This window comes from Paraburkholderia phenazinium (assembly GCF_900141745.1).
Taxonomy (GTDB): domain Bacteria; phylum Pseudomonadota; class Gammaproteobacteria; order Burkholderiales; family Burkholderiaceae; genus Paraburkholderia; species Paraburkholderia phenazinium_B.
On the sequence record NZ_FSRM01000001.1, the window covers coordinates 3,041,612 to 3,156,954 of the forward strand.

Annotated in this window: 94 protein-coding genes, 3 tRNA genes and 1 other RNA gene (2 of these 98 running past the window's edge); 43 read left to right on the forward strand and 55 right to left on the reverse strand. The window is 62.3% G+C overall.

Annotation, left to right across the window (positions count from 1 at the left end; translation table 11 throughout):
- Nucleotides 1-584, reverse strand: partial view of an ABC transporter ATP-binding protein gene (locus BUS06_RS13770; protein ID WP_074264763.1) — the 5' portion only. 103 nt of this gene lie to the left of the window's left edge; only the first 584 of its 687 coding nucleotides appear in the window; the start codon lies at nt 582-584; its stop codon lies beyond the left edge, outside the window.
- On the opposite strand from BUS06_RS13770, the gene BUS06_RS13775 reads away from it, so the two are divergent.
- A complete protein-coding gene (locus tag BUS06_RS13775) occupies nt 583-1,290 on the forward strand; it encodes an arylesterase (protein WP_074264764.1) in 708 nt (235 codons plus the stop codon). The genes BUS06_RS13770 and BUS06_RS13775 overlap by 2 nt on opposite strands.
- A gap of 117 nt (nt 1,291-1,407) precedes the next feature.
- Nucleotides 1,408-1,749 carry a hypothetical protein gene (locus BUS06_RS13780; RefSeq protein WP_074264765.1) on the forward strand — a complete coding sequence of 114 codons (342 nt, stop codon included), beginning with the start codon at nt 1,408-1,410 and terminating at the stop codon, nt 1,747-1,749.
- A gap of 131 nt (nt 1,750-1,880) precedes the next feature.
- Here the strand turns inward: BUS06_RS13780 and BUS06_RS13785 are convergent, their stop codons facing one another.
- The 8 genes from BUS06_RS13785 to tig form a co-directional block, all read right to left on the reverse strand.
- A complete protein-coding gene (locus tag BUS06_RS13785) occupies nt 1,881-3,812 on the reverse strand; it encodes a SurA N-terminal domain-containing protein (RefSeq protein ID WP_074264766.1) in 1,932 nt (643 codons plus the stop codon).
- An 86-nt stretch (nt 3,813-3,898) separates the two neighbouring features.
- A tRNA-Asp gene (locus BUS06_RS13790) sits at nt 3,899-3,975 on the reverse strand.
- A 36-nt stretch (nt 3,976-4,011) separates the two neighbouring features.
- A tRNA-Val gene (locus BUS06_RS13795) sits at nt 4,012-4,087 on the reverse strand.
- 101 nt (nt 4,088-4,188) lie between these two features.
- Nucleotides 4,189-4,461, reverse strand: coding sequence for an HU family DNA-binding protein (locus BUS06_RS13800; RefSeq protein WP_007585907.1), 273 nt, complete (start codon nt 4,459-4,461; stop codon nt 4,189-4,191).
- Nucleotides 4,462-4,802: 341 nt separating this feature from the next.
- Nucleotides 4,803-7,223: an endopeptidase La gene (gene lon / locus BUS06_RS13805; protein ID WP_074264767.1), complete on the reverse strand. Its 2,421-nt coding sequence runs from the start codon at nt 7,221-7,223 to the stop codon at nt 4,803-4,805.
- 185 nt (nt 7,224-7,408) lie between these two features.
- Nucleotides 7,409-8,680: an ATP-dependent Clp protease ATP-binding subunit ClpX gene (clpX, locus tag BUS06_RS13810; RefSeq protein ID WP_074264768.1), complete on the reverse strand. Its 1,272-nt coding sequence runs from the start codon at nt 8,678-8,680 to the stop codon at nt 7,409-7,411.
- A gap of 180 nt (nt 8,681-8,860) precedes the next feature.
- Nucleotides 8,861-9,514: an ATP-dependent Clp endopeptidase proteolytic subunit ClpP gene (gene clpP, locus BUS06_RS13815; RefSeq protein WP_074264769.1), complete on the reverse strand. Its 654-nt coding sequence runs from the start codon at nt 9,512-9,514 to the stop codon at nt 8,861-8,863.
- A 166-nt stretch (nt 9,515-9,680) separates the two neighbouring features.
- Nucleotides 9,681-11,027: a trigger factor gene (tig, locus tag BUS06_RS13820; protein WP_074264770.1), complete on the reverse strand. Its 1,347-nt coding sequence runs from the start codon at nt 11,025-11,027 to the stop codon at nt 9,681-9,683.
- A 410-nt stretch (nt 11,028-11,437) separates the two neighbouring features.
- Between tig and BUS06_RS13825 the strand changes: the two genes are divergently transcribed.
- Entirely contained in the window at nt 11,438-12,583 is a 1,146-nt protein-coding gene (locus BUS06_RS13825; protein ID WP_074264771.1) for a glycerate kinase, read from the forward strand.
- 65 nt (nt 12,584-12,648) lie between these two features.
- The gene (locus BUS06_RS13830; RefSeq protein WP_074264772.1) at nt 12,649-13,101 is read left to right on the forward strand and encodes a MarR family winged helix-turn-helix transcriptional regulator; all 453 of its coding nucleotides are present in this window, start codon (nt 12,649-12,651) and stop codon (nt 13,099-13,101) included.
- 92 nt (nt 13,102-13,193) lie between these two features.
- On the opposite strand, the gene BUS06_RS13835 is transcribed toward BUS06_RS13830, so the two are convergent.
- A tRNA-Leu gene (locus tag BUS06_RS13835) sits at nt 13,194-13,280 on the reverse strand.
- Between the two features lie 229 nt (nt 13,281-13,509).
- On the opposite strand from BUS06_RS13835, the gene BUS06_RS13840 reads away from it, so the two are divergent.
- Entirely contained in the window at nt 13,510-14,355 is an 846-nt protein-coding gene (locus BUS06_RS13840; RefSeq protein WP_074264773.1) for a squalene/phytoene synthase family protein, read from the forward strand.
- Between the two features lie 83 nt (nt 14,356-14,438).
- On the opposite strand, the gene BUS06_RS13845 is transcribed toward BUS06_RS13840, so the two are convergent.
- From BUS06_RS13845 to BUS06_RS13855, 3 genes are all read right to left on the reverse strand, one after another.
- Entirely contained in the window at nt 14,439-15,674 is a 1,236-nt protein-coding gene (locus tag BUS06_RS13845) for a DUF1501 domain-containing protein (protein ID WP_074264774.1), read from the reverse strand.
- A gap of 90 nt (nt 15,675-15,764) precedes the next feature.
- Complete coding sequence (locus BUS06_RS13850; protein WP_254368843.1) at nt 15,765-17,384, reverse strand: DUF1800 domain-containing protein; 1,620 nt, start codon at nt 17,382-17,384, stop codon at nt 15,765-15,767.
- Between the two features lie 213 nt (nt 17,385-17,597).
- On the reverse strand, nt 17,598-17,930 hold the full coding sequence (locus BUS06_RS13855) for a hypothetical protein (protein ID WP_074264775.1): 333 nt from the start codon (nt 17,928-17,930) through the stop codon (nt 17,598-17,600).
- 228 nt (nt 17,931-18,158) lie between these two features.
- On the opposite strand from BUS06_RS13855, the gene ompR reads away from it, so the two are divergent.
- From ompR to BUS06_RS13875, 4 genes are all read left to right on the forward strand, one after another.
- Entirely contained in the window at nt 18,159-18,893 is a 735-nt protein-coding gene (gene ompR / locus BUS06_RS13860; protein ID WP_006048917.1) for an osmolarity response regulator transcription factor OmpR, read from the forward strand.
- Nucleotides 18,894-18,937: 44 nt separating this feature from the next.
- Nucleotides 18,938-20,287, forward strand: a complete 1,350-nt coding sequence (locus BUS06_RS13865; RefSeq protein ID WP_074264776.1) for an ATP-binding protein — start codon at nt 18,938-18,940, stop codon at nt 20,285-20,287.
- 314 nt (nt 20,288-20,601) lie between these two features.
- Nucleotides 20,602-21,150 (forward strand): peroxiredoxin, encoded by a 549-nt coding sequence (locus tag BUS06_RS13870; protein ID WP_074264777.1) that lies wholly within the window; start codon nt 20,602-20,604, stop codon nt 21,148-21,150.
- Between the two features lie 76 nt (nt 21,151-21,226).
- A complete protein-coding gene (locus BUS06_RS13875; RefSeq protein ID WP_074264778.1) occupies nt 21,227-21,751 on the forward strand; it encodes a carboxymuconolactone decarboxylase family protein in 525 nt (174 codons plus the stop codon).
- Between the two features lie 165 nt (nt 21,752-21,916).
- On the opposite strand, the gene ispF is transcribed toward BUS06_RS13875, so the two are convergent.
- Nucleotides 21,917-22,396 carry a 2-C-methyl-D-erythritol 2,4-cyclodiphosphate synthase gene (gene ispF, locus BUS06_RS13880; protein WP_074264779.1) on the reverse strand — a complete coding sequence of 160 codons (480 nt, stop codon included), beginning with the start codon at nt 22,394-22,396 and terminating at the stop codon, nt 21,917-21,919.
- 33 nt (nt 22,397-22,429) lie between these two features.
- Complete coding sequence (gene ispD, locus BUS06_RS13885) at nt 22,430-23,140, reverse strand: 2-C-methyl-D-erythritol 4-phosphate cytidylyltransferase (RefSeq protein WP_074266091.1); 711 nt, start codon at nt 23,138-23,140, stop codon at nt 22,430-22,432.
- Between the two features lie 120 nt (nt 23,141-23,260).
- On the opposite strand from ispD, the gene mfd reads away from it, so the two are divergent.
- The 4 genes from mfd to mscL all read left to right on the forward strand — a co-directional run bounded on the left by mfd (nt 23,261) and on the right by mscL (nt 29,754).
- A complete protein-coding gene (gene mfd, locus BUS06_RS13890; RefSeq protein ID WP_074264780.1) occupies nt 23,261-26,740 on the forward strand; it encodes a transcription-repair coupling factor in 3,480 nt (1,159 codons plus the stop codon).
- A 137-nt stretch (nt 26,741-26,877) separates the two neighbouring features.
- Nucleotides 26,878-28,125 carry an acetylornithine deacetylase gene (gene argE, locus BUS06_RS13895; protein WP_074264781.1) on the forward strand — a complete coding sequence of 416 codons (1,248 nt, stop codon included), beginning with the start codon at nt 26,878-26,880 and terminating at the stop codon, nt 28,123-28,125.
- A gap of 56 nt (nt 28,126-28,181) precedes the next feature.
- Nucleotides 28,182-29,204 (forward strand): threonine/serine dehydratase family protein, encoded by a 1,023-nt coding sequence (locus tag BUS06_RS13900; RefSeq protein ID WP_074264782.1) that lies wholly within the window; start codon nt 28,182-28,184, stop codon nt 29,202-29,204.
- Nucleotides 29,205-29,295: 91 nt separating this feature from the next.
- Nucleotides 29,296-29,754, forward strand: a complete 459-nt coding sequence (gene mscL / locus BUS06_RS13905) for a large conductance mechanosensitive channel protein MscL (protein WP_074264783.1) — start codon at nt 29,296-29,298, stop codon at nt 29,752-29,754.
- Between the two features lie 28 nt (nt 29,755-29,782).
- Here mscL and BUS06_RS13910 read toward each other — a convergent pair whose 3' ends face one another.
- The 3 genes from BUS06_RS13910 to BUS06_RS13920 form a co-directional block, all read right to left on the reverse strand.
- Nucleotides 29,783-31,771 carry a hybrid sensor histidine kinase/response regulator gene (locus tag BUS06_RS13910; RefSeq protein ID WP_074264784.1) on the reverse strand — a complete coding sequence of 663 codons (1,989 nt, stop codon included), beginning with the start codon at nt 31,769-31,771 and terminating at the stop codon, nt 29,783-29,785.
- A gap of 66 nt (nt 31,772-31,837) precedes the next feature.
- Nucleotides 31,838-32,317: a response regulator gene (locus tag BUS06_RS13915; RefSeq protein ID WP_074264785.1), complete on the reverse strand. Its 480-nt coding sequence runs from the start codon at nt 32,315-32,317 to the stop codon at nt 31,838-31,840.
- 144 nt (nt 32,318-32,461) lie between these two features.
- Nucleotides 32,462-34,072 carry a sensor histidine kinase gene (locus BUS06_RS13920; RefSeq protein WP_074264786.1) on the reverse strand — a complete coding sequence of 537 codons (1,611 nt, stop codon included), beginning with the start codon at nt 34,070-34,072 and terminating at the stop codon, nt 32,462-32,464.
- Between the two features lie 390 nt (nt 34,073-34,462).
- Between BUS06_RS13920 and BUS06_RS13925 the strand changes: the two genes are divergently transcribed.
- Complete coding sequence (locus BUS06_RS13925) at nt 34,463-34,963, forward strand: hypothetical protein (RefSeq protein ID WP_074264787.1); 501 nt, start codon at nt 34,463-34,465, stop codon at nt 34,961-34,963.
- 114 nt (nt 34,964-35,077) lie between these two features.
- Here BUS06_RS13925 and BUS06_RS13930 read toward each other — a convergent pair whose 3' ends face one another.
- Entirely contained in the window at nt 35,078-37,549 is a 2,472-nt protein-coding gene (locus tag BUS06_RS13930) for an AsmA family protein (RefSeq protein ID WP_074264788.1), read from the reverse strand.
- A 108-nt stretch (nt 37,550-37,657) separates the two neighbouring features.
- Here BUS06_RS13930 and BUS06_RS13935 point away from each other — a divergent pair, with 108 nt between their 5' ends.
- Together BUS06_RS13935 and BUS06_RS13940 are read left to right on the forward strand one after the other, a co-directional pair.
- A complete protein-coding gene (locus BUS06_RS13935) occupies nt 37,658-38,371 on the forward strand; it encodes an ABC transporter ATP-binding protein (RefSeq protein ID WP_074264789.1) in 714 nt (237 codons plus the stop codon).
- A complete protein-coding gene (locus BUS06_RS13940) occupies nt 38,368-39,177 on the forward strand; it encodes an ABC transporter permease (protein WP_074264790.1) in 810 nt (269 codons plus the stop codon). Before BUS06_RS13935 ends, BUS06_RS13940 begins: the two co-directional genes overlap by 4 nt.
- Nucleotides 39,178-39,279: 102 nt before the next feature.
- Here the strand turns inward: BUS06_RS13940 and BUS06_RS13945 are convergent, their stop codons facing one another.
- Both BUS06_RS13945 and BUS06_RS13950 read right to left on the reverse strand, forming a co-directional pair.
- Nucleotides 39,280-39,828 (reverse strand): DUF6013 family protein, encoded by a 549-nt coding sequence (locus BUS06_RS13945; protein ID WP_074264791.1) that lies wholly within the window; start codon nt 39,826-39,828, stop codon nt 39,280-39,282.
- A 161-nt stretch (nt 39,829-39,989) separates the two neighbouring features.
- Nucleotides 39,990-41,006: a zinc-binding alcohol dehydrogenase family protein gene (locus tag BUS06_RS13950; RefSeq protein WP_074264792.1), complete on the reverse strand. Its 1,017-nt coding sequence runs from the start codon at nt 41,004-41,006 to the stop codon at nt 39,990-39,992.
- 162 nt (nt 41,007-41,168) lie between these two features.
- Here BUS06_RS13950 and BUS06_RS13955 point away from each other — a divergent pair, with 162 nt between their 5' ends.
- A complete protein-coding gene (locus tag BUS06_RS13955) occupies nt 41,169-42,137 on the forward strand; it encodes a LysR family transcriptional regulator (RefSeq protein ID WP_074264793.1) in 969 nt (322 codons plus the stop codon).
- A 107-nt stretch (nt 42,138-42,244) separates the two neighbouring features.
- Here BUS06_RS13955 and BUS06_RS13960 read toward each other — a convergent pair whose 3' ends face one another.
- From BUS06_RS13960 to BUS06_RS13970, 3 genes are read right to left on the reverse strand one after another with little or no spacing between them, the layout of a single operon-like run.
- Nucleotides 42,245-42,568: a hypothetical protein gene (locus tag BUS06_RS13960; protein WP_074266092.1), complete on the reverse strand. Its 324-nt coding sequence runs from the start codon at nt 42,566-42,568 to the stop codon at nt 42,245-42,247.
- Nucleotides 42,569-42,624: 56 nt separating this feature from the next.
- Nucleotides 42,625-45,624, reverse strand: coding sequence for a DNA ligase D (gene ligD / locus BUS06_RS13965; protein WP_074264794.1), 3,000 nt, complete (start codon nt 45,622-45,624; stop codon nt 42,625-42,627).
- Nucleotides 45,625-45,645: 21 nt separating this feature from the next.
- Nucleotides 45,646-46,608 carry a non-homologous end joining protein Ku gene (locus BUS06_RS13970; RefSeq protein WP_074264795.1) on the reverse strand — a complete coding sequence of 321 codons (963 nt, stop codon included), beginning with the start codon at nt 46,606-46,608 and terminating at the stop codon, nt 45,646-45,648.
- 234 nt (nt 46,609-46,842) lie between these two features.
- Here BUS06_RS13970 and serB point away from each other — a divergent pair, with 234 nt between their 5' ends.
- The gene (gene serB / locus BUS06_RS13975) at nt 46,843-47,682 is read left to right on the forward strand and encodes a phosphoserine phosphatase SerB (protein ID WP_074264796.1); all 840 of its coding nucleotides are present in this window, start codon (nt 46,843-46,845) and stop codon (nt 47,680-47,682) included.
- Between the two features lie 73 nt (nt 47,683-47,755).
- Here the strand turns inward: serB and BUS06_RS13980 are convergent, their stop codons facing one another.
- From BUS06_RS13980 to BUS06_RS14035, 12 genes are all read right to left on the reverse strand, one after another.
- Nucleotides 47,756-48,940: a cystathionine beta-lyase gene (locus tag BUS06_RS13980; protein WP_074264797.1), complete on the reverse strand. Its 1,185-nt coding sequence runs from the start codon at nt 48,938-48,940 to the stop codon at nt 47,756-47,758.
- Nucleotides 48,941-48,995: 55 nt separating this feature from the next.
- A complete protein-coding gene (locus BUS06_RS13985; RefSeq protein ID WP_074264798.1) occupies nt 48,996-49,637 on the reverse strand; it encodes a hypothetical protein in 642 nt (213 codons plus the stop codon).
- A 42-nt stretch (nt 49,638-49,679) separates the two neighbouring features.
- Complete coding sequence (gene bktB, locus BUS06_RS13990; RefSeq protein WP_074264799.1) at nt 49,680-50,864, reverse strand: beta-ketothiolase BktB; 1,185 nt, start codon at nt 50,862-50,864, stop codon at nt 49,680-49,682.
- Nucleotides 50,865-51,006: 142 nt separating this feature from the next.
- The gene (locus BUS06_RS13995; RefSeq protein WP_074264800.1) at nt 51,007-51,942 is read right to left on the reverse strand and encodes a sugar kinase; all 936 of its coding nucleotides are present in this window, start codon (nt 51,940-51,942) and stop codon (nt 51,007-51,009) included.
- Between the two features lie 3 nt (nt 51,943-51,945).
- Entirely contained in the window at nt 51,946-53,283 is a 1,338-nt protein-coding gene (gene rimO, locus BUS06_RS14000; RefSeq protein WP_217272822.1) for a 30S ribosomal protein S12 methylthiotransferase RimO, read from the reverse strand.
- Between the two features lie 213 nt (nt 53,284-53,496).
- Complete coding sequence (locus BUS06_RS14005) at nt 53,497-54,441, reverse strand: DUF3800 domain-containing protein (RefSeq protein ID WP_074264802.1); 945 nt, start codon at nt 54,439-54,441, stop codon at nt 53,497-53,499.
- A gap of 357 nt (nt 54,442-54,798) precedes the next feature.
- A complete protein-coding gene (phaR, locus tag BUS06_RS14010) occupies nt 54,799-55,377 on the reverse strand; it encodes a polyhydroxyalkanoate synthesis repressor PhaR (RefSeq protein ID WP_074264803.1) in 579 nt (192 codons plus the stop codon).
- A gap of 137 nt (nt 55,378-55,514) precedes the next feature.
- Nucleotides 55,515-56,255, reverse strand: coding sequence for a 3-ketoacyl-ACP reductase (locus tag BUS06_RS14015; protein WP_074264804.1), 741 nt, complete (start codon nt 56,253-56,255; stop codon nt 55,515-55,517).
- Between the two features lie 181 nt (nt 56,256-56,436).
- Entirely contained in the window at nt 56,437-57,618 is a 1,182-nt protein-coding gene (locus BUS06_RS14020; RefSeq protein WP_074264805.1) for an acetyl-CoA C-acetyltransferase, read from the reverse strand.
- Nucleotides 57,619-57,734: 116 nt separating this feature from the next.
- On the reverse strand, nt 57,735-59,480 hold the full coding sequence (gene phaC, locus BUS06_RS14025) for a class I poly(R)-hydroxyalkanoic acid synthase (RefSeq protein ID WP_074264806.1): 1,746 nt from the start codon (nt 59,478-59,480) through the stop codon (nt 57,735-57,737).
- Nucleotides 59,481-60,015: 535 nt separating this feature from the next.
- On the reverse strand, nt 60,016-60,882 hold the full coding sequence (pgeF, locus tag BUS06_RS14030; RefSeq protein WP_074264807.1) for a peptidoglycan editing factor PgeF: 867 nt from the start codon (nt 60,880-60,882) through the stop codon (nt 60,016-60,018).
- A complete protein-coding gene (locus tag BUS06_RS14035) occupies nt 60,879-62,168 on the reverse strand; it encodes an RluA family pseudouridine synthase (RefSeq protein ID WP_074264808.1) in 1,290 nt (429 codons plus the stop codon). The genes pgeF and BUS06_RS14035 overlap by 4 nt, the downstream gene beginning before the upstream one ends.
- A gap of 38 nt (nt 62,169-62,206) precedes the next feature.
- Between BUS06_RS14035 and BUS06_RS14040 the strand changes: the two genes are divergently transcribed.
- Nucleotides 62,207-63,103 carry an outer membrane protein assembly factor BamD gene (locus BUS06_RS14040; RefSeq protein ID WP_074264809.1) on the forward strand — a complete coding sequence of 299 codons (897 nt, stop codon included), beginning with the start codon at nt 62,207-62,209 and terminating at the stop codon, nt 63,101-63,103.
- A 179-nt stretch (nt 63,104-63,282) separates the two neighbouring features.
- On the opposite strand, the gene rlmD is transcribed toward BUS06_RS14040, so the two are convergent.
- The 6 genes from rlmD to surE all read right to left on the reverse strand — a co-directional run bounded on the left by rlmD (nt 63,283) and on the right by surE (nt 69,614).
- Nucleotides 63,283-64,638: a 23S rRNA (uracil(1939)-C(5))-methyltransferase RlmD gene (rlmD, locus tag BUS06_RS14045; protein ID WP_429288508.1), complete on the reverse strand. Its 1,356-nt coding sequence runs from the start codon at nt 64,636-64,638 to the stop codon at nt 63,283-63,285.
- 211 nt (nt 64,639-64,849) lie between these two features.
- Entirely contained in the window at nt 64,850-65,626 is a 777-nt protein-coding gene (locus tag BUS06_RS14050) for a 3'-5' exonuclease (RefSeq protein ID WP_074264811.1), read from the reverse strand.
- Between the two features lie 4 nt (nt 65,627-65,630).
- Nucleotides 65,631-66,725, reverse strand: coding sequence for an RNA polymerase sigma factor RpoS (gene rpoS / locus BUS06_RS14055; protein ID WP_074264812.1), 1,095 nt, complete (start codon nt 66,723-66,725; stop codon nt 65,631-65,633).
- Nucleotides 66,726-66,736: 11 nt separating this feature from the next.
- Nucleotides 66,737-67,693, reverse strand: a complete 957-nt coding sequence (locus tag BUS06_RS14060) for a peptidoglycan DD-metalloendopeptidase family protein (protein ID WP_074264813.1) — start codon at nt 67,691-67,693, stop codon at nt 66,737-66,739.
- A gap of 5 nt (nt 67,694-67,698) precedes the next feature.
- Nucleotides 67,699-68,859, reverse strand: coding sequence for a protein-L-isoaspartate(D-aspartate) O-methyltransferase (locus tag BUS06_RS14065; protein ID WP_074264814.1), 1,161 nt, complete (start codon nt 68,857-68,859; stop codon nt 67,699-67,701).
- On the reverse strand, nt 68,856-69,614 hold the full coding sequence (gene surE / locus BUS06_RS14070; protein WP_074266093.1) for a 5'/3'-nucleotidase SurE: 759 nt from the start codon (nt 69,612-69,614) through the stop codon (nt 68,856-68,858). The genes BUS06_RS14065 and surE overlap by 4 nt, the downstream gene beginning before the upstream one ends.
- A gap of 149 nt (nt 69,615-69,763) precedes the next feature.
- On the opposite strand from surE, the gene BUS06_RS14075 reads away from it, so the two are divergent.
- Nucleotides 69,764-70,738: an NADPH:quinone oxidoreductase family protein gene (locus tag BUS06_RS14075; RefSeq protein ID WP_074264815.1), complete on the forward strand. Its 975-nt coding sequence runs from the start codon at nt 69,764-69,766 to the stop codon at nt 70,736-70,738.
- A gap of 96 nt (nt 70,739-70,834) precedes the next feature.
- On the opposite strand, the gene BUS06_RS14080 is transcribed toward BUS06_RS14075, so the two are convergent.
- From BUS06_RS14080 to ffs, 5 genes are all read right to left on the reverse strand, one after another.
- Nucleotides 70,835-72,058, reverse strand: coding sequence for a CaiB/BaiF CoA transferase family protein (locus tag BUS06_RS14080; protein ID WP_074264816.1), 1,224 nt, complete (start codon nt 72,056-72,058; stop codon nt 70,835-70,837).
- Nucleotides 72,059-72,090: 32 nt separating this feature from the next.
- Nucleotides 72,091-72,687, reverse strand: a complete 597-nt coding sequence (gene recR / locus BUS06_RS14085; protein ID WP_074264817.1) for a recombination mediator RecR — start codon at nt 72,685-72,687, stop codon at nt 72,091-72,093.
- Between the two features lie 33 nt (nt 72,688-72,720).
- Nucleotides 72,721-73,047 carry a YbaB/EbfC family nucleoid-associated protein gene (locus tag BUS06_RS14090; RefSeq protein ID WP_074264818.1) on the reverse strand — a complete coding sequence of 109 codons (327 nt, stop codon included), beginning with the start codon at nt 73,045-73,047 and terminating at the stop codon, nt 72,721-72,723.
- A gap of 60 nt (nt 73,048-73,107) precedes the next feature.
- The gene (locus BUS06_RS14095) at nt 73,108-75,720 is read right to left on the reverse strand and encodes a DNA polymerase III subunit gamma/tau (protein WP_074264819.1); all 2,613 of its coding nucleotides are present in this window, start codon (nt 75,718-75,720) and stop codon (nt 73,108-73,110) included.
- Between the two features lie 302 nt (nt 75,721-76,022).
- Nucleotides 76,023-76,121, reverse strand: an RNA gene (ffs, locus tag BUS06_RS14100) — signal recognition particle sRNA small type.
- A gap of 369 nt (nt 76,122-76,490) precedes the next feature.
- Here ffs and trxA point away from each other — a divergent pair.
- From trxA to BUS06_RS14160, 12 genes are all read left to right on the forward strand, one after another.
- Nucleotides 76,491-76,817 (forward strand): thioredoxin TrxA, encoded by a 327-nt coding sequence (gene trxA / locus BUS06_RS14105; RefSeq protein WP_074264820.1) that lies wholly within the window; start codon nt 76,491-76,493, stop codon nt 76,815-76,817.
- Between the two features lie 207 nt (nt 76,818-77,024).
- Entirely contained in the window at nt 77,025-78,293 is a 1,269-nt protein-coding gene (gene rho, locus BUS06_RS14110; RefSeq protein WP_074264821.1) for a transcription termination factor Rho, read from the forward strand.
- Between the two features lie 247 nt (nt 78,294-78,540).
- Complete coding sequence (locus tag BUS06_RS14115; protein WP_074264822.1) at nt 78,541-79,053, forward strand: MerR family transcriptional regulator; 513 nt, start codon at nt 78,541-78,543, stop codon at nt 79,051-79,053.
- The gene (locus tag BUS06_RS14120) at nt 79,050-80,606 is read left to right on the forward strand and encodes an MFS transporter (protein WP_074264823.1); all 1,557 of its coding nucleotides are present in this window, start codon (nt 79,050-79,052) and stop codon (nt 80,604-80,606) included. The genes BUS06_RS14115 and BUS06_RS14120 overlap by 4 nt, the downstream gene beginning before the upstream one ends.
- A gap of 3 nt (nt 80,607-80,609) precedes the next feature.
- Nucleotides 80,610-81,446, forward strand: coding sequence for a M90 family metallopeptidase (locus BUS06_RS14125; RefSeq protein ID WP_074264824.1), 837 nt, complete (start codon nt 80,610-80,612; stop codon nt 81,444-81,446).
- 208 nt (nt 81,447-81,654) lie between these two features.
- On the forward strand, nt 81,655-81,918 hold the full coding sequence (locus BUS06_RS14130) for a type B 50S ribosomal protein L31 (protein WP_074264825.1): 264 nt from the start codon (nt 81,655-81,657) through the stop codon (nt 81,916-81,918).
- Nucleotides 81,919-82,285: 367 nt separating this feature from the next.
- Nucleotides 82,286-84,058, forward strand: a complete 1,773-nt coding sequence (locus tag BUS06_RS14135) for an ArnT family glycosyltransferase (protein ID WP_074264826.1) — start codon at nt 82,286-82,288, stop codon at nt 84,056-84,058.
- Between the two features lie 2 nt (nt 84,059-84,060).
- Entirely contained in the window at nt 84,061-85,422 is a 1,362-nt protein-coding gene (locus BUS06_RS14140; protein ID WP_074264827.1) for an MATE family efflux transporter, read from the forward strand.
- A 178-nt stretch (nt 85,423-85,600) separates the two neighbouring features.
- The gene (locus BUS06_RS14145; protein WP_074264828.1) at nt 85,601-91,828 is read left to right on the forward strand and encodes an alpha-2-macroglobulin family protein; all 6,228 of its coding nucleotides are present in this window, start codon (nt 85,601-85,603) and stop codon (nt 91,826-91,828) included.
- Nucleotides 91,829-91,965: 137 nt separating this feature from the next.
- Nucleotides 91,966-94,377, forward strand: a complete 2,412-nt coding sequence (gene pbpC, locus BUS06_RS14150; RefSeq protein ID WP_083611424.1) for a penicillin-binding protein 1C — start codon at nt 91,966-91,968, stop codon at nt 94,375-94,377.
- Between the two features lie 174 nt (nt 94,378-94,551).
- Entirely contained in the window at nt 94,552-95,175 is a 624-nt protein-coding gene (locus BUS06_RS14155; protein WP_074264829.1) for a ComEA family DNA-binding protein, read from the forward strand.
- Between the two features lie 155 nt (nt 95,176-95,330).
- Entirely contained in the window at nt 95,331-95,762 is a 432-nt protein-coding gene (locus BUS06_RS14160; RefSeq protein ID WP_074264830.1) for a YidB family protein, read from the forward strand.
- A 223-nt stretch (nt 95,763-95,985) separates the two neighbouring features.
- Here BUS06_RS14160 and clpB read toward each other — a convergent pair whose 3' ends face one another.
- Both clpB and BUS06_RS14170 read right to left on the reverse strand, forming a co-directional pair.
- Complete coding sequence (clpB, locus tag BUS06_RS14165; RefSeq protein WP_074264831.1) at nt 95,986-98,583, reverse strand: ATP-dependent chaperone ClpB; 2,598 nt, start codon at nt 98,581-98,583, stop codon at nt 95,986-95,988.
- A gap of 119 nt (nt 98,584-98,702) precedes the next feature.
- A complete protein-coding gene (locus BUS06_RS14170) occupies nt 98,703-99,203 on the reverse strand; it encodes an Rrf2 family transcriptional regulator (protein WP_074264832.1) in 501 nt (166 codons plus the stop codon).
- A 246-nt stretch (nt 99,204-99,449) separates the two neighbouring features.
- Between BUS06_RS14170 and BUS06_RS14175 the strand changes: the two genes are divergently transcribed.
- The gene (locus BUS06_RS14175) at nt 99,450-99,926 is read left to right on the forward strand and encodes a group III truncated hemoglobin (protein WP_254368844.1); all 477 of its coding nucleotides are present in this window, start codon (nt 99,450-99,452) and stop codon (nt 99,924-99,926) included.
- On the opposite strand, the gene moaE is transcribed toward BUS06_RS14175, so the two are convergent.
- From moaE to BUS06_RS14205, 6 genes are all read right to left on the reverse strand, one after another.
- The gene (gene moaE / locus BUS06_RS14180; RefSeq protein ID WP_074264833.1) at nt 99,907-100,383 is read right to left on the reverse strand and encodes a molybdopterin synthase catalytic subunit MoaE; all 477 of its coding nucleotides are present in this window, start codon (nt 100,381-100,383) and stop codon (nt 99,907-99,909) included. The two genes, BUS06_RS14175 and moaE, sit on opposite strands and share 20 nt — an antisense overlap.
- 10 nt (nt 100,384-100,393) lie before the next feature.
- Nucleotides 100,394-100,651, reverse strand: a complete 258-nt coding sequence (moaD, locus tag BUS06_RS14185) for a molybdopterin converting factor subunit 1 (RefSeq protein WP_074264834.1) — start codon at nt 100,649-100,651, stop codon at nt 100,394-100,396.
- Between the two features lie 27 nt (nt 100,652-100,678).
- Entirely contained in the window at nt 100,679-101,884 is a 1,206-nt protein-coding gene (locus BUS06_RS14190) for a molybdopterin molybdotransferase MoeA (protein WP_074264835.1), read from the reverse strand.
- Nucleotides 101,885-102,051: 167 nt separating this feature from the next.
- Nucleotides 102,052-103,503, reverse strand: a complete 1,452-nt coding sequence (gene thrC, locus BUS06_RS14195; RefSeq protein ID WP_074264836.1) for a threonine synthase — start codon at nt 103,501-103,503, stop codon at nt 102,052-102,054.
- A gap of 14 nt (nt 103,504-103,517) precedes the next feature.
- Nucleotides 103,518-104,849, reverse strand: a complete 1,332-nt coding sequence (locus tag BUS06_RS14200) for a homoserine dehydrogenase (protein WP_074264837.1) — start codon at nt 104,847-104,849, stop codon at nt 103,518-103,520.
- A gap of 82 nt (nt 104,850-104,931) precedes the next feature.
- A complete protein-coding gene (locus BUS06_RS14205; protein ID WP_074264838.1) occupies nt 104,932-106,179 on the reverse strand; it encodes a pyridoxal phosphate-dependent aminotransferase in 1,248 nt (415 codons plus the stop codon).
- Nucleotides 106,180-106,629: 450 nt separating this feature from the next.
- On the opposite strand from BUS06_RS14205, the gene BUS06_RS14210 reads away from it, so the two are divergent.
- From BUS06_RS14210 to BUS06_RS38535, 10 genes are all read left to right on the forward strand, one after another.
- Nucleotides 106,630-107,004, forward strand: a complete 375-nt coding sequence (locus BUS06_RS14210) for an Mth938-like domain-containing protein (protein ID WP_074266094.1) — start codon at nt 106,630-106,632, stop codon at nt 107,002-107,004.
- A gap of 147 nt (nt 107,005-107,151) precedes the next feature.
- Nucleotides 107,152-108,903, forward strand: coding sequence for a glycosyltransferase family 39 protein (locus BUS06_RS14215; RefSeq protein ID WP_074264839.1), 1,752 nt, complete (start codon nt 107,152-107,154; stop codon nt 108,901-108,903).
- Between the two features lie 25 nt (nt 108,904-108,928).
- The gene (locus BUS06_RS14220) at nt 108,929-109,300 is read left to right on the forward strand and encodes a DMT family transporter (protein WP_074264840.1); all 372 of its coding nucleotides are present in this window, start codon (nt 108,929-108,931) and stop codon (nt 109,298-109,300) included.
- Nucleotides 109,301-109,518: 218 nt separating this feature from the next.
- A complete protein-coding gene (locus BUS06_RS14225; protein ID WP_074264841.1) occupies nt 109,519-110,670 on the forward strand; it encodes a DegT/DnrJ/EryC1/StrS family aminotransferase in 1,152 nt (383 codons plus the stop codon).
- 6 nt (nt 110,671-110,676) lie between these two features.
- Nucleotides 110,677-111,729: a glycosyltransferase gene (locus BUS06_RS14230; protein ID WP_074264842.1), complete on the forward strand. Its 1,053-nt coding sequence runs from the start codon at nt 110,677-110,679 to the stop codon at nt 111,727-111,729.
- On the forward strand, nt 111,726-112,661 hold the full coding sequence (locus tag BUS06_RS14235) for a formyltransferase (RefSeq protein WP_074264843.1): 936 nt from the start codon (nt 111,726-111,728) through the stop codon (nt 112,659-112,661). The genes BUS06_RS14230 and BUS06_RS14235 overlap by 4 nt, the downstream gene beginning before the upstream one ends.
- Nucleotides 112,658-113,704 (forward strand): bifunctional UDP-4-keto-pentose/UDP-xylose synthase, encoded by a 1,047-nt coding sequence (locus tag BUS06_RS14240; protein WP_074264844.1) that lies wholly within the window; start codon nt 112,658-112,660, stop codon nt 113,702-113,704. The genes BUS06_RS14235 and BUS06_RS14240 overlap by 4 nt, the downstream gene beginning before the upstream one ends.
- Before the next feature lie 14 nt (nt 113,705-113,718).
- Nucleotides 113,719-114,615: a polysaccharide deacetylase family protein gene (locus BUS06_RS14245; protein WP_074264845.1), complete on the forward strand. Its 897-nt coding sequence runs from the start codon at nt 113,719-113,721 to the stop codon at nt 114,613-114,615.
- Between the two features lie 53 nt (nt 114,616-114,668).
- Entirely contained in the window at nt 114,669-115,130 is a 462-nt protein-coding gene (locus BUS06_RS14250) for a peroxiredoxin (RefSeq protein ID WP_074264846.1), read from the forward strand.
- A gap of 102 nt (nt 115,131-115,232) precedes the next feature.
- Nucleotides 115,233-115,343, forward strand: the 5' portion of a protein-coding gene (locus BUS06_RS38535) for a hypothetical protein (protein ID WP_302050851.1). Its footprint extends 21 nt past the window's final position; 111 of the gene's 132 nt are visible here — the first part of the coding sequence; the start codon lies at nt 115,233-115,235; its stop codon lies off the right edge, out of view.

Below are 115,343 nucleotides of genomic sequence, written 5' to 3' on the forward strand. Positions count from 1 at the left end.
ATCTCGAACATCAGATCGATCACCGCATGGCCTGTGGCCGCATCGAGGCTGCCGGTCGGCTCATCGGCAAAGAGAATGGCCGGATGCGTGACAAACGCGCGCGCTAACGCAACGCGTTGCTGCTCGCCTCCCGAGAGCAGCTTGGGATAGTGACGCGTGCGCTGCCCCAACCCCACCTGTTCAAGCAAGCCGCGCGCTCTCGCTGCCGCATCGCGCGAACTGATACCGCCTTGCAACTCGAGCGGCAAGGTCACGTTCTCGAGCGCAGTCAGATGCGGCATCAACTGGAAAGACTGAAACACAAAGCCGACCGAGCCGTTGCGCAATGCGGCGCGCTCGTCTTCGCTCAACTCGGTGAGTTCTTGACCGAGCAGCCGAACCGACCCCGAGGTGGCGCTGTCCAAACCTGCAAGCAGACCGAGCAGCGTAGACTTGCCGGACCCGGATGCGCCGACAATCGCCACACTGCTGCCGCCTTCGATGGAAAGATCGATATCATCGAGAATCGTCAGTTCACCCGTCGCATCCTTAACCCTCTTGCACAATCCCCGCACTTCGATGACTGGATCAGTTTTCTTTTGCATGGTGAGGCGTAGATTGAAAGTGCGCCTGGCTGCGCCGCGCGCCGCCGCTTTGAACACAGCCGCCGGCCTCTTCATGATGGCCTTTTCGGCAATACCGCTTGCGGCCCGTGCCGCCAATCCACCCAACGCAACCGTTACGGCCAGGCCGGTCATCATGGTTCTCGGCGATAGCATTTCAGCCGAGTATGGCTTGCCCCGCGATACGGGCTGGGTTGCATTGATGCGCCAGCGTCTTGCCAATGAGCGGATCGATTATAGCGTTGCAAACGCAAGCATCAGCGGCGACACGACAAGCGGCGGACGCGCCCGCATGCCCGAACTGATACAGCGCCTCAAACCGAGCATCGTGATCGTCGAACTGGGCGCCAACGATGCGCTTCGCGGCGTCCCCTTGCCGACCACCGAGGACAACTTGCGCACGATCGTCGAACAGGCACAACAGGCGCATGCAAAGGTCGTGCTGATCGGCATGTACGTGCCACCCAATTACGGCCCCGACTACACGCAAAAGTTCCACGGAGTCTACGAGCAGATCTCGAAGGACCTGCACGTTTCGCTCGTGCCGTTTCTGCTTGCCGGCATCGCGGATAAACCAGACATGTTTCAGGCGGATCAGATGCATCCGACCCAGCAGGCACAGCCCGTGCTACTTGACAACGTGTGGCCGACCGTCAAGCCGTTGTTGCGCACGGGTTCCTCACACTGACAAGCTACTTACAACTTGTTGCGAACGAGCGAGGAACGCGCACAGGGAAGGTCGATCAGACACTTTCGCTAACCGCGAAATCCGGCTCGTTTTTGAGCGCTTTTGTGAGGAGATGACGTGAAATACTTACCGCTTATCGCTTTGACCGTGGCAATCTCTGCCTGCGCCGCTCAACCGCCGGTTGGCGTGCAGTCCGTGGGACAAAGCCAGCAACCTCCAGCAGCCGTCGCGCAATGTATTGCGCACAAGTGGGCAGACGGCACTCAACAGCAGGTCGTCTCGCAAGCTACCTTGGCAAACAATCAGGCTGTCGACGTGTACGTGCCGGGCCAGCAACCGCCTAACGGCGCGGCCGCTGTGGTGCGTCCGGGTAACGGCACCGGCTCGTGGGTCGGCTTCCGCAGCGGTGGTGGCGGTGCGAGCAGCGACGCTACCAGCTCGATCAGCGCTTGCCTCTAAGGCTCCCCTCAACAATGCCTCTGGTGAAGTTCGCCAGATAAGAAAAAACCCCGCAAATGCGGGGTTTTTTTGTGATTCGTTGAAAAGTGAGTGCGGCTTGCTGCTGGCACCGCGCGTGGACTTCAACTCAATCAGTCGCCGCCCGCTTGAGCGCTATCCAGCGAGCCGTAGAACTTGATCTTCGAACGCGCGCGCAGTGCTTCGACATAAGCTTCCACTTCGGATTGCGCTTCCGACTGCGCGATCTCCTGCTGCGCGGCGACGAGACGGCGTGGATCAACCGGTGCGCCGGGCAACACCGCATTCACGCGATACACCGCATAGCCCGCATCACCCAGGTCGACACCCACGTAGGCCGGCAATTTCTGCGGGTCGGCCTTGTAGATTGCGCTCAATGCGGCGACTGGCAAGCCCTGCGCGTCATTGCGCGAGACCTTCAGCGGCGCCGCAAAACCGGTAGTCGCATTCGACTTCTGCAACTCGGCAAGCTTGGCGATGCCGTCCTTATGTGCCGCCTCATCGGCCTGTACGGCGATGACCTTCTGACGCACAGCGTCCTTGACGGTGTCGAGCGGAGGCACGGCCGCCGGCTTGTAGGCAGTGACGTGCGCAGCGATCAGCGTGTTGCTGCCGGCGTCGATAGCCTGCGTGTTGTTATGCGCCTGCACCGAGTCGTTCGCAAATACCGCGGCGAGGAACTTCGCGTTGTTCAGCGGGCTCGTGGGCGGCAACGCAGGATTCGGCTGCGGCGTCACCGTTGCAGTCTGGATCTGCAGCTTGTACTTGTCGGCTGCCGGCTGCAGGCTCTTGGCCTTCTCGTACACCAACGACGTAAAGCCATCTGAATCGTCGCTGAATGCCTTGGCCGCGAGTTGAGCCTTCAGGTCTTTGGCGATCGAATCCTTGACCGTGTCGAAGGGCTGCGTGACAGACGGCTTTACATCCGTCGCCTTCAGGATCAGCAGGCCCACGTCGGTCGGCACGACATCGCTGATCTCGTCCTTCTTCAGCTTGAATGCAGCGTCGTCGAACGCCTGGCCACCGGCCATCATGCCACGGCCGAAGTAGCCAAGATCGCCACCCTTCGAAGCCGAAGCAGGATCCTGCGAGCTCTCCTGGGCAATCTTCGCGAAGTCGTCCGGATGCGCCTTGACTTGCGCCAGCAGGGCATCGGCCTTCTGCTTTGCCTTGGCCTTGTCGTCCGCGCTCGCGTTCGGCGCTACGGAGACCAGGATCAGGCTCGCGCGCATCTGCGCGGCGGTCTGGTAGTGCGCGATGTTGTCGTCGTAGAACTTTTTCAGATCCGCGTCCGAGGGTTGCAGACCTGCGGCCAGCGCGTCCGGCGACATCACGAGGTATTGGATGGTCGCGGTGGCGGGTGTCGCAAAGTCGTTACGATGCGCGTCGTAGTACGCCTGCAACTGCGCGTCGGTCGGCTGGATTTTGGCGAGATAGTCGTGCGGATTGAACGCGAGACTCTGTACTTCACGCTGCTGTTCGGCAAGCGTCGTCAGGTTCTGCGCCAGTGTCTTCGACGTGAAAGCGCTGCCCTCGATGCTGGCCGGCAACTGCTGCGTGGCCAGCGTATAGCGCACGCGCTCGTCATACTGATCGGGCGTCATGCCCTGCATGGCGAGCAGTTCCTTGTAGCGATTCACGTCGATCGAACCGTCAGGATTCTTGAGCGACGAAATCACCGGGTCGTTCAGCAACACGCGACGCACTGCGTCGTCGGATGCCGTCAGATGAAGACGTTGCGTCTCATCGTTCAGCACGCGCTGTTCGATCAACCCGTCGAGCAGTTGCTTGCGACGCTCGGGCGTGTCGAACATTTTCATGTCGAAATTCGCGCCGAGCATCTGACGTGCGCGGTCGAGTTGTTGACGCATCGCGTCGTCATACTCGGCACGGGTGATCTTGTGCCCGTTGACGCTGGCGACGTTGGCGCTCTCGTCAAAGAAGCCACGGAAGCCTTGAATACCCACAAAACCCAGCCCCGGCACGATGACGAGGATGAGCATGAACATCATCAGGCGTTTGTGATTGCGGAAAAAATCGAGCATGCGTTAAGGATGCCAAAAACAGAACGCCCGATATTACAACAGCGGGCAATAAAAAAGGCGAACCGGAGTTCGCCTTTCAAGGATACTGGCGGAGTGGACGGGACTCGAACCCGCGACCCCCGGCGTGACAGGCCGGTATTCTAACCGACTGAACTACCACTCCTTATACTGCGTATGCACTGCATGCTGAACCGGGAACTGGTGGGTGCTGAGAGGCTCGAACTCCCGACCTACGCCTTGTAAGGGCGCCGCTCTACCAACTGAGCTAAGCACCCGCTCCGCGATTCTGCGTGATACCTCTCTACTACCTAAGTCGCGCCGCGCTCTTCAGCATTCTGAGCCTCCCGAAACGCACCACCCTTATGCAGCAAGTCGATTAGTTTAGCGCATCTTTTAGTGCTTTGCCAGGCCTAAATTTGGGCACCTTGGCTGCCTTGATCTTGATCGCAGCGCCCGTGCGCGGATTACGTCCCGTGCGTGCCGTGCGCTTGCCAACTGCAAACGTGCCGAATCCCACCAGCGTCACCGAACCACCCTTCTTCAACGTGCCTTTGACGCCGCCGATCACAGCATCCAATGCACGCCCCGCCGCCGCCTTCGAAATATCGGCCTGTTGTGCAATGTGATCGATCAATTCCGTTTTATTCATTCCAACCCCCGAGAATGTTTTTGGGCAATCGTAATGGCGCTTTATAGCGCCGGGTAATAACGCAGCACGGCAAGGACGCCGAGCCAACCAATTAGAATTGGCCGAAAGCCTTATGTCAAGCGGGGTTGCGCCGGATTCGAGGGGACTTTGCGATCCGCTTTTATGACGAAATCTTGCGACTGGGCGCTGCGGCGCAAAACGACGGGTTGCATGCGACGCCATTAATCCAAAGAGTGGGACAACGAAGGCAAATGCAACGCCTTGTGCGACCTGCAGATAGCAAAAACCCGCGGACAATGCCGCGGGTTTCTGTTGATGCGCAGACTCTGTTACGAGTTGGCTTAGTGCTTCACCACTTCCGTTGCGGCGTCTTTACCGGCCTCCGCTGCGACAGGCGCAGCAGGCTTCGGCTCTTCTTCCGGCAACGGTTGCGGGACACGTTCGAGTGCGAGTTCGAGCACCTTGTCGATCCAGCGGACCGGCACGATTTCGATCGCATTCTTCACGTTGTCCGGAATCTCCGTGAGATCCTTGGTGTTTTCTTCCGGGATCAGCACCAGCTTGATGCCGCCACGATGCGCTGCGAGCAGCTTCTCTTTCAGGCCACCGATCGGCAGTACTTCACCACGCAACGTGATTTCGCCCGTCATCGCGACGTCGGCGCGCACCGGAATACCGGTCAGCACCGACACCAGCGCGGTCGTCATCGCGATACCGGCGGACGGACCGTCCTTCGGCGTCGCACCTTCCGGCACGTGAATGTGAATGTCCTGCTTCTCGAACGCTTCGTCCTTAACACCCAAACGGCGCGAACGCGAGCGGACCACCGTGCGTGCTGCCTCGACAGATTCCTTCATCACGTCGCCCAGCGAACCCGTGCGAGTCACGTTGCCCTTACCCGGCATCACCGCGGCTTCAATGGTCAGCAGATCGCCGCCCACTTCCGTCCACGCGAGGCCCGTGACCTGGCCAACCTGATTTTCCTTCGCAGCCAGACCGAAGTCGTACTTGCGCACACCGAGGAACGTATCAATGTTGCTGCCGTCGACCGTCACCGCACCCTCTGCCTTCTTCAGCAGAAGCATCTTCACGACCTTGCGGCAGATCTTCGAAATTTCACGCTCGAGTGAACGTACGCCCGCTTCACGCGTGTAGTAACGAATGATGTCGCGGATTGCAGTTTCCGTGACTTCGACCTCGCCTTCCTTCAGGCCGTTATTCTTCTTCTGCTTGGGCAACAGGTAACGTTGCGCAATGCTGACCTTCTCGTCTTCCGTGTAACCTGACAGACGGATCACTTCCATCCGGTCGAGCAACGGCGGCGGAATGTTCAGCGAGTTCGACGTCGCAACGAACATCACGTCCGACAGATCGAAATCGACTTCGACGTAGTGATCGGCGAACGTATGGTTCTGTTCCGGATCGAGCACTTCCAGCAGCGCCGAGGACGGGTCGCCGCGGAAATCCTGGCCCATCTTGTCCACTTCGTCGAGCAGGAAGAGCGGATTGCGCACGCCGACCTTGGTCAGGCTTTGCAGGATCTTGCCAGGCATCGAACCAATGTAGGTCCGACGGTGGCCGCGGATCTCGGCCTCGTCGCGCACGCCACCGAGTGCCATACGCACGAACTTGCGATTCGTTGCGCGTGCAATCGATTGACCCAGCGACGTCTTACCGACACCCGGAGGCCCAACGAGGCAAAGGATCGGCGCCTTGACCTTGTCCACACGTTGTTGGACAGCAAGATATTCGAGAATGCGTTCTTTGACTTTCTCGAGACCGAAGTGGTCTTCGTCGAGCACGCGTTCCGCATTCGAGAGGTCGTTGTTGACCTTGCTCTTCTTGCGCCACGGCAAGCCGATCAGCGTGTCGATGTAGTTGCGCACGACGGTGGCTTCAGCCGACATCGGCGACATCAGCTTGAGCTTCTTCAGCTCGGCGTCAGCCTTCTTTTTGGCTTCCTTCGGCATGCGCGCAGCGGTGATGCGCTTCTCGAGTTCTTCGAGATCCGCACCTTCTTCGCCTTCGCCCAGTTCCTTCTGGATTGCCTTGACCTGCTCGTTCAGGTAGTACTCGCGCTGACTCTTTTCCATCTGCCGTTTCACACGCCCACGGATGCGCTTTTCAACCTGCAGGATGTCGATCTCGGCTTCGAGTTGCGCGAGCAGGTGCTCGAGGCGCTCGATGACCGGGAACATCTCGAGGATGTGTTGCTTCTGGTCGAGCTTGAGCGGCAGATGCGCCGCGATCGTATCGGCCAGACGGCCGGCTTCGTCGATGCCCGAAAGCGAAGTCAGAATTTCCGGCGGGATCTTCTTGTTCAGCTTCACGTATTGGTCGAACTGCGACACGATCGCGCGGCGCAGCGCTTCAGTTTCAGCGCTGTCGGCGTGGTCGGGTTCGAGCGGCATGACTTCGCACGAAAACTGGGTTTCCTGCTCTTCGATCGAGAGCGTCTTCGCACGCTGCAAGCCTTCGACGAGCACCTTCACGGTACCGTCAGGCAGCTTCAGCATTTGCAGGATGTTGGCAATACACCCTACTTCGTACATGTCCTTTTCGGTCGGCTCATCTTTGGCAGCCGTCTTTTGGGCGACGAGCATGATGTGCTTGCCGCCTTCCATTGCTGCTTCGAGAGCCTTGATCGACTTCGGGCGGCCTACGAAGAGCGGAATCACCATGTGCGGGAAAACGACTACATCACGCAGCGGGAGCAGCGGGAGCGTAGTGCGTTCCGGCGGGAGGAGTTGGGTTCCTGACATTTCATTTCCCCATGAGTGGTATCAGTTCGTTCGATAGGTGAGGCCTGCAAAAACGATTACAAGGCCTCCGCGTGTGGGAAAAGTTCAGTGACTCCAAAGGAAACACAACCATCCTAACCCAAGATAAACAAAAAAGCCGTTCACGTTGCCATGAACGGCTTTTTTTGCAAAACCTTTAAAGCCGATCAATTCGAACCCGCAACCTTGGGTGCGTCTTCGTAGATCAGTAGAGGTTTACCGTCGCCGTCGATGACGTTGTCGTCGATGATGACCTTGCTAACCCCTTTCATCGTCGGCAACTCATACATCACGTCCAGCAACGCCTGTTCCAGAATGGAGCGCAGACCACGCGCACCCGTCTTCCGACGGATCGCCTTACGTGCAACCGCCTGCAATGCGCCAGGACGGATCTCGAGTTCGACGCGTTCCATGCTGAACAGCTTGTGGTACTGCTTCACGAGCGCGTTTTTCGGTTCGACGAGAATCTTCATCAGAGCAACTTCGTCGAGCTTGCCGAGCGTGGCAACCACCGGCAGACGGCCGATCAGTTCAGGAATCAGCCCGAACTTGATCAGATCTTCCGGTTCCACTTCGCGCAGCACTTCGCCGGCGTCACGGTCCTGCTTGCTCTTGACGCTGGCCCCAAAACCGATACCCGTCTTTTCCGTACGGTCGACGATGACCTTTTCAAGGCCGTCGAACGCGCCGCCGCAGATGAACAGAATATTAGTGGTGTCGACCTGGATGAAGTCCTGGTTCGGATGCTTACGACCACCTTGCGGCGGCACCGACGCCATTGTCCCTTCGACCAGCTTCAGCAAAGCCTGCTGGACACCCTCGCCCGATACGTCGCGGGTAATCGAAGGGTTATCCGACTTGCGGCTGATCTTGTCGATTTCGTCGATATAGACAATGCCGCGCTGGGCCTTGTCGACTTCGTAGTTGCAGTTCTGCAGGAGCTTCTGAATGATGTTCTCGACGTCTTCACCGACATAGCCGGCTTCCGTCAGCGTCGTTGCATCGGCAATAACGAACGGGACGTTCAGAAGGCGGGCGAGCGTCTGCGCGAGCAAAGTCTTACCGGAACCGGTCGGGCCGATCAGCAGGATGTTGCTCTTCGACAGCTCGATTTCGTCCTTCTTGTCGAGATGTTTGAGGCGCTTGTAGTGGTTGTAAACGGCCACTGCAAGAATCTTCTTCGCGCGTTCCTGCCCGATTACGTACTGATCGAGAATTTCGCGGATTTCCTGCGGACTTGGCAGATCGGACTTGGACAGGCCCGCTTCAATGCCCGCGCCTGCTGCTTCGTCACGAATGATCTCGTTGCACAGGTCGATACATTCATCACAGATGAATACCGACGGGCCGGCAATCAGCTTTTTGACTTCATGCTGGCTCTTGCCGCAAAACGAGCAATACAACAGCTTTTCGCTGTTAGAACCTTTCTTGTCCGCCATAGATGTGTGAGCCTCCGGACACTCGATTACATGATACGCCGTTTGCCCCTGCCTCGCAGTTGGGGCGAATGAGCAAAAGCAGTGACGGCGCTTGCCGCAGGCGCTTGGACGATTCTAATTATTTCACACCATAAACGGGCGTGTTCTCGCCCTCAAAAACGGGGCGAAAACCGCGCCGGATCATGGACGCTTATGCAACACCTGATCGACGAGGCCGTACGCCTGGGCGTCGTCGCCCGACATAAAGTTGTCGCGATCGGTGTCGCGAGCGATACGCTCGACCGGCTGACCGGTGTGATGCGACAGCAACTGATTCAACCGTTCCTTCAAATACAGGATTTCACGGGCCTGGATCTCGATATCCGATGCCTGACCGCGCGCGCCGCCGAGCGGCTGGTGAATCATCACGCGTGCATTCGGCAGCGTGAAACGCTTACCCTTTGCGCCGGCCGCCAGCAGGAACGCGCCCATGCTGGCCGCGAGGCCCATGCACAGCGTCGACACGTCCGGCTTGATAAATTGCATCGTATCGTAGATCGCCATCCCGGCCGAAACCGAACCGCCCGGGCTATTGATGTAAAAGCTGATGTCCTTGTCCGGATTTTCGCTTTCGAGGAACAACAACTGCGCGACGACGAGGTTGGCCGTCTGGTCGTTCACTTCACCGACCAGAAACACCACGCGTTCCTTGAGCAGACGCGAGTAGATATCGTACGAACGCTCGCCACGGCCGCTCGTTTCCACGACGATCGGCACGAGTCCGAGCGCCTGTGCTTCGAGATCCCGCGACGACTGGGAGGTCAACGTGTCCAGCATTTGGGCGCGAAAGGTCATGCAATGGGTCCTTGTCTGGGAATATTTATCAGGTACCGGACAGGTAAGTACGACAGCGCAGTATTCAAGTGCGCCGACCCCGGCGAACCCCGCTCAACACGACGCTTTATAAAAAAACGGCGTGCGGGCCGTCGCTCCGACAGCCGGCACGCCGTTGCAGCGACGCTTACGCTTGCGCCGTTGCGCTTGCCAGTTCTTCGAAGCTTACTTCCTTGTCCGTCACCTTGGCCTTGCTGAGCACGAAATCGACGACGTTGGCTTCAACAACGTAGGCTTCCATTTCTGCAAGGCGCTGCTGGTTGGAATAATACCAGCGGACGACCTCCTTCGGGTCTTCGTAGCTTTTCGCGAATTCGTCGACTTCGGCACGAATCTGCTCCGGCTTCGCCTGCAGCTCGTTGGCCTTGACCAGTTCGGCGAGCACGAGGCCCAGCTTGACGCGGCGCTCAGCCTGTTCCTTGAACATTTCTACAGGAATCGGCGCGTCGGCGGCGTTCGGCACACCACGTTGCGTCAGATCCTGACGCGCCATTTCGACGAGACGCTGCTGGTCCTGTTCGATCAGCGCGTTCGGCACGTCCAGCTCCGAAATCTTCAACAGCGCGTCCATCACCTGGTTCTTGACGATGGATTGCGTGCGGCGCTTCGCTTCGCGCTCGAGGTTGTCCTTGATTTCAGCGCGCATCTTCACCAGATCGCCGTCTTCGATGCCGAGCGATTTAGCGAATTCAGCGTCGATTTCCGGCAGGTGCGGCCACTCGATCTTCTTCATTGTGATCGTGAACTGCGCCGTCTTGCCGGCGACGTCCTTGCCGTGATAGTCGGCCGGGAACGCCAGGTCGAATTCCTTCGCTTCGCCGACTTTCAGGCCAAGCGCTGCCTTTTCGAATTCCGGCAGCATGCGGCCTTCGCCGAGCACGAACGCGAAATCTTCCGCGCTACCGCCCTGGAACACTTCGCCGTCGATCTTGCCGGCGAAGTCGACCGTCACGCGGTCGCCGTCTTTGGCTGCGGTGTCTGCACCGCCGTCGCCATGTTCGCCGGCGTCGCCGCGGGCGTGGAAGTGCACGCGCTGCTTGCGCAGGATGTCCAGCGTGCGGTCGATCTCCGCTTCGCTGATGGTGGTCGTGGTGCGCTCGATCTCAGCCGTGGAAACGTCGCCCAGCTTGACTTCGGGGTAGACCTCGAAGGTTGCGTCGAAAGCGTAGTCGCCTTCCGCTGCATCGACCTTCGGCGCGAAGCTCGGCTGACCCGCGACACGCAGGTTCTCGGCGCGGCTGATGTCGAAGAACTCCTTGCCAACCTTGTCGCTTAGCACTTCGGCTTCCACCTGGCCCGAATACTGTTGCGTCACCATCTTGAGCGGCACCTTGCCAGGGCGGAAGCCCGGCATGCGCACATTCTTCGCGAGTTGGCGGATACGCGAGTCCACTTCCTTCTGCACGGTGTCTTTCGGCAGGGAAATCGTGACGCGGCGTTCGAGCTTGCCGAGGTTCTCAACAACGTTAGCCATGGCTTCAATCGTCCTAAAATTATTCGAGCGAATCAGTTATCTTCTTCGTGCCGCTATTCGACGTCGCTTCGCATCTTGCGTCACATCGATTCAGCGCCTGCGCCGCGGGCTTGCAGGCCACCGGCAGCACGGTTTGGGTCTAAAGAGCCGAATATTTTAGCAAACTATTCGCGCGCTTAGCCGGGATTCGGAGTTTCGCGCCCATTTTTGTCCAGTTTCCTGCGGGTTTCGGGTCGGTTTAGAGCCGTTTTGACGGCCTGGGCCCATGTTTGCGCCTCTTCAGTCACTCCATTCCGGCTATGCTGTTCGACGTATTCAGTCGCGCGCGGCATGCTGATAAGCTAGCGGACGCGTTGGGCTAGCGCCCGCCCGCACCGCCTCCGCACTGAATTCAACTATCAAGAGACACCATGCCGAATCTGTCGTCCGCGCCCGTCGTCGTCATTGCTCCCGATTCTTTTAAAGGCTCGCTTAGCGCCGAACAGGTGGCGCAAGCCATCGCGTCCGGCGTAGCGCGTGCGCGGCCCGATGTCATCGTACGCATCTGCCCGATGGCCGACGGGGGCGAAGGCACGCTCGACGCCATGCTGACCGGCGGCGGCGAACGCCGCGTCCTGAGCGTGCGCGGCGCCGCGGGTCCTATGCGTGAAGCAGCCACAGGGCTGACAGGCGACGGCAGCGCGATCGTCGAAACGGCCGAGATCGTGGGCATTACCGATCCTGTCGGCATGGGCGTACCGGTTGAAGCACGCAGCTCGCGCGGCATGGGCGAAGCCATTCGCGCACTGCTCGACCTCGGCGTGCGACGCTTCTTCGTGGCGCTCGGTGGCAGCAGCACGAATGACGGTGGCGCGGGATTGCTGGCAGGCCTTGGCATGAAGCTATTCGATGCCCAGGGCGAGGAACTCGAGCCGACGCCCGAGCAGCTTGCCCGATTGGCTCGCATCGACGTCTCGCAACTGGATGCGCGACTCGCCGATACGACATTCGTCGGCATGTCAGACGTGGACAATCCGCTCACAGGCGAACACGGCGCCACTGCGATCTTCGGGCCGCAGAAAGGCGTGAAACCCGAACAGATCACGAGCGTCGACGCGGCCCTCGCTCGCTTCGCCGATCTGCTCGAACCGGCTCTCCAGCGCACGGCTCGCAACTTGCCGGGCGCGGGCGCAGCCGGCGGCCTGGGTTTCGCGTTGCATATGCTAGGCGCGCAGTTCGAACCGGGCGCGGAAACGGTGGCTCGCCAGATCGGCCTTGATGTGGCGCTTGAAGGCGCAGACTGGCTGATCACGGGCGAAGGCCGCTCGGATGTCCAGACGCTGCACGGCAAGGCGCCGTTTATCGCCTGCGCGCATGCACGCGCTTCAGGCGTGCCGGCCACATTGTTGTCGGGCGCAGTGGACTCCTCCGCGCTGCCGCGCCTTGCCGAACACTTCAGCGGCTGCTTCTCGCCGGCGCCTGGCCCGATCACACTCGAAGTCGCGATTCGCGATGCCGCGCAGCTGCTCGCCAACGAAGCTGAGCAATTGACGCGTCTTAGATACGGCGTGCGTTGACCGGTGAGGCGGTTGCGGCAACAATCACAGCGCCACGATCGCTTTCACTCACCATCGGGACGACCATGAAGGCCTCCGCCAAAGCCGGGCTCGAACAGTTTCTGACATACCGTCTGCACGTATTGAACAAGCTTGCCGAACGCGGCATCGGCGAGCGTTATCAGGAGAAGCTCGGTGTGACATTGCCGGAGGCTCGCGTGATTGCGTCAGTGGGATCGTTTGGGCCGTTTTCGATCATGGACCTCGCGCGGCATGCAAACCTCGACAAGAGTCAGGCAAGCCGCGCGGCCGAAGCGCTGATCAACCAGGGGCTCGTGCAGCGCGAAGCGAGCGAAGAAGACGGACGCGTCGTGCTGATTTCGCTGACTGTTGACGGACGCGAGCTGTACCGCAAGATCATGCCGATCGCCCGCAAGTGGAACGTCGATCTGTTCGACTGCCTCAACGAGGAAGAGAAAGCGGCGTTCGGCGACGCGCTCGACCGCATTATCGAAAGCGTGCAGGCACGCGCGGAGTAACCGGGTAAGCGGTTCCGTGGCGATTGGTTGTGCGTGCAACCAGTAAGTAAAAAGCCCCGCCAGTCATCGACTGGCGGGGCTTTTTAAATACTTGGTGCGAGGAAGGGGACTCGAACCCCTACACCATTGCTGGCGTCAGGACCTAAACCTGGTGCGTCTACCAATTTCGCCATCCTCGCGCCGGGTCAAGCGCATGCGCGCCGCGCCCGATGTGTGGCTCGCCAGCGGCCGTACTTCGCCAGCAGGAGCCGGTTTGACGTACGTCCGAAAGCGTAAGCGCGAGATTCTAACCGATTGATTTGCGCTTGTCTGCATTTGCCCGACGTATGTCGATGCTACAATTTTTGGCTAATGTTCGTACGGCATACACGCCGTCCCCACCGCGCTTCAGCCCCACACTCCATTCAAGTGAATTTCGACGAATATTGCCAGCAGAAAGCGGCGCTCCCCGGTTCGAGCAGCTACTACGCGCTGCGCGAGGCGCCAGCAGGACGCCGGCCGCTCCTGACCGCCCTGTTTGCACTGCGCCGCGAGTTCGAGGAGACCGTCAAGGAAACCAGCGATCCGGCCGTTGGCCGCACCAAGCTCGCGTGGTGGCAAAAGGAAATCGCGGCACTGGCAGCAGGCGCGCCCTCGCATCCGGTATCGAAGGCGCTCACCGCTCATATGAGGGGTGGCGCGCAAGCCATGGAAGCCGAGTATCCAGCGCTGCAAACGCTGCTGGCCGGCTTCGAAATGGACCTCGACCAGGCCCGTTACCTCGATTACCCGAATCTGCGGCGCTACCTGCAGGGTGTCGGCGGCACGTTTGCCACGCTGACCGCACGCGCGACCGCGCATAACCCAGCGCAGGCTGCCGCATGGGCCGCACCGCTAGGTGAGGCAATGTTGCTGGCGCAACTGATTGCCGAACTCGGCAACGACGCGCGGCACGGGCGCATCTATATTCCGGTCGACGAAATGCAGCGCTTCAACGTCACCGCGGCAGATGTGATCAACCGCAAATACAGTGACGCGTTCACCGAGCTGATGCGCTTTCAGACGAAGCGCGCCCGCGAAGCACTGAACACCGCCCTCGCCGCGATACCTGCCGGCGAGCGGCGCACGCAGCGCACCCTGCGGGCTCAGGCCGCTCTCGCGCTGGCGTTGCTCGATGAGATCGAACGCGATGGCTACCACGTGCTGCATCAAAGCATCGCGCTCACGCCAATCCGCAAGCTGTGGGTCGCGTGGCGCGGCGCGCGCCAACGCTGAACCCGCGTCCACAACCACACAACACCAGCACACCGCATCGCCGCATCGGTCGTCAACCGGCGCTCGGCACCAGGCGCGAAATTTCACGCACGCAGCAACGGCAACGGTTCAAAGCGCTGCTGCAACACCGCCGTAGCGTCGAGTCCCCACCACGGCCCAAGCACGGTCGCATAGATCTGGCGGAAGTCGACGCCCACCGGCAAGTTGCCGCTGCCGTCCAGTTGCGTCAGCACCGGCGGCGCGCCGTACAAGCCGCCGCGCACCCGTCCACCCATCACGAAATGCGGCGCCACCGTGCCGTGATCGGTCCCATTGCTCTGATTCTCGCGCGGCCGGCGTCCGAACTCCGCGTAGGTCACGACCAGCGTATTGTCCCAACGTCCCAACTCGACCAGCGCCGACTTCATCGACGCAAAACCTTCCGCGAGCTGCTTGAGCAACGCGGCCTGCTGCCCAGGCTGGTTCTGGTGCGTGTCGAAGCCGTTGAGCGTCAGCCGGATCACCGCTACGCCCTGTCCGTTCAGCGGCTTGCCCTGCGGGGTGTCGCCAGCGGCCAGCACTTGCATCGCCGTCTTGATCGAAGTCCCAAACGCGCCCTGCGGAAAAGCGGTCTTGAGCGGAAATTGCCCTTCGCGTGGACGCAGGCGGTCGGCGGCCTTCACGATATCGTTCTCGACGTCGAGAATATGCGCGAGCTCGGGATTGCGCTCATGCAGCGACACAGGCGTCGCGAGGCGCGAAGCCTTGATGAACTGCGCCGGATTCACGAGCGCAATGGCCCGTGCGCCGTTGGCGAGCGGCCCCATCTCGGCACTACCGATCACCACGCCGTCCGCGACAAAACTCGGCGGTACCGCGTGCTGCGCGAACGCGCGAGTCAACCAGCCTTCACGAAGATATTGATCCGAGCGCGAGGCGGTGTCCCATATCTCGATAGAGCGGAAATGTGAGAGATTCGGCTGCGTATAGCTGACGCCCTGGACGATGGCCAGTTGCTGGCTCTGCCATAGCGGCATCAGCGGTTGCAAAGAGGGATGCAAGGCCGTGCGCTCGTCGAGCTGGATGACCTGCTCGCGCCTGATGCCGATGTTCTTGCGTAACTGATAGTAAGCAGGATCCGCGTAAGGGATGACTGTATTCAGTCCGTCGTTGCCGCCTTTCAACTCTACGAGAATCAGCAGATTGCCGTAACCGCCGCGCGCGAGCGTCGTTGCCGCCGCTGCATCGGACTGGCTCGCGCCCTGGGCACCGAACGCCCGCGGCAGCCAAAGGGCCGCGCCTGCCGCTGTGGTCATCGAAAGAAAATCGCGCCGTCTCATGCTGCACCTCATTCGTTTGTAGCTACGTGGAGTGCGCCGCCCGGTCCGCGCCGCTTCGATTCTTCATTTCTTTGGTTCGACAAAACTGACTTACTTCAACTGATATGCCGGATCCATCAACAGCGCTTCCAGGTAAGCGCTCGCGGTCGAATCGGTTTCGATGGCATCGACCGGAGCAATCGGCAACACCGCGTGCTGCAATTGCAGGTCAGCGGAGAGGCCCGCTTTCGCGGTTGGAGCCGTGTTGAACTGCGCGAGCCACGTGTCGATATCAAAGCGTACTCCGCCCTGCCCCACCCGCGCCATCGCGCGCTGCACCATCGCCGCCTTCGGGTCCTGGCTCATCGTGCCGTTTTGCGGACGATGCGGCGCGGCGGTCTCGGTGGCGCGGAAGATCTGCTCGACGAACTGCTTGCGTGCGAGCAGCGTCGAACTGTTGATCCACGTCGTGCCACCGGGCCAGCCCTTCACGTTGGGTGGATAGAACAGGTTCTCACCCAGATTGCGAATCTGTCCGGCGAACGGTGCCGTGTTGTCGTAGCTGATATCGAACTCGCGCAGCGCTCCCACCACGAACTCAGCGGGCGACTTCACCAGCACGCCGCGATTGCGCTCGTCCCAGAACGCATCGCTGAGGAAGAGTCCGCGTAATGCGACTTTTATGTCGTAATGACTGGCGCGAAAGCGCTCGGCAACCGCTGCGATCTGCGCCGGGTCCGGCGTATCGGAGACGAACTCGCGCCACAACTTTGTCGTGACGAAGGTGGCGGTCTCAGGACGCGCCAGCAGAATGTCGAGCACCTGGTCGCCGTCGAACGGACCGCTCTGGCCGAGTACGGTCTTGACTGCATCGTCATGCAGGTTGGCGCGCCACACGTACGCCTGGGTATCCGGATCGAGGCTCCATCCTGTGTAGGCACGCGCTGCTTCCGACACGTCCTGCTGCGTATAGTGGCCTTCGCCGAGCGTGAACAGTTCCATCACTTCGCGGGCAAAGTTTTCGTTGGGCTTGCCCTTGCGGCTGCCGGCGCCGTCGAGGTACTGCAGCATGGCCGGATCTTTCGCGACGTCGTGCAGCATCTGGCCGAAATTGCCCAGCGCGTCGCGTCTGAGCAGCATGTCCTGTTGCGCCATCTGCTGCGGATAGCCGACCTTGTCCTGGCCCGAGGTGAAATGGTTGTGCCAGAAGAGCGTCATGCGCTCGGTCAGCGGCGACGGCGTGGTCAACATCTCGCGCACCCACCATGCGCGCAACTCTTCGTAACGCTGACCGCGCGTGCGCCCTTCGGCTTGCCGCTGATCCTGCGTCCAGGCCTTGCGCTCGTCACGAGTCGGGATCGGCTCCAGGACCCACGCGGGCATCGGCGTAAAGGATTCGGTGCGCGCCGTGGACAACACCTTGTCGACTGTCTGCGCACGCGTCAGCCCGACGTATTGGGCGACTTCGGCGTTGTCCGGCGCAAATCCCACCCGTGTCAGGAAAAAGCGCGCATCATCAGCGTCAAGGAGAGCTTCGGCCGAGTCGTCGTCGGTCGCCACCGGTGCATGGTGTTTGCCGCGCTGACCATGCGGTGAAGTTGACGCGGGCGCTGTGCCGTTCTGGGCGTCGGCCACTTGCGCCCCCACCAGCGCTGCGAGCGCAACGACGGCAAAGAACAAGGTGAGCACGGGATTCGACCTGTCGCCGGTGCGCCTTAGCAGCTTTTTCATTGTCAGTCGTCCGTGGTCCGGTAGCGGTGTCGAGAAGACGCCAGCTTGGCATGCGAGTCATACGTGACACGCACGATCATCCTCTCTGGCCACTCAACGGCAGATCAGGCGGGAAAGTTGACGGGGGAAGTGAAACGAAATTTTTCACGCGCATCGCGACACGCTGCGCGTCGCACCAGGCGGTACTCGACGATGAAAACTGGGCGTAGTGCCCTAGCGTTTGTACAACTCGCGAACGGCGTCTTCGATGTGCTGACGTAGCAGACGCCGCTCTTCGGGCGTCATGTGGCCGTCGCGGCGACGCTGATCCAGATCGGGGGGAACTGCGGCACGCATCATGGCGTCTGAAGCTTGGTGATCCGGTTCGGGAGTATGCGGCTGGTGCGACAGTTTGAAGGCGCGGAAGCGCGGCGCGTGTGGGTTCGATGCCCGTTCGTCGGTGGACTGGGCATGGGCGAGCGAAGGGCCTAATGTGCCCGCGAGTGTGCCGGCCACAGCCAGCGCAATCACGCGTAGGCGCACATTCGGCCAAACCCCTCCCTTCATCTTGTTCCCTTCGTGGTGCGGCAACCGGCTATCCTAAATGCGTGTACAAACCCCGGAAAAAAAGCCGGGTGCGAATTTTAGTCGAGTGAAGTATCCACCGAACAGCCGCATTCAGTAAAGCAGTCTACGCGTCACCGCTTTACGCCATGCCACAGTGCGGGTAAATTTTGTAACTGACTGTAACCCGCGAATTGATGCAAACTCGCGCCACTTTGTAATCGCGCTAAGATGCCGACCATGGAAACCAAAAACCCTTCGAAAATCCTCGTCGTCGATGACGATCCGCGTCTGCGCGATCTTCTACGCCGCTACCTTGGCGAACAGGGCTTCAATGTCTACGTCGCCGAAAATGCGCCGTCAATGAACAAGCTTTGGGTGCGTGAGCGTTTCGACCTGCTGGTGCTCGACCTGATGCTGCCCGGCGAAGACGGCCTGTCGATCTGCCGTCGCCTGCGCGGCAGCAACGATCGCACGCCGATCATCATGCTGACGGCCAAAGGTGAAGACGTCGACCGTATCGTCGGGCTCGAGATGGGCGCGGACGACTATCTGCCGAAGCCGTTCAACCCGCGCGAACTGGTCGCGCGCATCCACGCGGTGCTGCGCCGGCAGTCGCCGTCGGAACTGCCGGGTGCGCCGTCCGAGACCACCGAGGTCTTCGAGTTCGGCGAGTTCGCACTCAACCTCGCTACCCGCACGCTGACCAAGGCCGGTCAGGAAATCCCGCTGACCACTGGCGAGTTCTCCGTGCTGAAGGTGTTCGCCCGTCATCCGCGCCAGCCTCTGTCGCGCGAAAAGTTGATGGAACTGGCGCGCGGTCGTGAATACGAAGTGTTCGACCGCAGCCTCGACGTGCAGATCTCGCGTCTGCGCAAGCTGATCGAACCGGATCCGGGCAGCCCGCGCTTTATCCAGACCGTCTGGGGTCTTGGCTACGTATTCATTCCCGACGGCGCAGCCTGAGTTTGTTCGCGCTTTCCGCTTTTGTTTTCAGATAAGAAGGGCCCATGCGGATCGACCGGCGCCTCCTGACGCTCGCGTTCGGTGGCCTTTTCTGGCGGACCTTTCTGCTGATTGCATTATTGATCGCAGTCAGTCTCGCCGCCTGGTTCCAGAGCTTCCGGGTGATCGAACGCGAGCCGCGCGCGCAGCGCGTGGCGTTGCAGCTCGTCGCGATCGTGAAGCTCACACGCACCGCACTCCTCTATTCCGATCCCGACCTGCGGCGCGCACTGCTGCAAGATCTGGAAAGCAATGAAGGAGTGCGCGTGTATCCGCGCGAAACCTCCGACAAGTACAAGCTGCAACCGGACGAGTCGTTGAACCGGCTGATCGAACACGACATCCGTGGACGGCTCGGCGACGACACGGTGATTGCGCAATCGGTCAACGACATCCCGGGCGTCTGGATCAGCTTCAAGATCGACGACGACGATTACTGGGTCGCGCTCGACCGCGATCAGCTCGATAACGCGACAGGCCTGCAATGGGCCGGATGGGGTGTATTTGCACTTGCGCTATCGCTATTTGGCGCAGCCTTCATCACGAGTCTGGTGAACCGGCCATTTGCACGTCTCGCGATGGCGGCGCGCAAGGTGGGCTCGGGGCAGTCGCCCGAGCCGCTGCCCGAGCGCGGCATGGGCGTGGCCGCCGAGACCAATCGAAGCTTCAACCAGATGGTGCAGGATCTCGAGCAGCTCGAAGCCGACCGCGCGCTGATGCTTGCCGGCATCTCGCACGACCTGCGCACCCCGCTCGCCCGGCTGCGGCTCGAAACCGAAATGAGCCCATCGGATCAGACCACCAAGGACGCGATGGTCGACGACATCGAGCAGATGGACATGATCATCGGCCGATTCCTCGATTACGCGCGACCGGTGCAAAGAGTCCCGGAACCTGTCGACCTTTCCGTGATCGCAGGAGAACTGGCGGCGCGAATTGCGTCGGAGGACGGCATGCGGCTGATCACGCGGCTGGCCCCATCGGCGGTGATCGAGGCCGACGAAACCGATATGCGGCGCGTGATCGGCAACCTGCTCGAAAACGCCCGCAAGTATGGTCTGAGCGAGGGCGACGGCATTCCGCGCGTGATCCTCGAGACGCGTGTGTCGCACTCGCGTGTCGAGCTTTCGGTGGTCGACGAAGGTCCGGGCATTCCGGAAGACCAGCTGACGCTCGTCACACGCCCGTTTTACCGCGTCGACACGGCGCGGACCCAGGCCAACGGCACCGGACTCGGCATGGCGATCGTGCAGCGACTGGTCGGCCGGTATCGCGGCGGCCTGCGACTGCGCAACCGCAGCCCAGGGCCGGGACTCGAAGTCACGATCGAATTTCCGCTCGCCAAGGGCGTCTGAGGCATCGGGAAACTCCCGGGGCCCCACGTGCTGCCAGCGCTTCGGCGCCCTCGCAGCACCCCATATTGCGGTGCATGAGCGTGCCAACCTGCCGCGCAACAGCCCTGCCGTAAACGCCGCAGAAGCGGTGGCATTTGAACAATCTATCGACGCGGTGAAGAAAAACTATCTACCTTATTAGTTAAAAACTATTGCTGCGATGCATCAATAGAGTTATAATTAAGTCTGTGTAACGTATTCGTTACAGCGAGCAGGTAGCCTGAACAGGCCGTTTTTTCCAACTCATTGGCAACCCTTCACAGGAGTATTTCCGCATGAAAACCGTTGGCGACAAACTGGAAGCTTTCACCGTCACCGCAGCCAAGCCGGGCTTCAACAACCATGAAGAAAACGGCGTGTCGGCGTTCGAAGAAATCACCGAACAGTCGTTCCCGGGCAAGTGGAAGATCATCTACTTCTACCCGAAGGACTTCACTTTTGTGTGCCCGACGGAAATCGTCGAATTCGGCAAGCTGGCTGGCGACTTCGCAGAGCGCGATGCTGTCCTGCTGGGCGGCAGCGTGGACAACGAGTTCGTGAAACTGGCATGGCGCCGTGAGCACAAGGATCTGAGCAAGCTGAACCACTACGCGTTCGGCGACGTCAAGGGCGAGCTGATCGACCAACTGGGCGTGCGCGACAAGGAAGCAGGCGTGGCGCTGCGCGCAACGTTCATCGTCGACCCGGACAACACGATCCAGCACGTTTCGGTGAACAACCTGAACGTTGGCCGTAACCCGGAAGAAGTGCTGCGTATTCTCGACGGTCTGCAAACGGACGAACTGTGCCCGTGCAACCGTGCAGTTGGCGGCGCAACGCTGTAAGCCTTGCAAGTCGAAAGCCCGCTAAGCTTGAAAAAGCCGGCGGGCTTTTTTATCGGCAACCTGATAGGAGATATCAATGGAATTCTTGTCTGCGATTAAAGCACTTGTTCCTGACTACGCTAAAGACATTCGTTTGAACCTGGACGGCACGATTGCGCGGTCATCGCTGGAGGGCACAGATGCCGTGGGTGTGGCGTTGGCTGCCGCGTTTGCGGCGAAGAGCCCGGTGATTGTCGATGCGATTCGCAATGCGGGTGTGTTGTCTCCCGAGGAAGTCAATGGCGCGCTGACGGCTGCTGCATTGATGGGGATGAATAACGTCTGGTATCCGTATGTGGAGATGACTGACAATGCGGATCTGAAGTCGCAGCCGGCGCAGTTACGGATGAATGCTTATGCTTCGCACGGTGGCGTGGATAAGCGGCGGTTTGAGATGTATGCGCTTGCGGCTTCTATTATTGGCAAGTGCCATTTTTGTGTTAAATCGCACTTTGATACGCTTGTTGCTGAGGGGATGAGTTCTACTCAGTTGCGGGATGTGGGGCGTATTGCTGCGGTTGTTAATGCTGCTTCGCAGGTTATTGTGGCTGAAGGGAAGTAATCAGGTTTTTCACTTTCTGTGGGACGCTGCGCGGGTGGGTTTTTTATGCGTGGCGTTTGCGGTTGATTTATTTGCCTGCGCGGCGCTTTGTCGCTGTTCTTGCGGTGGACCGATAACAAATCAAGGAAAGGCCAACACCGCCGCCCCGCAGGCAAAAACCCCCACTCACCCCTTAATTAACAAAACCACAGCCTGAGCCTCAATCCCCTCAGCCCTGCCCAGATACCCAAGCTTCTCATTAGTCTTAGCCTTGACATTAACCCGATCAAGCGCCAGCTTCAAATCCTCAGCAATATTAACCCGCATAGCCTCGATATGAGGCGCAAGCTTGGGCGCCTGAGCAATAACCGTACTATCCACATTCCCAATAGAGAACCCAGCCTGAGCAATCCGCGCGGCACATTCCCTCAACAGCACACGCGAATCCGCACCGGAAAACTTCGCATCAGTATCGGAGAAATGCCGCCCAATATCCCCCAACGCGGCTGCGCCAAACAAAGCATCCGTAATAGCATGCAACAACACATCCGCATCCGAATGCCCCAGCAACCCCCGGTCATAAGGCACCGTCACGCCGCCAATAATGAGCGGCCGCCCCGGTACGAGCGCGTGCACGTCATACCCCTGTCCAATTCTTAAATCCATAGCTCGAAGTCCGGTTATCAACGATGAAACTCTTCAGGAAGCCGCAGGCCGGCTCAAAATCGCCTCGGCCAGATCGAAATCTTCCGGATACGTAACCTTGAAATTGCGCAAGCTGCCCTGCACCAGGAGCGGCGCGTGGCCCAGCCACTCAATCGCGCTCGCCTCGTCCGTCAGATCATGTCCGTCCTGCTGCGCCCGCAAGATCGCCTCGCGCAACATCCCCACGCGGAACATCTGCGGTGTCTGCGCCTGCCACAAGCCGTCGCGCGACTCGGTCCGGGCAATCCGTCCACCACTGTCCGGCGCAATGCGCTTGAGCGTATCCGCCACCGGCAGCGCCATGATCCCGCCCACCGCGTCGTCCTTGAGCGCATTAACCAGCGTGCGGATCAGGAGAGCCGTGATGCCCGGGCGTGCCGCATCGTGCACCAGCACCCAGTCGTCGTCGTGCGCTCCGAACTCGGCCAGCGCGTGCAGGCCGTTCAGGACCGAGGCCTGGCGTGAAGCGCCGCCGCAGCGCCGTACCGCGAATCGCAAGCCGGAAAAGCGGCGGGCGTCGAAATGCTGGTCCTCGGGGGCGATCACTACCAGCGTCTGCGCGAACTCGCTGCAGGCGTCGAAAGCCGCCAATGAGTAATGCAACAGGTCGCGACCAGCTACAGTGCGATATTGTTTGGGCATCGCGGCGCCGGACCGGCTGCCGGTGCCTGCGCACGGAATCAGAGCAAAAAGACGTGAAGTCACTGGTGCGGACGCCGCGAAAGTCAAAGTAAAGGACGGATTTTATAATAGGTCCTTCGCATCCACGCCATGACACGCGTAAACTTGCCGCTCACGTGTGACCCACCGGCCGCCTTCTCCTCTATGCCAGACATTGCCGCATCATCGCAGTACTCCTCGCCCGTCGCGCTCGTCAAGGCCGGCCAGCGTTTCGCCTTCGACGGTACGCACGGCTCATCCGATGCCCTGCTGATCGCCCGCTATCACCTCGCCTATCGCGAACAGGTGCCGCTGCTCGCCGTCGTCTGCTCGAGCGCCGTCGACGCCCAGCGCCTCACGCAAGAAATCGCTTTCTTCGCTCCTGAGGCGCGTGTGCGCCTCCTGCCCGACTGGGAAACGCTGCCTTACGATACCTTCTCGCCGCACCAGGATCTCGTCTCCGAGCGTCTCGCCACGCTCCACGACCTCGGCGAAGGCCGCTGCGACATCCTGCTGGTGCCCGCCACCACGGCCCTGTACCGCATGCCGCCCGCCTCGTTCATGGCGGGCTACACGTTCTCGTTCTCGCAAGGCGAGCGTCTCGACGAGGCCAAGCTGAAGGCCCAGTTGACGCTGGCAGGCTACGAGCACGTCAGCCAGGTTGTGCGCCCCGGAGAGTACTGCGTGCGCGGCTCGCTGCTCGACCTGTTTCCGATGGGCTCGCCGCTGCCGTACCGGATCGATCTGTTCGACGATCAGGTCGACTCGATCCGCGCGTTCGACCCCGACACGCAGCGCAGCCTCTATCCGGTGAAAGACGTGCGCCTGCTGCCCGGCCGCGAATTCCCGTTCGACGAAGCCGCCCGCACCGCCTTCCGCAGCCGTTGGCGCGAGGTCTTCGAGGGCGACCCGAGCCGCGCCTCGATCTATAAAGACATCGGCAATGGCGTACCGTCCGCGGGCATCGAATACTACCTGCCGCTCTTCTTCGAAGAGACCGCCACGCTGTTCCACTATCTGCCGGCGGGCGCGCAACTCGCGTTCGTCGGCGATCTGGAAGCGGCCATCAAGCGTTTTACCAACGACACCAAGCAGCGTCACAGCTTCCTGGCGCATGACCGCGACCGGCCGATTCTCGAGCCGCAGCGCCTGTTCCTCTCGGACGCGGACTTCTTCACGTTCGCCAAACCGTTCGCGCGTCTTGTGCTGCCGGCCAATGCCGGCGGCGGCTGGTCCACGCCGCTGCCGGATCTCGCGATCGACCGCCACGCGGACGATCCGGTCGCGGCATTGCGCAGCTACCTCGATACGACCCAGAACCGCGTGCTGTTCGCCGCGGAATCGGCGGGCCGGCGCGAAACGCTGCTGCAATTGCTGGCTGACAACCATCTACGGCCGTCCTCGAGCGACAGCTTCAACGACTGGTTAGCCGGCGACGAACGCTTCTCGCTCGGCGTTGCTCCGCTGTCCACCGGCTTCGCGGTGCCGGCCGAAGGCATCGCTGTCATCACGGAAACCGAGCTGTACGGCCCGCTCGTACGCCGCTCCGGACGGCGCCGCCAGGAACAGGCGAGCAACGTCGATTCGATGGTGCGCGATCTGTCGGAGCTGAAGGTGGGCGACCCGGTCGTGCATTCGCAGCACGGTATCGGCCGCTATATGGGTCTGGTGACGATGGATCTCGGCGAAGGCGAAACCGAGTTCCTGCACCTCGAATACGCCGGCGAAAGCAAACTCTATGTGCCGGTCGCGCAGCTGCACGTGATCTCGCGCTATAGCGGCGCGGATCCGGAAAGCGCCCCGCTTCACTCGCTGGGCTCCGGTCAGTGGGAAAAAGCCAAGCGCCGCGCCGCCCAGCAGATTCGCGATACCGCTGCTGAATTGCTCAACCTGTATGCGCGCCGCGCGGCGCGCGAGGGTCATGCGTTCGCGCTCGAACCGCGCGACTATGTGAAATTCGCGGAAAGCTTCGGCTTCGAAGAAACGCCCGACCAGGCCGCGGCGATTGCCGCCGTGATCGGCGATATGACGAGCGGCAAGCCGATGGACCGTCTCGTCTGCGGCGACGTCGGTTTCGGCAAGACCGAGGTCGCGCTGCGCGCGGCCTTCATTGCGGTGATGGGCGGCAAACAGGTCGCACTGCTATCGCCGACTACGCTGCTGGCAGAACAGCACACGCAAACCTTCTCCGACCGTTTCTCCGACTGGCCAGTGCGCATCGCTGAATTGTCGCGCTTCAAGTCGACCAAGGAAGTCAACGCAGCGATCCAGCAGATTAACGACGGCAGCGTCGATATTGTCATCGGCACGCACAAACTGCTGTCCTCGGATGTGCAGTTCAAACGCCTCGGTCTGGTGATCATCGACGAGGAGCATCGCTTCGGCGTGCGTCAGAAAGAGGCCCTGAAAGCGTTACGCGCCGAAGTCGACGTACTGACGCTCACCGCCACGCCGATTCCGCGCACACTCGGCATGGCCCTCGAAGGCCTGCGTGACTTCTCCGTGATCGCAACGGCGCCGCAAAAGCGGCTCGCCATCAAGACCTTCGTGCGCCGCGAAGAAGATGGCGTGATCCGCGAGGCCATGCTGCGCGAGCTGAAGCGCGGCGGCCAGGTCTACTTCCTGCACAACGAAGTCGAAACGATCGAGAACCGCCGGCAGATGCTCGAAGCGCTGGTGCCCGAAGCTCGCATCGCAGTCGCACACGGCCAGATGCACGAGCGCGAACTCGAACGCGTGATGCGCGACTTCGTCGCCCAGCGTGCCAACGTGCTGCTGTGTACGACCATTATTGAAACCGGCATCGACGTGCCGAGCGCCAACACGATCCTGATTCACCGTTCCGACAAATTTGGCCTCGCACAGTTGCACCAGTTGCGCGGACGCGTCGGACGCTCGCATCACCAGGCGTATTCGTATCTGCTGGTGCACGACCCGCAGGGGCTCACCAAACAGGCGCAGCGCCGTCTCGAAGCCATCCAGCAGATGGAAGAACTCGGCTCGGGTTTCTATCTGGCCATGCACGACCTCGAAATTCGCGGCACGGGCGAAGTGCTGGGCGACAAACAATCGGGCGAGATTCAGGAGATCGGTTTCCAGCTTTATACGGACATGTTGAACGACGCCGTGAAGGCACTCAAGGAAGGCAAGGAACCCGATCTCACCGCGCCGCTCGCGGCCACCACCGAGATCAATCTTCACGCGCCTGCAATTCTGCCGGCCGATTATTGCGGCGATGTGCAGGAACGTCTGTCGCTCTACAAGCGCCTCGCAAATTGCGAACATAACGACGCGATCGATGGCATCCAGGAGGAATTGATCGACCGGTTCGGCAAGCTACCGCCGCAAGCGCACGCGCTGGTGGAAACGCATCGCTTGCGACTCGCTGCCAAACCGCTGGGGATTTCGAAGATCGATGCGGGAGAATCGGTCATCGGCCTGCAATTCATCCCAAATCCGCCGATCGACGCGATGCGGATCATCGAAATGGTGCAGAAACACAAGCACATCAAGCTCGCGGGTCAGGACAAACTGCGCATCGAAACGCGCAGCCCCGATCTGGCCGTGCGAGTGGCAACCGTGAAAGAAACGCTGCGCGCACTCGGCTCGCCGATGCGGGGTACAGCCACCGCAGCGGTACGCTGAAGCTAGCTCCGCGGGGTCAGGCAACCCACCTCCCCCTGTATGCTGCGGCGCGCAAGACGCGCCGCAGCCTGCTATTGCGCGAGCCGGGGCAGCGTTTTTTGGGTATGATCGAAAGACTTAAAAGTCGGAGCTTCGTCATGTCCCACGTCGCTGAATCAGCGCGTTCCGCGCACACAGCCGCATCGTCCGCACCCGCCGCCTCGTCTTCCACGTCCCCTGCTTCGCTTCCCTGGATCACGCGCCTCGTATCAATGGATACGGTCAGCCGCAATCCGAATCTCGGCCTGATCGAAACCGTGCGCGACGAATTGCGCGCAGCCGGCGTCGAAAGCACGCTCACGCACGACCCCAGCGGCAAATGGGCCAATCTGTTCGCCACGATCCCCGCCCATGACGGCGAGACCAATGGCGGCATCGTGCTATCGGGTCACACGGACGTGGTGCCGGTCGACGGTCAACAATGGGACAGCGATCCGTTCAAACCGGAAGTACGCGACGCCAAACTCTACGGCCGCGGCACCTGCGACATGAAAGGCTTCATCGGCGCCGCGCTCACGCTCGTGCCCGAAATGCAGCGCACGAAACTCGCCAAGCCGATTCACTTCGCGCTCTCGTTCGACGAGGAAGTCGGCTGCGTCGGCGCGCCGCTATTGATCGCAGACCTGATGAAACGCGGCATCAAACCGGACGGTTGCATCGTCGGCGAGCCGACCAGCATGCGCCCGATCATCGCGCACAAAGGCATCAACACGTACCAGTGCTGCGTGCGGGGACAGGCGGCGCATTCGTCGCTGACACCGAAGGGACTGAACGCAATCGAATACGCCGCGCGGCTGATCTGCTACATCCGCGATATGGCCGATCAGTTTCGCGAGCAAGGCCCGTTCGACGAACTGTTCGACGTGCCCTTCAGCACCGCGCAGACGAGCACCATCGTAGGCGGTAACGCGATCAACACTGTGCCCGCGGAATGCCGCTTTCAGTTCGAATTCCGCAATCTGCCTACGCTCGATCCGCAGTCGATTTTCGTGCGCATCGATCAGTACGCACGCGAAACGCTGTTGCCGAAGATGTTGCGCGAACATCCGTCCGCAGCCATCGAGATCTCGAAGATCGCGGCCGCCCCTGGGCTCGACTCGTCGGAGCAGGCAGCGATCACTGAACTGGTACGCGCGTTGACCGGGGACCAGGACAAACGCAAGGTCGCTTACGGCACCGAAGCGGGACTGTTCTCGCTGGCAGGCATTCCGGCCATCGTATGCGGCCCCGGCGACATCCAGCAGGCGCACAAGGCCAACGAGTTCGTGGCACTGGAACAGTTGGTGGATTGCGAACGCTTCCTCGCAAAGTTCATTCACAGCATGTCGGTGGAGGCTCTGACTTGAACTGAAGCAGGCCGCGCGACTCCAAAGACTAAGAACGGACGACTTCACCCCACGCCATGTCCACCGCTACGCCTCAGCACACCGACCATACGATCGACGGCGAGCCGATCCCGACGCTCGACGACATCGCCTCGCAGCATTTTGCGTTGACGCCGTGGGTCGCGCGCACGCCGGTGTTCGACAAGCTCGATTTGCCATCGCTGGAAGGCACGATGGTGAACTTCAAGTTCGAACTGCTGCAGGCGGGCGGCAGCTTCAAGACACGCGGTGCGTTCACCCATCTGCTCGCGCTCGACGAAGCGCAACGCAGTGCCGGAGTGACTTGCGTATCGGGCGGCAATCATGCGGTCGCGGTCGCCTATGCGGCGATGCGCCTCGGCATCAGCGCCAAGGTCGTGCTGTTTCGTTCGGCCAACCCGGCGCGCGTCGCGCTGTGCCGGCAGTTCGGCGCAGAGATGGTGCTGGCGGAGAACGGCGCCGAAGCGTTCGAGATCGTGCGCCGCGTCGAAGCCGAGGAAGGCCGCTATTTCGTGCATCCGTTCAACGGTTACCGCACGGTGCTCGGCACCTCGACACTCGGCTACGAATGGGCCACGCAAACGCCGGATCTGGACGCCGTGATCGTACCGATCGGCGGCGGCGGCCTTGCGGCAGGTGTGTCGACGGCATTACGGCTGGCGAATCCGCGCATCCATGTGTTCGGGGTCGAACCGGACGGTTCCGATGCGATGAGCAAGAGCTTCGCGGCCAACCATACGATCAAGATGGGCCACATGTACAGCATTGCGGATTCGCTGATGGCACCGCACACCGAGCAATACAGCTACGAACTGTGCAGACGCCATATCGACCGCCTCGTCACGGTCACGGACAACCAGTTGCGCTCGGCCATGCTGACGCTGTTCACGCAACTCAAGCTCGCCGTCGAACCCGCCTGCGCGGCGGCTACAGCGGCCCTGCTCGGTCCGCTGCGCGAGACGTTGCAGGGCAAACGCGTTGGGGTGCTGCTATGCGGGGCCAACATCGATACGGTCAGTTTTGCAGCGCACGTCGAGCGGGCTCACGCGCTTGAGTCATAGTTTCCGTAGCGCAGGCGCATCCTCAAAAGCACTACCCTATCCTCCCCACGTTGGCTATCATGGCGCCATCGACTTCAAGGAGGAAATCCCAATGAGCATGGTCAAGGAGTTCAAGGAATTTGCCCTCAAAGGCAACGTGATGGATCTTGCAGTCGGTGTGATTATCGGCGGCGCGTTTTCCACCATTGTTAATTCAATTGTCAAAGACCTGATCATGCCGGTCGTCGGACTCGCCACCGGCGGCCTCGATTTTTCCAACAAGTTCATCCGCCTGGGCGAGATTCCGGCAAGCTTCAAGGGCAGCCCCGAGTCGTATAAAGACCTGCAAACAGCGGGTGTGGCCGTATTCGGCTATGGCTCGTTCATCACCGTGCTGATCAACTTCATCATCCTCGCCTTTATCATTTTCCTGATGGTGAAGTTCATCAACAACCTGCGCAAGCCGGCCCCTGCCGAAGCGCCGCCGCCCGCTCCGACGCCGGAAGACGTGCTGCTGCTGCGTGAAATCCGCGATTCACTGAAAAACTCGCCGCGCCTGCCCCAGGCGTAGGTAAGGCATCATTCGCCAAAACTTCGCACTACGTGGAATCGGAGGCCGCGGTTTTTTCGGCCTTCACATTCGCCGCGCTCTCGATCAACTGTTCGAGCTGACCGAAATTCACAGGCTTGGTCAGATGCGATGTGAAACCGGCGCCCAGGCAGCGACGAACATCCTCGTCGGTGCCGAAGCCGGTCAAGGCAATCGCCGGCACATCCGAATGTTCGCGAAACGCCTTGATGAAATCGAGGCCGGTGCCGTCCGGCAATCCGACGTCGCTCACAATCAGATCGAACGTCACCGACTGTGTGGCCGCCAGCGCGTCGGCCACGCGGCCCACCACCGTCACCTCATGGCCGAGGCTGCGAATCAGCTGCGCCATCACCTCGGCGGTGTCCACATGATCCTCGATCAGCAGGATCGTCATGACGCCACCTGGGTAGGTCGCAGCGGGTGCCGGGACGACCGCTTCTTCAACAGGCTTCGCGGCCGTCGGCAAGGTAATCGTGAAGGTCGCGCCGCAGTGCGCTCCGGGACTCTGTGCCGTTACCGTGCCGCCGTGCACATCGGTCAGCGCCTTGGTGATAGCGAGACCTAATCCCAGACCGCCGAACTGGCGGGTCATGTTCTGATTGCCCTGTTCAAACGCGTTGAAGAGCTTGCCGATCTGCTCGGGTTCAATGCCGATCCCCGTATCCTCGATCGAGATCTGCACATGCATCCGCTCGTCGCGCGTGCGCACATAGATATGACCACCGTCCGGTGTGAATTTGGCGGCGTTGCGGATCAGGTTCCAGAGCATCTGCTGCAATCGCGCGCGGTCAGCAAGCACGTAGTGGTGCTGCGCGGCCTTGTCGACATGCACGTCCTGCTGCTTGACCTGAATCTCGCTGCGAAACAGTTCGAGCACGCTGTCGATCACTTCATGCACGTTCACGGTCTCCAGCGAGAGACGCAGCTTGCCGTTCGCCACCCGCGTGAGATCGAGCAGATCGTCGATGAGGCGCGCTTCGAGTTCGACGTTGCGGCGGATCATCAGCACGCACGAGCGCGCCTGGTCCGGCAGGTCCGGTATCATTTCGAGCACTCGCGAGCCCGCCAGCACAGGCGTGAGTGGCGTACGCAACTCGTGCGAGAGCATTGCCAGAAAGCGGTCTTTCGCACGATTGGCTTCTTCGGCGGCGTGCCGCGCAGCCTGCTCGGAAGCCAGCAGCCGTTCATGCTCCTCAATCGCTTCGCGCTGCGAATGAATGTCCGTACAACTGCCAAACCACTTGGTGACCACGCCGTCGGAATCGCGCATCGCAACGATACGCGCGTCGAACCAGCGGTATGCGCCGTCATGGCCGCGAATGCGCAGCTCATGGCGATAGTCCTCGGCCCCGCTCCTGACCGTTTTCAGCCAGCTCTGGCGGATTTCCTCGCGATCGTCGGCATGAACGGCTTCGAGCCACGCGAGGCCGTGCGAATGGCTTTCGTCGAGACCCGTGTATTCGAACCACTGCTTCGACAGAAAATCGCAATCGCCATTGGCGTCGCAGGTCAGCACGAGATGCGGCAGCGCTTCCGACAAGGTACGGTAATGCTGCTCGCGGTCGCGCAGCAGCACTGCTTCGGCCGAAGCCCGCTGTAGTCGGACCTGTGAGAGCGCCCGCTCCACAGCTTCCGGCAGATAGTCGAGGTAGTCGCCGGATTTCGGCACCACGTCCGAGACGCCGGCGCGCAACGCTTCGATCACGCGCGATTCGTCCGTGAACCCGGTAACGAGGATGGCAGGACTGCGCACGCCTTCGGCGCGCAGCCGGCGGAAGAAGTCGAGGCCAGTCTCCGGCCCGTTGAGCTGATAGTCGAGTACGAGCAGGTCCGGCTCGCCGGCCGCGATCCGCTCGCGGGCACTTTCGACGTCCGAACAGAGCGCCACGCGACAACCGGCCCGCTGCAGCGACTTGCGTGCAAGACGCAAGATGCCTTCGTCGTCATCGACGACAAGCACATAATCCGCGGGTGGCGAGGATACGTCTTCGGTCATGCTGGTTCTTTCTATGGCTGGATTTACGCTGGCGGATTTGAGGCCTGTACCGTAACGATAGGTCCCTCAGGATGCCATTAAACGCTGGCCCGGCGGCAGCTTCACCACCTGCAGGAAGAAGCCGAGGCGGCGCACCGCCTCGATGAATGCGTCATATTCGACCGGCTTCGTGATGTACACATTGCAGCCAAGTTCATAGCAGCGCTCGATTTCACGCGGATCGTCGGTTGTAGTCAGGACGATCACCGGCACCGCAGCCGTAGACGGAGAGTCCTTCAGACGGCGCAGCACCTCGAAGCCGTCCACCCGCGGCATCTTGAGATCGAGCAGCACGACGAAGTTCATCAGATCCTGGCGCGGCGGATATTTGCCGGCTACGTCCCCACTGGGCGGATCGCCGAAAAAATAATCGAGCGCCTGCTGCCCATCGGAAAACCGCAGAAAACCGTTCGAGATGCCGGCCCGGCGCAAATTGCGCTCGACGAGCGTAGCGTGGCCGTCGTCGTCTTCGATCAGGACGATGCTGACCGTTTCCCCATGTTTCATCCTGCCTCCGTGCCTGCGAATCGCCGGTGCGTGATCAGTTTATTCGTGTTTCATACTTTTCAATTTAAGCGATCCGCGGGGCAGCCCAAGGACTGCACACGAGAACCGCCTTGCTGCATGACTTGCTGCGATTCGACGCCCGCTTTACAGCCGGGCCGGCTGCTCGGGCAGCACGACGAAAAACGTCGACCCCGCGCCCTCTGCCGATTCCACCCAGACGCGTCCGCCGTGCCGCTCGGCCATGCGCCGCACCAGTGCAAGTCCAATGCCGTCGCCTTTCGCCACTTCGCCGTGCAGCCGCTGAAAGGCACGAAACACTTTGGACATATAAGCCGCCGGAATGCCAAGCCCATTGTCGCGCACATAGTAAGTTCGCGTGCGCAAGACAGGCGGCTCGCTCTCGTCCACAGGATCTGGCTCGCACGCGCCCACCTCGATACGGCCCATGCGGTCCGGATCGAGAAAGTTGAGCGCATTGCCGATCAGATTGCTGAAGATCTGCTCGATCGCGCCCGGGTCGCCCCACGCCGGCGGCAACTCGCGCACGGTGACGGAAACGCCGCGCGCTTCGATCGTGCCGGCTAACCCGTCGACCACGTGCGCCACCACCCGCCCGATACTCACGCGCTGCCACTGATATTCGAGGCGCCCGGCCCGCGAGATTCGCAGCAACGCCTCGATGATCGCGGCTGCCCGCGTCACGGCGGTCCGCAAAAACTGCAGCGATTCGCGCACGTCGCCGTCGAGGACATCGGTGAGGCGGCGTTCTTCGGCTTTCGGTAACTGCGCCGCATCGATTGTGGCGCGCAGTTCGTCGCAGGAAACCTGCAGCTCCTTGGAGAAGCCCTGCAGGTTCACGAGCGGCGAGCGCAAGTCGTGCGAGACGCTGTAGATGAACATCTCGTTGTCTTGGGTCTCCTGGCGCAACTCCTCGTTGACCCCTGCCAGTTCCTTGGCACGCGCCTCGAGCTTTGCCTTCAGGACGGTCTGGGACTGCTCGGCCGCGCGCAACCGTGCGCCGGTCTGGTGCAGTACGGCGTCGAGCGCGGCGATCTCGTCGTTGCCTGAAAGAGGTGCACTCAATGGCCGGCCATGGCCGAGGCGCTCGGCGTTCCCGCTCAGCACCTCGAGACGGCGGCCGATACTGCGGGCGAATACCAGCGCGGTGAAACCCCAGATCAGCATGGAGCCAAGCACGGCCGCGATCAGCGCATATTGCTGGCGAGCCTTGGTCTGAGCGAGCGAAGCGCTGCGCTCGGCATCGAGGCGCGACTCTTCCGCGACGAAAGCATCGAGCTGGTCGCGAAACAGCGCCACCTGGGTCGGCACCTCACCGGCTTCGAGCGCGGTGAATGCGGTCATGCTGCGCCCCTCACGCAGGCCCTTGGCGATGGTCTCGGCCTGGGCCCGGTAAGCGTCGACGGTAGCGCGCATCTGCTGCGCGCGCGTGGCCTGCTGCGGTGTGTCGACGACCAGTTGTTCGAGATGGGTCAGCCGGTCACCCAGGTCGACCCATGCCACATGACGGTCGACGAACGTGGGGTCGCCCACCACCATACCCGTGCGAACCCGCGCGGCCTGACGCAGCAGCGGGTCGATGAGCGAAGACGACTGATACAGGATCTGCTTGCTATTGGCGACCCACAGCGCGGCCTGCGCCGCCCGCTGTTGCGTCTCGAAGACGACACCGAGCAATGCCAGCTCGACGACGCTCGGCATCGCGATCAGCAGGAGACCCTTGGTAAATAGTTTCATGTGCGCCTGGTAGTCTGTCCGGACGCCGCACGGTCCAGGCGGCGGGCTGCGCTTTGCCCCCAAGCGGCGCAGGCCGCCGAACCGCCGTAGCGGAACCGGGTCATTATCGACGCGAACCCGAGATATTTCAATCTGCCGCCCTGGAAGCGCTGGACAACATAAAAATGTGTTTTTTTAATGGCGAGGCTCTCCCTTACAGGGCACCTGCGTCTATCATTGAGACAGAAGTTAGAGACTGATGCTGGGGATGCGAAAGCGCGCGGCAAGGCGATTCGGCACGATTCGTGCGGATGGGTGTGAGGCAGACTGATCGTCGAATCACCGTGAATCTGGCATTTTCGTATGCTATAAAAGATCGACGTGCGGCGGCGCGAAGCCGGGAGTGGTCGCATGAGGACGCTGCGTTTCTTGCAATTCTTTTTCAGGCGAATTTTTATGTCCTTCCCGAAAAAGCGTCGGCGCGCGAAGGTGGACGGCGATGAGTCGTTCCTCGCCGTGCTACGGCACTTCAAACCGTTCGGCCAGCTCGACACCAAGATCGCGCGGGCTCGCGCACAAGATGAGCCAGTGCTGTACGCCCATGTGCTGCCAGGTCTCGACGTCCTCCTATGCAGCGTGCGCGGTGCACAGCCGCCCTACCCGGCGCCTGCCGAACTGCGCCGGCGTTGCATTGAATCAATCGCCAATGCCCTGGAACAGCCGCTCGACGGGTTGGAAAACGGTGGTTACTGGTACGAAGCGGACGGCTTCGGCTTCCTTGTATTTGCCAGCCGCGCCCGCGGCCGGATTCTCCCGGAGTTCGGCGCCACCCGTGCGGCGGTAGGCGGTCCACGTCGCGGTGTACGGCGCCAGGATGCCGCTGGCGATGCGACGCCGCGCTCATTGCGCTGAGTCTCTTCTGATTCTGTTATGCGGCGATAAGATAAGCGGCGGGCTCATGCTCTCATGAGCCCGCCTGCTTTCCTTGTGTGCTGATACTGCCCTTCCCGCACACCTGTCTCCTGCCTAGCTCCCCTTGTACAAGGCACCGCCATTCGCCGGTGACGCGGCCGCCGGCCTGGCAGCCTTGCTTGCGCTGCTTGCCGCGGCCGGAGCCGAAGCATTCCCGTCCAGCGATATCGGCGCACGCGCCTTTTCCTTCTGCCCAGGCGCCGGCGCAGTAGGCTGCGCGCGCTCGGCCGCCAGCAATTGATTGCAGGGCAGCGGCTTGTTATTGCTCGGCGCAATCAGCGGGATCAGCGCGGCAAACGGGTTGATCAGGCCGAGGCCGACCATTGCGCCACCGCGCAGCGCCAATGCCGTCGCATTCACGCCGACGTGAGGATCCTTGAAGGTGCCTTTCACGTATAGCGGCGAGCGCAGCGAAAATACCCGGAAGCCCTTCGTGTGCGGATGCACGCCCAGGTCCATTGTCTCGTCCCGCATATTGACGTTACCGTCGATGTCGATCACCGCGTCGTCCGTATCCAGCGCGAAGACTCGCGGATTGAGCACGCCATCGGTCGCGACGAAGTCCGCTGCGGCGCAATTGATCTTGACGTCAGCCGTGCCGAACAGCTTTTCGTAGACCACGTTGGCCACGTTCAGGCCAGCGGCCTCCATCAGCAAGCGGCTCACCGTGCCGTCAGTGACCAGCGCCTTCACTTCGCCATTCGCGGTTCCGGCGAGCGCCGCCGGCGAATTGCCGGTCGCCGAAAGCGCGGCATCGCCGTTCACTTCGCCGAGTGCGCTTTGCATCGTCTTGAAGTTCGGGAACAGTTGCTTGAGTTTCAGGTGGCGCGCCGCGGTCGAGAAACGGCCCTTCAACGGCGTCGTGCTGCCATCCAGATGAATGTCCGATGAGAGCGTGCCGCCTGCCACGCCGAACGAGAGCGGTACCAGCGAGAGCACGCCGTCCGTCATCACGACGTGGGTGTACAGGTTGGTAATCGGCAGATCCGGATTCTTGATGAGCCGCCGGCCGGTGAATTTGACGTCGGCGTCGATCGCTTTCCAGCGGTCCGTGCGGAACTCCTCGACCGGCAGGGCCTTGTTGGACGGCTGTTTGGTCGCATCGCCTCGCTTGGCTTTGCTGGCGTTCGAATCGGCGCCGATCACCGGGGCGAGGTCGGAGAATTGCAGCAGGTTCGATACAAGCTCACCCTGCAGTAGCGGCCTTGGCTCGCGAGCCGTGTAGGTCAGCGAGCCGTTCAGGTCGCTGCCGCCCACCCGGCCTGTAAAATTTTCATACTTGAAGACGTTGCCGTCCTGCTTGAAATTGCCTACGAGGCGCCCTTCCGTGGCATAAGGCGGCGTGTCCGGCAATGTCACGCCCGTCAGCGAATACAGATGCGCCATGCTGGTGCCCTGCAGCCACAGACGTAAATCGACCGCAGCGAGATGGGCCGGATCCGTGATCGTGCCGACCAGCGCCACATGCAGGTCGCCGGCCTTGACGTCGGCCTGTAGCGGGAACGGCCGGTTCACGTCCTGCAGCGCCAGCAGACCGCCTAACTTGCCGGTGCCTGATACGGGCGTGTGGTTGTACGACCCCTTGGCGGTCCAGCCCAGGGCGTACGGCGGAACCGGAGGCTTGGCGCCGATGCCTACGCTGCTGGCAGGATTGATCGGCGCAGACGCGACCGATGTCATGGTCGCTTCACCCGCCCCAGGACGGCCGGCCGCCGACGCGTTCGAGCCGGCGCTCCCCGCTGTCGCGGCAGAGGCTTGCGCAGCAGCCGAGGCCGAGCCCGTAGACGACGCCTCCGCAGCCGCCGACGCCGCCGTCGCCTCCGAAGCGGTGATCGCATTCGCCTGAGCGGTCAGCTTGCTCGCCCCCTCCTTGCCAACCACCTGTGCGGAGTCCTTACGGGAGGCCGCTTCCTGTTGTTTCATTACGTCGCCGATCGGGATCGGCTGGCCAAGCGTATCGACCACGACCTGCATGTCGGTCTTCTTCTGCTCGTCCGAATAGGCAATGTTGGCCTTGGCGAATGCAATGTCGTGCAGTTCCAGCTTCCATTCCGACGGCCCAGCAGATGACTGCAGTTTGAACGTCCAATTATTGCGCCCGTCGAGCACCCGTTCGAGGTCAACCGAGGGATTCACCAGATTGATCGCCGGAATCACAATGTCATGCGCGAGCAACGGCAGCACCGCGACTTCGAAGTCGATCTCGTCGAGCGTTGCGAAGTGCGGCTGTTTGGTCCAGTCGGGATTGGCTATCGTGATATTGGCCGCCGAAAATCGTGGCCAGGGCACCCAGCCGCGCCAGCCCGTCTCACCCACCGGATGGCGCCAGCCGACTTTCAGATCGCCCTCGATGACAAACTGCCTGCCTATCGCGTCGCTGACTTTCTGGTCCACCCAGGGACGCGCGCGATTCCAGTCGAAGGTCAGGATAAAAATCGCCAATGCAGCGATCAGGACAACGATGACTGCCAGGAGCCATGCGATGATCTTGCCGATTCGTCCGCCGATCGTGCTCGACACTGCCATGAGTCACTCCATTCTTCTCAATTTGCTTATCGGACAGCAGTTAACATGCCCGGTTCACCGTGCATCAGGCACGGGGACGCGCATTGTACCTATGAACCCAATTCAAACATGACCGACACTCCTCTCATCGACGCCGCGGACATCTCCAGACGCGATCCGCTGAGCGGTCAGATACTCCTGCGTCAAACCCGTTTCACGCTGTACGCAGGCGACCGGGTCGCCATCACCGGCCCGTCGGGTTCGGGCAAGAGCGTGTTGCTGCGCGCGCTCGCGCTGCTCGATCCGCTTGACAGCGGACACATTGCCTGGCACGGCAAACCTGTCGAACGCGCGGCGATCCCGCGCTACCGCCGCAATGTCGCCTATATCCGGCAACGGCCCGCGATTCTCGACGGCACGGTCGAGGACAACCTGCGCTACCCGTTCTCGCTCAAGGCGTATCGCGATGTGCAGTTCGATCGCACGCGGGCCGCTTCGCTGGCGGCGCAGGCGGGTCGAGGCAACGACTTTCTCGACAAACGCGCGAGCGATCTGTCGGGCGGCGAAGCGCAGATCGCGGCGCTAATCCGCGTGCTGCAGCTCGACCCGGAGGTCTTGCTGCTCGACGAACCGACGGCCTCGCTCGACCCTGAGTCGTCGCACGCCATCGAAGGTCTCGTCAAAGCGTGGTTCGCCGACGACCGGCAGCCGCGCGCATCGGTGTGGGTATCGCACGATCCGGCCCAGGCAAAACGCATGAGCGAGCGTCACCTGACCATGCGCGGCGGCGTTCTCGATGAAGCCGCAGCACCGAGAGATGCCAATGAGGAACCAGCCCAATGAACCTGCAAAACCTCAGCCTGTGGGATGTGGCGATCGCCGCGCTGCTGATCGTGGTGAACGGCGCGGTGTCGGTGGCGCTCAAGCTGGACCTCGAACGCAAGCTCGCCTGGGCCGCGGTGCGCACCGTGGTTCAGTTGCTGGCGATCGGTTATGTGCTCGGCTGGGTGTTCCAGTTCGACCGCTGGTTTGTCGTGCTGCCGTTGATGGTGGCGATGACCCTCATCGCCGGATTCGCAGGCGCGCAACGCGGCGCACGCACCTATACCGGGCAGCGCGTCGACAGCATCGTATCGATCTGGGTCAGCTCGTGGCTGGTGGCTGCCGTGGGTCTGTTCGTCGTGATCCGCATTCGCCCGTGGTACGAGCCTCAATATGCGATTCCGATTCTCGGCATGATCCTCGGCAATACGCTCACGGGGGTGTCGCTTGGCATCGAACGGATGACCGAAGAGCTGACTGCGCGGCGCGATCGCGTGGACATGGCGCTCGCGCTTGGCGCCACCCGTTGGGAAGCTGCCCAGGCGCCGGCGCGGCAGGCGGTGCGTGCAGGGATGATTCCGACGCTCAACCAGATGGCAGTGGTAGGCATCGTCAGCCTGCCCGGCATGATGACCGGTCAGGTGCTCGCCGGCCAGTCGCCGCTGCAGGCTGTCCGCTATCAGATCGTGATCATGTTTCTGATCGCGGCGTCGTCGGCGCTCGGTACTGTGCTGGCCGTGCTGCTGACTTATCGGCGGCTGTTTTCAGCGGATCACCGGTTTTTGGCATCTCGATTGATGGAACGAGCGGCGACCAGGCGGCGCTGATGCTTGCCTTGCCGTGGCGTTTGATCCACTGCATGCAGCGCACATAGGCGGCGCATGCACAGCGCATCATATATGCCACCGAAGCGCTGATCACTCAACCGTTCAGCGCTTCGCCGACACCACGACCTGGGTTCCATCGCTCAAGGTCAGCGTCTTCGCACTGCCGTTGGTGGGCATGCTAAAACGCACAATCTGACTGAGCCTGACATCGTTCGGACACTTGAGCGTCTTGCCGGCGTTGGTCACGTTCTTGGTGCCGTGTGGCGCCAATGCCTGGAAGCTCAGTTGCACGGTTGCCGTACCGTCATTGGCGACCACCGGCGCAAAGCGGATCTGCGTTTGCCGCAGCACCGCGCCGTTGCTATCAAGGGGATACGACGTGTAGTCGGGACACTGATCCGTCGCCGCGACCGCGCCGCCAGGCGGCACGGTCTTCCACGTGAAGTCATCGGACTCGCCGGAGCGGATCGTGCGGGTTTCCTGCACGTTGCCGAATTCCTTCGAAGTGACCTTGACGGTGTAGCGGATCGGTCCATCCGTCGCGGCTTGCGAAGTCACCGTGATCGGCGTGACGGCATGGGCCGCCGGCACCAGAGCGCAGGCAAGAGATGCGACCATAGACACGGCGGAGAGTCTGAAGCAGGGGCTCATACGGTCACCTCGTCGTTGTGCCGCTGCACGCTCGCGTCGCGAGACGCGCAGCGACTTTGCATGGAGCCCTGCCAGTCTACCGCCAAGCGGACCCAAAAACGCTTCGCGCGGATTGGGTGTTAACCCGCTTGCGTTAAGCGCGTCCCTTGGCTTGGCTATGCCTAGAAGCCGGTCAACACGAGCTTGCCGATTGCCCGGCCTTCTTCCAGCAATTGATGCGCGCGCCGCACGTTCTGCGCATTGATCTTGCCGAGGTCCTCGCCGACCGTCGTGCGCAGCGTGCCCGCGTCGACGAGACGGCCTACTTCGGTCAGCAGCTTGTGCTGTTCGATCATGTCGGGCGTACCGAACATCGAACGCGTGAACATGAATTCCCAATGGAACGCGGCGCTCTTCGCCTTCAGCAACTCGACCGCAATCGGCTTGCTGTTTTCAACGATCGTACAAATACCGCCCTGTGGTTTGATCACCGCGGCTGCCGCCGGGAAGTGCTTGTCCGTGTCGTTGAAAATCAACACGTAGTCCACCTGCTCGAAACCGATCCCCTTCAACTGCGCCGGCATGTCGCCGAAATGATCGACGATGTGATCCGCGCCCAGTTCGGTCGCCCACTTTGCCGACGCCGGACGCGAGGCTGTCGCAATGACGGTCAGTCCGGCGAGCTGCTTCGCCAGTTGAATACCGATCGAACCCACCCCGCCCGCGCCACCGATGATCAGCACCGAGCGCCCCTTATCCGCGCCTTGCGGCGACACGCCGAGCCGATCGAACAGCGCCTCCCACGCGGTAATCGCGGTCAACGGCAACGCCGCGGCGTGGCTGAAGTCGAGCGAAGCCGGTTTGTGGCCGACGATGCGTTCGTCGACGAGGTGATACTCGCTGTTCGCGCCCGGCCGGGTAATGCTCCCCGCATAGAACACCGGATCGCCGACCTTGAAAAGCGTCACTTCGGGGCCGACTGCCGCCACCGTTCCCGCCGCGTCCCAGCCGAGCACGCGTGGCACCTTCTCGACCGTGTCTTTCGGCGAGCGCACCTTGTAATCGACCGGGTTCACGGAGATCGCCTCGACCTTTACGAGCAGGTCACGGCCGCTGGCTTCCGGCTTGGGAAGCTCGACGTCGAGCAGCGCTTCGGGATGGTCGACGGGCAAATAGCGATAAAGACCGACAGCTTTCATGGCAACTCCTGATTCGTTCATCGATTAGACGGGGTTAAACATTCGCTTCGACGCGGGTGCCGTGGGCGGCCCGGCATCGATCGACTGTTTGCTATCTTAGGACGATCCTTCCTCTTTCAGAACAGGCATAATGGCTTAAACATTTTCTTGAAATTCGGAATAATGACGTCTGCTGCCTCTCCGCCATCTGCCGTCAATGAGCGCGAACGGCTCGATCTGCTCGACGTCGCGCTGTTCGTGCGGGCTGCGCTGCTGGCTAATGTATCGGCGGCCGGGCGCGAGTTCGGTTTGTCGGCGGCGGTGGCAAGCGCCCGGCTCGGGCAGCTCGAAAGGCTGCTCGGCGCGCGCCTGCTGCATCGGACCACCCGCCGCATCAGCCTGACGCAGGACGGCGAGGTTTTCATGATGCGCGCCCAGACGCTGCTCGACGCCGCGGCGGCCGCCCGTGCCTCGGTTGGCCGGGCGCAAACCGAGCCGCAGGGGCGTCTGCGGGTGTCGATGACATCGTCGTTCGGACGTCAGCATGTTTCGCCAGTGATCCCCGAATTTCTACGCCGCTATCCGGGTGTGAGCGTCGATCTGCGCCTCTCCGACCATATCGTCGATCTCGTCGACGCCGGGGTCGATCTGGCAATCCGGCTTGGCGCGTTGAAGGATTCGACGCTGGTGGCAAAACGTCTGGCGGTGAACCGGCGCGTCATCTGCTGCGCACCCGCTTATCTGGCGGAGCACGGGACGCCGCATCATCCGGCCGATCTCGTGCAACACGAATGCGTGATTCTGTCGGACCAGCATACATGGGCTTTCGAGACGCCGGCGGGGCCGATCGATGTGCGCGTCAGCGGGCGCCTCGCCACCGATAACGGCGAGGTCATCCGCGACGCCTTGCTGGCCGGCTTCGGCATTGCGTTGAAATCGACATGGGATGTCGCGCCTTACCTGCGCAGCGGCAAACTGGTGACGATTCTCGACAGCTATCCGCTCGCCGAGACGGTGGCGATCTGGGGCGTCTATCCGAGCCGCGCATTCGTGCCGCCCAAGACGTTGGCGTTTATCGACTTTCTGGCAGAGCACTTCGGCGATCCGCCGTATTGGGATCTCGAGCCGCGTGAGGCAGACGCTGGGTCCTGAGACCCGGAAAGCGTTGCACCGCGCAGCAACGCTCGCCTCCAATACGCATACCGGCGGCGTGCACTGGCGCAGAACCGGCCTTCATTCCCTTCATTCAATACCCACGCTTAGTGCTTGTTGCCCGCGCCAGACTTAACTTTGCCGCTGGAATTCGCATTGCTGTGCGCATCGTTCTGCGTCTTCTGCTGATACTCGTCGCCACCGCGCCGGTCCGTGTCCTTCAGGCCGCGCTGCAGATCGCCATGGGCCTGCTTGCCGACACGACGCGGATCGTCCTCGTGTTGCGACTCCGAAGTTTGATCGGTTTCGTGCGGCAACGGAGCGGCCTCATCCTGCAACGAACGGGCGTCCTGACTCGCGTGCGGGTCAGCGCTCTTGCCGTGCTTTTGTTGCTTGCCGCCCGCTTGCGACACTTGGGGTGATGTCTTCATCGTGTCCTCCCGTTCCAGTTGGTTTTGACTGCGCCGGCGCATAAGCGTCCGCCGGCTCAATCGGATTTCGCGCCATCGAGGCGCTTCTTCATTGCGGCAGTGATGCGTTGCCGCGTCTTCGCGTAATCCGCCCAAGGGTCTTGCCGCAGCGACTCAAGCCGTTCGTGCAGGTTGGCAATGGTCCATTGATCGCCGGCTGTGGTGCCGGCAACCTCGTCCCACGCGAGCGGTACGGAGACGCCAAGGCCAGGTCGTGCGCGTGCGGAAAAAGCGGCCACGGTGCTCGAGCCGCGGTTGTTGCGCAGGTAATCGACGAAGATCTTGCGCTTGCGGTTCTGCGGACCCATCTTCGCGGCGAAATGTTTGGGCAGCGTGGCCGCCATGTGTTGTGCGACGGCCTGCGAAAACGCCTTCACCTCGTCCCAGCCAGCCTGCTTCGCGAGCGGCACGACGACATGCAAGCCTTTGCCGCCACTTGTTTTGCAGAACGATTCGAGACCGAGTTCATCAAGCAGCGTGCGGGTCAGTTGAGCGGCTTCGATCATCTTGTCCCAGCCGAGCGCCGGGTCCGGATCGAGATCAAACACCATCCGGTCAGGCTTTTCGATGTTCGAAGCGAGCGCGTTCCACGTATGCAGCTCGACTGTGCCCATCTGCGCCGCGCCGATTAGCGCCTTTATCGTGTCGACCGAGATCAGCGGTGGATGGCCAGGATCGAGGCCCGGATGCTGGGTGACGTTCGGAATCGCCAGCTTCTGGCTATGCTTCTGGAAGAACAGCTCGCCGCCGATGTCCTCCGGGGCGCGCACCAGCGAGACCGGCCGATCCTTCAGATGCGGCAGCATCCAGTCAGCAACCGATTCATAGTACTGCACGAGATCGATCTTGCGGGCGCCGGTCTGTTTGTCGATGACGCGGTCTGGGTGAGAGATCCGCACGCCGGCGATCGATGACGGCTCGTCGGCTGCAGGGGTCTTCTTGCCGCGAGATGCGCGGGCCGGTGCGGTCTTGGACGCCGCGGCTTTGGGCGTTGCCGTCCTGGACGTTTCAGCCTTGGACGCGGCAGCTTTGGATGTTGCAGCCTCTGACGTTTCAGCCTTGGACGCTGTGGCTTTAGACGTTGCGCTGTTCCCTGCCGCGTCCTGCTTCACGGTGCGTTTTCCCGCTGCACCCGGTTTCGCGGTTGTATTGGCAGAACGCTCGGTTGGGTTCGGTTGCACATCGGCTCCTTCGCGCGGCGTTTCCCTGACGATCTGCCGCGCCGGTTTATCATTTCGCAAGCTCACGAACGACGCCTGCCGCACGATGCGCTCGTCGGTCCACTCCGCGAAATTGCACTCGCACACGAGCGACGGTTTGACCCAGTGAACGGGCGTGCGACTGCGTTCGCGAGGCACACTGGCGAACGGCATGCGTGAGGTCTCGAGCACATCGAGTTCCTTCTTCACCGAACGCAGCAGCGCCGCATCGAAGCCCGTGCCGACCCGGCCCGCGTACTGCAGTTTGCCTTTGCTATCGTGCACGCCGAGCAGCAACGCGCCAAACGCCGCCCGGCTGCCCGCAGGCTCCGTGTAGCCACCAATCACGAATTCCTGACGACGCCGGCACTTGAGTTTGATCCAGGTCGACGTGCGGCCCGACGCGTAATGGCTGTCACGCCGTTTGCCGATGATCCCCTCGAGCGCCATGTCGCAGGCGCTTTTCAGCAGTTCCTCCGCGCTGAAGGCGAAGTCCTCGGAAAAGCGCAGAACCCGCTCGTCCGTGCCCTCCAGCAGCGCGTGCAGAATGGCGCGGCGTTGTACCAGTGGCACGGCACGCAGGTCGTAGCCGTTCAGATACGGGACGTCGAACAGATAGATCACAATGTCTTGCGGCCGGTTTGCATCGAACGCATTCTGGAGTGCCTGGAAGTTCGGCACATCGTTGTGATCGAGCACGACTGCTTCGCCATCGAGCCATGCGCTCTCGAGTTCGAGTTGCGCCAGCGCGTCGACCTGTTTGCTGAATTTCGCGCTCCAGTCGTTGCCGGCGCGCGTATCGATGCGTACAGGATGCTTCGAGGCGCGATGATCGATGCGCACCAGTACCCGGTAACCGTCGAACTTGATCTCGTACGACCATTCGTCGCCAGGCGGGGCGGCGTCGACCAGTGTCGCCAGTTGCGGCTTGAGCGTGGCGGGCAAGCTGGCTTTCGCCGCGCCCTTGATTGCCGGCGATGCCGCTAGCGTGCGGAGCGACTCCGCGCTGCGGTTGGCGACGATATCGGTTTTTGTCGGGTCGGCCGCATGCGCTTGCGAGGTGGATTTCCGCCCCGCGGTAGTTGTTTTGCTGGCGCGGGTGGCTCGTTTGGCTGAGGTGTGCGTGTCTACGGCATGCTTCTCTGCCGTCTTTCCCACTGCCGTCTTCCCGCCCGTTTTTCCAGCCGCGGCTTTGCGCGCCACGCCGTTGCGTGAGCGAGACGCCGCCGGAGCATCGAGCACACTGCCAGGACGCTCGGCGAGCACATCGAAATCCGCCTCGCTGCGGGCCGCGTCGTCGCGTTCCTTGATCAGCAGCCATTGCTCCTTGTCCCCACTTCCACGCATATGGCTGCGTACCAGCATCCAGCCGCCCTGGAGCTTGTCGCCAGCCAACGTGAACTTGAGCTTGCCTGCCCGATAGGCCTCGTGCGCGTGCTTGAGGCCCCCGTCCGGTTCCCACGTGCCGCGATCCCATACGATTACGGAACCTGCACCGTAATTGCCGGGCGGTATCTCACCTTCGAACGACCCGTATTCCAATGGGTGATCTTCCACATGCACGGCCAGCCGCTTTACCGACGGGTCCAGGCTCGGTCCTTTAGGCACCGCCCAGGACTTCAGCGTGCCATCGAGTTCCAGGCGAAAGTCGTAGTGAAGGCGGCGCGCGTCATGCTCCTGAATCACATAGGACAGCGCGTGCGCCTGTCCGGCCGACGACGCCTTGCGGCGCGCAACCTTCGGCGCGCCCTTGCCTGACGGCTCGGGTGTCTCGTCGAAGCGGCGCTTGCGGTGATAGGGATCAAGGCGGTCGGCCATAGCAGTGCTTTAAAGACAGGCTTACGCAGCGCTACGCTTGCGCGGCGCAGCTTCTTTGCGCGAAGCCGCCGCGCGCGCGCCGGTGCTAGCCGCGCGGCGCGTCGTGCCAGTCTTGCGGCGTGGCGGTTCGGCCGCCTCCTCCGCATCATCGTCCTGCGCCGCGGACGCTCGCCCGCGCGTCTTGCCCTTGCCACGTCCGAGGCTGCGCTTGAGCAGGTCCGACAGATCGAGAATCTCGGCGGACTGACGCGATTCCTTGGGAGTCTCTACGTCGGTGACCTCTTCGGTCTTGCCCGCGCGAACCTTGCGGTCGACGAGCGCCATGATGTCGTCGCGGAACGTGTCGTGATAGGTCAACGGGTCCCAACTGTCGCTCATGTCGTCGATCAGCTTTTTCGCCATATCGAGTTCGCGCGCGGTCACTCCCGCCTTCTTCGGGTCCTCGGACGGCAACTTCAATTCATTGTAGTCGCGCACTTCGTCGGCCCAGCGCAGTGTGTTGAGCGCAAGAACCGGCCCAACCGGAATCAGCGCCGCCAGATGCTGCTTGTTGTGCAACACCACGTTCGCGACGCCGATCTTGCCGGACGCCTTCAGTGCCTCGCGCAGCAACGCATAGACCTTCTCGCCCTTGCGGTCGGGCGCCAGAAAATATGGAGTGTCGAGATAGAGAAACGAAATCTCGGGGGCTTCGACGAACGCGAGGATATCGACGGTTTGCGTCGACTCCGGATTCGCCGAGCGGATTTCGTCATCGGACAGGACAACGTACTTATCCTTCTCGTACTCGAAGCCGCGGACAATGTTATCGCGCGTAACTTCCTTGCCGGTCCGCTTGTTGATCTGCCGGTAGCCGATGGGATCGATGGACCGCTTGTCGAGCAGATTGAAGCCGACTTTTTCCGACTGCGTGGCCGGATACAGTTGTACCGGCACGTGCACGAGGCCGAAGCTGATCGCGCCTTTCCAGATCATGTGTGACATCGTGCGCTCCACAAAGGCCGGGATCTTTGACGAAGCAGCAAGCGTGCCACGAAGGCACGGCCGTGCTGGGCCGCGCCAGTGCCCGTGCGGCCCGGCGGCACCTCTCTGGGCGTCCTGTAACTCTTGCGTAAGATCGGCAAAAGCTACGGTCGGGCGGCGCCGCGGGCGGCCTCCGCCGACCCGTTACAATAGCCAGATTTTCCGCGCGCGCCGCGCGCTCTTTCCTGCGTCGACATGAACCTCGTCATCCAAAGCCCCGCGCCGTTGTCCGCCGATCACCATAAGACGCTTATCGCGCTTGCGCGTGGCTCGCGCGCCACCGTCATCGATGCGTACGCCATCCGCATTGCCGACGCCAACCCCGCCCAGCGCGCCGATCTCGAGGTTTACTGCGACACGCACTCGCTGGACTTCGCGTTTGTCGAACCCAACCGGCACTTGCGCGACTTCGGCCTGGTGGCGATGGATATGGATTCGACGCTGATCACGATCGAATGCATCGACGAAATCGCCGATTTCTGCGGGCTGAAAGCCGAGGTCGCGGCGATCACCGAGGCGTCGATGCGCGGCGAAATCAAGGACTTCAACGAAAGCCTCACGCGCCGGGTAGCGCTGCTCAAGGGCCTCGACGCCAGCGCGCTGGAACGCGTGTACGACGAACGGCTGCGTCTCTCGCCGGGAGCTGAACAGATGCTCGCCGGGGCAAAGGCAGCGGGTCTGAAAACGTTGCTCGTGTCCGGCGGTTTCACGTTCTTCACGGACAGGCTGAAGGCCCGCCTGGGCCTCGATTTCTCGCACGCGAATACGCTCGAAATCGTCGACGGCAAACTGACCGGCAAAGTAACAGGCGAGATCGTGAACGCCGACGTCAAGGCGCGTACGCTGCGTGAGACCTGTGCCAAGCTAGGCATAGATCCGAACCGGGCGATCGCGATGGGCGACGGTTCGAACGACCTGAAAATGATGGCCGAGGCCGGGCTATCGGTCGCATTTCGTGCGAAGCCAGTGGTGCGCGAAGCGGCCAGCGTCGCGTTTAACCACGTTGGGCTGGATGGGGTGTTGCGGTTGTTTTGAGCTGCTTAAGACGTCGCAACGCGGTAAGTGCGGCGATTCTTAAAAAGAACGCTTCATTCTCAGCAAGCGATACCTAGGCCAACGTACTCAAACTCTGCTCGATATCCGCGCGCAGATCGGCCTCTTCCTCCAGCCCGATATAGAAGCGCACTAACGTGCCTTGATGCGGCCACTGCGCCGCCGTCCGCATCGAAGCGATGTCGTACGGCACCACGAGGCTGTGCGCCCCACCCCAGCTCCAGCCGATCGAAAACAGCTCGAGCGACTCGCAGAACGTGTCGATTTGCGCCGGCGTGTAGCGGCCGTCGAACACGACCGAAAACAGTCCGCCCGCGCCCGTGAAATCGCGTTCGTAGACCTCGTGTCCCGGACAATCGGCAAATGCCGGATGCAGCACCGCCGCAATCTCAGGACGTGTCTTCAGCCACTTCGCAAGCGCGAGCGCGCTGCGGTCATGCTGCTCGAAACGCACCCGCATGCTGGGCAGGCTGCGCAGAATCAGCGAGCAGTCGTCCGCGGAGACGCCGATGCCCATGCGCATGCGCGCCGCTTTCAGCTTCAGATGCACGTCACGATCCACCGTGATGGTCGCGCCCATCAGCACGTCGCCACCACCCGACTGATACTTGGTCAGCGCCTGAAGCGAGATATCGACACCATGATCGAACGGACGGAACGCCAGTCCAGCGGACCAGGTATTGTCGATTGCCGTGATGACGTTGCGGGCACGCGCTGCCGCAGTGATCGCCCGGATGTCGGGCACTTCCATCGTCACCGAGCCCGGCGCTTCGAGCCAGATCAGGCGCGTATTGGGCTGGATCAGGTCCGCAATCCCCGCGCCGATCAACGGGTCGTAATAACGTGCCGTAATGCCGAAATCGCGCGCCAGCCAATCGCCGTGCTCACGGTTCGGCGAATACACGTTGTCGGGGATCAGGACGTCGTCGCCCGCCTTGACGAGGCCAAAGTAGACGTTGGAGATCGCCGACAGTCCCGACGGCTGCAACAGCGCATGATTGCCGCCTTCGATCGCGGCGAGCCGCTGCGCCAGCACGAGGGAGGTCGGCGTCGCATGCAGGCCGTAGCGCCACTGGCCGTCGTTGCGCCAGTCGCACGCCCGCATCGCGGCGAGATCGGGAAACACGACCGTCGATGCGCGCGCCACCGGCACCGATAGCGATTCGAAGCCCGGTGTGACCTGGTCTTCAGCGCGCACGATGCGGGTTTGCAGGCTGCGCTTTGGTTTGGATTGAGTCATGGTGATTTCGCGTAGAGGCAAAACAGAACGGATAGCGCGTGCCGCAACACAGCGCCTAGTCGCCTGTCGACAGGTTGTTCACCCCGTTCACCGTATGCGCGCCACTCGGGGCTGCGGCAGCCGGAGCGGCGGGTGCGGCCGGGGTGGCAGCACCACCGCCAGCGGCCGGCGGCGCCGTTTGCGCAGTTGCAGCAGGAACAGGTTGTCCCGCAGCCAGCGGACGCAAGTCGAACGGCTGCGGATCCGAATCGTCGACATTCATCCGGTCGCCCGCCACCGAACCGTCGGCAGCAAACTTGCCAACCCAGTTGCCGGTGATATGGGTACCGTCGTTCGACTCTTCCACTTCGAGGGTATCGCCGTCGCGATCCCCCGCGATCAGGATCACTTCGCCCGTGTCGGTGTACTGATATTCACCATGCACGCCCGACGGATCGTCGGTCTTCGGTCCGAGGCGTAGCACGATCTGGCGCGAGCCAAGCGTGCCCACCAGGCGCGGAAACTTTGCAAACTCCGGGCTCGGCTTGAGCGGCAACTGGATCGGCGGCGGCGCGGCGAGCTCCTTGACCGCATCGCTTTGTGCCCAGACCTGGGCAGGCATCAAGACGCTCGCACCGGCCAGCAGCAGCATCGCCGCAGTACCGGAGACCCAGCCGCGCAAAGAGGCAGCATTCTTCATTGCTTTCGATTCCAGCATCGTTCCTTTCCTGTTGCACGAGGCGAGGCGCTACGCCTCGCGTCAAATCCGCTCGAAGATCGCCGCGATGCCCTGGCCGCCGCCGATGCACATCGTCACGAGCGCGTAACGCCCGCGAGTGCGCTGCAGTTCGTAGAGCGCCTTCACGGTAATCAGTGCGCCGGTCGCGCCGATCGGGTGGCCGAGCGAAATGCCGGAGCCGTTCGGATTGACCTTCGCGGGATCGAGTCCAAGTTCGTTGCTGACCGCGCACGCCTGCGCGGCAAATGCTTCGTTGGCTTCGATGACATCGAGATCGGCGACCGTCAGGCCGGCCCGTTCGAGCACCTTGCGGGTAGCCGGCACCGGGCCGATACCCATGTACGCCGGATCGACGCCCGCGTGCGCGTACGCGACCAGACGTGCCAATGGCTGCACACCGCGCTGCTCCGCGACGCTGCGCTCCATCAGGACAACCGCAGCGGCCGCGTCGTTGATACCGGACGCGTTGCCGGCAGTGACCGAGCCGTTTTCCTTCGCAAACACCGGCTTCAACTTCGCAAAGTCTTCCGCCGACGGATTCACGCGAACGTGTTCATCCTGTTCGAACACGACGTCACCCTTCTTCGATGCAATCGTGACCGGCAGAATCTGTTCCTTGAAATACCCGTTCGCGATAGCGTGGGCGGCACGACGATGCGATTCGAGCGCGAGCGCATCTTGGGCTTCACGCGTGATGCCGTATTTTTGCGCGACGTTCTCAGCCGTCACGCCCATGTGGATGCCCTGGAACGGATCGTTGAGGGCGCCCAGCATCATGTCGACGAGACGCGCATCGCCCATGCGCTGGCCGAAGCGCGCAGCGGGCATCACATACGGCGCGCGGCTCATGTTTTCTGCGCCGCCGCCGATGGCGATATCCGCATCGCCGAGCAGCACGCTCTGCGCGGCGGAGACGATCGCCTGCAGACCGGAACCGCACAAGCGGTTCACCGTCAACGCAGGCGTATGCTGCGCGACGCCGCCGTTCAACGCCGCGACGCGGGCCAGATACATATCCTTCGGTTCGGTGTGAACCACGTTGCCGAACACGACATGGCCCACTTCGTCGCCCGACACCTTCGCACGCGACAACACCTCACGCACCACGCGTGCGCCGAGATCGGTCGGCGAGAAGTCTTTGAGGCTGCCACCGAAGTCGCCAATTGCCGTCCGTACCCCGCTTATCACTACGACGTCCCGTTGCATTGCTCGCTCCTCCTACTCTCTGATTCACTGATGGTGATCTGGATTGCCACTATTTCAACGACGGTCGCGGACCGCCTGGTTCGTTGTCGTCGCGTCCAGGTGCTCTCGTGCAGATCACGCGCATACGTGCGAGAGAGACGCCTTAAACAGCCTCGGCCAACGCCTGCTCGACCACCGCACGATGGGGAATCGGCGCCACTGCGCCGTAGCCTTGCGTGGACAATGCCGCCGCCACGTTGGCATAGCGCGCCGCGGCAAACGGATCGTCACCCGCGACGATGCGGGCAATAAACGCACCGCCGAAACAATCGCCAGCACCGGTCGCATCGACGGCGTTCACGACGTGACCCGGCACGAGGCGGCGCTCATCCGGCGTGGCCACATAAGCGCCCTGCTTGCCGAGCTTGAGCGCTACCACGCGGGGCCCGAGCGCCAGCAGATAATCGACGATCTCGTCGCGGCCAGTGAGCCCCGTCAGCTCCGTGACATCGTCCCAGCTTGGGAGACAGATATCCGTGTAGCGAATCGCTTCGGCCATCACCGCACGCGCTCGCGCGAGCGGCCACAGCTTGAGACGCAGGTTGGTATCGAAACTGACACGCACACCGTTCGCGCGAGCGTGGCCGATGGCCGCGAGAGCAGCATCGCAGGCACTTACGCTGATGGCGAGACTGATGCCGGACAGATGCACCACCTGGGCCGCGGCAATCGCGTCAAGCGGCAAATCCCGTGGGGCGTAACGACTCGCGGCCGAACCGGCGCGCAGATAATCGAACTGATGCCCGTCCGGGCCGTGCGAGACAAAATAGACGCCGGTGGGCGCGTGGCTATCGACCTTCACCATCGACGTAGCGACCGACTCGCACTGCCACAGATCGAGCAGCAGACGCCCGAAATGATCGTCGCCGACTGCCGACACAAAGCCGGCCGTCGTACCCTGACGAGCAGCCGCGACGCAGAAGTTCGAGGTGTCGCCGCCAAACCCCTGCAGATAGTTCGGCTCGTCCTTCGACGCCTGGTTGAATTCGACCATTGCCTCGCCGAGCGCGAGGACTGCCGGGCTCGCGGACGTAGGCATGGCTTACACCTCGCCCCACAGATCGTGGCCATCCGCACCGCTGATCTTCACCGAGACAAAATCACCGACCTTGTAGCGCTTCGAGGCCTTGGTGGTGGGCGCGATATACACGACCCCGTCGATCTCCGGCGCATCCGCTGCCGTGCGGCCGATGCCGCCGTCGGTATTGATCTCATCGACCAGCACCTTCAGCGTCTTGCCGACCTTGCGGGCGATGCGCTTCGCCGACACTTCCTCGGCGACTTCCATGAAACGCGCGCGGCGTTCTTCACGCACTTCGTCGGGCAACGCACCGTCCAGTTCGTTGGCCGTGGCGCCCTCAACCGGCGAGTAAGCAAAGCAGCCAACCCGATCCAGTTCTGCTTCGCGGATGAAATCGAGCAGCGTCTGGAAATGCTCTTCGGTCTCACCAGGAAAGCCGGCGATGAACGTGCTGCGGATGGTCAGATCCGGGCACATCTCGCGCCATGCGCGCACGCGCTCAAGCACTTTTTCGGCATTGGCCGGGCGCTTCATACGCTTGAGCACTTCGGGATGCGCGTGCTGGAACGGTACATCGAGGTACGGCAGCACGTGGCCTTTGAACGGGCCTTCGGCCATCATCGGGATCACTTCGTCGACGCTTGGGTACGGATACACATAGTGCAGGCGCACCCAGGCGCCGTATTGCGCCGCCAGTTCGCCGAGTGCGCCGACGAGATCGGTCATGCGCGTCTTGATCGGCTTGCCGTTCCAGAAACCGGTGCGGTACTTCACGTCCACGCCATACGCACTCGTGTCCTGCGAAATCACCAGCAGTTCCTTCACACCGGACTTGAACAGGTTTTCAGCTTCAAGCATCACGTCAGCGACCGGACGCGACACGAGGTCGCCGCGCATGGACGGGATGATGCAGAACGTGCAGCGATGGTTGCAGCCTTCGGAAATCTTCAGATACGCGTAGTGGCGCGGCGTGAGTTTCACGCCCGCAGCGGGCACGAGATCCACGAACGGGTCGTGCGGCTTCGGCAGGTGGTTATGGACCGCCTGCATCACTTCGCCCAGCGCATGCGGACCGGTGACGGCCAGCACCTTCGGATGCACCTCTTCGATCAGGCCTGAGCCGCTCGCGCTCTTCTTCGCGCCGAGGCAACCGGTGACGATCACCTTGCCGTTTTCGGACAGCGCCTCGCCGATGGCGTCGAGGCTTTCCTGGACCGCTTCGTCGATGAAGCCGCAGGTGTTGACCACGACCAGATCGGCGCCGTCATAGGTCCCCGAGATCTCGTAGCCTTCGGCGCGCAGTTGCGTGATGATCTGCTCGGAGTCGACGAGCGCTTTCGGGCAGCCGAGGGAGACCATGCCGATTTTAGGAGCAGATCCCGCCTTCGCCTTTGATTCCAAATGGTTTTTCACTGATACACCGTACTTGTGGGGGTCGTGGCGCACCGCGCCGCGAAGGCACTATTCTACCGTGCCATGTGTCCTCGACGTCCCCTCGTCGGAATATGACCGCGACGCTGAAGTTGGTTGTGAAATGCAACACCCGGTAAAGCCGGGCCGCCGCGACGATGCCTAAGCTAATGCGGCCGTGCTGGCCGTTGCCTCGTCGTCGCCTTTCTCAACTCCGTCTGCGTCCACCGCCGCATGCCATTCGACATCCAGGCCGTGCAGCGGCACATGGACCGGAGTCTGAACTGGCGGCACCACAAAGAGATCGGCCGACGAACGCTTCTGGTGTTTGTCGGACACCCAGACGCTCCAACCTGCGTCGACCTTAAATTGAAGCTTTTTCAGACGCTTGCTGTAGCGGCGACGAGCGACAAGATCGCGCCCATTCACATGGACTCCCGAGACGTGGCCAAAACAGTAAACCGATGACGCGATCGGGAAGATAAGCGCGCTGCACAAGACATCGGTCAGCTGGAGACCGACGTGGTTGTTACTCACACCGAACGTCGGCAACTCGATCACACGGTCAAATGGATCGCCTTTCGCCCGGTACTTTTGAGTAAAAATCGAATGCGCAACCTGGTCGTTCAGTTGCGTAGTCCTAAAGTCGGCAATCACAAAACCTTGCGAGTCCTTGTGCTTCAGAAACGACTGGAAGGCCTTGCATGCATACTGCACCGATTGAGTATAGGTCTCGCGCGACTTGAACGGCATAGCTACACCCTTTATCCAGACCGACGCGAGAACCCGACAGCTGTAGCGCTCAAGCAGTCCCAACGTATCGTCGATAAACCGCAATTGCGTTCGGGCTTTATGGCCTTTCTTCCGGATCGCACTTCGAAGATCAGAGCCCTTGACCTCTTCTCGCACGTCGTCGAGTAGATGAGGCGAAGTGAACGACCCCGGGAAGTACGTGCGCTTCAACGTGAGAAACTCACGCGTGAGGAGCGGGAGCGCCTCTTGATGAACGACCAGTCCTGCGACTACAAGCAAAGGCTGAATATCCGTTTTCCTCGCGGGCAAAGGCGCACTGCATCCTGCCTCGTCGATGTAACAGATATACGACACTTTTGCCCCCGGAAATGAAAACAGCCGCTTTGAGCGGCTGTTTGGCGGCGTATCGCCGTATTTGTCGCCAGGTTGCCCCGTTCGACGATTGATTGAGCTACGGCCCAATCATTTGGAAAATGGTAAGCGCTCGACGCAGCGGCGTCAATCCCTCCGATTGGCCAACCGCCTCTACGTTTGCTCCACGAATCCCGCAGTTTTATTCTTTGGCGTGACCGCGCGAGCGCTCGAGCGCACGCCGAAACAAACACCGGATCATGCATTGTCTCGCTCGTCACGTCGCCGGCGCAGTCAACCAGCTTTGCCGCTCAACCAGCAGCTATCGCCAGCGCGACGCCAATCCAGGCGCGTCGCCCCCTACTTCTTCTCCGGCTCCGGATCCGTCTGCGGATTGGCCGGCGTAAACGGGAACGTGCTGAACATCGACTTGGCCTGATTCTGCATCTGCTCCTGCATCTGCACGAACATGTTCTTCGACTGCTCGATATAGCTGGTCATCATGCCCTGCATCATCGGCGCCTGCATGTTCATAAACTGCGACCACACCTCGGGGTTCATCGCCTTGCCTTCATACAGGTTCTTCGACTGGTCGGCGAGCTTGGCCTGAATGTCGATGAACGCCTGAATGTTCTTCTCGAGATACGTGCCCATCATCCCCTGCATCGCGTGTCCGTAGAAACGGATGATCTGCGAGAGCATCGACGACGAGAACATCGGCAAACCGCCGCTCTCTTCTTCCAGAATGATCTGCAACAGAATGGCGCGCGTCAGATCCTCGTTGCTCTTAGCATCGATGACCTTGAAATCCTCCTGGTCCAGCACGAGCTGCTTGACGTCCGTCAGCGTGATGTACGTGCTTGTCTCGGTATCGTAGAGCCGACGGTTCGGATATTTCTTGATGAGTCGTTCGGCAGTTTTCTTTGTAGTAGTGGTCATTTAACGCCTTTGAGCGCCATTGAAGCGCAGAAACGGCGCTGTCGCATCCGCAATCGGGCCATGATTGCAGATGCGAGACGCCGCCGGAAAAACCTGAACCATGTGGCGCCCCGTCTTGCGACAGAGCACCTCACGGATCAGCCCATGTGCAGACCGCCATTCAGCGAGAAATCGGCTCCCGTAGAAAAACCCGATTCGTCCGACGCGAGCCACGCTACGATCGAACCGATCTCATCCGGCTGGCCAAGACGGCGCACCGGAATCGTCGCAACGATCTTTTCCAGCACATCGGGACGGATCGACTTGACCATATCCGTGCCGATGTAGCCAGGCGAAACGGTATTGACCGTCACACCCTTGGTGGCGACTTCCTGAGCCAGCGACATCGTGAAACCGTGAATGCCGGCCTTTGCCGTCGAGTAGTTGGTTTGCCCGAACTGGCCCTTCTGCCCGTTCACCGACGAGATGTTGATCACGCGCCCAAAGCCGCGCTCGACCATACCATCGATCACCTGCTTGGTGACGTTGAACAGACTCGTCAGGTTGGTGTCGATTACCGCCGTCCAGTCTTCATGCGTCATCTTGCGGAACACGACGTCGCGCGTGATGCCCGCGTTGTTGACCAGCACGTCGATTTCGCCGACTTCGGCCTTCACCTTGTCAAACGCCGCCCGCGTCGATTCCCAGTCGCCCACATTGCCTTCCGAGGCGATGAAGTCGAAACCGAGTGCCTTCTGCTCTTCGAGCCATTTGACCCGGCGTGGCGAGTTCGGGCCACAGCCTGCGACGACCTTGAAGCCTTCCTTATGAAGACGTTGGCAAATGCTCGTGCCGATGCCGCCCATCCCGCCCGTTACATACGCAATTCGCTGTGCCATAAACCACACTCCATTATCGTTTTTCCGAGGCGCCGACCGGCAGCCTCTTTCCTCGCCTTTACTGCATCATCTCCGCTGCCGCCGGGCGACCGGCCGGCGAGGCCGTCATACACCGCGCGCCGCTTCACCCCTCACCGCGGATGAAGCGCCCGCGCGGCAATCCTGCTCCGGGCAGGCGCGCTCAGAACCGCTCGACTGCCAGCGCCACGCCCATGCCGCCGCCGATACACAGCGACGCCAGCCCCTTCTTCGCATCTCGCTTCTGCATTTCGTGCAGCAGCGTGACGAGAATCCGGCAACCGGACGCGCCGATCGGATGGCCGATCGCAATCGCACCACCGTTCACGTTGATCTTCGAGGTGTCCCAGCCCATTTGCTGATGCACGGCGAGCGCCTGCGCAGCAAACGCTTCGTTGATCTCCATCAGATCGAGATCGGCCGGAGTCCAGCCCGCGCGTTCGAGGCAACGGCGCGACGCCGGCACCGGGCCCATACCCATCACCTTCGGATCGACGCCGGCGTTGGCGTAGGCCTTGATGCGTGCCAGCGGCGTGAGGCCGAGCGCGTCGGCTTTCTTGGCCGACATCACGAGCACCGCGGCGGCGCCGTCGTTCAGGCCCGACGCGTTAGCTGCCGTCACCGTGCCTTCCTTCGAGAAAGCAGGCTTCAGACTGGCGAGCGACTCGGCGGTCACGCCGTGGCGCACAAATTCGTCGGTGGCAAAACGCAGCGGCTCGCCCTTGCGTTGGGGAATCTCGACCGGCACGATTTCGTCGTCGAAACGGCCCGACTTCTGCGCGGCTTCCGCCTTGTTCTGCGACAGCGCCGCAAACGCGTCCTGCTGCTCGCGAGTGATGCCGTATTCCTTCGCGACGTTCTCTGCCGTGACACCCATGTGGTACTGGTTGTACACGTCCCACAGGCCGTCGACGATCATGCTGTCGATCAGCTTGGCATCGCCCATGCGGAAGCCGTCACGCGAGCCCGGCAGTACGTGCGGTGCGGCGCTCATGTTTTCCTGGCCGCCGGCCACCACGATGTCGGCGTCGCCCGCGATGATGGCGTTAGCCGCCAGCATCACAGCCTTCAGACCCGAGCCGCAGACCTTGTTGATCGTCATGCCGGGCACCGCCAACGGTAGCCCCGCCTTGATCAGCGACTGACGCGCCGGGTTCTGGCCGGAACCGGCCGCGAGAACCTGCCCCATGATGACTTCGCTGACCTGCTCGGGCTTCACGCCCGCGCGCTCGAGTGCAGCGCGAATCACGATGGCGCCGAGATCGGGTGCAGCGGTTTTCGCCAGCGACCCACCGAATTTACCCACTGCCGTACGCGCGGCCGATACGATCACTACATCAGTCATTTCAATTTCCTCCGGACGCTACGGCCAGTTGCTCCGCCGCCCGTCAAGTTAAAAATCCATTCAACTGCTCAACGCCGCTCGCGTCCCATACCGACTCACTAACCGAACCCCGCGTGTCACTCTTTTTGCATCACATAGCGCCCGGGCGCTGCCTCGATCACCGGATGCTCGGCCGAGCCCGCTGTAGCGCGCGCCTTGACCTTCTTGCCGCCATACTGATCGAGCCAGCGGGTCCACTCGGGCCACCAGCTGCCCGGTACTTCCTCGGCCTGATCGAACCAGTCGTCCGGACTCTCCGGCAAGCTCTTGTCTTCTGCCTTGAGCACCCAGTAATTGCGCTTGTTCTTGGCCGGCGGGTTGATCACACCCGCGATATGTCCCGAGGCACCGAGCACGAACTCGAGCGGCCCGCTCAGCAACGGCACCGAAGCATAGGCCGTGCGCCACGGCACGATATGGTCTTCCCGTGAGCCGTAGATGAAGGTCGGCACATCGATCAGCGACAGGTCCACCTTCTCGCCGCAGACGGTCAATGCATTCGGTTCGCGCAGACGATTCTCGAGATACGTGTTGCGCAGGTACCAGACGTACATCGGCCCGGGCAAGCTGGTCGAGTCGCTGTTCCAGTACAGCAGGTCGAACGGCATCGGCGTGCGACCCTTCAGATAATTGTCGACGACATAGTTCCACACCAGATCGTTCGGGCGCAGGAACGAGAACGCGTTGGCGAACTCGATGCCGCGCATCAGACCCGGTTGCGTGCCGTTCTTGCCGCCGATAGTCTGCTCGCGCATCTGCACATGGGCTTCGTCGACGAACACATCGAGCACACCCGTGTCGGAGAAATCGAGCATCGCGGTGAGCAGCGTCATCGAGGCAGCGGGATGTTCGCCGCGTGCCGCGGCGACCGCGAGCGCCGTGGCGAGCATCGTGCCGCCGACACAAAAGCCGAGCGTGTTGATCTGCTCGCGTCCACTGATCTGACGAACGGTCTCGATTGCGGTGAGCACACCTTCGTCGGTGTAATCGTCCCACGTCTTATGCGCAATCGATGCATTCGCATTGCGCCACGAAATCAGGAACACCTGGTGCCCCGATTCAAGCCCGTGAGCGACCAGCGAATTCTCCGGTTGCAGATCGAGGATGTAGAACTTGTTGATGCAAGGCGGCACGATCAGCAACGGCCGCTCGCGCACGCTCGCCGTGCGCGGCTTGTACTGGATCAACTGGATCAGGTCGTTCTCGAACACGACCGATCCTTCAGTGTTCGCGAGATTCCTGCCGACCACGAAACTCGATTCGTCGGTCTGCGAGATCTTGCCGCGTTTCAGATCGCTCAACAGATTGCTGACGCCTTGACGCAAGCTTTCACCTCGACTCTCGAGCAATGTCTTCTGCGCTTCCGGATTCAATGCGAAGAAGTTGCTCGGCGAGGTGGCTGCAGTCCATTGCTGAACCGCGAAGCGGATGCGCTCGCGCACCTTCGGTTCGGTGTCGAGCGCTTCGACCAGTTCCTGCAGGTAACGTGCGTTAAGGAGATACCATGCGGCCGTGAATGCGTAGGCCGGCGCGGCACTCCACGCATCTGAACTAAAACGGCGGTCTTTGAGTTCGGGGGCTTTCGACTTCGAGTCCGCCGATTGCTGAAGCAACTGCATCGCTTCACGCGAATAGTCGGCTTGCAGTTTCTGCAGACGCTCCGCAGGGATCGCCGCAGTAGGCAACTTCAGACCGGCAAACTGGCCCATGGCTGCGGCCGCGTTGCTGAAGTCGGGCATGGCCGGCATGGCAGGCATCTGCGGCATCTGAAAGGCCGCAGCCTGACCCGCGCCAGGCACACCGAGCGAGCGCCATGCATTCATCCACGCATCGAGTAACTGCTGCGCACCGGCTTGTTGCTGGGTACGCTCCGCTGTGGAGTCCGTGCTTGAGGAAGTCGAGGATTGTGATGCTGCCATACCTGCTTTTGACCGGTGAGTCCTCGCGGACGGTTGAGAGGCAGGTTTCTAGCGCACGTGGGCGATTGCTCGCGACCTCGTCACGCCCTGTCCCGTGTGTGGGGGACATTCTTGCTCCCCATCGCAAGGCATGTCAATGCTTGTTCCCGATTTTGCCGCAGTGCGATATTTTTTTAATTATCGTTTTCCCCATGTATTTCATTGCACTAATGGAATGCCCTTGAACGAATCGACAGGAAATGTAAAAGGCCCGTATTACAGGGCCTTTTTATGCATTTAACGCTGGACGTGACAACGATTTTCAGCCGGCTCGATTGCACGCGGGTTAACCGGCGCATGCACTTCCGGCGACGCAACAAATAATCATGTCCGCCCCCCGAACAAACCCTGATGAATCCCGCTCGCCGTGGCTGCCACGGGCATGAATGAGCCGGTATCGTCAGTCGGCAAGCCAGATCATCGCGGCCATACGGCCTGTTATGCGATCGCGCCGGTATGAATAAAAGCGCTCGCGTTCGGTCACCGTGCAGAGATCGCCGCCGCCAATCTGCGTCACGCCGAAACGTTGCAGGCGCAAACGTGCCAACGCGGGAAGATCGGCGAGATATTTACCGGGTGAATCGGGACGCGGCACAAATGCCTGAGCGGTGGCTTCGCGTTGCGAACCGTCGACATCATTCATGAAGGCGTCACGCACGTCTGCCCCGACCTCGAATGCGGCTGGCCCGATCGACGGGCCCAGGTATGCGTGTAGTGAGCCGGGTTGCGCACCCGCCAGCTCGGCCACGCGCAGGGCGGTCTTTTCGACCACGCCTGCAGCGAGGCCGCGCCATCCCGCGTGCGCGGCGCCCACCGCGCGGCCTTCGGCATCGCATAACAGGACGGGCATGCAATCGGCGATCATCACGACGCAGATCGTGCCGGGCCGGTTCGTCACGCTGGCGTCGGCGCGGACGAGCGGCGCGCCTGCGCGGGCCTGCTCGAGCACTTCGTGCGCGTCGACCACTTCGGCGCCATGAATCTGTTCGAGCCAAGCCGGCTCGGCGCCGTCGGTCAACACCCGCAGACGGGCACGGTTCTCGACGACGCATAACGGATCGTCGCCAGCCAACCGGCCGAGATTCAGGCCGCCCACCCGATCGACGCCGTCGCTCCAGCGGCCATACGGCGGCAAGCTGACGCCGCCGTTGCGCGTGGTCACCAGCGCGCGCACGCGTGGCGGCGCCTGCCAGCCGGGTTGAAGCACGTCGGCCCGGGTCAGCTCCGGGAAAGTGGATGCAGGCGGTGTCGATTCAGGCTGGTTCATGCGCGGTCGTCCTCATCGTTGCCATCGTCGCCACCGTGCTCATGGTCGTCAGCTTCGTCGTCTTCGTCAGCTTCGTCCTCGTCGTCGAGAAATGCTTCGTAACCTTCCGCTTCCTCGTCTTCGTAATATGACTCGTCGAACTCGCCCGCCTCGTCACGGCCAAGTCCAAGCGCTGCCGACAGCGCCGCCATGTCTTCCGGCACCTCGGCGCGCCACTGCATGTCACGTCCTGTCCGCGGATGAATCAGACCGAGGCGCCACGCATGCAGCGCCTGGCGCGCAAAGCCGTCCGGCAAAGGCGTGACCGAACGCTTGCCGCGCGCGCGTCCATAGACCGGGTCGCCGAGCAACGGATGACCAATGTGCGCGCAATGCACACGAATCTGGTGGGTCCGCCCGGTTTCGAGATCGCAGTGGATCGCCGACACCGGCTGCCGCTGCCAGATAGCTGTGTCGACACGCCGGAAATGGGTGCGTGCGGGTTTGCCCGCAGCACTCGTGACCACCGCCATGCGGGTGCGCTCGCGCGGATCGCGGCCGATCGGCGCATCGATGGTGCCCTCATCAGGCATGTTGCCCCACACGAGCGCGAGATAACGGCGCTTGACGGTGCGCGCCTGCAGTTGCCGTACGAGGTCGGTCTGCGCTTCGAGCGTGCGCGCCACCACCATCAAGCCCGAGGTTTCCTTGTCGAGACGGTGCACGATGCCGGCGCGCGGCAAACCGGACGCCGCCTCGCCGTAGCGGTGCAGCAAGCCGTTCAGGATGGTGCCGCTCCAGTTGCCGGCAGCCGGGTGCACGACCATGCCGGCGGCCTTGTTGATGACGACGAGGGTGTCGTCCTCATAGACCACGTCGAGCGGTACGGGCTCGGGCGTGAACGCAAGCTGCTCAGGCAGCAGGTCGGGCACGAGCTCGATCTGCGCGCCGAGCGGCACCGGTTTGCGGATCTTCGCGGGCTCGCCATCCACCAACACGCGCTCCGCCTCGATCCAGCTTTGCAGACGGTTGCGCGAAAACTCCGGAAATACCTTGGCGAGCACCTTGTCGAGCCGCTCGCCGGCCAGTTCGTCGGGCACGGTCACCACGCGAGGCGTGTTGTCCACGGCTTTGCTGGCCACCTTCGGCACCTCGCTCCCGGCCTGATGGGGCACGAGCGCGTCGCCGTCAAGATCGTCATCTAACGAATCACTACCCAACGCGTCGGAGGGGTCAGCGCTTGGGCTATAATCTTTGTTGCTATTCCGGGCCCCTGCAGAGGGATCCGGATTATTTGATCGGGTCATTGAGTCTGGGTCACCTGGACGTAAAGCTAGACTGGAAAATGCGAGCCTTGAACACCATTACTGAATCGGCCCAAAAGACGGCGGCCTACAAGACGGCAGCCCAGACGACAGTCTGGACGACTGTCCGACGCATGGCCTCCCGGGTGGCACGGTATTTTGCGTGCGCCGCGGCCATTGCGATTGTGGCGGCCTGCCATGGCCTGCCGGAAAAGACCGATGAAACGGCTACCTGGCCGAACGCCAAATTATATACGGAGGCACAGGACTCCCTGTCCAACAAGGACTGGGGCAAGTGTGCGAAATACTTCGAAATGCTTGAGGGTCGCGATCCGTTCGGTCACTTCGCCCAGCAGGCGCAGATCAACGTGGCCTACTGTAACTGGAAAGACAGCGAGAACGACGCAGCCAATCAGGCTATCGACCGCTTCATCCAGTTGCACCCGGATCATCCGGATATCGCCTACGCGTATTACCTCAAGGGCATGATCAACTTCAACGACGACCTCGGTCTGTTCGGCCGTTTCTCCGGCCAGGACATGAGCGAGCGCGATCCGAAGTCGCTGCGCGAGTCGTATGACGCGTTCAAGGTGGTGGTGGACAAGTATCCGAACAGCAAGTACGCACCGGATGCTGCACAACGCATGCGCTACATCGTGAACGCGCTGGCGTCGCACGAAGTCCATGCAGCGGATTACTACTACCGTCGTGGTGCGTATGTCGCGGCAATCAACCGTGCGCAGCTTGCCATCAAGGATTACCGCAATGCGCCCGCGATCGAAGACGCACTGCACATCATGATGCTGTCGTATGAAAAGCTGAACCAGCCGCAACTGGCCGACGACACGAAGCGCATTCTGGCGGGCACATTCCCGGACAGCCCGTACATCACCGGCCATGCGCGGCCTGGCACGGAAAAATCGTGGTGGCAGTTCTAAGCCGCATGCCTTGCGAGCGGCGCCGGATCTGATCCAGATCCACGCGTGATGAAAAAACGCCATGACTTTAAGGTCATGGCGTTTTTGTTTGTGCTTTTCGTTTGGTTCGTACAGCTGGATTATGCTGGCGTCCGGAGCGCGTTTGCGCCGGTGCAACGCAAGGCCAGCCGGTCATCAGGTCAGTCGCGCTCGAACAGCGCAATCGACTCCACATGCGAGGTATGCGGGAACATGTTGACCACGCCCGCTCCCTTGAGCCGGTAGCCTGCCTCGTGCACGAGCAGACCCGCATCGCGAGCGAGCGTCGACGGATTGCAGGATACGTAGACGATGCGCTTCGGCAGCGGACCATGACCGCTCTGCGCAATTTCAGCCAGTGCTTTCGATACCGCCAACGCGCCTTCACGCGGCGGATCGATCAGAAATTTATCGAAATGACCGAGCGCGCGCATATCGTCGGCGGTGACTTCGAACAGGTTGCGGCAGGCGAACGACGTGTGCCCTGCCACGCCGTTTTCCCCGGCATTCGCCAGTGCTCGTGTGGTGAGCACTTCACTGCCCTCGATCCCCACGACTTCCTTCGAAATCCGCGCAAGTGGCAACGTGAAATTGCCGATACCGCAGAACAGATCGAGCACGCGATCGGTACGCGAGGGCGCCAGCAGACGTAGCGCACGCCCCACCAGCACGCGGTTGATCTGGTGATTGACCTGCGTGAAATCAGTCGGCTTGAACGGCATGCGGATGTCGTACTCCGGCAGCGTGTAGTCGAGCCGGGCGTCGAGCGGATAGAACGGCACCACTGAGTCCGGCCCCTGCGGTTGCAGCCAGAACTGCACGTTGTGGGCATCGGCAAACTCTCGCAGCAGTTGTTCGTCGGCCGCGTTGATCGGCTCCAGAATGCGCAGGACCAGCGCCGTCACGGTTGAACCAACTGCCAGTTCGATCTGCGGCATACGCTCTCGAATCGACAGGCCTTCGACCAGCCGGCGCAGCGGCACCAACATCGCCGAAACGTGCGGCGGCAGCACCTCGCAAGAGGTCATGTCGGCGATAAAGCTGCTCTTGCGTTCGTGAAACCCGACCAGCACACCGCCCTTCTTCGCCACGTGCCGCACGGTAAGACGCGCCCGATAGCGATATCCCCACGACGGACCGTGAATCGGCCGGTACACCGTTTCGGGCCGCAGCTTCGCCAGATGCGCGAGATTGTCTTCGAGCACGCGCTGCTTCACGGCGATCTGCGCGCGTACATCGAGGTGCTGCATGGAACAGCCTCCGCAGGTGCCAAAAAACTGACACTGCGGTTTGGTGCGAAGCACGCTCTCGCGCAGCACGTCGATCACTTCGGCCTGTTCGAAGCTCGGTTTCCTGCGATAGCTCAAATAAGTGACGCGTTCGCCAGGCAACGCGCCCTCGACGAAAATCACCTTGCCCGGCGTACCGTCTTCGTTGACGGTCCGGCCTACGCCACGCGCCTCCATGTCGAGCGATTCGACTTCGAGAATCGGGGCGATAACAGGCACAACGGACACACCCGCCTCGGCGGACGCTTTCTTCTTGCCTCTGGACGAACGGTTCGAGGCACGATGGGGGGCACTCTGAGACACCTGCGGCTTCCTGACAGACTATTGGGGGAAGGCGAGATTGTAGACGAACCGCAACCGCCGACGACGATTCGACGTTGCGGACGATCAACGCAACGCCCGCTTCGGGCGCCACGCCGCCGCTGGCTCGCGCACGCTGCTATTGGTCGAACGCCGCCAGATACTCGGCCCAGTGCGACGCCGGTTCCAGTGCGAGCGAGCTTTTCACCAGAGCGATTTCGTCCGCGTATTCCTCAGCGGAGAAACCGCCACGCATCAACTGGAAGCGGCAGTACAGCAGATAGGTGTTGACGACGTCCGTCTCGCAGTAATTGCGGATTTCTTCGATCCGTCCATCCTGAAACGCGTGCCAGACCTGGCTGCCGTCCATACCGAGCTTGCCGGGAAAACCGCACATTTTTGCGAGCGCGTCGAGCGGCGCGTTGGCGCGTGTCTGGTACATCGCCAGCACGTCCATCAGATCCGTATGGCGCGCATGATAGCGGCTGATGTAGTTGTTCCACTTGAACTCGCGATCGTCCTCGCCAAGGTCCCAGAAACGGTTCGCAGGAATCCCGTTGACCAGCGCGCGATAGTTCAGCACCGGCAAATCGAAGCCGCCGCCGTTCCACGAAACGAGTTGCGGCGTGTACTTCTCGATCACGCGGTAGAACGACTGCACCAGCGCCGCTTCGCCGTCTTCCAGCGTACCGAGCGAGCGCACCCGAAAACCATTGTTGTCGCGAAACACACAGGAAATGGCCGCGATCCGTTGCAGATGGTGCGGCAGGAAATCGCTGCCGGTTTTTTCGCGGCGCGCGGCAAAGGCGTGCTCGGCGACTTCGGCGTCGGTCAGCGTGGCGGGCAAATCTTCGAGGCGGCGAATGCCGGCGACATCGGGAATCGTCTCGATGTCGAAAACAAGAATCGGTGTCATCAGTTTATAAAACGGCGTCCTTACGCACACCGTTGGAGGCAAAGAAGCGCTTCAGGCGAACCAGGGCTTCCTGCTGGATCTGGCGCACACGCTCGCGCGTGAGGCCCATTTCGTCGGCCAGCTCTTCGAGCGTGGCCGGCTCGATATGATTGAGGCCGAAGCGGCGCTCGATTACGTGACGGTGCTTGTCGGACAAACGGGCAAGCCACGCGCGCGTCAGGGTTTCCAGTTCGCGGTGCTGTACCTCGGCGTCCGGCGACTGGCTCTGGTCGTCGGACAGCAGATCGAGCAGGCTGCTGGCCGGATCGAGATCGAGCGGTGCGTCGAGCGAAGCGGTGTGTTCGTTCAGCGCGAGGATATCGGTGACTTCGTCGGTGGTCTTGCCGGTCAGATACGCGATGTCGTCGATGCTGGCGTCGCGGCGGTCAGCTGCGTCGCCGGAGTTCATCGAGTTCTTCTCCAGATGGCGCTTGGCGCGCAGCACCTGGTTGAGTTCGCGAATCACATGCACCGGCAGGCGCACGGTGCGCGCCTGATTCATGATGGCGCGCTCGATGCTCTGACGGATCCACCAGGTGGCATAAGTAGAAAACCGGAAGCCACGCGTAGGATCGAACTTCTCGATGGCGTGCATCAGGCCGAGATTACCCTCCTCGATCAGATCGAGCAGCGGCACTCCGCGGTTCAGATAACCTTTCGCGATACTGACGACGAGTCGCAGATTGCGCTCGATCATGACCTGGCGTGCCTCGAACTCGCCCGCCTTGGCCAGACGCGAGTAGCGTTGCTCTTCTTCCACCGTCAGCAGCGGCTTTACACTGATCCGGTTCAGGTAATGCTGAATCGTGTCAGCCGTGAGTTCGGCTTGCAGCAGCGCACGGAAATCGTCGGCGTCGGGCGCCGCGTCGCTGGCGCCCTCGCGGGTTTCGCCGGGCTCGTCCGCACCGGCCTGGCGCTCGTCCTGATCGCGCGCGTTATCGAGGTCGTCAACGCTATCGTCTTCGACCTCCGAAGCGACGCCGTCCTCCACCGTGACATGCGTGGCGCGGCTGATATTCTCAGACTCGGCTTGCGGCGGGCGGCGCTTCGATTTCGGCATGGTCGTATCGCTTATTGCGGCGGCAAATACTTCAGTGGGTCGACAGGTTTGCCCTGCCGGCGAACTTCGAAATGCAACATCACACGGTCCGAATCGCTATTGCCCATTTCGGCGATCTTCTGCCCCTTGGTTACCGCGTCTCCCTCTTTTACCATCAAAGCGCGGTTATGTGCATACGCCGTCAGATAAGTTGCATCATGCTTGATGATAATGAGATTGCCGTAACCGCGCAGCCCATTTCCAGCATAAACGACGCGCCCATCCGCAGCCGCTTTCACCGGATCGCCGGCAGCCCCGCCGATATTGAGGCCCTTGTTGGTCGAATCGTCGAACGTGCCGAGGATCGGACCGCGCACCGGCCAGGCAAACGCGAGACTGCTCGCGGGCGCTGCGCTCGCGTCGCCGGTGTCGCTCGCGCCGTTCTGCGGCGGGACCGACGGCGCGTTCGGACCAGCGCCGTAGGTCGGCGGCGGCGGCGCGATACTAGCCGGACCGCCCTGGCCGGGAGCCGGGTTCGGTCCAGGCGCAGGCGAGCCGCCGAGCGGCGCGGTCTGCACGCCCCCGCCCACGATCGGCGCGGTGGCCACACCCGGCGTCAGCGCGGCGACGTTCGCGCCCGGAGGCGCGACCCGCAGCAACTGATCGACCTCGATCTGGTTCGGGTTGGTCAGGTTGTTCCACGTCGCGATATCGCGATAATTCTGACCGTTCTCTAGAGCGATCCGGTAAAGCGTATCGCCCGGCTTCACCCGGTAATAGCCCGGAGGCGGCGGCCCCAGCGGCACCGGCGCCGCAGGCTGCTGCGCGGACTGGGTACCGAGGTCGCCGGATTTATCGACAACCGGCGCGTTATCGAGCCGAGTCGCACAGGCCGTCAACAGGGAGAGCGCGACCACGCACACGCTACGCTGGGCTACGGTCAGGTGGACATTCAGGCTTTTTATTTGCATCGCGCGCAACATACTCATCGGTTTCAGATCACTCCGGATTTTAAGGGTACAAAGAAAACGCGATCAAGCCTCGACTCGCGCCACTGCGCGGGTCCGGTGCGCTCGACGAGCGTAAGCACCTGCTGCGTCTGCCCATCCTGCGTACCGACCGGCGCGACGAGGCGCCCGCCGATAGCAAGCTGCTCGAGCAACGCCTGCGGCACGTCGAGCCCGGCCGCTGCGATCACGATCGCATCGAAGGGCGCGGCAGCCGGCAGTCCGATACGTCCGTCCCCGTAGTGCAGCCGGATATTCGGAATGCGCAGCGGACGCAGATTTGTCTTGGCGCGCTCGTAGAGCGGTTTGATGCGTTCAATCGAATAAACATCGCGTGCGACCTGGCTCAGCACAGCCGCCTGGTAACCGCAGCCCGTGCCGATCTCGAGCACGTTGTTAAGCGTGCGGCCGGCGGCGGCCAGTTCGATCATCCGGGCGACCACGGAAGGCTTGGAGATGGTCTGATGGTGACCGATCGGCAAAGCCGCATCCTCATAAGCCTGGGGCGCCAGGCCCGGGTCCACGAACATATGGCGCGGCACCACCGACATTGCATGCACCACGCGCTGATCGGTAATGCCGTTTGCCCGCAGGCGTTCGACCATGCGTTCGCGAACCCGTTCCGAAGTCAGCGCGAGTGCACCGTTCAAGGCCACATTGGGTGCGCCGACGCTTCGTTCCAAAGGTCGCAGTGCGACGGGCTTCGGCGGCGCGGCACGGTTGGCGAGCGTCGAAGCGGCGAGCACGGCGCCAGATTTGCTGCCGGCCGATGCCGCTGCCTTGGCGACGGGTTTGGCTACAACCGGCTTGGGCGTCGCTGGCGCAGCTTTGACGGCCGGTTTCGCCATGGGTTTGGCTACAACCTGCCTGGCTACGATCGGCTTGGCCACCGCTGGCGCCGCTTTGGCGACCGGCTTCACGACAGGTTTAACGACGACGGCGGCCGCCGCCTTGGCCGGCTGACCCGGAGCACGATTGCCCGCCGCCTCACCGCGCGCCGGCGTCTTCGCCCGCGCACCGTTTGCACGGTCGGTCGCGGCGGCGAGATTCGCCGCGCGCACTTCGCCGGGGCGCCCTTCGGGCCGACGCGGCTCGCGCACGAGATCCTCGAGGCCAAGCGGAAAGCGCTTTGCGCGCTCCTGGGTCATGAAGCGCCGCTCCCGGCGCGTAGCCACTCGCGCGTCGCGGGCAACATGGCGGTATGAGTCAGATCGAGTTGCAGCGGCGTGATCGACACATGGCCGTTGGCGACGGCGTGGAAGTCGGTACCTTCGCTCGCATCGCGCGCGCTGCCCGACGGCCCGATCCAGTAGATCGGTTCGCCGCGCGGGTTGGTCTGCGGTATTACCGGCTGCGACGGATGCCGCTTGCCGAGACGGGTGACCTGCCACTCGCCGATCTGCTCGTACGGCAGATTGGGAATGTTGACGTTCAGCAACGGGTTCCCGGGCAGCGGATGTTCGAGATAATGGGCGACGATTTCCGCGGCGACACGGGTCGCGGCGTCGAGATGTCCCCAATCCTTGTCGACCAGCGAAAATGCGATCGCCGGTACGCCGAACATGATGCCTTCGGTGGCCGCAGCAACCGTTCCGGAGTACAGCGTGTCCTCACCCATGTTCTGGCCGTTGTTGATACCGGAGACGACCAGATCGGGTCGATGGTCCAGCATGCCGGTCAGCGCGATATGCACGGAGTCGGTCGGCGTGCCGTTCACGTAGTAGAACCCCGTCGACGAGCGCAGCACGGACAGCGGCCGCGACAGCGTCAACGAGTTCGACGCGCCGCTGCAGTTCTGCTCCGGCGCCATTACAGTGACATCGGCAAATGCCTTCAACGCCTCGTAAAGCGCAGCAAGGCCGGGCGCCAGATAACCGTCGTCGTTGCTGAGTAGGATTCGCATGCGGCGATTGTAACCGAGGAAAGAAGACGCGCGAACGACACTCCAGGCATCGCGCATCAGGTATGTCACACAAGGTAAAAACGCACGATCGTTCGGCTTGATTTACACTTCAGAATACCCGGGTGAACCCCGATCGAAATGGAGACACAATGCGCGCGATTCGCTGTATTCAGTACGGGCCGCCTGAGAGCCTTGCGGTAGTCGATCTGCCCGACCTCGAGCCGCAAGCTGGCGAGGTGGTGATCGACGTCAAGGCAGCCAGCGTCAATTTTCCCGACGTGTTGATCATCGAGAACAAATACCAGTTCAAGCCGCCGCTGCCGTTCACGCCGGGCTCGGAAGTCGCCGGTATCGTGCGCGCGGTCGGCGCCGGAGTAACCCAGTTCCAGCCGGGTGCGCGGGTGGTGGCGTTCACGGGCCAGGGCGGTTTCGCTGAGCAGGCCGTGGCGCCCGCAGCGGCTTGCGTGCCGCTTGCCGCGGGCATCGACTTTTCGGTCGCGGCGGCTTTCACGCTCGCCTATGGGACGTCGCACCACGCGGTGGTCGATCGTGGCGCGTTAAAGGCCGGCGAAACGATGCTGGTGCTAGGCGCCGCGGGCGGCGTGGGGCTAGCGGCTGTGGAGATCGGCAAGGCGCTCGGCGCACGCGTGATCGCGGCGGCCTCTTCCGACGAGAAACTCGCCATCTGCGTCAAACACGGCGCCGATGCGACCATCAACTACAGCACCGAAGATCTGCGCGAGCGCATCAAGGCGCTGACCGACGGCAAAGGGCCGGACGTGATCTACGATCCGGTCGGCGGGATCTACGCCGAGCCGGCGTTTCGCAGTATCGGCTGGCGCGGCCGCTATCTCGTCGTGGGATTTGCCAACGGCGAGATTCCAAAGCTGCCGCTCAACCTGACTCTGCTGAAGGGCGCGAGCGTCGTCGGCGTGTTCTGGGGCGATTTCGCGAAGCGCGAGCCGCAGCACAACGCGGCGGCGTTCAAGGAAATGACCGGCTGGATCGGTGAAGGCAAACTGCGCCCGTACGTGTCGGCGCACTATCCGCTGGAGGAAACCGGGCGGGCGCTGCGTGAAATGGCCGAACGCCGGGTGGTCGGGAAGATTGTGATTACGCCGTAGGCGTTGATGCAGCGTTTGCTCGTCGAACATCAACGACAGCTGGAAAAAACGGCGTTCAAGGTCAATCGATCGCACGCCGTTTTTCTTCACCCAGGCTCACACGACCTGCTGCGCGTGCAGCCGCGCAATATGCTCGGCATCGTAGCCGAGCGAGCGCAAAACCTCATCCGTATGTTCGCCTAGTTCCGGCCCCAGCCAGCGTGTTTCGCCGGGCGTCCCGGAGAGCTTCGGTGTCACCGCGGGCAAGGTGATTTCCTTGCCGTCCTGCCATTTGAAGCGCTGGATCATCTGACGCGCCATGAATTGCGGATCGGTGAACATATCGGCGACGCTATAGATACGGCCCACCGGCACATCCGCGGCGTTCAGAACCTCGAGCGCTTCGTCGATCGTGCGGGTGGCAAGCCACGTGGCAATCGCCTGATCGATCTCCTGAGTGCGCGGCACGCGCCCGTCGTTGTGCGCCAGCGCGGGATCGTTGGCGAGATCTTCGCGTTCGATGGCGAGCATCAGGCGTCTGAAAATCGGATCGCTGTTGCCGCCGATCACGATGCTGCCGTCGCGGCACGGATACGTGTTCGAAGGCACGATGCCCGGCAGCGACGCGCCAGTGCGCTCGCGCACCATGCCGTAGACGCCGTACTCGGGCACCACGCTCTCCATCATGTTGAAGACCGCTTCGTAAAGCGCGACGTCGACCACCTGCCCTTTGCCGCCATTCGCCTGACGATGATGCAGCGCCATCAGCGCGCCGATTACGCCATGCAGCGCCGCGATCGAATCGCCGATCGAGATACCGATGCGCGGCGGCGGCAATTCCGGATAACCGGTGATATGACGCAGGCCGCCCATGGATTCGGCAATCGCGCCGAATCCTGGCCGGTCCCGATACGGTCCGGTCTGTCCATAGCCGGATAGACGCACCATCACGAGGCCAGGGTTTTCGGCCGACAGCACGTCATAGCCGAGCCCGAGCTTCTCGAGCAGCCCAGGGCGGAAATTCTCGACGACGATGTCCGCTTCCTTCGCCAGCCGCCGCACGATCTCCTTGCCCTCCTCGGCCTTCAGATTGATCGTCACGGATTTCTTGTTGCGGGCCTGCACAGCCCACCACAGCGACGTGCCGCCGACTTCCGGATAGAGCTTGCGCCATTTGCGCAGCGGATCGCCGCCCTTCGGATCTTCGATCTTGATCACGTCGGCACCGAACTCGCCGAGAAAACGCGCCGCGAACGGCCCCGCGATCAGCGTGCCGAGTTCGAGCACTTTCACGCCGGCCAGCGGGCCGGCGGGACGTGTCGCGTCAAGGGTTGCGCTCATGGGTCTCCTGGATGACGCCGGGCCTGGCCGCGCTACAGCGAGCGCCGGTCGAGCATTGCGCGGGCGATCGTGCCGGCGTCGACATATTCGAGCTCGCCACCCACCGGCACGCCGCGCGCGAGGCGCGTGACGGCGAGTCCGCGCGCCTTGAGCGTCTGCCCGAGGTAATGCGCGGTCGCTTCGCCTTCGTTGGTGAAATTGGTCGCGAGTACGACTTCCTTGACGATGCCATCTGACGCGCGCTTAACGAGCCGGTCGAAATGGATCTCCTTCGGTCCGATGCCGTCGAGCGGACTCAGGCGCCCCATCAGCACGAAATACAAACCGCGGTAGGTCATGGTCTGCTCGAGCATGATCTGGTCGGCCGGTGTCTCGACCACGCATAGCAGCGCCGGATCGCGCTCTTCGTCACTGCAAACCTCGCAGATCTGCGCCTCGGTGAAGGTATTGCACTTCTCGCAGTGCTGCAGATGCTCGGTCGCAAACAGCAGCGACTGGCCGAGCCTTTCCGCGCCCTCGCGGTCATGCTGCATCAGGTGATAAGCCATGCGCTGCGCGGATTTCGGCCCGACACCGGGCAGCGCGCGCAGCGCTTCGACGAGCGCCGATAAGGCGGAAGGTTGTTTCATGCGGAACCGGCGGCGTCGAAATGCGGTGTTATATCAGAACGGCAGCTTGAAGCCCGGCGGCAGCGGCAAGCCAGCGGTCATGCCACCCATTTTTTCCTGGGCGGTGGCTTCGGCCTTGCGCACGGCATCGTTGAAGGCTGCGGCGACGAGATCTTCCAGCATGTCCTTGTCGTCGGCGAGCAGGCTCGGATCGATCGTGACGCGGCGCACCTCGTTCTTGCACGTCATCGTCACCTTGACGAGACCTGCGCCCGACTGCCCTTCCACCTCGATCTGCGCGAGCTGGTCCTGCATCTTCTTCATGTTTTCCTGCATCTGCTGAGCCTGCTTCATCAGCCCGGCGAGTTGGCCTTTCATCATGGACGTGCTCCTTCTTGATAGCGTGAAATCTGGGGGTATGGCGCTATGATGCGCCGCAAATCAATGCGTTGACGGGGCGTTGCCCGCGGCATCCGGCGCGATAGGCCGGATGGATCCCGGCACGATGCTCGCGCCGAACTCGCGGATCAGCGATTGTACGAACGGGTCGGAGCCGATCTCGCGTTCAGCCTCTTTCTGGCGCTGCGCGCGGGCGGCGGCGTCGAATGCCGCAGCCGTGCGGCGCGCCGGACCGACTTCGACCAGCACGTCGAGTTCTTTGCCCAGGCGCTCGGCAAGCGCCGCCTTGAGCTTGGCGACCTGGGAGGCTTCAGCATACTGCGGGACCGGCACACTCAGTTTGAGCGTGCTGCCTTCGAGCGCCATCAGTTCGCTGTTGAAGGCGAGCTGATAGGAAATGCCCTTGAGCGCGAGGCCTACGGCAAGTGCCGGCCAGTCGCCGTTGAAACCGATGGGGTCAAGCGGGATGGCGGGCGGTAACGGGCGTGTGTCGAGCGGCACTGGTACGGCGGCTGCGGCAGCCGCTGGCACACGCACGTCGTCGGGACCTACGTCGAATACCGGCACGTAGCCGTCGTCGGGCGGGCCGAAATAATCGTCCTCGGCTGAGAGCGGCACGTAGTCGTCGGGCGGCATGTCGTCCCACGGCGCGACGGATGGTGCGCCTTGGGCACCGCCGTTGCCGTTGCCGTTGCCATTGCCGTTGTTACGCGGAGCCGCCGACGTTGACGTCGCCGACGAGCCACGAGCGGGAGCGGCTTCCTGGGTGTTGCGCGGCGCACCGGGTGTCGGCACGGGTACGTTCACGCGCGGAGCAGCGGGCTTCGCTGGAACAACCGGTGAAGGTTTGGCCGTTGCGACCGGTGTTGCGGCACTCCCGCGGCCGCGGTCCGAAGACACTTTCAGGCCAGCGCTGCGTAAAACGTCGAGCGCGGCACTGGCGCCGCCCGCGCGGCGCGGCGCGGCGTCGGCAAGCGGAGCCTCCGTGCGAACGGCGGGTGCAGGAGATGCCGGCAGCGGTACGGTTGAAGTCGCGGTGGACACAGCCGGTTCACTGTGCAACACGGCTGGCTCCGATGCACTTTCACCCCGCACTGGAAGCGCTTCTTGATCTTCGGCAAACGCCTCGGCATCCGCAACGGGAGTTTCTGCCTCTGCCGCCGAAGTCGCGGTGGCACTCGCCTCGCGTAGTGCGGCCTCTTGTGTCGGCTCAATGGCTGGTTGCAGGTTTTCTTCGGCCGGACCGGCTGCTTCAGGGACCCCTTGCCGTGCGGCCTGACCAGATTCCCGAGGAGACGCGGATTCGGCTGAGGACGGCACCAATGCGCTTTCTTGCACGTTAGCCGCGTGAGACTCTGCACCCCGAGCCACGACCGTTTCATGACCGGCGGCGTCAGCACGATCAGCAACGGCCTGGGTTGTCGACGCTGCCGCCGGCGTTACCGCGACGGCACGCGCCGCTTGCCCTTGCGACGCAGCCACAGCCGGCGAGCCACTGCGCTTCGCGCCCCCCGTACCCGACGCTCCCGCCGGACGGGTCGTGCTCGGACCGCCGCCACCGCCGCCGGTCGGAGCCGGCTCAAAGGCCAGCATCCGCAGCAGCGTCATCGTAAAGCCAGCGTATTCGTCCGGCGCGAGGCCGAGTTCGCTCCGGCCGATCGTCGCAATCTGATAGAACAACTGCACCTGCTCCGCACTCAACGCCTCGGCGAAACGGCGTAAATCCATCGCCTCGGGCCACTCATCAAGCACCGACGACGGCGCAAACTGCGCCCACGCAATCCGGTGCAGCAAGCTGGCCAGATCCTGCAACGCGGTCGAAAACGACAGGCTGCGCAGCGACATTTCATCGGCCACGGCCAACACCGCTGGACCGTCGCCATCAGCGAGCGCGTCGAGCAGACGAATCAGATAACTCTGGTCCAGCGCGCCGAGCATCCCGCGCACCGCTTCGTCGGTCACCTGATTGGCCGAATAGGCGATGGCCTGGTCGGTCAGCGAAAGCGCATCGCGCATCGAGCCGTCCGCTGCGCGCGCCAGCAGGCGCAACGCCTGCACCTCGAACGGCACGTGTTCCTCGCCGAGGATATGCTCCAGATGCGACACGATGTGCCCAGCCGGCATCTGCTTCAGATTGAATTGCAGACAGCGTGACAGGACGGTGACCGGAATCTTTTGCGGATCGGTGGTCGCAAGAATGAACTTGACGTGCGGCGGCGGTTCTTCCAGCGTCTTCAACATGGCGTTGAAGGCGTGATTCGTGAGCATGTGCACTTCGTCGATCATATAGACCTTGAAGCGCGCATCGACCGGCGCATAAACCGCTCGCTCGAGCAGTGCGGCCATTTCGTCGACGCCGCGGTTACTCGCGGCATCCATCTCCACATAATCGACAAAGCGCCCTTCGTCGATCTCCCTGCAGGCGCGACAGACGCCGCACGGCGTCGAGGTCACGCCGGTTTCGCAATTGAGCGCCTTCGCGAAGATGCGCGAGAGCGTCGTCTTGCCGACGCCGCGGGTTCCGGTAAACAGATAGGCATGGTGCAGACGCCCGCCGTCGAGCGCATGCGTGAGCGCGCGCACCACGTGCTCCTGTCCGACGAGCGAAGCGAAATCCTTCGGTCGCCATTTGCGTGCGAGAACTTGATAGGTCATCGGGAAATTGTATCAGTAACGATAGCGCGCAAAGGCGATTCGACCACGTACGGGCACGCGTCATCGCCTCATTGAAAAGAGCAACTGAACCGATAGGAAAAAATAGTGGGAAGCGAGAGTAGCGAACCGTCGAACGACGAACACACCACGAGTAGCCTGCACGCGAAGAACCGCCCAGAGGCACCGCGAATACAACGCGAGAATCGCTGAAGAAAACCGGACACCGCAGGGATCAGATACGCGCAGACCCGAAACAGGAATTTCAGGCCAATAGCGGGGCAAACTACAGAAAGAAAAAGGAAGGTGACGAGCCCGACCCTCGGCACTGGTGGAAAACGGCTGTGGCTGCTTCGTTCCCGACCTGACCAGGTTGACCGCCCCTCCATGCGAGGAGGCCCGTCACGAAAGATTCTACCATCGGTCGGCCCGCGAGGCGAAGCAAATCCCAACAAAGTTAGCTGCGAGGCCACTTGTGTTCGCCTGCGCCACCACCAGATAGAGTGTGTTACAGAGGTGGCCACGCTACCGGCAGGCCTTAGCCCTACTGGCCGCATGAGTACTATCACCACCGGCAACGCATAGCAATTTAGGCTAAACTGACGTACGAATGTCCCGTAAAGCCGAGCATTCTGCCCATTCCGGAGCACTTCGAGAGAATCGCCCGCGAATGTTCAGCACGGCTCCCTTTGCGGCAACGCGAACAGAAGTTTTCTTAGTTTGATGTATCGTGGCGAGCAATCCAGGCGGGCCTCGATCCGAGAGAGGTATACATGAGCGAACAAATCAAGCATATCAGCGACGCATCGTTCGAACAGGACGTCGTTAAATCCGACAAACCCGTGCTGCTCGATTTCTGGGCTGAATGGTGCGGTCCGTGCAAGATGATTGCGCCGATCCTCGACGAAGTCGCCAAGGACTACGGCGATCGCCTGCAGATCGCCAAGATCAATGTGGACGAACACCAGTCGACGCCGGTCAAGTTCGGCGTGCGCGGCATCCCCACGCTGATCCTCTTCAAGAACGGCGCAGTCGCGGCCCAGAAGGTCGGCGCCCTGTCGAAGTCGCAACTCACCGCGTTCCTCGACGGCAACCTGTAATCTGTTTTAATTGAAACACCGCGGTTCGTGTTGTCGCACGACAACACGAACCGTGAGAAGATACGTTTGTGCCGCGCCGGCTGAAATTGGCGTGTGCTATGCTAGAATCCGCAAAACGTCGAAAAGACGCTTAAGTCCCTGAGCGGTTCCGCTCACTCTCCTCCCAGATTTCATTTCAGGTCGCACCTTCTCCTGCGGGTTCTCCGTATGCATTTATCCGAGCTTAAGACTCTGCACGTGTCCGAATTGATCGAGATGGCCAATGGCCTCGAGATCGAAAGTGCGAACCGCCTGCGCAAGCAGGAATTGATGTTCGCCATTCTTAAAAAGCGCGCCAAAACTGGCGAAACGATTTTCGGCGACGGCACGCTCGAGGTGCTGCCTGACGGCTTCGGCTTCCTGCGCTCGCCGGAAACCTCCTATCTGGCGAGTACGGACGATATTTATATCAGCCCGTCGCAAATCCGCCGCTTCAACCTGCATACCGGCGACACGATCGAAGGTGAAGTCCGCACGCCGAAAGACGGCGAGCGTTATTTCGCGCTGGTGAAGGTCGACAAGGTCAACGGCCAGCCGCCGGAAGCCTCGAAGCACAAGATCATGTTCGAGAACTTGACGCCGCTGCACCCGAACAAGGTGCTGCTGCTCGAGCGTGAGATGCGCGGCGAAGAAAACGTGACCGGCCGCATCATCGACATGATCGCGCCGATCGGCAAGGGCCAGCGCGGTCTGCTGGTGGCATCGCCGAAGTCCGGTAAAACCGTGATGCTTCAGCACATCGCACACGCGATCAAGCAGAACCATCCGGATGTCATCCTGTTCGTGCTGCTGATCGACGAGCGCCCGGAAGAAGTGACCGAAATGCAGCGTTCGGTGGCCGGCGAAGTGATCGCCTCCACGTTCGACGAACCGGCTGCGCGTCACGTCCAGGTCGCCGAAATGGTGATCGAAAAGGCCAAGCGCCTCGTCGAAATGAAAAACGACGTGGTGATTCTGCTGGACTCGATCACGCGTCTCGCTCGTGCCTACAACACCGTGGTGCCGGCTTCGGGCAAGGTGCTCACGGGTGGTGTGGACGCCAACGCGCTGCAACGTCCGAAGCGCTTCTTCGGCGCGGCCCGTAACATCGAGGAAGGCGGCTCGCTCACCATCATCGGTACGGCGCTGATCGAGACGGGTAGCCGCATGGACGACGTGATCTACGAAGAGTTCAAGGGCACCGGCAACATGGAAGTGCACCTCGAGCGCCGTCTGGCTGAAAAGCGTGTGTACCCTTCGATCAATCTGAACAAGTCCGGTACGCGTCGCGAAGAGCTGCTGATCAAGCCGGAAGTTCTGCAAAAGATCTGGGTGCTGCGCAAGTTCATTCACGACATGGACGAAGTCGAGTCGATGGAATTCCTGCTCGACAAGATCCGTCAGACGAAGAGCAATTCCGAGTTCTTCGACATGATGCGTCGAGGCGGCGGCAGCTGATAGCCGGCCTGCACATTGCCGGCACGTTGTAGTACGTAACGCGTCGCGCTCGCAAAAACCGCCTGTCTTTTCGCAGGCGGTTTTTTTTCGCCCTTGCCCTCGCCCTCGTCGAATTTCTCACCTTCGGACTCAGATTGCCTGGCGTGAGATGCACTGCCGGGCACGGCAGAGTGCCGCCTCAACCTGTACGTGAACGTTCACGTTGCACTATAATAAGCACACCGCCTCCAAACCGCGCCATAACCTCATGTCAAAGGACCGCCCCATCCTGCTCACCGTGCGCGACGCCGCCGAGCGACTGAACGTCACGCCGCGTACGCTCAAGTACTACGAGGAACGCGGGCTCGTTTCGCCCACGCGCAGCGAGGGGCGCTACCGCCTCTACGACGAAGATGACCTCGAGCGTTTCGCCCGCATCCTGCGACTGCGTTCGCTAGGTTTTTCCCTGCACGGCATCACCGAGATGCTCAAGCGCCCGCTCGAACCGGATGAAAGCGGCAGCAACCGCTTTTCCACCGACTCGCTGCAAGAGATTCGGGACGCACTCGCGCAACAGATCAATGCGCTCGACGCACGCGTTGAAGCCATGCGCCGTGAATTGAAAGAAGCGCAAACGCTGAAGGGCGAACTCGCCCATGACCTCGATTACGTCGAGCGGCGCCTCGCCGGTGAAAACGCCGATGCACTGCTCAAACAGCGCCGGGAAGCACACGCAAAGCGTTCGCTGAAGAAACCCAAAACGCCGGACGAACCGGCATGAGTACCGTGTCGACCCGCGTGCCGCTGTTCAGCGTCGAAAAGCTGCGCGGCGACTTCTTCCCCTGGGTGCTGGCCGTCGTCACCGGGCTCGACTATTTCGACAACGCCATCTTCTCGTTCTTCACGAGCTACATCGCCGGCGGCGTCAATGCGTCGCCCGACGAACTCGTGTGGTCTTCGAGCGCCTATGCCGTGGCCGCCGTGCTCGGCATCCTGCAACAGCAATGGTGGGTTGAGCGCTTCGGCTACCGTCGCTATGTCGCCGGCTGCATGCTGCTGTATTCGGCGGGTGCCGTCGCCGCGGCGCTGTGCGAAACCTCCTTCGAACTTGCCTTCGCGCGCGGCTTCCAGGGCTACTTCATCGGCCCGATGATGGGCACCTGCCGCATCCTGATCCAGATCAGTTTCACGACGCAACAACGCCCGATTGCCACGCGAGCCTTTCTGCTTTTGATCGTGCTGAGCAGCGCGCTCGCACCGCTCGTCGGCGGCCAACTGGTTGCGCATTTTGACTGGCGCGCGCTGTTCGCCTGCACCGCACCGGTGGGCGTTCTGTTCGCCATCCTCGTGTTGCTCGCGCTGCCGGACTCGGGCGATCGCCAGCCGGAAGAGCGCGGCTCGGCGCACTTCTGGCCATATATGATCTTCGCGTTCGCGCAAGGCGCACTGCAAATCGTCATGCAGCAACTGCGCTTCCAGCTATTCACCAGCTCGCCCGGATTGATCCTGCTGACTATCCTCGGCGTCGGCGCCCTCGTCTGGTTTGCTTATCACCAATGGCACGAACCGAACCCGCTGGTGCGGCTGCACGCTTTGCGCGAGAAGACCTTTCAGGCCGGCATCGTGCTCTACATGTTCTATTACTACCAATCGACCGCTTTCAGCTATCTGATCTCACGTTTCCTCGAAAGCGGCCTCGGCTATCCCGTGGAGAACACCGGGCGCCTCGTCGGCGTGACCTCACTGATTTCAGCCAGCGCGTTGTTCGTCTATCTGCGCTACTCGAAGCTGTTGCCGCGCAAGAAGTGGATCATCGTGCCCGGCTTCGCGCTCGCCGCCTTCGCCGCGGCGTGGATGACGCGCATGGAGCCCGGCGTCGGTGAGAGCGCCCTGCTCGTGCCGCTGCTGCTGCGCGGCCTGCTGTTACTGTTTATCGTGCTGCCGGTTGCCAATCTGACGTTTAGAATCTTCGCTATCGAGGAATTCACGCACGGCTACCGGCTCAAAAACATCGTGCGGCAATTGACGATCTCGTTTGCCACGGCGTCGATGATCATCATCGAACAGCACCGTGAAGCGTTGCATCAGGCGCGGCTCGCCGAGTTCGTCAATCCGTTCAATCCGGTGTTCCAGAACACGCTCGCTGTGCTGACCAACGGCTTCGCGGCGAGCGGCCGCTCGCTCGCCGACGCGCACGCACTGGCGATGGGACAGATCGCCCGGACGGTTGCGCAGCAGGCAAGCTTTCTGACCTCGCTCGATGGTTTCTATTACCTGATTGGCGTAGCGGTCTGCGGTGGAATTTTCGCCGCGTGGCAAAAACAGATCGACTGAGCGATGTTATCGAAACTCACTAACTGGTTTGACTCGCGCCGCCGCGAGCGCGCGCTGCGCGACCATGCGATCGACGATCCGCTCTGGCAGGCCACGCTTGCTGGATTGCCTTTCCTCGCCCATCTGGACGCGGATGACCTCGTGCGGCTGCGCGAACTGAGCAGCCTGTTCCTCGCGCAGAAGGAATTCTCCACCGCGCACGGACTTGAACTGACTGACCCGATGACCGCCGCGATCGCCGCCCAGGCCTGTCTGCCAGTATTGAACCTCGGGCTGGACCTGTATCGCGGATGGGTGGGCGTGATCGTCTATCCAGGCGAATTCGTGATCCGCAAGACGGTCGAGGACGAAGACGGCGTCGTACATGAGGTCGAGCACGACGCCAGCGGCGAAGCCTGGGAAGGCGGCCCGGTAGTCCTCTCCTGGGAGGACGCGCAGATGACGGACGGATCGGACGCGTATAACGTCGTCATCCACGAATTCGCCCACAAGATCGACATGCTGACGGGCGAAGCCGACGGTCACCCGCCGCTATTCCGGCGCTGGCACGCTCCACTCGATGCCGCCGCCTGGGCCGATGTGTTCGACCACGCCTACGATCACTTCTGCAACCGCGTCGACGCGGTCCCCGAACGCCGCTGGGCGCGCTTCGAGCGGGAATCGCTGATCGACCCGTACGCGGCGGACCATCCATCGGAATTTTTTGCCGTTTGCAGCGAAGCGCTATTTGTCCAGCCCCACGCCTTCGAGGCCGAGTATCCCGAGCTATACCGGCTGCTGGCCCGCTATTACCGGCAGGACCCGGCCCGCGTAGGCGCTCTGCAAGCGCAAGCCGGCTAGCAGGGGCGCGGGCACGGGCACGCCACACAGCGAAACCGCCCGCCAGCTGGCGAAAAACCTCCGGAAAAGTCGTCAACCAACTGATTTTCTGGCATAATCGCCGTTTTTCGACCTTAGGCAAGTGGCTCGCGCCAAAATGCTTTCGCGAATCCAGTAGAGATTTTGCGACTGCACGCGGGTTGGCTACCGCCAGACTAGAGGATTTACCATGAAAGAAGGCATTCACCCCGATTACCGCGAAGTCCTGTTCGTCGACATGTCGATCGACTTCAAGTTTGTGACCCGCTCGACCATCCAGACGCGCGAAACCGGCGAATTCGAAGGCAAGACCTACCCGCTCGCCAAGATCGAAGTGTCGTCGGAATCGCATCCGTTCTACACGGGTCAGCAAAAGATCATGGACACGGCAGGCCGCGTCGAGAAGTTCAACAAGAAGTTCGGCACGCGCGCTACCGGCAAGGCAGCGAAGTAATACCCGCGTCGTCGCTGGCCATAGGCCGGACGGGTGCTCAGGCACCAGCACAGAAGGGCAGCGTAAGCTGCCCTTTTTTGTCACCGGCGTTGCTAATGTCAATGGCTTTGTCACCCGACGTACGGCAAGCGGGCCGCCACCACGCTGCCACTACGCAACGACCACACGACATCACGCGCGTCCACCCATGGCCCTATCCGGACGTTCACTGCATGGTTACAGCACTTCGCACAACGTTGCGCTCTGTTACCGGTCGTGACGCGCGCGCTGCGCCACGTCTACAATGCCGGATGCTGCGAATCGGCCATGCTGCCGGGCACCCTGCCCCGCGCCGGCCGACGCCCCTATCCGAGATCAACAAATCCGCATGAGATCAGTCGTTCGCCTCACTGCATCCGCCACGAGCGCCCTGCCGCGCTGGCTGTTGCTGACCCTCAGTATCATCTACGCCGCGTTCGGCCTGTTCGGCCGCGATCCGTGGAAGAACGAGGATGCGGCCGGTTTCGGCGTCATGTGGACGATGGCCAAAGGCAACGCGCACGACTGGCTGTTTCCCAACCTGGTCGGCAAATACCTCACCGATAACGGACCGCTCGGCTACTGGCTCGGCGCCAGTTCGATCCGCGCGCTGGCGCCATGGGTCGATGCAAGCAATGCTTCGCGCGTCTTTACCGGCCTGCTGTTTTGCGGCGCCTGCGCGTTCGTCTGGTACGCGGCCTATCTGCTCGGCCGCCGCCCCGAGGTTCAGCCGTTCAAATACGCATTCGGCGGCGAGCCGGAACCGCGTGACTACGGCCGCACGCTCGCCGACGGCGCGCTGCTGATCCTGCTCGCCTGCTTCGGCCTTGCTGAGCGTGGCCACGAAACCACGCCGCAACTGGCGCAGTTCGTCTGCATCGCGATGCTCGTCTACGGCCTCGTGCGGATGATCGATAAGCCGATCCAGGGCGCGCTGGTATGGGGTCTTGCACTCGGTCTCGTCGCGCTGGCGAGCAACCCCGTGCTGGTGGCCGCGTTGCTGGTGGGCACGCTCGCCATGACCATCATCGTGCCCGAGACACGCACGCGCTGGCTCATGCTTGCGGGCTTGCCGGTTGCCCTCGTGGTGTCGCTGTCGTGGCCGGTAGCGGCCCTCTCCGCCTACCCGGACGACGCCGTCTGGTATCTCAATCAATGGGTGAGCACGAGTCTCAACGCCTTCGCCGGCCCGCCCGGCTCGGTGGCCCGCTACGCGCTGAAAAACCTGCCGCTTTTCACCTGGCCCGCCTGGCCGCTGGCAATCTGGTCGTGGTTTAGCTGGTCCGGTCTGCGGCGTGCGCCGCACGTCGCCATTCCGGTCTCGGTGATCACGCCGCTGTTGATCCTCGTGGTGCTGCAGAGCCATCAGACCAACCTGCTGTTCATGCTGTTGCTGCCCGCCCTCGCGGTGCTCGCGACCTTCGCGCTGCCTACGCTCAATCGCGGCACCATCAATGCGATCGACTGGTTTGCGCTCCTCAGCTTCACGATCCTCGGCAGCACCGTCTGGCTCTTCTGGATTGCGGGTCTCACCGGCTTCCCCGCGCCACTCGCCCGAAATATGGCGCGTTATGCGCCGGGGTTCGTTCCGCAGTTCAAGATGATCTCGTTCGTCTGTGCGGTCGCAGTGACGGTATGCTGGTTCGTGCTGGTTCGCTGGCGCCTCGCACGTCATCCGAAAGTGCTGTGGCGCAGCGTGGTGCTCTCGAGCGCTGGCACGACGCTGATGTGGGTGCTGGTGATGACGCTGTGGCTGCCCATCATCAACTACAGCCGGACCTATAAGGATGTGGCCGAGCAGATTGCCAGCCACCTGCCTGACGACTATAGCTGCATCTCGCCGGTACGCCTCGGCAACGCGCAGATCGCGACGTTCGCCTACTTCGGTCACATGCATTTCGCGTTCGATCAAGACTGCGATGTGATCCTGCGCCAGGACACCCAGGACTACGGCGAGCCCAGTTCGATGTCGAACTTCGTCTGGAAGCTGGTTTGGGAAGGCCGCCGGGTTGCCGACCGCGACGAACGCTTCCGCCTGTATGTGCGTATCGACCGCCCGAAGCCGCCCGTCACACACCGCGCCTGGCGCCCGAAGCGCGGCGCCGCGGCCTCTGCGGACTGACGATGTTCGCCGATGTGCGCAAAATCGCCGGGCTCGCGTGGCCTGTGCTGATCGGCCAGTTGGCCATCATCGCCTTCGGCGTCATGGATACGGCGATGGTGGGCCGCTATTCAGCAGTCGATCTCGCGGCGCTCGGCCTTGGCTCGTCGATCTACATCTCGGTCTATATCGGCCTGACCGGCATCCTCACCGCGCTGCAGCCGATTGCGGGCCAACTCTATGGCGCGCGCCAGTACCCTGAGATCGGCGAGCAGGTACGCCAGTCGCTATGGCTCGCCTTCGCGCTGATGATCATCGGCTTCCTGATCCTGTATTTCCCCGGCCCGCTGCTGCATCTCGCGCGGGTGCCGGCCGCGCTGTATGAACGCACGCTCGCCTATCTGCAGATCCTCGCGTTCGGTTTGCCGGCTGGTCTCGTGTTTCGCGTCTACGGCTCGCTCGCCAATGCAGTTGGCAAACCGCGGCTCGTGATGATCCTGCAGATTGGCGCCTTGCTGCTGAAGGTTCCGCTCAACCTGTGGTTCATCTTCGGTGGCCTGGGCGTGCCGGCGCTCGGCGGTCCGGGATGCGCGCTCGCCAGCACCGGCATTAACTGGATGCTCGCGATCGTCGGCATGCTGCTGATGAGCAGGATCGATGTGTTCAAGCCTTTTGGGATCTTTTCGCGCTTCTGCTGGCCGGAGTGGCACCGTCAGGTCGCGCAACTCAAGCTCGGCATTCCGATGGGACTCTCGTATCTGATCGAAGTCACCTCGTACACGTTCATGGCGCTGTTTATCGCACGCTTCGGCACGACGACGCTCGCGGGACATCAGATCGCCGGTAACGTCGGCGCGGTGTTGTACATGACGCCACTGTCGATCGGTATCGCTACCTCCACACTCGTGGCCCAGGCGCTCGGCGCGCATCGGCCAGAAGCGGCGCGCACGCTGTCACGCCACGGCATCTTGATGGCGGTGATGATCGCGTGCAGCTATGGGGCGATCGTTCTGGCGCTGCGGCCGCTCATCATCGAAGGCTATACGCCCAATGCACAGGTCGCGGCAGCCGCCATGCCGCTCGTCTTGATCGTGGTCTTCTATCACGTGTTCGATTCGCTGCAGGTGACCACCGCCTTCGTACTGCGCGCCTACAAGGTGGCGGTCATCCCGACTGTGATCTATGCGGTCGCGCTGTGGGGCGTCGGGCTGGGCGGCGGGTATCTGCTCGGCTTCGACATTGGCGGCTCAATACCTGTCTGGCTCACGGGCGCACGCGGGTTCTGGTTCGCCAACATGGCGAGCCTGGGTATCGCCGGGTCCGGTCTTTTGATTTACCTGCGCACGGTAAGCCGGCGGCATCTTCGTACCGGCGTCGAGGCATAGCCGGATAACGCCGCGCAGATGGTCCACGTGCACCGCTTCCCAAGGTGCATCAAGCTCTCCGAATCACCTTCCACCTCCACGATCCCCATCGGAAACTTCTGACACTTAACAAGGTTGGGGATACTGATAATCGTCCGGTAGAATCGCCAGCATTCTGTAAGCGACAGGAGCATGGTCGATGCGAAGCGGCACCCTCAGACGGAAGTGGATGTGGGCAACGGTAGCAGCGCTCGGCGTGCTAAGCGCATCCACATGGCGAGCCGATGCAGCGCGCATCACCAGCGTCTCACCGCAAGGCAAGGTGACGCAGGTCAGACAGGTCGTCGTCAAGTTCGACGAAGCAATGATCGCGTTCGGTTCGGCCGCGGCCCCCGCTCCCGCGCAGGTGCATTGCAACGACGCCGCCGCGAGCAACGGCCAGGCCCGCTGGATCGACGAAAAAACCTGGGCATGGGACTTTGCCGCAGACCTGCCACCGGGTGTGAGCTGCAAGGTCGATCTCAACGACGGACTGAAGTCCGTTGCCAGCCACGCCATCACCGGCCCGCATCGTTACGCGTTTGAAACCGGCGGTCCATTCGTGCAGGACATACGTCCGGACTCCGGCGAGATCGAAGAAGATCAGGCGTTCGTCCTGACGCTCAACGGGCCGGCTACGGCTGCGTCGGTGCACGACCATGTGTGGTGCGAATCGAGCGGCCTCGGTAACCGTATCCCCGTCAAGAACCTCGACGACGCGGCGCGTGCCGCTCTGCTCAAACACTTTCACCTGAAGAAAGATGCGGCACGCATCTTGACGCTTCAGTGTCAGCAGACGCTGCCCTCCTCCGCCAAGATGCAACTGGTGTATGGAGCAGGCGTGGCGAGCCCGAGCGGGATCGCCAATGACGTCGAGCGTCGTTTCGACTACACCGTACGCGACCCGTTCGCCGCCAGCTTTTCGTGTGAGCGTGAAAACGCCAAGGCGCCGTGTACACCGCTGCGTCCGGTGGAAGTGCGCTTCAATGCGCCGATCAGCCGCGCCGACGCCGAAAAGCTCACGCTCAAGGGACCCGGCGGCACGATCTCGCCGACCTTCAAACCTGACGACAAGGATTCCGAAACAACTACGGTCGACTTCGCGGCGCCGCTGCCCGAACACGCAGAACTCACGATCGACATCCCGGCAAACCTGAAAGACGTCAGTGGCCGCACGCTCACCAACGCCGATCTGTTCCCGCTCAAGACCACCACGGCGCCGATGCCGCCGCTCGCCAAGTTCTCGTCGGGGACCTTCGGCATCATCGAACGCTTCGCTGAACCGGACATGCCCGCGCTCGTGCCCGTGACGCTGCGCAACGTCGAAGCGGATCTGCACGTGGCAGGTCTCAATGCCGGCAACGCGCAATTCAGCAAACTGCGCGTCGACGCGGACACCGATATCCGACACTGGATGCGCCTTGTCGACCAGTTCGACGGCTACTCGATGAACCGTTCGAACATCGACTCGCTGATGCCTGGACTGCTGCAGCACGTGAAGAACCCGGTGTACGTGCCGCGCTCGCCGGATGAGTCCAGCGACGACAACAAGAAAGACCCCCAGATCGACATCCGTTCGCTGTCGCTGCTCGCGGGACAGCGCGGCGTGGAGACGCTCGCGCTGCCCAAGGAAGACCCGCAGGCGCTGAGGCCATTCGAAGTCGTCGGCGTGCCGGTGACGAAGCCAGGCTTCTACGTGATCGAACTGGCCTCGCCTGCGCTCGGCGCTTCGCTGTTGAGCAGAAAAGCGCCGATGTACGTGCGCACTGCCGTGCTCGTCACCAACCTCGGCGTGCACTTCAAGCAGGGGCGTGAGAACAGCGTGGTGTGGGTGACCTCGCTCGACAAGGGTCAACCGGTGCCGAATGCCACCATCGAGGTGAGCGACTGCAACGGCGCCCCGCTCGCCGATGGCAAGACCGACGCGCACGGCGTGCTGACCATCGACAAACCGCTTGCTGCGCTCAAGGAATGCGGCGAAAAGAGCTTCGAAGGCTTCTTCGTCTCGGCGCGCGTCGACGACCCGAAGACCGGCCCCGATATGGCGTTCGTGCGCTCGGACTGGAATCGCGGCATCGAGTCCTGGCGCTTCAACGTGCCGACCGACACCAGCATCGAGCAGACCGTCCGCGCGCATACGGTCTTCGATCGGACGCTGTTGCGCGCTGGTGAGACAGTGTCGATGAAGCATCTGATCCGCGTCGAGACGTTGCTTGGTTTCGCTTATCCGCAGAAGTATCCGACGCGGGTGACGATTCGCCATCTCGGCAGCGGCCAGACCTATCATCTGCCGCTCAAATGGGCGGCCGACCACAGCGCGGATTCGACCTTCACGATCCCGGTGGCAGCGAAACTGGGCGAATACAGTGTTACGCTCGACGACGGCGATCCGAACGCGAAGGCTCCCACTGGAGCCGTGAGCGGTAACAGTGGTAGCGGAAGCAATGACGCCAGTGACGATAGCGACGCCGGCGATAACGCAGACAACAGCGACGACAGCGGCGCCGCACCGCAGATGAGCTACGAGTCCGGCAGCTTCCGTGTCGAGGAATTCCGCTTGCCGGTATTCAAAGGCACGATCGCCGTGCGTGACGAAAAAACGCATCCGCTGGTTGCCGCGAAACAGGCCCCGCTTGCCGTGCAGATCGACTACGTCTCGGGTGGCGCTGCATCGAATCTGCCGGTGCAGGTGTCAGCCTTGCTCAAGAACACGGCACTCGACTTCACTGACAATTTCCCTGACTTCAGCTTCACGCCCTACACACCGCAAACCGGCGACGACACCTCGGACGCCAACGACGAAGACAGTGACACACAGCAACCCGCCGACGACGGCGCCAAGCTGATCGCCGACAAGGAAGCGCTCACGCTCGATCGCAACGGCTCCGGTGGTCTGACACTGAAGAATCTGCCGCACGTCGACGCGCCCAAACGCCTCGCACTCGAAGCGACGTTTGCCGATCCGAACGGCGAAGTGCAAACGCTTTCCGGCGGCGCGACACTGTGGCCCGCCGCAGTGGTTGCCGGCATCAAGTCAGGGCAATGGGTTTCGGTTGGCAACACCGTACCGGTCAAGGCGCTCGCCGTTGACCTGCAAGGCAAGCCGCGCGCCGGCGTGGCGCTCGACGTGCACGGCTACGCGCGCATCACGACCACGTCGAGAAAGCGCATGGTCGGCGGCTTCTACGCGTACGACAACCATACCGAGGCGAAGGATCTCGGTTCGCTATGCAGCGGCAAGAGCGACGATCACGGCCTGCTGACCTGTGACGCGAAGCTGCGCGATGCAGGCAACATCGACCTCGTCGTCACGGCCAAAGACGGCGACGGCAACGTATCGACGGCAAGCAGTTCGGTGTGGGTCACGCGCGAAGACGAGCTGTGGTTCGGTGGCGAGAACACCGACCGCATCGACGTGCTGCCTGAGAAGAGCTCCTATGAACCGGGCGACACCGCGCGCTTCCAGGTGCGCATGCCGTTCCGCTTCGCTACCGCGCTGGTCGCGGTGGAACGCGAAGGCATCCTCGAGACGCATGTGGTTCAACTGGACGGCAAGGATCCGACCGTCGAGCTCAAGGTGAACGAGGCGTGGGGGCCGAACGTCTACGTGTCGGTGCTCGCATTGCGTGGACGGATTCACGAAGTACCGTGGTATTCGTTCTTCACGTGGGGCTGGAAGGCGCCGCTCGAATGGGCGCGCGCGTTCTGGTACGAGGGACGTCAATACGAAGCGCCGACGCCACTCGTCGATCTGTCCAAGCCGGCCTTCCGCTACGGCATGGCCGAAATCAAGGTGGGCACGGCGGCGCACAAGCTCGCCGTGACGGTTACCCCGGATGCGAAATCCTACACGGTGCGCGGCAAGGCGCACATCAGGCTGCACGTTCAGATGCCGGGCGGCAAGCCCGCGCCCGCGGGAACGCAAATCGCCGTGGCCGCAGTCGACGAAGCGCTGCTCGAACTGATGCCCAACCAGAGCTGGGACGTGCTCAATGCGATGCTCGAGCGGCGCGCCTACGGCGTGGAGACATCGACCGCGCAGATGGAAATCGTCGGGCGCCGTCACTTCGGGCGTAAGGCGGTGCCAGCGGGCGGCGGTGGTGGCCATAGCTCGACCCGCGAACTGTTCGACACGCTGCTGCTGTGGAACCCGCGCGTCACGCTCGACGCGAACGGCGAAGCGTCGCTCGACGTGCCGCTCAACGATTCGCTGACGAGCTTCCGGATCGTCGCGATCGCGGCGGTCGGTCCGGGCACGTTCGGCACCGGCAGCACATCGATTCGCAGCACTCAGGATCTGCAACTGATCTCGGGTCTGCCACCGCTCGTACGCGAAGGCGATCAGTTCCGCGCGCAGTTCACCGTTCGCAATACGACGGCCCGCGCGATGAAAGTGGTCTTCACGCCAAACGTGCCGGGCTTGACGCTCGCCGCGCAAACGGTGGATCTCGCCGCGGATTCGGCGCAAGAAATCGCATGGACCGTCACGACGCCCGATGGCCTTGCTGATACCCCATCCGGCGCGCTCACGTGGAACGTGGCGGCCGCCGAGCAAGGCGGCCCGCATGCCAGCGACGCGCTGAAGATCGCGCAGCATGTGACCGCGGTCGTGCCTGTGACAGTCCAGCAGGCGACGCTTGCGCAAGTCGACGGCACGTTGTCGTTACCGGTGGCCGCACCGCCAGATGCGAGCACGACCCAGGCCGGGGCAATTCGCGGCGGCATCGAAGTATCGCTGCAGTCGAAGCTCTCCGATGGCCTGCCCGGCGTGCGGCGCTTTTTCGAGCGCTATCCGTACAACTGCCTCGAGCAGCAGACTTCGCGCGCCATCGGTCTGCGTGATCCGGCTCAATGGCAGGCAGTGATCGCGAAAATGCCGGTCTATCTCGACCGCGACGGCCTCGCCAATTATTTCCCACCGAGCGACGACAGCGGCAACCACGGCAGTACGACGCTGTCTGCGTATCTGCTCGCCGTCAGCGACGAAACGGTGAAGCTCGATCCGCGCTTCACACTGCCCGACGATCTGCGCGGCAAGCTCGAAGCGGGCCTCGTGAGTTTTGTGGAAGGCAAGATCCAGCGCGATATCTGGGCGCCGCGCAAGGATCTCGACCTGCGCAAGCTCGAAGCACTCGAAGCTCTGTCGCGGTTCGGGATGGCACAGCCGGGCATGCTCGAGTCGATCGAGATTGCGCCGAACCAGTGGCCGACCTCGGCGGTGCTCGATTACTACGCGATCCTGTCGCGTGTACCGGGCATTCCTCAACGCGACGACAAGCTCGCGCAACTCGAACAGATCCTGCGCGCACGCCTGACGTATCAGGGCACGCGCCTCACGTTCTCGACCGAGGCGAACGACGACCTGTGGTGGCTCATGACCAGCACCGAAGACAACGCGGCCCGCACCGCGCTGACGTTTGTCGATTCGCCTGCGTGGAAAGACGAGATGCCGCGCCTCGTCGCCGGTTTGCTCGCGCTGCAACGCAACGGTGCGTGGGAGACGACGACGTCCAACGTGTGGGGGTCACTCGCGGTCGAACGGTTCTCGCAGGTGTTCGAGAGCACACCGGTGACTGGACAAACGCGGGTGCAACTCGGCGCGCTCGACAAGTCGGTTTCGTGGAGTGCGGGTGCGGTCGCGAGCGCGCTCCCGGCCACGGCAGTCACACCAGCGAGTGCGACAAATGCTGTGACGTCAGCAGGATCGACTACGTCCGCGACACCTGCGACGCCCGCTATACACGCCACGCCTATCACGCAAACGAAGGACACCCATAGCCAGCTTCTGCCGTGGCCGCCCGCGAACCAGGGCACAGCATCGCCTTTGACGCTGACGCACGACGGCACCGGCAAACCGTGGGCGACTATCGAAAGCCTCGCCGCAGTGCCGCTAAAAGCTCCCTTCGCAGCCGGCTATCGCATCACGAAAACGATCACACCGATCGACCCAGCCGTCAAAGGCGTCTACACACGAGGCGATGTGGTGCGCGTGCATCTGGACATCGACGCGCAGACCGACATGACCTGGGTGGTCGTCAACGATCCGGTGCCGGCTGGCGCAACGATCCTGGGCTCGGGCCTCGGACGCGATTCGGAGGCAGCAACCCAGGGAGAAAACAGCGCAGCCAACGCCGATCAACAGGCGTGGCCCGCGTTTATCGAACGCGGCTTCGACGGTTACCGGGCGTACTACGATTACTTGCCGAAGGGCAAACTCTCAGTGGAGTACACGGTGCGGCTCAACAACGTCGGCACGTTCGGCCTGCCGCCGACGCGGGTCGAAGCGCTGTACGCACCGTCGACGTTCGGTGCGTTGCCGAATGCGCCGTTCGTGGTGGTGCCCGCAGCCGGCACCGGCACCGGCACCGCCGCTGCGGCGTCCAGATGAGCTGCGCTGAGATTGCGGCGTGAACCGAAGCAATGAGCTACTGCCACTACACACTGTCCAGCACCCGCCGCCACGCGCAAAGCGTGCGCCGGCGGCGGCATGGCATACGCGATGTAGTTGGCGCGGCAGGCGCAACGATGCGTACACTCGCCGCGTGGTTCGCCAACGCTCGCAATCGCGTTCCACGCGCGTCGCTACCGCTCGCCCGCATCACGCTTTGCATCAGTCTGTCCACCGCCTCGCTCACTGCCTTCGCCCTCCCTTCGTTCAACGAAGTCCACACCCGCTGGCACAGCTCGGACTGGGTGCTGCTCGCGCGCGACGGCCAGCCGCTGGAGCGCACGCGCATCGACAACACGGAACGCCGCGGCGACTGGGTCGCGCTCGCCAATGTCTCGCCCGCGCTGCGCGAGGCGATCGTCGTCTCCGAAGACAAACGCTTCTACGAGCACAGCGGTGTCGACTGGCGCGGCGCGGCTGGCGCAGCTTGGGCAAATCTGTGGAACACCCGCACGCGCGGCGCCTCGACCGTGACGATGCAATTGACCGGCCTGCTCGACGACGACCCACAACGTTCAGGACAACGTTCCATCACCCAGAAAGCCGGGCAAGCCGTCAACGCGTTATGGCTCGAGCGCACCTGGCGCAAGGACCAGATCCTCGAAGCCTATCTGAATCTGGTGCCGTTTCGTGGCGAGACGATTGGCTTGTCGGCCATTTCGATGACGCTGTTCGGCAAGGCGCCCTCCGGGCTCAACGAGCGTGAAGCGGCCGTGGCCGCCGCGCTGATCCGCTCGCCGAATGCCCCCTACGTCAAGGTCAGCGAACGCGCCTGCCGGATCCTGCGCGACATGCAAGCGGCCAGCCAATGCGCGAATCTCGGCAGTTTTGTGCAACTGGCATTTGCACGCCCCGCTCCCGCGACCCTTTCCATCACGCCCGATAGCGATACGCTTGCACCGCACTTTGCGCGCCGCGTAGCAGCCGAGGCGCATCCGGTCGCCGGCACGCGCGTTACTTCCACGCTCGACGCGAACCTGCAACGCTTTGCCCGCGACACGCTGACGCGAACGCTGATCGAACTGAACGCCCGCGCGCATCCGCGCAACGTGCAGGACGGCGCCGTGGTCGTGCTCGACAACGCCACGGGCGAGGTGCTGGCGTGGGTCGGCTCGTCGGGTGCACTGTCCGGCGCTCGCGACGTGGATGCCGTGCTCGCGCTGCGCCAGGCCGGCTCGACGCTCAAGCCGTTCCTGTATGCGCAGGCCATCGACGAACGGCGGCTCACCACAGCATCCCTGCTCGATGACGCACCGCTCGATCTCGCCGCCGGCGGCGGCCTGTATATCCCGCAGAATTACGACAAGGATTTCAAGGGCTGGGTCAGCGTGCGCACGGCCCTTGGCTCCTCGCTAAACGTGCCGGCCGTGCGCACGCTGGTGATGGTGACGCCGCATCGTTTTGCGAAGACGCTCACTGCGCTGGGCCTGCCGCTCACGCAAAGCGGCGACTACTACGGCTACAGCCTCGCTCTCGGCAGCGCTGACGTCACCCTGCTGGCGCTGACCAACGCCTACCGGGCGTTGGCGAACGGCGGCGTTGCCGGGCCTACGGCCGATCTCCCGCACCGTCCGTCCACGCCACGCGATAGCGGAATAGAGCCCACACGGCGCGTATTTAGCGCCGACGCAAGTTTTATCGTCACTACCGTGCTGGCGGATAACAACGCACGCACCCGCACTTTCGGTTTCGACAGCCCGCTCGCCACGCGCTTTTTCTCTGCCGTGAAAACCGGCACCAGCAAAGATATGCGCGATAACTGGACGGTAGGCTTTACCTCACGCTATACGGTGGGCGTGTGGGTCGGTAATGCAGACGGCACACCGATGTGGGATGTCTCCGGTGTGACGGGCGCGGCGCCCGTGTGGGCCGCGATTGTCGGCTATCTGCACCGGCGTTTGCCGAGCAAGCCGCCTGCCCTGCCAGCAGGCGTGATCGAGACGCACGTCACATTTGAAAACAACGTAGAACCTGCGCGCGACGACTGGTTTGTCCGCGGCACCGAAACCCCGACGGTCGGACTCGCCGCCGACGCGAATGCAGCCGCACTACGCGTGTCGACGCGCGGTGCAGTGCGGATCGGCTCGCCCGCCGACGGCACGATCTTCGCGCTCGACCCCGACATTCCCGCGGCGCGCCAGCGGATCGCTTTCGAGCGTGCCAGCGGCGCCGCCACGCTCAGCACCTGGCGTCTCGACGGCAAGACGCTCGGACACGCCCCGCGTGTGCCGTGGCTGCCCTGGCCTGGGCGTCATCTGCTGGAACTGCTCAATGTCGACGGCAGCGTCGCCGATTCGGTGCGCTTCGAAGTGCGCGGCGCTGTGGCTCGCGGGGCGGTCCCGGGCGAAAGCACAGGCACAGGCGCCAGCAAACACACGGGCAATGCCACTGGCACTGGAACGGGAAACGGCGCCAACGCCGCCCAACGCGCCGACACCGCCACGGCCGCCGCTCACACATCGATACCATCACATCCGCCTACGCAATAGGCGAATAGTTTAAATATTGTCCGAGTGATTTACTTGTCACGAATCGATCGGTATAAATCGTCGGCTTTTAGTAAAAAGGGTGCACGGTTTATCCTATGCTTAAGCGCAGCGCCTGCTGACTGAATGCGCCGTCCGTTCCCGGCTAACTTTTTTGCCCTCAATGGAGTGCCTGCCATGCTGAAGAAGCTGCTCATGCTGTGCGTCGTCCTGGCCCTGTCGCTGTCAGCCGGTTTCGCCGCCGCCGCGGTCGAGGTCAATTCCGCCGATCAGGCGACGCTTGAAACGGTAAAGGGCATCGGTCCCGTCCATGCAAAAGCGATCATCGACGAGCGCACCAAGAACGGCCCGTTCAAGGATGCCGACGACCTCGCCTCACGCGTCAAAGGTCTTGGCACCAAGTCGGTGACCAATCTCGAAACAGCTGGCCTGACGATTAACGGTTCCGCGACGCCACCGACTGGCGCGAAGGCCTCCGCGAAATCGGGCAGCGCGAACACCGCGAGCACGAACACGAGCACACCGGCAACAAAGGCGCCACCCGCAACCGCCCCGGCCACCACGGCCGCTACGACCACAGCAGCACCCGCCGCCGCAACAGCGAACGCCCCCGCAGCAGCATCCGGCGGCAAGGCATCGAAGAAGAAAAAGAGCAAGACCGCAGCATCCGACGCAGCCGCCGCCTCCGCTCCCGCCGCAGCCGCTGCAAGCGCGCCGGCAGATGCATCGGGCAGCAAAGCGTCGAAGAAGAAGGCCAAGAAGAGCAAGGCCGCATCGGCCGCCGCAGCATCGGGCACGTGATCGTCGCCAGATGGTCAGGCGTACTGTGCAATGCGCCTGAACACTTCTAGCCTCGTCACGAAAGCCCGTCTCATCTACACCTGGTGCCGCGCAACCGCGCGGCGTTTTCACCCGTCGGCGTCTCGAAAGAACGCCGGCATTCAAGAGAGACCGTCATGAGCCTACTCGATACCCTCGGTTCCGTGTTCGGCCAGTCGCCGCAAGGCGGCGGCAGCCAGCAAGCCCTGATCAGCACCGCGCTTGAATTCGTCAACAACCAGCCGGGCGGCCTGAACGGCCTGATCCAGCAGTTCAAGGACAAAGGTGCCGGCGACATCATTAGCTCGTGGATCAGCAACGGCGAAAATCAGCCGATCTCGGCAGACGCGCTGCATAGCGTCCTCGGCTCGGATACCGTCACCAACCTTGCAGCCAAGGCCGGCGTGCAACCCGACCAGATCACGGGACTGCTGTCGCAGGTCCTGCCGCACGTCGTCAATGCAGCGACGCCCACCGGTGAAGTTCCCGCGGAAGGCCAACTGAACGCAACCAGCGTGCTCGGCGCACTCGGCGGTCTGGAGTCGCTGTTCGGCAAGGGCAACGCGTAACGTCTAACGCGTCGCATCTGGGCGCATCGCACATCAGCCTCTACCCGCTGATCGAAACGCGGTGCGGAAAATAAAAAGGGCAACGAATCGAAATTCGTTGCCCTTTTTGCTTCGCCCGTAAGCGTCAGTTCAATTGCGACTGCCCTGCGAAGGCATCACGCGTGTCAGACGTGCCACCGGCTTCACACGCGCCACAGATGCAACGCGTGTGACTCGAAGCCGCTTAATGCACGACGCGGTCGAAAGCCAGCTTGCCGTTCTCCACCTCGACCGGAATCACATCCTTCGGGCCGAACTTGCCGGCCAGAATCAGCTTCGCGACCGGGTTCTCGATCTCCTGCTGGATCGCGCGCTTCAACGGCCGCGCACCGAACAGCGGGTCGTAGCCGACCTTGCCGATCAATTCCAGCGCCTCGTCCGACACTACCAGTTGCATATCGAGCTTCGCGAGCCGGTCATGCAGCCGCTGCAACTGGATCTTCGCGATCGACTGGATATTCGAGCGGTCGAGCGCATGGAACACGACGACATCGTCGATCCGGTTCAGGAATTCCGGGCGGAAATGCAGCTTCACTTCTTCCCACACCGCATCCTTGATCGCTTCCTGCGGTTCGCCGACCATCGACTGGATCACCTGCGAGCCGAGGTTCGACGTCATCACGATCACCGTGTTCTTGAAGTCCACGGTACGCCCTTGACCGTCCGTCATGCGACCGTCGTCGAGCACCTGCAGCAGCACGTTGAACACGTCCGGGTGAGCCTTCTCGATCTCGTCGAGCAGGATCACGCTGTACGGCTTGCGACGCACCGCTTCGGTCAGATAACCGCCTTCCTCATAGCCGACATAACCCGGCGGCGCGCCGATCAACCGCGCGACGCTGTGCTTCTCCATGAACTCGCTCATGTCGATACGGATCAGATGATCTTCCGAATCGAACAGGAACGACGCCAGCGCCTTGCACAGTTCGGTCTTGCCCACGCCCGTCGGTCCGAGGAACAGGAACGAGCCGTACGGGCGATTCGGATCGGACAAGCCCGCACGCGAACGACGGATCGCATCCGCGACGGCCGAGATCGCTTCGTCCTGCCCGACCACACGGTCGTGCAGTTTTTCTTCGATCTGCAACAGCTTTTCGCGCTCGCCCTGCATCATCCGCGAAACTGGAATGCCAGTCGAACGGGACACCACTTCGGCGATTTCCTCAGCACCCACTTGCGTGCGCAACAGACGCGGCCGCGTCGGATTGTTCTGCTCCTTCGCTTCAGCCTTCGTGACTTCCTTCAGTTGCGCTTCGAGCCCCGGCAGCTTGCCGTACTGCAGCTCGGCGACCTTCTCAAGCTTGCCTTCGCGTTGCAGCCGGACGATTTCCGCACGGGTCTTCTCGATCTCTTCCTTCAGCTGCGCACTACCCTGCACCGCCGCTTTCTCAGCGGTCCAGATTTCTTCGAGGTCCGAATATTCGCGGTTCAGCCGCTCGATTTCTTCCTCGATCAACTGCAGGCGCTTCTGCGAGGCTTCGTCCTTTTCCTTCTTGACGGCTTCGCGTTCGATCTTCAGCTGGATCAGGCGGCGGTCGAGCCGGTCCATTTCTTCGGGCTTCGAATCGATTTCCATCTTGATCTTCGAGGCAGCCTCGTCGATCAGATCGATCGCCTTGTCCGGCAGGAACCGGTCCGTGATGTAGCGATGCGACAGTTCCGCCGCCGCGACGATCGCCGGGTCGGTGATATCCACGCCGTGGTGCAGTTCGTACTTCTCCTGCAAACCGCGCAGGATAGCGATGGTCGCCTCGACCGAAGGCTCGTCGACCAGCACCTTCTGGAACCGGCGTTCGAGCGCCGCGTCCTTTTCGATGTACTTGCGATACTCGTCGAGCGTCGTGGCGCCGACGCAATGCAGCTCGCCGCGCGACAAAGCCGGCTTGAGCATATTGCCCGCATCCATCGCACCTTCGGCCTTGCCCGCGCCGACCATAGTGTGGATTTCGTCGATAAAGACGATGGTCTGCCCTTCGTCCTTGGCGATATCGTTCAGCACGGCTTTCAGGCGCTCTTCGAACTCGCCGCGATACTTGGCGCCGGCCAGCAGTGCCGCCATATCGAGCGAGAGCACGCGCTTGCCCTTGAGCGTCTCCGGCACTTCGCCGTTGACGATGCGTTGCGCGAGCCCTTCGACGATGGCCGTCTTGCCGACGCCCGGCTCGCCGATCAGCACCGGATTGTTCTTGGTGCGGCGTTGCAGGATCTGGATCGAGCGGCGAATTTCGTCGTCACGGCCGATCACCGGATCGAGCTTGCCCGCGCGCGCACGCTCGGTCAGATCGACGGTGTATTTCTTCAGCGCTTCGCGCTGGCTTTCGGCGTCCTGGCTATGCACTTGCGAGCCACCGCGCACGGCGGCAATCGCCGCTTCGAGCGATTTGCGCGACAAACCGTGCTGGCGCGCGAGACGCCCAGCCTCGCCCTTGTCGTCGGCAACCGCGAGCAGGAACATTTCGCTCGCGATAAACGTGTCGTTGAGCTTCTGTGCTTCTTTATCGGCCTGGTTCAGCAGGCCGGTCAGATCGCGGCCGATCTGGACGTTGCCATCGGTGCCCTGCACTTGCGGCAGACGCGTGATGGCCTCGTTCAGGGCCGTTTGCAGCGCCTGAACATGCACTCCAGCGCGCGATAGCAGCGAACGCGCCGAGCCGTCCTGTTGGGCGACGAGTGCCGCGAGCAGGTGGACGGGCTCGATGTACTGATTGTCACGGCCGACGGCCAGACTCTGCGCATCCGCCAACGCTTCCTGGAATTTAGTGGTGAGCTTGTCGACTCTCATCAAGAGACCTCCAATTTTCGAATATCACCAAAATGAGGCGTTTTCTGCGGGTTTCAAGCGCTTTTTTGCACTCGGCGGCAACTATTTAACAATTGAGACGCACAAGCGCTCCGGTCTGCTCAATCGGCCGGACCAGCCTTGTTGTCGCCAGGCGCTGCCAGCGCAATGGGGATGATGGGCCGCATGCCGAGCAACGCCGCCATCGGTCCCGCAGGCTCGGCCAGTTCACCAATCGTATGGCTATCCAGCGCAGATAGAAAGGCGTGTCGCGCCACCTCGAGCACACCCTTAAGCCGGCACTGAGACTCGATCACGCAATGCCGGTGGCTACCCTTCTCGTCGGGGAAGCAGCCGACCAGCGCAAAATCGCTCTCGGTCGCACGCACCACTTCACCGACCGTCACCGAGCCCGAGTGCTCGAACAACCGCAAGCCGCCGTTACGGCCACGCACCGTCTCGACCCAACCGAGCTCGCCGAGCCGCTGGACGACCTTCATCAAATGGTTTTTCGAAATGCCGTACGCATCCGAGATATCCTGGATCGTCGACAATCCTTCGCTGCGCACCGCGAGATACAGCAGGACGCGTAGCGAGTAGTCCGTATAGTCGGTCAGTCTCATAAGGGCAAAGTCACGATGAGCGACGAGCGCGATCCTCTGGAAAAACCGTGTCGACGCAAGGGTTGCCGGTCCCGACGCATCGCAATAACATGCGGGAGCTGCGCATGTTATTGCGCCGGTGGCCGGTAAAACTGTGTCATTCTGAATGGTATCGTTTGCGGCTAGCGTTGTTTTTCTGATTAATGCAATGACGCGGGAGGATTTCTCGCCTTACTCATTGCATCGTCGCTTTTCCGTGGTCACAGCATGAACCTAACTTTAGACGCGGCGTCCGCCGCGCCGCGACACGCCGAACCCACTGACGCCAATATCCGCGAACTCGTCTACGCGTTTTATGACAGGGTGCGCGCCGATGCGTTGCTCGGCCCGGTTTTCGAGCAGAAACTCGCAGGACGCTGGGATGAGCATTTGCCGAAGATGTGCACCTTCTGGGCAAGCCTCGTGCTGGGCGCGAAGCAGTATCGCGGCAATGTGCAGCAGGCGCACCAGCCGCTGCCCGGCATCGAGCCCCGGCATTTCAGCCACTGGCTCTATCTGTTTCTCGATACCGTGGAGACGCGCTACGAACCCGCTGCGGCGATCCGCTTCATGGAACCTGCATTGCGGATCGCGCAGAGCCTGCAATTGAGCCGTTTCGGGTGGGACTACAAGATCCCTGCCGAGCAACAGGCGTTGCTCGAGCGGGTTGCCCCGCGCCAGCGCGTCATTCGGACTTCGTATTAACCGGGACGCCGCCCCAGCGCGCGAGTGCAGCTTCGTCGGTCACGCGGGCGTCGACCCAGCGTTCGCCCTGCTCGGTCTTTTCCTTCTTCCAGAACGGCGCTTCGGTCTTCAGATAATCCATCACGAATTCGCAAGACGCGAAGGCGTCACCACGATGCGCCGCGGTGGTGGCCACCAGCACGATCTGGTCGAGCGGGACCAGCTTGCCCACCCGGTGGATAATCAGCACCTCGATACCCGGCCAGCGCCCGCGCGCCGCCTCGACGATCGCCGCCAGCGACTTCTCCGTCATGCCCGGATAGTGTTCGAGCTCCATCGTTTCGACCGCGCTGCCGTCGTTCAGATCGCGCACCGTCCCGACGAAGCAGGCCACTGCGCCGATCTTCGGATTTTGCGCACGCAAGGCGGCCACCTCGGTGCTGAGGTCGAAGTCTTCTGTCTGGACGCGAACCGTCATCGCCTTTTCCTCAGCCGCCCGTCACGGGCGGAAAGAACGCCACCTCGCAGCCCTCGGTAAGCCGGGTGCCGGGGTCGGTCATCACGTGGTTGCAGGCCATGCGCAGCGCGCGGCCCTCGGCGAGCGTGTCCGCCCAGATGCCGCCGCGCACGCGCAGCCACGCCCGCACGTCGCCCACCGTGGCAATGCTGTCGGGCACATCCACCGTTTCATCGGCGGTACCGAGCGCTTCGCGCACGCTGGCAAAATATTTCAGATCGATCTTCATCGGGGTCGCCGCCGTCCACTGCCGGCGTCAGTTCAACAGTTCGGAAAAGGGAATGAAGTGCACGGTCTCGCCGGCGCTGATGACGTGATTGGGCGGATTGTCGATCAGCCCGTCGCCCCATACCGTGGAAGTCAGCACGGCGGAACTCTGGTTCGGAAACAGATCGAGGCCGCCGGCGGGATTGATCCGCGCACGCAGGAATTCATTGCGCCGGTCGGCTTTGGACTGCGTGAAGTCGGCTCGCAGCGAAAGCGCTCGTGGCGTCACGACGCGCACGCCGGACAGGCGCAGGACGAACGGTCGCACGAACAGCAGAAAGGTGACGAAAGTCGACACCGGATTGCCGGGCAAGCCAATGAAGAACGTCTCGCCCTCCGCGCGCCGTACCGCGCCAAACGCGAGCGGCTTGCCGGGCTTCATGGCGATCTGCCACATGGAAAGCCGCCCTTCCGCCTCGACGGCAGGCTTCACGTGGTCTTCCTCCCCCACCGAGACCCCGCCGCTGGTCAGAATCAGGTCGTGCCCCTGGGCCGCTTCGCGCAGGGTTGCTCGGGTCGCATCGAGCTGGTCCGGCACGATGCCGTAGTCAGTCACTTCGCAGCCGAGCTTTTCGAGCAGTCCACGCAACGTGTAGCGATTCGAGTTATAGATGGCGCCGGGTTTGAGCGGCTCGCCGGGCATCGTCAGTTCATCGCCGGTGAAGAACACCGCGACCTTGACGCGCCGCATCACGGACAGTTCCGCGCAGCCGACCGATGCGGCCAGCCCCAGGGCCTGCGGAGTCAGGCGCGTGCCGGCCGGCAGGATCACCGAACCGCTGCGGATGTCCGCCCCCTGCGCCGTGATCCACTCGCCCGCCTTCGGCAGATGGAGGATCGTCACCGTGTCGCCCGCCAGTTCCGTCTGCTCCTGGATGACGATCGCATCGGCGCCCGGCGGCACCGTCGCGCCGGTGAAAATGCGCGCCGCCGTGCCGGCTGCAAGCGGCTGCGGCGCGTGGCCTGCCGGAATGCGCTGCGAGACCGGCAGACGGCGCTCGCCTTGAGTCAGGTCGGCGATGCGCACCGCGTAACCGTCCATCGCGCTGGTGTTCATCGGCGGCACGTCGAGTGGCGAAACCACGTCGGCGGCCAGCACGCGGTTTAGCGCATCGAACGTCGGCAGTGTTTCCGCGCCGGCAACGGCGTTAGCGGCGCCCAGCAGCGTCGCGAGGGCGTCGGAAGTGGACAGCATCGGGGCACGCGGCGTAGAGGACGTGGGAGAGGTGGGCGTGGACATCGAGGGGAAGGCCCGCAGAACCGAAAGGAATATTGTAGCGGTCTGCGGGAAACGTCGGGGAGACAACAGTGCGCCATAACATGGCGCACTGTAGACCGGACGCATGGTCCCTCAGGCGCTCTTCAGGCGCCCGTATGGGCGACCACAAAGTCCTTCACGCGCTGCACATCCGCAGGCAGCACTTCAAAGCGCTGCGGCAACGACTCGAGCCCCGAAAACGCCGCCGGGCGCTCCGGTTCGCGCAGCAGCGCTTCGCGGATCGTCTCGCCGAACTTGATCGGCTGCGCCGTCTCCAGCACGATCATCGGGATGCCCGGCTGCAGATGTTCGCGCGCCACCTTCAGGCCATCGGCCGTATGGGTGTCGATCATCGTGTCGTAGCGTTCGAACACGTCGCGAATCGCATCCACGCGGTCAGCATGGCTGCTGCGGCCCGACACGAAGCCGAACTCCTGCACCCGCGCGAAATCGCCGCTCGCCGCCAGATCGAAACCGCCCTTCTCTTCGACGTCGCGGAACAGCTGCAACACGCGAGCCGGATCGCGGCCCAGCAGGTCGAACACGAAGCGCTCGAAATTCGACGCCTTCGAGATGTCCATACTCGGGCTGCTGGTGTGATACGTCTCGGCCGCCTTGCGTACGCGGTAGATGCCGGTGCGGAAGAACTCGTCGAGGACGTCGTTCTCGTTGGTCGCGACCACCAGCTTCTCGATTGGCAGGCCCATCATTCGCGCAATATGGCCGGCGCAGACGTTGCCAAAATTGCCCGACGGCACCGTGAACGAGACCCGCTCGTCGTTCGACTCCGTGGCGGCGAAATAGCCCTTGAAGTAGTACACGACCTGAGCCACCACACGCGCCCAGTTGATCGAATTGACCGTGCCGATCTTGTACTTCGCCTTGAACGTGTGATCGTTAGAAACGGCCTTGACGATGTCCTGGCAGTCGTCGAAATTGCCTTCGACGGCGAGATTAAAAATGTTCGGATCCTGCAGGCTGTACATCTGCGCTGTCTGGAATGCGCTCATCTTCTGATGCGGCGACAACATGAACACGCGGATGCCCTTCTTGCCGCGCATCGCGTATTCGGCTGCGCTACCGGTGTCCCCCGAAGTGGCGCCGAGGATGTTCAGCGTCTCGCCGTTCTTCTCCAGCGCGTATTCGAACAGGTTGCCGATCAACTGCATCGCCATGTCCTTGAACGCCAGCGTCGGACCGTTCGAGAGCTCCAGCAACGACAGCGGCGCGCCGTTCTCGACGCCCAGCGTTTTCAGCGGCGTGATCTGTGCAGCGCCTTCGTCGTCGCGGACATTGCAGTACGTCGCCGCCGTGTAGGTGCGGCGCGTGAGCGTGCGTAGATCTTCAGCGGGAATATCGTCGCTGAACTTCGACAGGATCTCGAAGGCGAGGTCCGCATACGGCAGCGTGCGCCAGCGCGCAAGTTCATCGGCCGACACCCGCGGATATTCCGCGGGCAGGTACAGGCCGCCGTCTCTCGCGAGACCGCCCAGCAGGATGTCGGAAAAGGTATGGCGCTCGCCGGCTCCGGCGCCGCGCGTGGAAAGGTAGTTCATATCAAGTCTCTGGCCTAGTTCAGCGCTTCCATGCGCAGCTTCGTCACCTGCGACACAACGGTCTTCAGCGCCTCGATGTTCCTGATCGCCGCGTTGACGTGTTTTTCAACCGTTTCGTGCGTGATCAGGATGATGTCGGTCTCGCCCTTGCCGTTGGCGTCGACCTGCTCCGATTCCTTCTGCAGCAGCGCGTCGATCGAGATACCCGTGTCCGCGAGGATGCGCGTGATATCCGCGAGCACGCCGGTCACGTCTGCCACCCGCAGACGCAGGTAGTAGCCGCTCGTCACTTCGTCGATCGGCAGGATCGGCGTGTTCGACAGGCTGTCCGGCTGGAACGCCAGATGCGGCACGCGATGCTCCGGGTCCGCGGTATGCAGACGGGTCACGTCCACCAGATCCGCCACGACCGCCGATGCCGTCGGCTCGGCGCCCGCGCCCTTGCCGTAGTACAACGTGGTGCCGACCGCGTCGCCATGCACGACCACCGCATTCATCGCGCCTTCCACGTTGGCCAGCAGGCGTTTCTCGGGAATCAGCGTCGGATGCACGCGCAGTTCGATGCCCTTGTCGGTGCGGCGCGCGATGCCCAGCAGCTTGATACGGTAACCGAGCTCTTCGGCGTACTTGATGTCGATCGCCGCCAGCTTGCTGATACCTTCGACGTAAGCCTTGTCGAACTGCACCGGCACACCGAACGCGATCGCGCTCATGATGGTCGCCTTGTGCGCGGCGTCGACGCCTTCGATATCGAAGGTCGGATCGGCTTCGGCGTAGCCCAGTTCCTGCGCGGCCTTCAATGCGGTCACGAAGTCGAGCCCGCGGTCGCGCATCTCCGACAGGATGTAATTCGTCGTGCCGTTGATGATGCCCGCGATGTACTGGATCCGGTTCGCCGTCAGCCCTTCGCGCAGCGCCTTGATGATCGGAATACCGCCGGCCACCGCTGCTTCGAAAGCCACCATCACGCCGTTGGCGTGGGCCGCTTCGAAGATCTCGGTACCGTGCACGGCGAGCAGCGCCTTGTTGGCCGTCACCACATGCTTGCGATTGGCGATGGCGCGCAGCACCAGCTCGCGCGCGATGCCCGTGCCGCCGATCATTTCCGCGACGATGTCGATGGACGGATCGTCGACCACCGCGGCGAAGCTATCGGTGATCTCAACCGTGCCGGCTTCGGCGCCGAGCGCCGCCGTGGCCTTGGCCGGATTGCGCACGGCAATGCGCGCAATCTCGATGCCGCGGCCGGCGCGTCGTTTGATTTCTTCCTGGTTGCGGCGCAGTACCGTGAAGGTGCCGCTGCCTACCGTGCCGAAGCCCAGCAGTCCAACTTTGATCGGTTCCATGCAGCGTGTGTTTTCGAGTAAGGATTAAGGGAAACGGTTGTCCGGGTCTGTTGCGCCGTCAATCGGGAACGGCGGGCGTTTTTCAGACCGCGTGACGTTTTCGGTAGCCGTCGAGGAAGCGGGCGATCCGGTTGATCGAATCCGCCAGGTCGTCGACATTCGGCAAAAACACGACACGGAAGTGGTCCGGCGTCTTCCAGTTGAAACCCGTGCCCTGCACGAGCAGCACCCGTTCGGCCAGCAGCAGCTCCAGGATGAACTGCTGGTCGTCTTCGATCGGATACATCTTCGGGTCGAGGCGCGGGAACATATACAGCGCCGCATCCGGTTTCACGCAGCTCACGCCGGGGATCGCCGTCAGCATGTCATACGCGAGTTGGCGCTGTTTGTACAGGCGGCCGCTCGGCACGATCAGGTCGTTGATGCTCTGGTAGCCGCCGAGCGCCGTCTGGATCGCATACTGGCCGGGCACGTTCGGGCACAGCCGCATCGAGGCGAGAATGCCAAGTCCCTCGAAATAGTCTTTCCCGTGACGACGGTTTTCGCCGGTCAGCCCCGAAATAAACATCCAGCCCGCGCGGTAGCCGCACGACCGGTAACTCTTCGAGAGGCTGTTGAAGGTCACCGTCAGCACGTCTTCGGACAGCGCCGCAATGGCGGTGTGCTGCTTGCCGTCGTAGACGATCTTGTCGTAGACCTCGTCGGCGAAGATCACGAGACCGTGCGTGCGCGCAATCTCGATCAGGCCGAGCAGCAGTTCGTCCGAGTACAGCGCGCCGGTGGGGTTGTTCGGGTTGATGACGACGAGCGCGCGTGTGTTCGGCGTGATCCGGGCGCGGATATCGTCGAGATCAGGCATCCAGCCGTTCGATTCGTCGCAGATGTAATGCACCGGCGTACCGCCCGCGAGGCTAACGCCCGCGGTCCACAGCGGATAGTCGGGCGCCGGCAGCAATACTTCGTCGCCGTCGTTGAGCAGCCCCTGCAGCGCCATCACGATCAGCTCCGACGCGCCGTTGCCGATGTAGATATCGTCCAGCTCGACGCCGTGCACGCCCTTTTGCTGCGTGTAATGCATGATCGCCTTGCGTGCGGCGAACACACCTTTCGAGTCGGAATAGCCTGACGAGCCCGGCAGATTCAGGATCATGTCCTGGATGATTTCGTCGGGCGCATCGAAACCGAACGGCGCGAGATTGCCGATGTTCAGCTTGATGATGCGGTGGCCCTCTTCTTCGAGCCGTTTTGCATGTTCGAGGACGGGCCCGCGGATGTCGTAGCAGACGTTCAACAGCTTGTTGGATTTAAGAATCGGTTTCACGGCGGGCACTTCATCCTGGGTAATTAACAGGCCGCTCGGGCCTGTCGGGCTGGCCCGCACTATACGGGCTGTGGGCTATCGGGCATCCGAATGCGAAGCGGCGAATTCTTACGCGCTCCCGCGGACTTGTCTGATTGGCGCCTGCGGCGGGTTGCGCCGGGTGCTTAGGGAACCATCGACACCCTCGAAGGATCACTCAGCGAACCTTAAGAGAGCGTCTGATAAGCTGTTTGACCACGCTTGGCCCGGCGCGTCGACCGGGGTCCAGCAGCTGCTTCGGGCGCGGCTTATGGCGGCACGCGAAGCGGGGGGCGCCGCTGGGCGGCTAAAAAGTTATAATTTAGCGGATTTTGGCCGACTTCCGCAATGCACCAAGTGCATGCAGAAGCCCTTTCGGCCGCTTCGTGTCCATTGCGCGACGCTTTTCTGCCGCGGAACGAACGACTTCGGAAAACCAATTTGAAATTACACCAGGATTCGAGCGGCGCCCTGAACACCGTGACCGGTTACGGCGCCGGCTATGTCGAAATCAATCTCGAGCGCCATGTGGGCAGCATCCTCGTGATGCCGGAAAGCCCTGTCATTGCCTGGCCGGTGGCTTCTTTCGAGGCCCTCAGCCCGGAGCACTTCGCCATGCTGGTCGAGCCGGCGCCGGAAGTGGTGATCTTCGGCAGCGGCGATCGGCTGCGTTTTCCCCATCCGCGGCTGACCGCTGCGCTCGCGGCACACCGGATCGGCGTCGAGACGATGGACTTCAAGGCCGCCTGCCGCACCTACAACATTCTGATGGCCGAGGGCCGCAAGGTCGCGGCCGCCTTGCTGATCGAAGCCTGACCGGCGCGGCGCACCCTGGGCCATGGCCGTTTTGAGCGCCAACCGCGCGACGGCTCTCGGCGGCCGGCCCTGCGCAACCCGGCGTGCACCCCTAACAACACCGAAATGCCGCCCATGCGGCATCGTAAAAGAACAGGCTGATCATCCATGAACGATATGCCGTCCCGGCTACCGCTCAACCGCACCACCATCCTGCTGCTGGTGCTGGCACTTGCCCTTGTCTGGTTCGTGCCGCTCGGCTGGCGGCACCTGCTGCCGAGCGACGAAGGCCGCTACGCCGAAATGGCGCGCGAGATGTTCCTGACCGGCGACTGGATCACGCCGCGTTACAACGGCTACAAATACTTCGAGAAGCCGCCGCTGCAAACCTGGGCGAATGCGCTGACGTTTGCATGGTTCGGCATCGGCGAATGGCAGGCGCGGCTTTACACGGCCTTGACCGGCTTCGCTGGCGTCCTGCTGCTCGGCTTCACCGGCGCGCGAGTCTTCAATGCCGCCACCGGCGTGTTCGCGGCCATCGTGCTGGCGACCTCGCCGTACTGGAACCTGATGGGCCATTTCAACACGCTGGATATGGGCCTGTCGTTCTGGATGGAGTTGACACTTTGCGCGCTGCTGCTCGCCCAGCGGCCTAACTTGCCCACTGGCCAGGTGCGGCTGTGGATGTGGGTCTGCTGGGCGTCGATGGCGCTCGCGGTGCTCTCCAAAGGCCTCGTCGGCCTGATCCTGCCGGGCGCGGTGCTGGTGCTGTACACGCTGGTGGCCCGCGACTGGGCGCTCTGGAAGCGCCTGCATCTGATCGGCGGCCTGATCCTGTTCTTCGCGATCGCCACGCCGTGGTTCGTGCTGGTACAGCAACGCAATCCGGAATTCCTGAATTTCTTCTTTATCGTCCAGCAGTTCAAACGCTATCTGACGCCCGAGCAGAACCGCCCCGGCGCGTTCTATTATTTCGTGCCGGTGATCCTGGTGGGCTTCCTGCCCTGGCTCTCCATCAGCGTGCAAAGCATCCGCCACGCGCTGCGCCTGCCGCGCCAGCCGAACGGCTTCTCGCCGGTCGCCATGCTGCTGGTGTGGGCAGCGTTCATCTTCCTGTTTTTCAGCGCGTCGCATTCGAAGCTGCTGTCCTACACGTTGCCGATCGCCCCGGCGCTCGCGCTGCTGATCGGCATGTACCTGCCGCTAGTGAGTCCGGCCATGCTGCGCCGTCATCTGACGGGTTACGCAGTGTTTCTGGTGATCGCCGCGGTGGGCGCGCTGTTCATGAGCCACCTCGGCGACGATCGCAATCCCACCGAGCTGTACATTGCCTATCGCGTCTGGGTGCTGGCCGCCCTCGGCGTCGCCTTTGCGCTGACGCTCGCCGCGCTGTGGCTGAACCGCCATAGCCGCGCCGGCATTCTTGGCGCCACGGCCACGTTCGGCGCGGCCTGGCTGCTGATGGGCACCATTGCCGGCACCGGTCACGACGTGTTCGGGCGTCTGAGTTCAGGCGCCCCGCTCGCCCCCGCCATCAAGGCTGCCATTGCCAGGCTGCCGCCCGATACGCCGTTCTACTCGGTCGGCGTGCTCGATCACACCTTGCCGTTCTATGTCGACCACACGATGATCATGGTCGAACATCCCGATGAACTGGCCTTCGGCGTGTCCGTCGAACCGCAAAAGTGGGTCCCGACGTTCGACGAGTGGATCAAACGCTGGGACGCGGACCGCTACGCCCTCGCGCTGATTCCGCCGGACCGGTACAAGAAGCTGCTGGCCGAGCATGTGCCGATGCAGGTCATCGCCCGCGACCCGCGCCGGGTGATCGTCGAAAAGCCCCTGGCTGGCGACGCAGGCAATGCCGGCGCCGCAGCGCCAGGCGCAGCAAGCCCCGCTATAGCAAATCCGCAGCAATGACCCCATATCAGGACCTGAACCCTTGATGAACCCGATTTCGCTCTTTTGCATTCTTGCCGGCGTCACGCTGAACGCCTGCGCCCAGCTTCTGCTGAAGGCCGGTACGAATGCCGTTGGACACTTCGAATTCACCCGTGCGAACATCCTGCCCATTGGCTTCAAGCTGGCGACCCAGTTGCCGATCATTGGCGGCCTCGGTTGCTATGTGATCAGCGTCGCGGTGTGGGTGATCGGGCTCTCGCGTGTGGATGTGTCGATCGCCTATCCGATGCTCTCGCTCGGGTATGTCGTCAACGCCTTCGCCGCCTGGTATCTGTTCGGCGAGGTGCTGTCGGTTCAGCGGCTCGTCGGTATCGGCATCATTCTGATTGGCGTCGTCGTACTGGCGCGCAGCTAGGCGCCGTCAGGCTCTGAACCGGTGTGAACCGGTTTTTGCCGGTTACCGCAAGCAGTTTGTTACCGTTGAGGCCGGCATGGCATGCCGGGCTGTAAGAGGTGGTAAGCACCCCGCGCAGGCAGCGTTATACCCGCTGACCGCGTCCCGGATTGCCGAAGTATCCTTGCCGGACGTCGTTGTTGTTGGTTGCCGCCCTATTTCTATCGAGCGAAGCATTCATGAGCCAGTCATCAGTCCCGTTTTTGCCGTTTGTCCGTCCGGAAATCGACGAAGAGACCATCCAGGGCGTAGCCGAAGTGCTGCGCTCCGGCTGGATCACGACCGGCCCGCAGAACCAGGCATTCGAAGCCGCGCTGTCGGAATTCTGCGGCGGCCGCCCCGTGCGCACCTTCAACTCCGGCACGGCCACGCTCGAGATCGGCCTGCGCATTGCCGGTGTGGGCGAAGGCGACGAAGTCATCACGACGCCCGCCTCGTGGGTCTCCACCAGCAACGTGATCTACGAAACCGGGGCGACGCCGGTATTCGCCGACATCGATCCGAAGACCCGCAACATCGATCTGGATCTGCTCGAGAAGGCCATTACGCCGCGTACCAAGGCGATCATCCCGGTGTATCTGTCGGGCCTGCCGGTCGACATGGACCGTCTCTATGAGATCGCCCGCGCCCACAAGCTGCGCGTGGTCGAAGACGCGGCGCAGGCGTTCGGTTCGACGTGGAAGGGCGAGCGCATCGGCAAGCTCGGCGACATGGTGTCGTTCAGTTTCCACGCCAACAAGAATCTGACTTCAATCGAAGGCGGCGCGCTGGTGCTGAACAACGAGGAAGAAGCCATCCTCGCCCAGAAGTACCGGCTGCAAGGCGTCACCCGCACGGGCTTCGACGGCATGGACTGCGACGTGCTCGGCGGCAAATACAATCTGACGGACGTGGCGGCGCGAGTCGGCCTCGGCCAGTTGCCGCATCTGGAACGTTTCCTCGCGCAGCGCAAGAAGCTCGTGCGAGCCTACTTTGCGGGTTTTGAAGGCGGTGCAGCGGTTAAGCTCGGCATGGGTCTGCCGTTTGCTGACTTCGATAACAGCAACTGGCACATGTTCCAGATCACGCTGCCGCTCGAGAAGCTCTCCATCGACCGCGCCGGTTTCATGGGCCAGCTGAAGGAGCGCGGCATCGGTTCGGGCGTGCACTATCCGGCCATCCACCTGTTCACGCTGTACCGTGCGCGCGGCTTCAAGGAAGGCATGTTCCCGCATGCAGAGCGCTTCGGCGCCACCACGGTCACGCTGCCGCTGTTCACGCTGATGAACGAAGGCGACGTGGCGCGGGTCTGCCAGGCGGTCAACGAAATTTGCGAACAATACGGAAAATAAGCGGAAATGAGTCAAACGGAACATCGCTCTCCGATGTCTGATACGCCGGAAGTCTCGGTCATCATTCCGGTGTACAACGAGGAAGCCGGTCTGGCCGCGTTGTTTGCGCGCCTGTACCCGGCGCTCGACGCGCTCGGCACCCGCTATGAAGTGATCTTCATCAACGACGGCAGCCGCGACAAATCCGCCGCGCTGCTGGCCGAGCAGTTCCGCAACCGGCCGGACACGACCCGCGTGATCCTGCTCAACGGCAACTACGGCCAGCATATGGCGATTCTCGCCGGCTTCGAGCAGGCGCGCGGCGAGATCGTCATCACGCTCGACGCCGACCTGCAGAACCCGCCGGAGGAAATCGGCAAGCTGGTCACGAAGATGCGTGAGGGCTACGACTACGTGGGCACGATTCGCCTGCAGCGCCAGGACAGCCTGTGGCGCCGCAAGGCCTCGCGGGCAATGAACCGTCTGCGCGAACGCATCACCCGCATCAAGATGACCGATCAGGGTTGCATGCTGCGCGCCTACAGCCGGCACATCATCGACACGATCAACCGCTGCGGTGAAATCAATACGTTCATTCCGGCGCTCGCTTACACCTTCGCGCAGAATCCGGTGGAAATCGAAGTCGCGCACGAAGAGCGCTTTGCGGGCGAATCGAAGTATTCGTTGTACTCGCTGATTCGTCTGAACTTCGACCTCGTCACCGGTTTCTCGGTGGTGCCGCTGCAATGGCTGTCGTTCATTGGGGTAATCCTCTCGCTGGGCTCCGCAGGCCTGTTCGTGCTGCTGCTGATTCGCCGCTTCATCATCGGCGCGGAAGTGCAAGGTGTGTTCACGCTGTTCGCTATCACGTTCTTCCTGCTCGGCGTGATCATCTTCGCGCTTGGTTTGCTCGGCGAGTACATTGGCCGGATCTACCAGCAGGTGCGAGCCCGTCCCCGTTATCTGGTGCAAACGATTCTCGAACAGCGCGACGGCACCACCGTCGCCGAGGCGCCCCGCCAGGCGCTGGTGCAGGCCGTTCAGCCGGCGCCGCTCATCGATCAGGGACCGAATCCATGAAGCCACGCGCGGTTGTATTCGCGTATCACAACGTCGGCGTGCGCTGCCTGCAAGTGCTGCTGGCGCGCGGCGTCGAAGTGGCGCTGGTGGTCACTCACGAGGACAGCGCAACCGAAAACATCTGGTTCGGCAGCGTTGCTTCGGTGGCCGCAAGCTATGGCATCCCCACAGTGACGCCCGCCGATCCGAAGAGCGACGAACTGCGCGCCGCGGTGAGCGCCGCGCGGCCCGACTTCATTTTCTCGTTCTACTACCGCCACATGCTGCCGGTCGACCTGCTCGCGCTGGCCGCGCGCGGCGCCTACAACATGCACGGCTCGCTGCTGCCCAAGTATCGCGGCCGCGTGCCGACCAACTGGGCCGTGTTGAAGGGCGAAACCGAAACCGGCGCCACGTTGCACGAGATGGCCGCCAAACCTGACGCAGGCGCGATCATCGCGCAAACGCCGGTGCCGATCCTGCCGGACGATACCGCCGCGCAGGTGTTCGACAAGGTCACCGTGGCCGCCGAGCAGACGCTCTGGCGCGTGCTGCCGGCGCTGCTCGCCGGCGAGGCACCACATCTGCCGAACGATCTGGCGCATGGCAGCTACTTCGGCGGACGCAAGCCCGAAGACGGCCGGATCGACTGGAGCCAGCCGGCTCAGGACGTCTATAACCTGATCCGCGCCGTGGCGCCGCCTTATCCCGGCGCGTTCACCGAGATCGACGGTCAGCGCTTCGTCGTCGCGCGGGCGCGTCTTGCCCGTCCCGGCGCGCTCCGCTCAGATTTGCCCCCCGGCCTCCACGTAAGCGATAATGCGTTTTTTGCGGTGTGCGGCGATGGCCGCGCCATCGCCATCCACGAATTGCGGCGCCAGCACGAAGGCCAACAGCCCGTCGTCTCCCCTGCCGAATTCTCCCAGTTCATTCAATCTTCCCGTCATCAATGAAAAAAGTCCTGATTCTGGGTGTCAACGGCTTCATCGGCCATCACCTGTCCAAGCGCATTCTCGAAACGACCGACTGGGAAGTGTTCGGCATGGACATGCAAACCGAACGCCTGGGTGATCTGATCAATCACGAGCGGATGCATTTCTTCGAAGGCGACATCACGATCAACAAGGAGTGGGTCGAGTATCACGTGAAGAAGTGCGACGTGATCCTGCCGCTCGTTGCGATCGCCACGCCGGCCACTTACGTGAAGCAGCCGCTGCGCGTGTTCGAGCTCGACTTCGAGGCGAACCTGCCCATCGTGCGTTCGGCGGTGAAGTACGGCAAGCACCTCGTGTTTCCGTCCACCTCCGAGGTCTATGGCATGTGCACGGACGAGCAGTTCGACCCGGAAGAGTCGCAACTGTCGTATGGCCCGATCAACAAGCCGCGCTGGATCTACGCGTGCTCGAAGCAGTTGATGGACCGCGTGATCTGGGGCTACGGCATGGAAGGCCTCAACTTCACGCTGTTCCGTCCGTTCAACTGGATCGGCCCGGGCCTCGATTCGATCTATACGCCGAAGGAAGGCAGCTCGCGCGTGGTCACGCAGTTTCTTGGCCACATCGTGCGCGGCGAGAACATCAGCCTCGTAGATGGCGGCGCGCAAAAGCGTGCCTTCACGGATATCGACGACGGCATCGGCGCACTGATGAAGATCATCGAGAACAAGGACGGCGTCGCCACCGGCAAGATCTATAACATCGGCAACCCGACCAACAACTTCTCCGTGCGTGAGCTCGCGCACAAGATGCTGGCGCTCGCCGCCGAATTCCCGGAATACGCGGAAACGGCCAAGCAGGTGCAACTGGTCGAAACGTCGTCGGGCGCGTACTACGGCGCGGGCTATCAGGACGTGCAGAACCGCGTGCCGAAGATCGACAACACGATGCAGGAACTCAACTGGGCACCGAAGTCGACTTTCGACGAAGCGCTGCGCAAGATTTTCGAAGCGTATCGCGGCCACGTCGCGGAAGCGCGTGCTCTGGTCGAACAGCAATAAATAAGGGCTGATCCTTGGCTCGCATCGTCCTGAAGATCGACGTCGACACGCTGCGCGGCACCCGCGAAGGCGTGCCGAACCTCGCCCGCATCTTCGACCGTTTCAAGGCGCGCGCCACCTTCCTGTTCAGCCTCGGGCCCGACCACACCGGTTGGGCGATGCGCCGCGTGCTGCGCCCGGGGTTTCTGCAGAAGGTTTCGCGCACTTCCGTGGTCGAGCATTACGGCATCAAGCAATTGATGTATGGCGTGTTGCTGCCCGGGCCGGACATCGGCGCGCGGGCTGCATCGGAGATGCGTGCGATCCACGAGGCCGGTTTTGAATGCGGTATTCACACGTGGGATCACGTCTACTGGCAGGACAACGTGCGCTCGCGGGCGCGCGACTGGACCGTCGCGCAGATGGAGGCGAGTCACTCCCGTTTCATCGAAATCTTCGGCACACCGCCCGTCACGCACGGCGCCGCCGGCTGGCAGATGAACGGCCATGCGTTCGAGCAGATCGACGCGTGGGGCATGCAGTATGCCTCCGACGGGCGCGGTCATTCGCCGTACTTCCCCGTCGTGGACGGCAAGACCCTCTCGCACGTGCAGATGCCCACCACACTGCCCACGCTCGATGAAGTGCTGGGCGTCGACGGCATCGATCTGGACAACGTTGCCGCGTGGATGTTGAAGCGCACCGAGAACAATCCCCACGACCAGGTGTACACGCTGCACGCCGAGCTCGAAGGGCAAAAGCTCGCGCCGGTGTTCGAACAACTGCTGGACGGCTGGCGCGCTCAAGGCCACACGTTCGCCACGATGGGCGACTATCATGCCGCGCTGGACCGCAGCACGCTGCCATCGTACCCTGTCACCTGGGGTGAAATTCCTGGCCGTTCCGGCGAACTGATCGTGCAGCCGTCGTGAGCCGGGGCGCGGCAGAGTAGCCCGACGCCTGACCATAACAACCGGAGAACCTCGTGCCCATCGCAGTCGACCAACCCGTCCCCGACTTTACCGCCCCCGCAACCGGTGGCGAGATTACGCTGTCCAGTCTTCGGGGCAAAAAGGTGGTGCTGTATTTTTACCCGAAGGACAACACGCCAGGCTGCACGACCGAAGGTCTGCAGTTCCGCGATCTGTATCCGAAGTTCAAGAAGGCCGGTGCCGAGATTCTCGGCGTCTCGCGCGACAGCCTGCGCTCGCATGACAATTTCAAGGCCAAGCTTGAACTGCCGTTCCCGTTGATCTCCGATCCGGAAGAAACGCTCTGCGCGCTCTTCAACGTCATCAAAATGAAGAAAATGTATGGCAAAGAAGTACGGGGAATCGAACGATCCACGTTTGTCATCGACAGCGAGGGCGTCCTGCGCCACGAGTGGCGTGGCGTGAAAGTACCAGGTCATGTCGATGAAATTCTGGAGGCTGTACAAGCGCTGTGAGGCGCGTTATATTGGGCTGCAATGAGTGCCTGTCCACCCCATACTTTCCGCGGCTGCGCCGCATGTCACGCCTCTGTAGTCGAGGCAGTGAGGCGCAACGCGATGACCGAAGTCGAGCCGCTTGCCCCGTTTGCCGGGGCGGCGGCTTTTTTAATTGCGCGAAGCCGTTCTTTTACCCGGCCACGCGCTCTCGTCAAGGAGCCGATCGAAAAC

Coding starts and splice junctions, on each gene's coding strand:
- BUS06_RS13870 (WP_074264777.1), top strand. CDS start 20,602: ATGAAAACCGTTGGCGACAAACTGGAAGCTTTCACCGTCACCGCAGCC.
- BUS06_RS13950 (WP_074264792.1), bottom strand. CDS start 41,006: ATGAAAGCTGTCGGTCTTTATCGCTATTTGCCCGTCGACCATCCCGAA.
- BUS06_RS13850 (WP_254368843.1), bottom strand. CDS start 17,384: ATGAAAAAGCTGCTAAGGCGCACCGGCGACAGGTCGAATCCCGTGCTC.
- BUS06_RS13775 (WP_074264764.1), top strand. CDS start 583: ATGGTGAGGCGTAGATTGAAAGTGCGCCTGGCTGCGCCGCGCGCCGCC.
- BUS06_RS14130 (WP_074264825.1), top strand. CDS start 81,655: ATGAAAGAAGGCATTCACCCCGATTACCGCGAAGTCCTGTTCGTCGAC.
- recR (WP_074264817.1), bottom strand. CDS start 72,687: ATGAAACAACCTTCCGCCTTATCGGCGCTCGTCGAAGCGCTGCGCGCG.
- phaC (WP_074264806.1), bottom strand. CDS start 59,480: ATGAATGCATGGCGCTCGCTCGGTGTGCCTGGCGCGGGTCAGGCTGCG.
- moaD (WP_074264834.1), bottom strand. CDS start 100,651: ATGAAGATCGATCTGAAATATTTTGCCAGCGTGCGCGAAGCGCTCGGT.
- BUS06_RS14015 (WP_074264804.1), bottom strand. CDS start 56,255: ATGGCACAGCGAATTGCGTATGTAACGGGCGGGATGGGCGGCATCGGC.
- surE (WP_074266093.1), bottom strand. CDS start 69,614: ATGCGAATCCTACTCAGCAACGACGACGGTTATCTGGCGCCCGGCCTT.
- BUS06_RS14240 (WP_074264844.1), top strand. CDS start 112,658: ATGAAAAAAGTCCTGATTCTGGGTGTCAACGGCTTCATCGGCCATCAC.
- BUS06_RS13900 (WP_074264782.1), top strand. CDS start 28,182: ATGTCCACCGCTACGCCTCAGCACACCGACCATACGATCGACGGCGAG.
- moaE (WP_074264833.1), bottom strand. CDS start 100,383: ATGACGGTTCGCGTCCAGACAGAAGACTTCGACCTCAGCACCGAGGTG.
- BUS06_RS14075 (WP_074264815.1), top strand. CDS start 69,764: ATGCGCGCGATTCGCTGTATTCAGTACGGGCCGCCTGAGAGCCTTGCG.
- BUS06_RS13785 (WP_074264766.1), bottom strand. CDS start 3,812: ATGCTCGATTTTTTCCGCAATCACAAACGCCTGATGATGTTCATGCTC.
- BUS06_RS13825 (WP_074264771.1), top strand. CDS start 11,438: ATGCCGAATCTGTCGTCCGCGCCCGTCGTCGTCATTGCTCCCGATTCT.
- BUS06_RS13865 (WP_074264776.1), top strand. CDS start 18,938: ATGCGGATCGACCGGCGCCTCCTGACGCTCGCGTTCGGTGGCCTTTTC.
- BUS06_RS14175 (WP_254368844.1), top strand. CDS start 99,450: ATGAACCTAACTTTAGACGCGGCGTCCGCCGCGCCGCGACACGCCGAA.
- BUS06_RS13930 (WP_074264788.1), bottom strand. CDS start 37,549: ATGGCAGTGTCGAGCACGATCGGCGGACGAATCGGCAAGATCATCGCA.
- BUS06_RS13910 (WP_074264784.1), bottom strand. CDS start 31,771: ATGACCGAAGACGTATCCTCGCCACCCGCGGATTATGTGCTTGTCGTC.
- ompR (WP_006048917.1), top strand. CDS start 18,159: ATGCCGACCATGGAAACCAAAAACCCTTCGAAAATCCTCGTCGTCGAT.
- BUS06_RS13920 (WP_074264786.1), bottom strand. CDS start 34,072: ATGAAACTATTTACCAAGGGTCTCCTGCTGATCGCGATGCCGAGCGTC.
- BUS06_RS14140 (WP_074264827.1), top strand. CDS start 84,061: ATGTTCGCCGATGTGCGCAAAATCGCCGGGCTCGCGTGGCCTGTGCTG.
- BUS06_RS13855 (WP_074264775.1), bottom strand. CDS start 17,930: ATGAAGGGAGGGGTTTGGCCGAATGTGCGCCTACGCGTGATTGCGCTG.
- clpP (WP_074264769.1), bottom strand. CDS start 9,514: ATGACCTTTCGCGCCCAAATGCTGGACACGTTGACCTCCCAGTCGTCG.
- BUS06_RS14200 (WP_074264837.1), bottom strand. CDS start 104,849: ATGGAACCGATCAAAGTTGGACTGCTGGGCTTCGGCACGGTAGGCAGC.
- BUS06_RS13945 (WP_074264791.1), bottom strand. CDS start 39,828: ATGAGCCCCTGCTTCAGACTCTCCGCCGTGTCTATGGTCGCATCTCTT.
- BUS06_RS13940 (WP_074264790.1), top strand. CDS start 38,368: ATGAACCTGCAAAACCTCAGCCTGTGGGATGTGGCGATCGCCGCGCTG.
- BUS06_RS14050 (WP_074264811.1), bottom strand. CDS start 65,626: ATGACACCGATTCTTGTTTTCGACATCGAGACGATTCCCGATGTCGCC.
- ligD (WP_074264794.1), bottom strand. CDS start 45,624: ATGGCCGACCGCCTTGATCCCTATCACCGCAAGCGCCGCTTCGACGAG.
- BUS06_RS13985 (WP_074264798.1), bottom strand. CDS start 49,637: ATGCTGGAATCGAAAGCAATGAAGAATGCTGCCTCTTTGCGCGGCTGG.
- BUS06_RS14065 (WP_074264814.1), bottom strand. CDS start 68,859: ATGACCCAGGAGCGCGCAAAGCGCTTTCCGCTTGGCCTCGAGGATCTC.
- trxA (WP_074264820.1), top strand. CDS start 76,491: ATGAGCGAACAAATCAAGCATATCAGCGACGCATCGTTCGAACAGGAC.
- BUS06_RS14040 (WP_074264809.1), top strand. CDS start 62,207: ATGCGAGCCTTGAACACCATTACTGAATCGGCCCAAAAGACGGCGGCC.
- BUS06_RS14145 (WP_074264828.1), top strand. CDS start 85,601: ATGCGAAGCGGCACCCTCAGACGGAAGTGGATGTGGGCAACGGTAGCA.
- BUS06_RS13800 (WP_007585907.1), bottom strand. CDS start 4,461: ATGAATAAAACGGAATTGATCGATCACATTGCACAACAGGCCGATATT.
- mfd (WP_074264780.1), top strand. CDS start 23,261: ATGCCAGACATTGCCGCATCATCGCAGTACTCCTCGCCCGTCGCGCTC.
- BUS06_RS14090 (WP_074264818.1), bottom strand. CDS start 73,047: ATGATGAAAGGCCAACTCGCCGGGCTGATGAAGCAGGCTCAGCAGATG.
- tig (WP_074264770.1), bottom strand. CDS start 11,027: ATGGCTAACGTTGTTGAGAACCTCGGCAAGCTCGAACGCCGCGTCACG.
- pbpC (WP_083611424.1), top strand. CDS start 91,966: ATGCGTACACTCGCCGCGTGGTTCGCCAACGCTCGCAATCGCGTTCCA.
- BUS06_RS14125 (WP_074264824.1), top strand. CDS start 80,610: ATGTTATCGAAACTCACTAACTGGTTTGACTCGCGCCGCCGCGAGCGC.
- BUS06_RS13915 (WP_074264785.1), bottom strand. CDS start 32,317: ATGAAACATGGGGAAACGGTCAGCATCGTCCTGATCGAAGACGACGAC.
- BUS06_RS13875 (WP_074264778.1), top strand. CDS start 21,227: ATGGAATTCTTGTCTGCGATTAAAGCACTTGTTCCTGACTACGCTAAA.
- BUS06_RS13960 (WP_074266092.1), bottom strand. CDS start 42,568: ATGAAGACATCACCCCAAGTGTCGCAAGCGGGCGGCAAGCAACAAAAG.
- BUS06_RS14235 (WP_074264843.1), top strand. CDS start 111,726: ATGAAGCCACGCGCGGTTGTATTCGCGTATCACAACGTCGGCGTGCGC.
- phaR (WP_074264803.1), bottom strand. CDS start 55,377: ATGACCACTACTACAAAGAAAACTGCCGAACGACTCATCAAGAAATAT.
- BUS06_RS14060 (WP_074264813.1), bottom strand. CDS start 67,693: ATGAGTATGTTGCGCGCGATGCAAATAAAAAGCCTGAATGTCCACCTG.
- BUS06_RS14220 (WP_074264840.1), top strand. CDS start 108,929: ATGAACCCGATTTCGCTCTTTTGCATTCTTGCCGGCGTCACGCTGAAC.
- pgeF (WP_074264807.1), bottom strand. CDS start 60,882: ATGAACCAGCCTGAATCGACACCGCCTGCATCCACTTTCCCGGAGCTG.
- BUS06_RS14020 (WP_074264805.1), bottom strand. CDS start 57,618: ATGACTGATGTAGTGATCGTATCGGCCGCGCGTACGGCAGTGGGTAAA.
- BUS06_RS14230 (WP_074264842.1), top strand. CDS start 110,677: ATGAGTCAAACGGAACATCGCTCTCCGATGTCTGATACGCCGGAAGTC.
- BUS06_RS14225 (WP_074264841.1), top strand. CDS start 109,519: ATGAGCCAGTCATCAGTCCCGTTTTTGCCGTTTGTCCGTCCGGAAATC.
- rpoS (WP_074264812.1), bottom strand. CDS start 66,725: ATGCCGAAATCGAAGCGCCGCCCGCCGCAAGCCGAGTCTGAGAATATC.
- BUS06_RS13970 (WP_074264795.1), bottom strand. CDS start 46,608: ATGTCACACATGATCTGGAAAGGCGCGATCAGCTTCGGCCTCGTGCAC.
- BUS06_RS13935 (WP_074264789.1), top strand. CDS start 37,658: ATGACCGACACTCCTCTCATCGACGCCGCGGACATCTCCAGACGCGAT.
- BUS06_RS14160 (WP_074264830.1), top strand. CDS start 95,331: ATGAGCCTACTCGATACCCTCGGTTCCGTGTTCGGCCAGTCGCCGCAA.
- BUS06_RS13845 (WP_074264774.1), bottom strand. CDS start 15,674: ATGAGACGGCGCGATTTTCTTTCGATGACCACAGCGGCAGGCGCGGCC.
- BUS06_RS14115 (WP_074264822.1), top strand. CDS start 78,541: ATGTCAAAGGACCGCCCCATCCTGCTCACCGTGCGCGACGCCGCCGAG.
- BUS06_RS14080 (WP_074264816.1), bottom strand. CDS start 72,058: ATGAGCGCAACCCTTGACGCGACACGTCCCGCCGGCCCGCTGGCCGGC.
- BUS06_RS14215 (WP_074264839.1), top strand. CDS start 107,152: ATGAACGATATGCCGTCCCGGCTACCGCTCAACCGCACCACCATCCTG.
- BUS06_RS14170 (WP_074264832.1), bottom strand. CDS start 99,203: ATGAGACTGACCGACTATACGGACTACTCGCTACGCGTCCTGCTGTAT.
- argE (WP_074264781.1), top strand. CDS start 26,878: ATGTCCCACGTCGCTGAATCAGCGCGTTCCGCGCACACAGCCGCATCG.
- rimO (WP_217272822.1), bottom strand. CDS start 53,283: ATGGTCTCCCTCGGCTGCCCGAAAGCGCTCGTCGACTCCGAGCAGATC.
- BUS06_RS13980 (WP_074264797.1), bottom strand. CDS start 48,940: ATGACTCAATCCAAACCAAAGCGCAGCCTGCAAACCCGCATCGTGCGC.
- BUS06_RS13955 (WP_074264793.1), top strand. CDS start 41,169: ATGACGTCTGCTGCCTCTCCGCCATCTGCCGTCAATGAGCGCGAACGG.
- BUS06_RS14120 (WP_074264823.1), top strand. CDS start 79,050: ATGAGTACCGTGTCGACCCGCGTGCCGCTGTTCAGCGTCGAAAAGCTG.
- BUS06_RS14190 (WP_074264835.1), bottom strand. CDS start 101,884: ATGCTGTCCACTTCCGACGCCCTCGCGACGCTGCTGGGCGCCGCTAAC.
- bktB (WP_074264799.1), bottom strand. CDS start 50,864: ATGCAACGGGACGTCGTAGTGATAAGCGGGGTACGGACGGCAATTGGC.
- BUS06_RS14095 (WP_074264819.1), bottom strand. CDS start 75,720: ATGACCTATCAAGTTCTCGCACGCAAATGGCGACCGAAGGATTTCGCT.
- BUS06_RS14035 (WP_074264808.1), bottom strand. CDS start 62,168: ATGACCCGATCAAATAATCCGGATCCCTCTGCAGGGGCCCGGAATAGC.
- rho (WP_074264821.1), top strand. CDS start 77,025: ATGCATTTATCCGAGCTTAAGACTCTGCACGTGTCCGAATTGATCGAG.
- BUS06_RS14135 (WP_074264826.1), top strand. CDS start 82,286: ATGAGATCAGTCGTTCGCCTCACTGCATCCGCCACGAGCGCCCTGCCG.
- clpX (WP_074264768.1), bottom strand. CDS start 8,680: ATGGCGGACAAGAAAGGTTCTAACAGCGAAAAGCTGTTGTATTGCTCG.
- BUS06_RS13830 (WP_074264772.1), top strand. CDS start 12,649: ATGAAGGCCTCCGCCAAAGCCGGGCTCGAACAGTTTCTGACATACCGT.
- BUS06_RS14155 (WP_074264829.1), top strand. CDS start 94,552: ATGCTGAAGAAGCTGCTCATGCTGTGCGTCGTCCTGGCCCTGTCGCTG.
- serB (WP_074264796.1), top strand. CDS start 46,843: ATGAACCTCGTCATCCAAAGCCCCGCGCCGTTGTCCGCCGATCACCAT.
- clpB (WP_074264831.1), bottom strand. CDS start 98,583: ATGAGAGTCGACAAGCTCACCACTAAATTCCAGGAAGCGTTGGCGGAT.
- thrC (WP_074264836.1), bottom strand. CDS start 103,503: ATGAACTACCTTTCCACGCGCGGCGCCGGAGCCGGCGAGCGCCATACC.
- BUS06_RS13925 (WP_074264787.1), top strand. CDS start 34,463: ATGAGGACGCTGCGTTTCTTGCAATTCTTTTTCAGGCGAATTTTTATG.
- ispF (WP_074264779.1), bottom strand. CDS start 22,396: ATGGATTTAAGAATTGGACAGGGGTATGACGTGCACGCGCTCGTACCG.
- lon (WP_074264767.1), bottom strand. CDS start 7,223: ATGTCAGGAACCCAACTCCTCCCGCCGGAACGCACTACGCTCCCGCTG.
- BUS06_RS13995 (WP_074264800.1), bottom strand. CDS start 51,942: ATGCCTACGTCCGCGAGCCCGGCAGTCCTCGCGCTCGGCGAGGCAATG.
- mscL (WP_074264783.1), top strand. CDS start 29,296: ATGAGCATGGTCAAGGAGTTCAAGGAATTTGCCCTCAAAGGCAACGTG.